The organism is Achromobacter sp. 18P8.1.1, assembly GCF_057799415.1.
Genome location: NZ_JBYOKH010000006.1, coordinates 1 through 112,306, shown reverse-complemented (window position 1 = coordinate 112,306; position 112,306 = coordinate 1). Strand labels below are relative to the sequence as shown.

The 112,306-nt window shown below is 66.0% G+C and carries 109 protein-coding genes, 6 tRNA genes and 1 pseudogene; 59 read left to right on the top strand and 57 right to left on the bottom strand.

Annotated features, from left to right (window positions below; all coding sequences use genetic code 11):
• Positions 1–3 precede the first annotated feature (3 nt).
• The 3 genes from AC27VE_RS06740 to AC27VE_RS06730 form a co-directional block, all read right to left on the bottom strand.
• Positions 4–576, bottom strand: coding sequence for a disulfide bond formation protein B (locus tag AC27VE_RS06740; protein ID WP_280028147.1), 573 nt, complete (start codon positions 574–576; stop codon positions 4–6).
• Positions 577–586: 10 nt separating this feature from the next.
• Entirely contained in the window at positions 587–745 is a 159-nt protein-coding gene (locus AC27VE_RS06735; protein WP_427961608.1) for a DUF5993 family protein, read from the bottom strand.
• A gap of 144 nt (positions 746–889) precedes the next feature.
• Complete coding sequence (locus tag AC27VE_RS06730; protein WP_006222795.1) at positions 890–1,771, bottom strand: phosphoribosylaminoimidazolesuccinocarboxamide synthase; 882 nt, start codon at positions 1,769–1,771, stop codon at positions 890–892.
• A gap of 265 nt (positions 1,772–2,036) precedes the next feature.
• On the opposite strand from AC27VE_RS06730, the gene AC27VE_RS06725 reads away from it, so the two are divergent.
• Complete coding sequence (locus AC27VE_RS06725) at positions 2,037–2,492, top strand: GFA family protein (protein ID WP_315137849.1); 456 nt, start codon at positions 2,037–2,039, stop codon at positions 2,490–2,492.
• Positions 2,493–2,589: 97 nt separating this feature from the next.
• On the opposite strand, the gene fba is transcribed toward AC27VE_RS06725, so the two are convergent.
• The 7 genes from fba to AC27VE_RS06690 form a co-directional block, all read right to left on the bottom strand.
• Positions 2,590–3,654: a class II fructose-bisphosphate aldolase gene (gene fba / locus AC27VE_RS06720; RefSeq protein WP_315137852.1), complete on the bottom strand. Its 1,065-nt coding sequence runs from the start codon at positions 3,652–3,654 to the stop codon at positions 2,590–2,592.
• Between the two features lie 202 nt (positions 3,655–3,856).
• Positions 3,857–5,296, bottom strand: a complete 1,440-nt coding sequence (locus AC27VE_RS06715; protein ID WP_488703375.1) for an amidase — start codon at positions 5,294–5,296, stop codon at positions 3,857–3,859.
• Positions 5,289–6,920 (bottom strand): ABC transporter ATP-binding protein, encoded by a 1,632-nt coding sequence (locus AC27VE_RS06710; protein WP_427961604.1) that lies wholly within the window; start codon positions 6,918–6,920, stop codon positions 5,289–5,291. Before AC27VE_RS06710 ends, AC27VE_RS06715 begins: the two co-directional genes overlap by 8 nt.
• Positions 6,920–7,759 (bottom strand): ABC transporter permease, encoded by an 840-nt coding sequence (locus tag AC27VE_RS06705; RefSeq protein WP_279972720.1) that lies wholly within the window; start codon positions 7,757–7,759, stop codon positions 6,920–6,922. The genes AC27VE_RS06710 and AC27VE_RS06705 overlap by 1 nt, the downstream gene beginning before the upstream one ends.
• Positions 7,756–8,733, bottom strand: coding sequence for an ABC transporter permease (locus AC27VE_RS06700; protein WP_280028154.1), 978 nt, complete (start codon positions 8,731–8,733; stop codon positions 7,756–7,758). Before AC27VE_RS06700 ends, AC27VE_RS06705 begins: the two co-directional genes overlap by 4 nt.
• Positions 8,730–10,334 (bottom strand): ABC transporter substrate-binding protein, encoded by a 1,605-nt coding sequence (locus AC27VE_RS06695; protein WP_488703374.1) that lies wholly within the window; start codon positions 10,332–10,334, stop codon positions 8,730–8,732. The genes AC27VE_RS06700 and AC27VE_RS06695 overlap by 4 nt, the downstream gene beginning before the upstream one ends.
• 69 nt (positions 10,335–10,403) lie before the next feature.
• A complete protein-coding gene (locus tag AC27VE_RS06690; protein WP_488703373.1) occupies positions 10,404–11,723 on the bottom strand; it encodes an ArgE/DapE family deacylase in 1,320 nt (439 codons plus the stop codon).
• 229 nt (positions 11,724–11,952) lie between these two features.
• Between AC27VE_RS06690 and AC27VE_RS06685 the strand changes: the two genes are divergently transcribed.
• Both AC27VE_RS06685 and AC27VE_RS06680 read left to right on the top strand, forming a co-directional pair.
• Complete coding sequence (locus tag AC27VE_RS06685; protein WP_280030149.1) at positions 11,953–12,726, top strand: IclR family transcriptional regulator; 774 nt, start codon at positions 11,953–11,955, stop codon at positions 12,724–12,726.
• Positions 12,727–12,901: 175 nt separating this feature from the next.
• Positions 12,902–14,515 carry an ABC transporter substrate-binding protein gene (locus tag AC27VE_RS06680; protein WP_488703372.1) on the top strand — a complete coding sequence of 538 codons (1,614 nt, stop codon included), beginning with the start codon at positions 12,902–12,904 and terminating at the stop codon, positions 14,513–14,515.
• 43 nt (positions 14,516–14,558) lie between these two features.
• On the opposite strand, the gene AC27VE_RS06675 is transcribed toward AC27VE_RS06680, so the two are convergent.
• Positions 14,559–15,458: an SMP-30/gluconolactonase/LRE family protein gene (locus AC27VE_RS06675; RefSeq protein ID WP_488703371.1), complete on the bottom strand. Its 900-nt coding sequence runs from the start codon at positions 15,456–15,458 to the stop codon at positions 14,559–14,561.
• A gap of 284 nt (positions 15,459–15,742) precedes the next feature.
• On the opposite strand from AC27VE_RS06675, the gene AC27VE_RS06670 reads away from it, so the two are divergent.
• The gene (locus AC27VE_RS06670) at positions 15,743–17,038 is read left to right on the top strand and encodes a dicarboxylate/amino acid:cation symporter (protein WP_488703370.1); all 1,296 of its coding nucleotides are present in this window, start codon (positions 15,743–15,745) and stop codon (positions 17,036–17,038) included.
• Positions 17,039–17,221: 183 nt separating this feature from the next.
• Positions 17,222–17,599, top strand: coding sequence for a hypothetical protein (locus AC27VE_RS06665; protein ID WP_427958552.1), 378 nt, complete (start codon positions 17,222–17,224; stop codon positions 17,597–17,599).
• Positions 17,600–17,633: 34 nt separating this feature from the next.
• Here AC27VE_RS06665 and AC27VE_RS06660 read toward each other — a convergent pair whose 3' ends face one another.
• The 9 genes from AC27VE_RS06660 to phnG all read right to left on the bottom strand — a co-directional run bounded on the left by AC27VE_RS06660 (position 17,634) and on the right by phnG (position 24,571).
• Positions 17,634–18,068 (bottom strand): hypothetical protein, encoded by a 435-nt coding sequence (locus tag AC27VE_RS06660; protein ID WP_280029608.1) that lies wholly within the window; start codon positions 18,066–18,068, stop codon positions 17,634–17,636.
• A gap of 155 nt (positions 18,069–18,223) precedes the next feature.
• The gene (locus AC27VE_RS06655; protein ID WP_427958551.1) at positions 18,224–18,766 is read right to left on the bottom strand and encodes an MOSC domain-containing protein; all 543 of its coding nucleotides are present in this window, start codon (positions 18,764–18,766) and stop codon (positions 18,224–18,226) included.
• A gap of 23 nt (positions 18,767–18,789) precedes the next feature.
• Positions 18,790–19,989, bottom strand: a complete 1,200-nt coding sequence (locus tag AC27VE_RS06650; protein WP_427958550.1) for an alpha-D-ribose 1-methylphosphonate 5-triphosphate diphosphatase — start codon at positions 19,987–19,989, stop codon at positions 18,790–18,792.
• Between the two features lie 2 nt (positions 19,990–19,991).
• Positions 19,992–20,711, bottom strand: a complete 720-nt coding sequence (phnL, locus tag AC27VE_RS06645) for a phosphonate C-P lyase system protein PhnL (RefSeq protein WP_488703369.1) — start codon at positions 20,709–20,711, stop codon at positions 19,992–19,994.
• 2 nt (positions 20,712–20,713) lie between these two features.
• On the bottom strand, positions 20,714–21,490 hold the full coding sequence (phnK, locus tag AC27VE_RS06640) for a phosphonate C-P lyase system protein PhnK (RefSeq protein WP_280029612.1): 777 nt from the start codon (positions 21,488–21,490) through the stop codon (positions 20,714–20,716).
• Entirely contained in the window at positions 21,487–22,368 is an 882-nt protein-coding gene (locus AC27VE_RS06635) for an alpha-D-ribose 1-methylphosphonate 5-phosphate C-P-lyase PhnJ (RefSeq protein WP_488703368.1), read from the bottom strand. The genes phnK and AC27VE_RS06635 overlap by 4 nt, the downstream gene beginning before the upstream one ends.
• Positions 22,365–23,480, bottom strand: a complete 1,116-nt coding sequence (locus AC27VE_RS06630) for a carbon-phosphorus lyase complex subunit (RefSeq protein ID WP_006222783.1) — start codon at positions 23,478–23,480, stop codon at positions 22,365–22,367. Before AC27VE_RS06630 ends, AC27VE_RS06635 begins: the two co-directional genes overlap by 4 nt.
• A gap of 1 nt (position 23,481) precedes the next feature.
• Positions 23,482–24,099, bottom strand: a complete 618-nt coding sequence (gene phnH, locus AC27VE_RS06625) for a phosphonate C-P lyase system protein PhnH (protein ID WP_006222782.1) — start codon at positions 24,097–24,099, stop codon at positions 23,482–23,484.
• 1 nt (position 24,100) lies between these two features.
• Entirely contained in the window at positions 24,101–24,571 is a 471-nt protein-coding gene (gene phnG, locus AC27VE_RS06620) for a phosphonate C-P lyase system protein PhnG (RefSeq protein WP_488703367.1), read from the bottom strand.
• A gap of 184 nt (positions 24,572–24,755) precedes the next feature.
• On the opposite strand from phnG, the gene phnF reads away from it, so the two are divergent.
• The 4 genes from phnF (at position 24,756) to phnN (ending at position 28,117) form a co-directional block, all read left to right on the top strand.
• Positions 24,756–25,478: a phosphonate metabolism transcriptional regulator PhnF gene (gene phnF / locus AC27VE_RS06615; protein WP_006222780.1), complete on the top strand. Its 723-nt coding sequence runs from the start codon at positions 24,756–24,758 to the stop codon at positions 25,476–25,478.
• A 115-nt stretch (positions 25,479–25,593) separates the two neighbouring features.
• Entirely contained in the window at positions 25,594–26,787 is a 1,194-nt protein-coding gene (locus AC27VE_RS06610) for an alpha-D-ribose 1-methylphosphonate 5-triphosphate diphosphatase (protein ID WP_427957518.1), read from the top strand.
• A 2-nt stretch (positions 26,788–26,789) separates the two neighbouring features.
• Complete coding sequence (locus AC27VE_RS06605) at positions 26,790–27,533, top strand: DUF1045 domain-containing protein (protein ID WP_088591116.1); 744 nt, start codon at positions 26,790–26,792, stop codon at positions 27,531–27,533.
• Entirely contained in the window at positions 27,530–28,117 is a 588-nt protein-coding gene (gene phnN, locus AC27VE_RS06600; RefSeq protein WP_488703366.1) for a phosphonate metabolism protein/1,5-bisphosphokinase (PRPP-forming) PhnN, read from the top strand. The genes AC27VE_RS06605 and phnN overlap by 4 nt, the downstream gene beginning before the upstream one ends.
• 6 nt (positions 28,118–28,123) lie before the next feature.
• Here phnN and AC27VE_RS06595 read toward each other — a convergent pair whose 3' ends face one another.
• A complete protein-coding gene (locus AC27VE_RS06595; RefSeq protein ID WP_488703365.1) occupies positions 28,124–29,068 on the bottom strand; it encodes a LysR family transcriptional regulator in 945 nt (314 codons plus the stop codon).
• A 109-nt stretch (positions 29,069–29,177) separates the two neighbouring features.
• Between AC27VE_RS06595 and AC27VE_RS06590 the strand changes: the two genes are divergently transcribed.
• The 3 genes from AC27VE_RS06590 to AC27VE_RS06580 all read left to right on the top strand — a co-directional run bounded on the left by AC27VE_RS06590 (position 29,178) and on the right by AC27VE_RS06580 (position 32,561).
• The gene (locus AC27VE_RS06590; RefSeq protein WP_488703364.1) at positions 29,178–31,013 is read left to right on the top strand and encodes a gamma-glutamyltransferase family protein; all 1,836 of its coding nucleotides are present in this window, start codon (positions 29,178–29,180) and stop codon (positions 31,011–31,013) included.
• Positions 31,014–31,077: 64 nt separating this feature from the next.
• Positions 31,078–32,052, top strand: a complete 975-nt coding sequence (locus AC27VE_RS06585; RefSeq protein WP_280029629.1) for a Bug family tripartite tricarboxylate transporter substrate binding protein — start codon at positions 31,078–31,080, stop codon at positions 32,050–32,052.
• Positions 32,049–32,561 carry a GAF domain-containing protein gene (locus tag AC27VE_RS06580; protein WP_488703363.1) on the top strand — a complete coding sequence of 171 codons (513 nt, stop codon included), beginning with the start codon at positions 32,049–32,051 and terminating at the stop codon, positions 32,559–32,561. The genes AC27VE_RS06585 and AC27VE_RS06580 overlap by 4 nt, the downstream gene beginning before the upstream one ends.
• A 44-nt stretch (positions 32,562–32,605) precedes the next feature.
• On the opposite strand, the gene phnE is transcribed toward AC27VE_RS06580, so the two are convergent.
• The 3 genes from phnE to phnC form a co-directional block, all read right to left on the bottom strand.
• Positions 32,606–33,400, bottom strand: a complete 795-nt coding sequence (gene phnE, locus AC27VE_RS06575) for a phosphonate ABC transporter, permease protein PhnE (RefSeq protein ID WP_006222771.1) — start codon at positions 33,398–33,400, stop codon at positions 32,606–32,608.
• Positions 33,401–33,481: 81 nt separating this feature from the next.
• Entirely contained in the window at positions 33,482–34,465 is a 984-nt protein-coding gene (phnD, locus tag AC27VE_RS06570; RefSeq protein WP_006222770.1) for a phosphonate ABC transporter substrate-binding protein, read from the bottom strand.
• 59 nt (positions 34,466–34,524) lie between these two features.
• Positions 34,525–35,367 (bottom strand): phosphonate ABC transporter ATP-binding protein, encoded by an 843-nt coding sequence (phnC, locus tag AC27VE_RS06565; protein ID WP_488703362.1) that lies wholly within the window; start codon positions 35,365–35,367, stop codon positions 34,525–34,527.
• A 207-nt stretch (positions 35,368–35,574) separates the two neighbouring features.
• Between phnC and AC27VE_RS06560 the strand changes: the two genes are divergently transcribed.
• The 5 genes from AC27VE_RS06560 (at position 35,575) to AC27VE_RS06540 (ending at position 38,157) form a co-directional block, all read left to right on the top strand.
• Positions 35,575–36,006, top strand: a complete 432-nt coding sequence (locus tag AC27VE_RS06560) for a GFA family protein (protein ID WP_006222768.1) — start codon at positions 35,575–35,577, stop codon at positions 36,004–36,006.
• Positions 36,007–36,058: 52 nt separating this feature from the next.
• Positions 36,059–36,424, top strand: a complete 366-nt coding sequence (locus tag AC27VE_RS06555) for an ArsR/SmtB family transcription factor (protein WP_006222767.1) — start codon at positions 36,059–36,061, stop codon at positions 36,422–36,424.
• A complete protein-coding gene (locus AC27VE_RS06550) occupies positions 36,417–36,956 on the top strand; it encodes an SRPBCC family protein (protein WP_006222766.1) in 540 nt (179 codons plus the stop codon). The genes AC27VE_RS06555 and AC27VE_RS06550 overlap by 8 nt, the downstream gene beginning before the upstream one ends.
• A gap of 492 nt (positions 36,957–37,448) precedes the next feature.
• Positions 37,449–37,712 (top strand): translation initiation factor IF-1, encoded by a 264-nt coding sequence (infA, locus tag AC27VE_RS06545; RefSeq protein WP_006221179.1) that lies wholly within the window; start codon positions 37,449–37,451, stop codon positions 37,710–37,712.
• Positions 37,713–37,869: 157 nt separating this feature from the next.
• Positions 37,870–38,157 carry a hypothetical protein gene (locus AC27VE_RS06540; RefSeq protein WP_006222765.1) on the top strand — a complete coding sequence of 96 codons (288 nt, stop codon included), beginning with the start codon at positions 37,870–37,872 and terminating at the stop codon, positions 38,155–38,157.
• A 3-nt stretch (positions 38,158–38,160) separates the two neighbouring features.
• Here AC27VE_RS06540 and AC27VE_RS06535 read toward each other — a convergent pair whose 3' ends face one another.
• From AC27VE_RS06535 to mog, 3 genes are all read right to left on the bottom strand, one after another.
• Positions 38,161–39,030, bottom strand: coding sequence for a peptidoglycan DD-metalloendopeptidase family protein (locus tag AC27VE_RS06535; protein ID WP_427957527.1), 870 nt, complete (start codon positions 39,028–39,030; stop codon positions 38,161–38,163).
• 5 nt (positions 39,031–39,035) lie between these two features.
• Positions 39,036–39,374 carry a hypothetical protein gene (locus AC27VE_RS06530; protein ID WP_006222763.1) on the bottom strand — a complete coding sequence of 113 codons (339 nt, stop codon included), beginning with the start codon at positions 39,372–39,374 and terminating at the stop codon, positions 39,036–39,038.
• A gap of 64 nt (positions 39,375–39,438) precedes the next feature.
• Positions 39,439–40,071 carry a molybdopterin adenylyltransferase gene (mog, locus tag AC27VE_RS06525; protein ID WP_006222762.1) on the bottom strand — a complete coding sequence of 211 codons (633 nt, stop codon included), beginning with the start codon at positions 40,069–40,071 and terminating at the stop codon, positions 39,439–39,441.
• Between the two features lie 284 nt (positions 40,072–40,355).
• Between mog and AC27VE_RS06520 the strand changes: the two genes are divergently transcribed.
• From AC27VE_RS06520 to AC27VE_RS06505, 4 genes are all read left to right on the top strand, one after another.
• On the top strand, positions 40,356–41,480 hold the full coding sequence (locus AC27VE_RS06520) for a D-alanyl-lipoteichoic acid biosynthesis protein DltD (protein WP_488703361.1): 1,125 nt from the start codon (positions 40,356–40,358) through the stop codon (positions 41,478–41,480).
• Positions 41,481–41,508: 28 nt separating this feature from the next.
• A complete protein-coding gene (locus tag AC27VE_RS06515) occupies positions 41,509–41,634 on the top strand; it encodes a hypothetical protein (protein ID WP_006222760.1) in 126 nt (41 codons plus the stop codon).
• Positions 41,635–41,739: 105 nt separating this feature from the next.
• Positions 41,740–43,215: an inorganic phosphate transporter gene (locus AC27VE_RS06510; RefSeq protein ID WP_006222759.1), complete on the top strand. Its 1,476-nt coding sequence runs from the start codon at positions 41,740–41,742 to the stop codon at positions 43,213–43,215.
• Between the two features lie 102 nt (positions 43,216–43,317).
• The gene (locus AC27VE_RS06505; RefSeq protein ID WP_488703360.1) at positions 43,318–43,974 is read left to right on the top strand and encodes a DsbA family protein; all 657 of its coding nucleotides are present in this window, start codon (positions 43,318–43,320) and stop codon (positions 43,972–43,974) included.
• A gap of 25 nt (positions 43,975–43,999) precedes the next feature.
• Here the strand turns inward: AC27VE_RS06505 and AC27VE_RS06500 are convergent, their stop codons facing one another.
• The 5 genes from AC27VE_RS06500 to AC27VE_RS06480 all read right to left on the bottom strand — a co-directional run bounded on the left by AC27VE_RS06500 (position 44,000) and on the right by AC27VE_RS06480 (position 47,052).
• The gene (locus AC27VE_RS06500; protein WP_006222757.1) at positions 44,000–44,614 is read right to left on the bottom strand and encodes a glutathione S-transferase family protein; all 615 of its coding nucleotides are present in this window, start codon (positions 44,612–44,614) and stop codon (positions 44,000–44,002) included.
• Between the two features lie 42 nt (positions 44,615–44,656).
• Positions 44,657–45,004, bottom strand: coding sequence for an AzlD domain-containing protein (locus AC27VE_RS06495; protein WP_006222756.1), 348 nt, complete (start codon positions 45,002–45,004; stop codon positions 44,657–44,659).
• Positions 45,001–45,714: an AzlC family ABC transporter permease gene (locus AC27VE_RS06490; protein WP_006222755.1), complete on the bottom strand. Its 714-nt coding sequence runs from the start codon at positions 45,712–45,714 to the stop codon at positions 45,001–45,003. The genes AC27VE_RS06495 and AC27VE_RS06490 overlap by 4 nt, the downstream gene beginning before the upstream one ends.
• A gap of 76 nt (positions 45,715–45,790) precedes the next feature.
• Entirely contained in the window at positions 45,791–46,108 is a 318-nt protein-coding gene (locus AC27VE_RS06485; RefSeq protein WP_088591133.1) for a chaperone modulator CbpM, read from the bottom strand.
• A 2-nt stretch (positions 46,109–46,110) separates the two neighbouring features.
• Positions 46,111–47,052 (bottom strand): DnaJ C-terminal domain-containing protein, encoded by a 942-nt coding sequence (locus tag AC27VE_RS06480; protein ID WP_488703405.1) that lies wholly within the window; start codon positions 47,050–47,052, stop codon positions 46,111–46,113.
• 200 nt (positions 47,053–47,252) lie between these two features.
• Between AC27VE_RS06480 and AC27VE_RS06475 the strand changes: the two genes are divergently transcribed.
• The 8 genes from AC27VE_RS06475 (at position 47,253) to fabI (ending at position 55,014) form a co-directional block, all read left to right on the top strand.
• Positions 47,253–47,738 carry a GNAT family N-acetyltransferase gene (locus tag AC27VE_RS06475; protein WP_006222751.1) on the top strand — a complete coding sequence of 162 codons (486 nt, stop codon included), beginning with the start codon at positions 47,253–47,255 and terminating at the stop codon, positions 47,736–47,738.
• Between the two features lie 72 nt (positions 47,739–47,810).
• Positions 47,811–48,140 (top strand): DHCW motif cupin fold protein, encoded by a 330-nt coding sequence (locus tag AC27VE_RS06470; RefSeq protein ID WP_488703359.1) that lies wholly within the window; start codon positions 47,811–47,813, stop codon positions 48,138–48,140.
• Positions 48,141–48,256: 116 nt separating this feature from the next.
• On the top strand, positions 48,257–48,892 hold the full coding sequence (gene yfcF / locus AC27VE_RS06465) for a glutathione transferase (RefSeq protein ID WP_088591135.1): 636 nt from the start codon (positions 48,257–48,259) through the stop codon (positions 48,890–48,892).
• A 16-nt stretch (positions 48,893–48,908) separates the two neighbouring features.
• Positions 48,909–49,310, top strand: coding sequence for a VOC family protein (locus AC27VE_RS06460; RefSeq protein ID WP_488703358.1), 402 nt, complete (start codon positions 48,909–48,911; stop codon positions 49,308–49,310).
• Positions 49,311–49,515: 205 nt separating this feature from the next.
• Positions 49,516–52,086, top strand: coding sequence for a DUF3141 domain-containing protein (locus AC27VE_RS06455; RefSeq protein WP_488703357.1), 2,571 nt, complete (start codon positions 49,516–49,518; stop codon positions 52,084–52,086).
• Positions 52,083–53,027 (top strand): phosphate acetyltransferase, encoded by a 945-nt coding sequence (locus tag AC27VE_RS06450; RefSeq protein WP_488703356.1) that lies wholly within the window; start codon positions 52,083–52,085, stop codon positions 53,025–53,027. Before AC27VE_RS06455 ends, AC27VE_RS06450 begins: the two co-directional genes overlap by 4 nt.
• A 32-nt stretch (positions 53,028–53,059) precedes the next feature.
• Positions 53,060–54,244 carry an acetate/propionate family kinase gene (locus tag AC27VE_RS06445; RefSeq protein ID WP_006222745.1) on the top strand — a complete coding sequence of 395 codons (1,185 nt, stop codon included), beginning with the start codon at positions 53,060–53,062 and terminating at the stop codon, positions 54,242–54,244.
• Positions 54,241–55,014 (top strand): enoyl-ACP reductase FabI, encoded by a 774-nt coding sequence (fabI, locus tag AC27VE_RS06440; protein ID WP_427957103.1) that lies wholly within the window; start codon positions 54,241–54,243, stop codon positions 55,012–55,014. The genes AC27VE_RS06445 and fabI overlap by 4 nt, the downstream gene beginning before the upstream one ends.
• Before the next feature lie 17 nt (positions 55,015–55,031).
• Here fabI and AC27VE_RS06435 read toward each other — a convergent pair whose 3' ends face one another.
• Positions 55,032–56,720 carry a SulP family inorganic anion transporter gene (locus AC27VE_RS06435; protein WP_488703355.1) on the bottom strand — a complete coding sequence of 563 codons (1,689 nt, stop codon included), beginning with the start codon at positions 56,718–56,720 and terminating at the stop codon, positions 55,032–55,034.
• 285 nt (positions 56,721–57,005) lie between these two features.
• Between AC27VE_RS06435 and AC27VE_RS06430 the strand changes: the two genes are divergently transcribed.
• Entirely contained in the window at positions 57,006–57,989 is a 984-nt protein-coding gene (locus AC27VE_RS06430) for a Bug family tripartite tricarboxylate transporter substrate binding protein (RefSeq protein WP_280029653.1), read from the top strand.
• Between the two features lie 225 nt (positions 57,990–58,214).
• Here the strand turns inward: AC27VE_RS06430 and AC27VE_RS06425 are convergent, their stop codons facing one another.
• The 3 genes from AC27VE_RS06425 to tkt form a co-directional block, all read right to left on the bottom strand.
• Positions 58,215–59,408, bottom strand: coding sequence for a phosphoglycerate kinase (locus AC27VE_RS06425; protein WP_488703354.1), 1,194 nt, complete (start codon positions 59,406–59,408; stop codon positions 58,215–58,217).
• Between the two features lie 93 nt (positions 59,409–59,501).
• A complete protein-coding gene (gap, locus tag AC27VE_RS06420) occupies positions 59,502–60,512 on the bottom strand; it encodes a type I glyceraldehyde-3-phosphate dehydrogenase (RefSeq protein ID WP_006222740.1) in 1,011 nt (336 codons plus the stop codon).
• Positions 60,513–60,527: 15 nt separating this feature from the next.
• Entirely contained in the window at positions 60,528–62,564 is a 2,037-nt protein-coding gene (gene tkt, locus AC27VE_RS06415) for a transketolase (protein WP_488703353.1), read from the bottom strand.
• 227 nt (positions 62,565–62,791) lie between these two features.
• Here tkt and AC27VE_RS06410 point away from each other — a divergent pair, with 227 nt between their 5' ends.
• Entirely contained in the window at positions 62,792–63,214 is a 423-nt protein-coding gene (locus AC27VE_RS06410; protein ID WP_488703352.1) for a hypothetical protein, read from the top strand.
• Between the two features lie 17 nt (positions 63,215–63,231).
• On the top strand, positions 63,232–63,963 hold the full coding sequence (locus tag AC27VE_RS06405; RefSeq protein ID WP_488703351.1) for a 16S rRNA (uracil(1498)-N(3))-methyltransferase: 732 nt from the start codon (positions 63,232–63,234) through the stop codon (positions 63,961–63,963).
• Between the two features lie 77 nt (positions 63,964–64,040).
• Here the strand turns inward: AC27VE_RS06405 and AC27VE_RS06400 are convergent, their stop codons facing one another.
• The 4 genes from AC27VE_RS06400 to AC27VE_RS06385 all read right to left on the bottom strand — a co-directional run bounded on the left by AC27VE_RS06400 (position 64,041) and on the right by AC27VE_RS06385 (position 69,030).
• Positions 64,041–64,508, bottom strand: a complete 468-nt coding sequence (locus AC27VE_RS06400; RefSeq protein WP_006222736.1) for a barstar family protein — start codon at positions 64,506–64,508, stop codon at positions 64,041–64,043.
• A complete protein-coding gene (locus AC27VE_RS06395; protein WP_411431416.1) occupies positions 64,505–65,734 on the bottom strand; it encodes a patatin-like phospholipase family protein in 1,230 nt (409 codons plus the stop codon). Before AC27VE_RS06395 ends, AC27VE_RS06400 begins: the two co-directional genes overlap by 4 nt.
• The gene (locus tag AC27VE_RS06390; RefSeq protein ID WP_006222734.1) at positions 65,715–68,003 is read right to left on the bottom strand and encodes an NADP-dependent malic enzyme; all 2,289 of its coding nucleotides are present in this window, start codon (positions 68,001–68,003) and stop codon (positions 65,715–65,717) included. Before AC27VE_RS06390 ends, AC27VE_RS06395 begins: the two co-directional genes overlap by 20 nt.
• Before the next feature lie 139 nt (positions 68,004–68,142).
• A complete protein-coding gene (locus tag AC27VE_RS06385; RefSeq protein WP_427960164.1) occupies positions 68,143–69,030 on the bottom strand; it encodes an FAD-binding protein in 888 nt (295 codons plus the stop codon).
• Between the two features lie 44 nt (positions 69,031–69,074).
• On the opposite strand from AC27VE_RS06385, the gene AC27VE_RS06380 reads away from it, so the two are divergent.
• The gene (locus tag AC27VE_RS06380) at positions 69,075–70,235 is read left to right on the top strand and encodes a pyridoxal phosphate-dependent aminotransferase (RefSeq protein ID WP_006222731.1); all 1,161 of its coding nucleotides are present in this window, start codon (positions 69,075–69,077) and stop codon (positions 70,233–70,235) included.
• Positions 70,236–70,306: 71 nt separating this feature from the next.
• On the opposite strand, the gene AC27VE_RS06375 is transcribed toward AC27VE_RS06380, so the two are convergent.
• Positions 70,307–71,125, bottom strand: a complete 819-nt coding sequence (locus AC27VE_RS06375; protein ID WP_427960167.1) for a lytic transglycosylase domain-containing protein — start codon at positions 71,123–71,125, stop codon at positions 70,307–70,309.
• Positions 71,126–71,207: 82 nt separating this feature from the next.
• On the opposite strand from AC27VE_RS06375, the gene ubiD reads away from it, so the two are divergent.
• Positions 71,208–72,752, top strand: coding sequence for a 4-hydroxy-3-polyprenylbenzoate decarboxylase (ubiD, locus tag AC27VE_RS06370; RefSeq protein WP_427960169.1), 1,545 nt, complete (start codon positions 71,208–71,210; stop codon positions 72,750–72,752).
• A gap of 99 nt (positions 72,753–72,851) precedes the next feature.
• Here the strand turns inward: ubiD and AC27VE_RS06365 are convergent, their stop codons facing one another.
• The 9 genes and pseudogenes from AC27VE_RS06365 to AC27VE_RS06325 all read right to left on the bottom strand — a co-directional run bounded on the left by AC27VE_RS06365 (position 72,852) and on the right by AC27VE_RS06325 (position 81,954).
• Positions 72,852–73,202, bottom strand: a complete 351-nt coding sequence (locus AC27VE_RS06365; RefSeq protein WP_315137964.1) for a hypothetical protein — start codon at positions 73,200–73,202, stop codon at positions 72,852–72,854.
• A gap of 3 nt (positions 73,203–73,205) precedes the next feature.
• The gene (locus AC27VE_RS06360; protein WP_035212457.1) at positions 73,206–73,622 is read right to left on the bottom strand and encodes a phage holin family protein; all 417 of its coding nucleotides are present in this window, start codon (positions 73,620–73,622) and stop codon (positions 73,206–73,208) included.
• Between the two features lie 69 nt (positions 73,623–73,691).
• The gene (locus AC27VE_RS06355) at positions 73,692–74,009 is read right to left on the bottom strand and encodes an ElaB/YgaM/YqjD family protein (RefSeq protein WP_006222726.1); all 318 of its coding nucleotides are present in this window, start codon (positions 74,007–74,009) and stop codon (positions 73,692–73,694) included.
• Positions 74,010–74,092: 83 nt separating this feature from the next.
• Entirely contained in the window at positions 74,093–74,818 is a 726-nt protein-coding gene (locus AC27VE_RS06350; protein WP_175216779.1) for a hypothetical protein, read from the bottom strand.
• 124 nt (positions 74,819–74,942) lie between these two features.
• Positions 74,943–77,660: a nitrate reductase gene (locus AC27VE_RS06345; protein ID WP_488703350.1), complete on the bottom strand. Its 2,718-nt coding sequence runs from the start codon at positions 77,658–77,660 to the stop codon at positions 74,943–74,945.
• Positions 77,575–78,891: pseudogene (locus tag AC27VE_RS06340) on the bottom strand (NAD(P)/FAD-dependent oxidoreductase); the annotation flags it as partial. The pseudogene AC27VE_RS06340 and the gene AC27VE_RS06345, both read right to left, overlap by 86 nt.
• A gap of 21 nt (positions 78,892–78,912) precedes the next feature.
• Complete coding sequence (locus AC27VE_RS06335) at positions 78,913–79,791, bottom strand: ABC transporter ATP-binding protein (RefSeq protein WP_488703349.1); 879 nt, start codon at positions 79,789–79,791, stop codon at positions 78,913–78,915.
• Between the two features lie 3 nt (positions 79,792–79,794).
• Entirely contained in the window at positions 79,795–80,625 is an 831-nt protein-coding gene (gene ntrB / locus AC27VE_RS06330; RefSeq protein ID WP_280029667.1) for a nitrate ABC transporter permease, read from the bottom strand.
• Between the two features lie 27 nt (positions 80,626–80,652).
• On the bottom strand, positions 80,653–81,954 hold the full coding sequence (locus AC27VE_RS06325; RefSeq protein ID WP_006222720.1) for a CmpA/NrtA family ABC transporter substrate-binding protein: 1,302 nt from the start codon (positions 81,952–81,954) through the stop codon (positions 80,653–80,655).
• Positions 81,955–82,347: 393 nt separating this feature from the next.
• Between AC27VE_RS06325 and AC27VE_RS06320 the strand changes: the two genes are divergently transcribed.
• The gene (locus AC27VE_RS06320) at positions 82,348–82,929 is read left to right on the top strand and encodes an ANTAR domain-containing response regulator (protein ID WP_006222719.1); all 582 of its coding nucleotides are present in this window, start codon (positions 82,348–82,350) and stop codon (positions 82,927–82,929) included.
• 109 nt (positions 82,930–83,038) lie between these two features.
• A complete protein-coding gene (cysG, locus tag AC27VE_RS06315) occupies positions 83,039–84,454 on the top strand; it encodes a siroheme synthase CysG (protein ID WP_488703348.1) in 1,416 nt (471 codons plus the stop codon).
• A 71-nt stretch (positions 84,455–84,525) separates the two neighbouring features.
• Here cysG and upp read toward each other — a convergent pair whose 3' ends face one another.
• The 3 genes from upp to AC27VE_RS06300 form a co-directional block, all read right to left on the bottom strand.
• On the bottom strand, positions 84,526–85,164 hold the full coding sequence (upp, locus tag AC27VE_RS06310; RefSeq protein ID WP_006222717.1) for a uracil phosphoribosyltransferase: 639 nt from the start codon (positions 85,162–85,164) through the stop codon (positions 84,526–84,528).
• A gap of 223 nt (positions 85,165–85,387) precedes the next feature.
• Positions 85,388–86,836 carry a D-alanyl-D-alanine carboxypeptidase/D-alanyl-D-alanine endopeptidase gene (gene dacB, locus AC27VE_RS06305; protein ID WP_488703347.1) on the bottom strand — a complete coding sequence of 483 codons (1,449 nt, stop codon included), beginning with the start codon at positions 86,834–86,836 and terminating at the stop codon, positions 85,388–85,390.
• Positions 86,837–86,927: 91 nt separating this feature from the next.
• Positions 86,928–88,082: an ABC transporter substrate-binding protein gene (locus AC27VE_RS06300; RefSeq protein WP_280029674.1), complete on the bottom strand. Its 1,155-nt coding sequence runs from the start codon at positions 88,080–88,082 to the stop codon at positions 86,928–86,930.
• 212 nt (positions 88,083–88,294) lie between these two features.
• Here AC27VE_RS06300 and queA point away from each other — a divergent pair, with 212 nt between their 5' ends.
• The 8 genes from queA to AC27VE_RS06260 all read left to right on the top strand — a co-directional run bounded on the left by queA (position 88,295) and on the right by AC27VE_RS06260 (position 96,307).
• Positions 88,295–89,353, top strand: coding sequence for a tRNA preQ1(34) S-adenosylmethionine ribosyltransferase-isomerase QueA (gene queA, locus AC27VE_RS06295; protein WP_088591157.1), 1,059 nt, complete (start codon positions 88,295–88,297; stop codon positions 89,351–89,353).
• Positions 89,350–90,486, top strand: a complete 1,137-nt coding sequence (gene tgt, locus AC27VE_RS06290; RefSeq protein ID WP_006222713.1) for a tRNA guanosine(34) transglycosylase Tgt — start codon at positions 89,350–89,352, stop codon at positions 90,484–90,486. The genes queA and tgt overlap by 4 nt, the downstream gene beginning before the upstream one ends.
• Positions 90,487–90,825: 339 nt before the next feature.
• Positions 90,826–91,167: a preprotein translocase subunit YajC gene (yajC, locus tag AC27VE_RS06285; protein ID WP_175177388.1), complete on the top strand. Its 342-nt coding sequence runs from the start codon at positions 90,826–90,828 to the stop codon at positions 91,165–91,167.
• A 110-nt stretch (positions 91,168–91,277) separates the two neighbouring features.
• Positions 91,278–93,158: a protein translocase subunit SecD gene (gene secD / locus AC27VE_RS06280; RefSeq protein WP_006222712.1), complete on the top strand. Its 1,881-nt coding sequence runs from the start codon at positions 91,278–91,280 to the stop codon at positions 93,156–93,158.
• A 54-nt stretch (positions 93,159–93,212) separates the two neighbouring features.
• Positions 93,213–94,148: a protein translocase subunit SecF gene (gene secF / locus AC27VE_RS06275; RefSeq protein WP_006222711.1), complete on the top strand. Its 936-nt coding sequence runs from the start codon at positions 93,213–93,215 to the stop codon at positions 94,146–94,148.
• Between the two features lie 332 nt (positions 94,149–94,480).
• The gene (locus AC27VE_RS06270) at positions 94,481–94,795 is read left to right on the top strand and encodes a helix-turn-helix domain-containing protein (protein ID WP_006222710.1); all 315 of its coding nucleotides are present in this window, start codon (positions 94,481–94,483) and stop codon (positions 94,793–94,795) included.
• Between the two features lie 76 nt (positions 94,796–94,871).
• Positions 94,872–95,549 carry a VOC family protein gene (locus tag AC27VE_RS06265; protein ID WP_488703346.1) on the top strand — a complete coding sequence of 226 codons (678 nt, stop codon included), beginning with the start codon at positions 94,872–94,874 and terminating at the stop codon, positions 95,547–95,549.
• Between the two features lie 47 nt (positions 95,550–95,596).
• The gene (locus AC27VE_RS06260; protein ID WP_488703345.1) at positions 95,597–96,307 is read left to right on the top strand and encodes an alanyl-tRNA editing protein; all 711 of its coding nucleotides are present in this window, start codon (positions 95,597–95,599) and stop codon (positions 96,305–96,307) included.
• A 70-nt stretch (positions 96,308–96,377) separates the two neighbouring features.
• On the opposite strand, the gene AC27VE_RS06255 is transcribed toward AC27VE_RS06260, so the two are convergent.
• Positions 96,378–97,145 (bottom strand): phosphatase PAP2 family protein, encoded by a 768-nt coding sequence (locus tag AC27VE_RS06255; protein ID WP_088589601.1) that lies wholly within the window; start codon positions 97,143–97,145, stop codon positions 96,378–96,380.
• A 170-nt stretch (positions 97,146–97,315) separates the two neighbouring features.
• Here AC27VE_RS06255 and miaB point away from each other — a divergent pair, with 170 nt between their 5' ends.
• The 5 genes from miaB to lnt all read left to right on the top strand — a co-directional run bounded on the left by miaB (position 97,316) and on the right by lnt (position 102,929).
• The gene (miaB, locus tag AC27VE_RS06250) at positions 97,316–98,764 is read left to right on the top strand and encodes a tRNA (N6-isopentenyl adenosine(37)-C2)-methylthiotransferase MiaB (protein WP_006222706.1); all 1,449 of its coding nucleotides are present in this window, start codon (positions 97,316–97,318) and stop codon (positions 98,762–98,764) included.
• Positions 98,761–99,786, top strand: a complete 1,026-nt coding sequence (locus AC27VE_RS06245; RefSeq protein WP_280029683.1) for a PhoH family protein — start codon at positions 98,761–98,763, stop codon at positions 99,784–99,786. The genes miaB and AC27VE_RS06245 overlap by 4 nt, the downstream gene beginning before the upstream one ends.
• Positions 99,776–100,252, top strand: a complete 477-nt coding sequence (ybeY, locus tag AC27VE_RS06240; protein ID WP_088589599.1) for an rRNA maturation RNase YbeY — start codon at positions 99,776–99,778, stop codon at positions 100,250–100,252. Before AC27VE_RS06245 ends, ybeY begins: the two co-directional genes overlap by 11 nt.
• 161 nt (positions 100,253–100,413) lie before the next feature.
• Positions 100,414–101,304: a CorC family transporter gene (locus tag AC27VE_RS06235; protein ID WP_488703344.1), complete on the top strand. Its 891-nt coding sequence runs from the start codon at positions 100,414–100,416 to the stop codon at positions 101,302–101,304.
• Entirely contained in the window at positions 101,301–102,929 is a 1,629-nt protein-coding gene (gene lnt, locus AC27VE_RS06230) for an apolipoprotein N-acyltransferase (RefSeq protein ID WP_315141156.1), read from the top strand. The genes AC27VE_RS06235 and lnt overlap by 4 nt, the downstream gene beginning before the upstream one ends.
• A 7-nt stretch (positions 102,930–102,936) precedes the next feature.
• On the opposite strand, the gene AC27VE_RS06225 is transcribed toward lnt, so the two are convergent.
• Entirely contained in the window at positions 102,937–103,992 is a 1,056-nt protein-coding gene (locus tag AC27VE_RS06225; protein WP_315141154.1) for an aldo/keto reductase, read from the bottom strand.
• A 363-nt stretch (positions 103,993–104,355) separates the two neighbouring features.
• Between AC27VE_RS06225 and AC27VE_RS06220 the strand changes: the two genes are divergently transcribed.
• The 9 genes from AC27VE_RS06220 (at position 104,356) to AC27VE_RS06180 (ending at position 108,970) form a co-directional block, all read left to right on the top strand.
• A tRNA-Ala gene (locus AC27VE_RS06220) sits at positions 104,356–104,431 on the top strand.
• Between the two features lie 33 nt (positions 104,432–104,464).
• A tRNA-Glu gene (locus AC27VE_RS06215) sits at positions 104,465–104,540 on the top strand.
• 78 nt (positions 104,541–104,618) lie between these two features.
• Positions 104,619–104,695 (top strand) — tRNA-Asp (locus AC27VE_RS06210).
• 106 nt (positions 104,696–104,801) lie between these two features.
• Positions 104,802–104,877: transfer RNA gene (locus tag AC27VE_RS06205), tRNA-Ala, on the top strand.
• 47 nt (positions 104,878–104,924) lie between these two features.
• A tRNA-Glu gene (locus tag AC27VE_RS06200) sits at positions 104,925–105,000 on the top strand.
• A 72-nt stretch (positions 105,001–105,072) separates the two neighbouring features.
• Positions 105,073–105,149, top strand: a tRNA-Asp gene (locus AC27VE_RS06195).
• Between the two features lie 168 nt (positions 105,150–105,317).
• Positions 105,318–106,832 (top strand): PAS domain S-box protein, encoded by a 1,515-nt coding sequence (locus AC27VE_RS06190; RefSeq protein WP_427960402.1) that lies wholly within the window; start codon positions 105,318–105,320, stop codon positions 106,830–106,832.
• Positions 106,833–107,084: 252 nt separating this feature from the next.
• Entirely contained in the window at positions 107,085–108,110 is a 1,026-nt protein-coding gene (gene bioB / locus AC27VE_RS06185) for a biotin synthase BioB (protein ID WP_488703343.1), read from the top strand.
• A complete protein-coding gene (locus tag AC27VE_RS06180; RefSeq protein ID WP_488703404.1) occupies positions 108,107–108,970 on the top strand; it encodes an EamA family transporter in 864 nt (287 codons plus the stop codon). The genes bioB and AC27VE_RS06180 overlap by 4 nt, the downstream gene beginning before the upstream one ends.
• 11 nt (positions 108,971–108,981) lie before the next feature.
• Here AC27VE_RS06180 and AC27VE_RS06175 read toward each other — a convergent pair whose 3' ends face one another.
• A complete protein-coding gene (locus tag AC27VE_RS06175; protein WP_488703342.1) occupies positions 108,982–110,418 on the bottom strand; it encodes an MFS transporter in 1,437 nt (478 codons plus the stop codon).
• An 86-nt stretch (positions 110,419–110,504) separates the two neighbouring features.
• The gene (locus AC27VE_RS06170; RefSeq protein ID WP_006222696.1) at positions 110,505–111,008 is read right to left on the bottom strand and encodes a peroxiredoxin; all 504 of its coding nucleotides are present in this window, start codon (positions 111,006–111,008) and stop codon (positions 110,505–110,507) included.
• 240 nt (positions 111,009–111,248) lie between these two features.
• On the opposite strand from AC27VE_RS06170, the gene AC27VE_RS06165 reads away from it, so the two are divergent.
• On the top strand, positions 111,249–111,674 hold the full coding sequence (locus tag AC27VE_RS06165) for a hypothetical protein (RefSeq protein ID WP_088589590.1): 426 nt from the start codon (positions 111,249–111,251) through the stop codon (positions 111,672–111,674).
• Positions 111,675–112,306: the final 632 nt, after the last annotated feature.

Here is a 112,306-nt window from a genome sequence, read left to right as displayed (position 1 = left end):
CGTCTATGGCGCGGCCGAAGACGGCAGCCACAGATAGCTGTCGGGATTGTCCGGGCAAGGCCCGAAACCGCACTCCAGGGTGGTGCTGCCGACGTTGGCCAGCGTCATGATGAAAAACAGGGCCATGACGACGAGACCCAGCGCCGAGACCGGCTTTTTCAGCATGCTGTCGCCCCATTTTCGGTCGGCGGACTGCATCAGGACGCAGAAGACGATGATGGCGGCAAAGGCGATGAACGCCCAGGTATAGAAGTGCAGACCCATGAAAGGCGTGCCGTAGCCGGGATCGCCGGGCGCGATGTGCAGCAACACTTGGCGGCCCGAGGCGACCATGCCGCCCAGCGAGGCCGCAATGCTCATGCCGTAGTGCATGGGCGACGGCCCCACCCGCATGTTCAGCAGGAATCCCACGCCGGCCAGGATGAACGCCACGCGCTGCAACAGGCACAGGGGGCACGGCAGCTCGTCGTAGATGAACTGCCAGGCAAAGGCCATGCCCAGGATGCCGGTGACGCCCAACAGCGCCACGCCGTTCAGCACGCGCGAGCCGCGCGCGGGATTGCGGGAGAAGATCATTGCCCCGCCCTTACCACGACAGCGCCAGCGGGCTGGTCATGTGGTATTGGCACCAGACGCCGAAGATCACGAGCGTAAGCAGCCAGAACGTCACGCAGGGACGGCGCTTTCCCAGCACGCCGAACCACACAGCAACCAATCCGGTCAGAAAGGGCAACATCATGATCATGCGTAAGACTCCTGTCGGCTGGCGTCCTGCTTAGGCAGCCGACGAGTATAGCGTAACAATACGCAATAATTGTTATCGATTCCCCTAAGCCCGGACCATAAAAAAACCCGCTCGAGAGCGGGTTTTCGTCAGCGGTGGGAGAGATCAGGCGATCAGGCGATCCAGCGCTTCGCGGTACTTGGCGGCCGTCTTTTCCAGCACGTCCTGCGGCAAGCGCGGGGCGGGCGGGGTCTTGTCCCAGGTCTGGGTTTCCAGCCAGTCGCGCACGAACTGCTTGTCGAACGACGGAGGGCTGATGCCGACGCGGTAGCCGTCAGCCGGCCAGAAGCGCGACGAATCGGGCGTCAGCACTTCGTCCATCAAATGCAGCGTGCCGTTGTCGTCCAAGCCGAATTCGAACTTGGTGTCGGCGATGATGATGCCCTTGGTGGCGGCGAACTTGGCGGCTTCGGCGTACAGCTTGAGCGTGACGTCGCGGATGCGCTCGGCCAGTTCCTGGCCGACTTCCTTGACCACGTGCGCAAAGTCGACGTTTTCGTCGTGCATGCCGAATTCGGCCTTGGCGGCGGGCGTGAAGATGGGCTCGGGCAACTGGCTGGCCTGCTGCAGGCCGGCGGGCAGCTTGATGCCGCAGATGGCGCCGGTGGACTGGTAGTCTTTCCAGCCGGAACCGATCAGGTAGCCGCGGGCAACCGCTTCCACCAGGATCGGCTTCAAGCGCTTGACCACGACGGCGCGGCCGCGCACCTGGTCCACTTCGTCCGGGGCCACCACGTCTTCGGGCTTCACGCCCGTGGAGTGGTTCGGCAGGATGTGGGCCAGCTTCTGCAACCAGAATTCGGTCAGCTCGGTCAGCACCTGTCCCTTGCCGGGAATGGGATCGTCAAGAATCACGTCGAAGGCGGAGATACGATCCGACGCGACGATCAGCAACTTGTCGTCGCCCACCGCGTACATATCGCGCACCTTACCGCGGCCCAGCAGCGGCAAGGACTTGATGCTGGATTGATGCAAAGCAGAAGTCACGGGAATGGCCTATGGCAAAAATGAAGATTCCCGCCTCGGGCAAGCGCCAGGGCGGGAAGTAGAACGAAATCGGAACCTGCACGGGGGACGGCGCATGACGCACGAAGCGCCGAAGCCCGAACCCTGCAAAGCGCATAGATTACTGCAAATATGTCTGCCTTGCCGGGCGGCGGGGGCCGGGTTAGGCTTGGATTCCCAACACACTATTCGCGCCGGCCGCCCCTGGGCGTCACGGCGCAGACCTTACGCCCGGAGACAAAGCCGTATGCAGGATGCTTCCCTCAAACGCCCGTCCGCCGCCGACGCGCAGGTACACCTGACTGGCGGGTGCCAGTGCGGCGCCGTCCGTTACGCCGTCACTGACGAGCCCATCACGGCCGCCACCTGTCATTGCCGGGACTGCCAGTATTCCAGCGGCGGCGCCCCGGCCCATGCCCTGATCTTCCCCGCCGGCTCGGTAACGATGCTGCGCGGCCAGGCCAAGGAACACCGCTACAAGGGCGATTCCGGTCACACCGTCATGCGCAGCTTCTGCGCCGCCTGTGGCACGCCGCTGTTCGGCGGCTCCGAGGGCATGGGGTACGAAGTGGTGCGGGCCGGATCGCTGGACGATCCGGAGGCCTTCCACGCCAAGGCCAGCATGTGGACGAGTTCGGCGCCGTCCTGGCACCACGTGGACCGCAGCGTGCCGCATTTCCCCAGGAACGCGCCGGCGGGCTGACGCTAGCGCCGAGCTCGACGCAAAAAAAAGGGGCGGGTCCAAGTGGACCCGCCCCTTTTCACTGCCAGACCGCCGCCCGAAGGCGGCGTACGGCAACTTATTGCACCACTTGCGACAGCTTGCCCGACGCGTATTGCGCGGCGATTTCAGTCAGCGGCAGCGCGCGGATCTTGCTGGCGTTGCCGGCCGTGCCGAATTCCGTGTAGCGAGCCACACAGATCGCCTTGGCGGCGGCGCGGGCGGGCTTCAGGTATTCGCGCGGGTCGAATTTTTCGGGGTTCTCGGCAAAGAAGCGGCGGATCGCGCCGGTCATGGCCAGACGGATATCGGTATCGATATTGATCTTGCGCACGCCGTACTTGATGGCTTCCTGGATTTCCTCGACGGGCACGCCGTAGGTTTCCTTCATGTTGCCGCCGAATTCGCGGATCTCGGCCAGCAGTTCCTGCGGCACGCTGGAGCTGCCGTGCATCACCAGGTGGGTGTTGGGCAGGCGGGCGTGGATTTCCTTGATGCGGGCGATCGACAGGATGTCGCCGGTGGGCTTGCGCGTGAACTTGTAGGCGCCGTGGCTGGTGCCGATGGCGATCGCCAGGGCGTCCAGCTGCGTGCGGCGCACGAAGTCGGCGGCTTGCTCCGGATCGGTCAGCAGCTGGTCCATGGTCAGCTTGCCGTCGGCGCCGTGGCCGTCTTCCTTGTCGCCTTCCATGGTTTCCAGGGAACCCAGGCAGCCGAGTTCGCCTTCAACGGTCACGCCCAGCTTGTGGGCGATGTCCACGACCTTCTTGGTGACGTCGACGTTGTAGTCGTAGTCGGCGATGGTCTTGCCGTCTTCCTTCAGCGAACCGTCCATCATCACGCTGGAGAAACCCAGGTCGATGGCGCCTTGGCAGACCTTGGGCGACTGGCCGTGATCCTGGTGCATCACGACGGGGATGTGCGGATAGGATTCCACCGCGGCCTGGATCAAGTGCTTCAGGAAGCCTTCGCCCGCGTATTTGCGCGCGCCGGCCGAGGCCTGCATGATCACCGGGCTGTCGGTCTCCGCAGCGGCTTCCATGATGGCCTGAACCTGTTCCAGGTTGTTGACGTTGAAAGCCGGAATGCCGTAGCCGTGCTCGGCGGCATGGTCGAGCAACTGGCGCATGGAGACTAGGGCCATGAGTGGTCCTCCTAAGTACTGTCTATTGAAAGATGGTTGAAGTCCTGCTGAATAGGGTGATTTTACGGGGGAATCGCTGAAAGGTCTTGCAACCGGCCGTATCCGGTCCATTCAGGCGATGGCAGGACGGCGCGCGGCCTCGGAAAATCATCCGGATGAAGGAGGAAAACGGGGCGGCCAGGCCGCCCCGACACCCCTGCCCTTAGACGGGTCTGGGGACGGCGATGCGCCCGGCCCAGGGCTGGGCCATTTCCAATTGGGCCGACAAGGCAAGCACCACGTCTTCGCGGCCATAGCGGGCCGCCACCTGCACGCCGACGGGCAGCCCCCCGTCGGTCCAAACCAGCGGCAGGCTCGCCGCCGGCTGTCCGGACGCGTTGAAGGCGGCCGAGAACGTGCCGTAGGTGGCAACCTTGCGGCGGAAGTCCAGGAATGATCCGCCGGCCGTGGACAGTTCGCCCAACTTCAACGGCAGTTGCGTGAGCGACGGCGACAAGATCGCGTCGTACCCTTCCATATATTGGTCGAGTATCCGGCCGATGGCGTGGAAGCGGTTCACGCTGCCGATGTATTGCGCCGCCGGCAGCGTCTTGCCGTAGTCATAGCCCTGGCGCAGCACCGGCTCCAGATCGCCGTCGCGCAACGGCTGGCCGGTCAGGCCCAGCCGCGTATCCACGGACAGCACGATATTGCCGGCCAGCACGTTGGCGTGGGCCTGCACGAACGCGTCGTACTCGATGTCCGGCGGGGTGCCGTCCACGACCTCGTGCCCCAGCTCCCGGCACAGCGCCGCAGCGTGCTCGACGGCGGCGACGCATTCAGGTGCAACGGGCACACCATTGAACGCGCTGCGCCACAGGACGATGCGCAGCTTGCGCGGCGGCTCGGCCAGCAACGCCAGGTAGGAGGCCGGCGCCTTGGGCGCGGCGTAGGGTGCGCCGGGTTCCGGGGCGCCGATGGCGTCCAGCGCGGCCGCGGTGTCGCGCACCGATCGTGACAGCACGCCGTCGGTCGCCAGGCCGCCCCAGCCTTCACCGCGGAACGGGCCCATGGGCACGCGGCCGCGCGAGACCTTCAGGCCGTACACGCCGCAGGCTGCGGCCGGGATGCGGATGGAACCGCCCCCGTCGCTGCCGTGCGCCAGCGGTACGATGCCCGCGGCCACCGCCGCCGCCGCGCCGCCGCTGGAGCCGCCCGACGAGCGGGTGGGATCCCAGGGATTGCGGGTGGGGCCGTCGTTGCGGGCGGCCTCGGTCGTGGGCGCCATGCAGAATTCAGGCACGGTGGTGCGGGCGAACGGGATCAGGCCTGCGGCCTCGAAACGGTCAGCCAGGGTGGCATTGCGGGTATAGGGCGTGTCGTTCAGCAGGCGCGAGCCCAGGCTGGACGGAAAGCGCGTGTGCGCCAGCCCCGAATCCTTCAGCAAAAAGGGGATCGCGCCGAACGCGCCCCGGGGTTTCCACCCGCGCGCCACGTCCAGCGATTCCTCATAGCGCTCATAACACAGCGCATTCATGGCCGGCGCGCGTTCCTGCGCCAGCTTGATGGCGCAGGCCATCAGGTCCTGGGGGCTGACTTCGCGCCGCGCCAGCAGGTCGGCCAGCGCCAGCCCGTCCAGCGCCTGATACTCGGTGTCACGCATACTGCTTGCTCCTAGTTGAGGGGTCCGACAGCGCCTCCGGATCGGGTTTGTTCCAGGCCTTGCCCGGCACTGAATCGATCAGGCGGCGCGTGTATTCATGTTGGGGGTGGTAGAAAATCGTGGCTGCCCGGTCCAGTTCCACCAGTTGCCCTTGCCGCATCACGGCGATGCGATCGCAGATCTGGGCGGCGACGCGCAAGTCGTGGGTGATGAACAGCACCGACAGGTCGAACTGCCCGCTCACCGTCTTGAGCAGGTCCAGCACCTGGGCCTGGATCGATACGTCCAGCGCCGAGACGGCTTCATCCGCCACCAGTAGCCGGGGCTTCAACGCCAGGGCGCGGGCGATGCCGACACGCTGGCGCTGTCCGCCCGAAAACTGGTGCGGATAGCGGTCGCCGGCGTCGCCGCCCAGGCCCACCAGTTCGAGCAACTCGCGGGCGTCGCGCAGCGCAGTCTTGCGGCTTTCGCCGAAGGCGATGGGCCCTTGCGCCACGGCCTCAACCACGCGATGGCGAGGGTTCAGCGACGCATACGGGTCCTGGAACACCATCTGGATCTGGCGGCGGTAGGGCCGGAAGTCCCGCGGCTTCATGCCCACGAGTTCACGGCCTTCCATGCGAACGCTGCCGCTGTCGGGCGAGATCAACCCGATCAGCGTGCGGCCCAGCGTGGACTTGCCCGAACCGGACTCACCGACCAGGCCAAGCGTTTCGCCTTGCCGGATTTCCAGCGAGATGTCGCGCAAGGCGTCGACCCGGCGGCCGCCGGTGGCGAAGGTCTTGCATAGCTTGTCGACCACCATCAGCGCCGGCGCCTGGGCGGCCTCGTCCTTGCCCTCGGGCTTGTGCGGCACCGCGGCGATCAGCTGGCGCGTGTAGGGGTGCTGCGGCCGGTTCAGGATGTCTTGGGCGGCGCCCGCCTCCACTACGACGCCCTTGCGCATCACGACGATGCGGTCGGCAATGTCGGCCACCACGCCGAAATCGTGCGTGATGAAGATGACGCCGATGCCCATGCGTTGCTGGATGTCCTTGATCAGGCTCAGGATCTGCGCCTGGGTAGTGACGTCCAGCGCCGTCGTGGGTTCGTCGGCGATCAGCACATCCGGCTCCAGCGCCAGCGCCATCGCGATCACGACACGTTGCCGTTGCCCGCCAGACAACTGGAACGGGAACGCGTCGTACATGGCCTGCGGATCGGGCAGCAGCACCTGGGCGAAAAGCTCCAGCACGCGTTGCTTGCGCGCCGCGGCATTCAGGCTGGTGTGGCGCTCCAGCACCTCGTCCACTTGTCGGCCCACCCGCATGATGGGGTTCAGCGCAGTCATCGGCTCTTGGAACACCATGCCGAAGGACTTGCCGCGCAAGCCGTACCAGTCGGCGGCGGACAGCCCGACCAGGTCGCGCCCGCCGTACAGGATTTGCCCCTGCGTGACGCGGAGCTGATCGGCCGGCAGCAGGCCCATGATGGCGTGCGCAGTCACGGATTTACCCGAGCCGGACTCGCCCACCACGCACAGGATCTCGTTGCGGTTGACGGTGTATGACACGTCTTTCACCACGGTCGGTCCGCCGTGGGCGGCCGTCACGCTCAGGTCTCGGATTTCCAGCAACGCGCTCATCACGTCGTCCTCCTGCGGGCCAGTTTGGGGTTCAGGGCGTCGTTGAGCGCCTCGCCGATCAGGTTCAGCGACAGCACCGTCAGCAGGATCGCCACGCCGGGGAATACGCTCATCCACCAGGCATCGCGCAACACGCTGCGCGAGGCGCCGATGATGTAGCCCCAGGTCATGGCATTAGGATCGCCCAGGCCCAGGAAGCTCAGCGCCGACTCCAGCAGGATCGAGCTTGCGATCATCAGGGAACCCGACACGATCACGGGCGACAGGCTGTTGGGCAGGATCTGCGTCAAGATGATGCGCAGGTTGGACTGGCCGGCAAGCATGGCCGCCTGCACGAACTCGCGGTTCTTCAGGCTCATGAACTCGGCCCGCACCAGCCGCGCCAACGGCGGCCAGGACACCACTGCAATCGCGAAGATCACGGTCGCCATGTTGGGCGTCAGGATGGCCACCAGCACCACCGCCAGGAAGAAGCTGGGGATAGTCTGAAACAGTTCGATGAAGCCCACGATGGCCTGGTCGACTCTCCCACCGTAGAAGCCCGCCAGCGCACCGACCGTGATGCCCACCAGGATGGACACCGCGGTGGAAACGGCGGCCAGCACCAGCGTGATGCGCGACCCGTAGGCGATGCCGGTGGCAATGTCGCGACCCAGCGTGTCGGTGCCGAGCAAGGCGCCTTCGGACAACGGCGGCATGAAGGGGCCGTTGATGATGTCCCACGGGCTGTCCGGGAAGACCCAGCTGGCGGTGACGGCCATCAACGTCACCAGCCCCAGGACCAGAAGCCCCATGATGCCGCCCTTGTTGCGGCAGAACGATTGCATGAACGCTTTCATTTCAGTTCGATCCTGGGATCCGCCACCGTGTACAGGATGTCGGTGACGAGGTTGACCACGACCACGATCAGCGAGGCCACGAAGAACACGCCCAGCAGCACGCTGTAGTCGCGCTGGATCAACGCGTCGAACGCCAGCCGCCCGATGCCGGGCCAGGCGAAGACCGTTTCCACCAGCAGCGAGCCGCCGATCAGGCCGCCCGCCTGGATGCCGGCGTAGGTGATCACCGGCAGCAGTGCGTTGCGCAGCACGTGGCGCACGATCACGGTTCGCTCGGACAGCCCCTTGGCGCGCGCGGTCTTCACGAAATCCAGCTGGCTGATCTCGAGGATGGACGCCCGCGTCAACCGTGCGTACACGGCCATATAGAACATGCCCAGCGTCAGCGCCGGCAGCAGCAGGTGCTTGGCCACGTCGGCCAGGCGCGCCAGCCCCGTCAGATTGGCACCCACGCTTTCGTAGCCGAAGGCCGGCAGCCATTCCAGATTCACCGAGAACAGCAGCACCAGCATCAGGCCCACCCAGAACAGCGGGGTGGCGTAGGCCAGCATCGACAAGGTGGTGATGACGGTATCCCCCCATTTCCCGACCCGCAGCGCCGCCTGCGTGCCCAGGCTCACGCCCGCCAGCAGTGCGAAGGCGAAAGCTGACAGGGTCAGCAGCAGCGTGGCGGGAAGGTGCTGCAGGATCAGGCCGGCAACCGGCGCCTGCTGGCGGTAGGAATAGCCCAGGTCGAACGTCGCCACGTTCTTCAGGTACTGCCCCAGTTGCACGGCGATGGGCTTGTCCAGCCCGAACTCCTGGCGCAGCTTCGCGATGAATTCGGCGTCCACCGCGCCGGACTGGCCGGCCAGGATCTCGGCCGGGTCGCCCGGCGCCGCGCGCACCAGAAAGAAGTTGAAGAGCGCGATCATCAACAGAACCAGGACGCTCTTGACCACCCGGTTCGCCAGGAATTTGGCGATCTTCTTCATTCTTTGGACAACCAGGTGTCGCTTTGCGTATCCACCACGCCCAGCGCAGTCGTCACCGCGTCGTGCACGCGCTTGTTCAGCAGGGTCGAGTAGTTGGTGTCGGCCAGCCACAGCACCGGCACGTCCTCCACCAGGATGCGCTGCGCTTCGCTGTAGAGCTTCTGACGCTCTTCGTCGGTCGCGGCGGTGGCGGCGGCATTGAACAGTTCATCGACCTTGGGGTTGTTGTACTGCGAGGTGTTGCTGAACATCAGCCCCTTCTTGATGTTGCTGCCCAGATACGTGCGCGACACACCGATCGCCGGGTCGCCGTACTGGAAAACGCCATTGGCGCCCATATCGAAATCCCAGTTGCCCACCCGGCTGGTCCAGCCGCCCACGTCCGTGCTTTCGATCGTGACGGCCACGCCGATCTTGGCCAGGTTCTGCTTGATGTATTCGGCCGTGCGGCGCGGCATTTCGCCGTAGGGCAGCGGGATCAGGCCGATCGTGGCGCGCACACCCTTGGCGTCAGGCTTCAGGCCCATCTCATCCAGCAGCGCGATCGCCTGCTTGGGGTCGTAGGGATACTTCTTGACGTTGGCGTCATAGAAGCGCGTGTTGTGGTGGATGGGGCCGGTGGCGACGGTGCCCGATCCGAACATGATCTTGTCCGCGATGAACTGGCGGTTGATGCCGTACATCAGCGCCTGGCGGAAGCGCTTGTCCGAAAACGGCTTGCGGCCGCCATTCAATTCGATCCATTGCATGGTCGACCAGTACTCGTACCCCTTATGGGTCTGGTTGATCGTGGGCAGCTTGGCCACGCGCGCGACGTCCACCGGCTCGATGTCCTGCAGCCAGGCTTGCAGCACCGTCCCCTGCTCCAGCGCCACGCGGCGCGAAGCGGAGTCGGGAATCACGCGGTAGGTGATGCCGTCCAGATAGGGGCGGCCCTCCTTCCAGTAGTGTTCGTTCTTGACCAGCTCGATGTACGACCCGCGTTCCCAGCGCTTGAACTTGAACGGGCCGGTGCCGATGGGCGCGTTGTTGTTCGGGTTCTGGCCGATGGGCGTGTCGACGTCGTACAAATGCTTGGGCAGGATCGCGCCGCCGCCGATGTCGAAGGCGTACAGGAAGGCCGAATACGGCTGCTTCAGCTTGAACACGACCGTCTGCGCGTCGGGCGCCGACACGTCCTGCACGTTGGCCATCAACGTACGCGTGCGTGGCGTGTTGGCCAGCACTTTGGTGTAGGTGAACACCACGTCGTCCGACGAGAAAGGCTTGCCGTCATGCCACTGCACCTTGGGCTGCAGATGGAAGGTGTAGGTCAGGCGGTCGGCCGACACGTCCCAGGACTTGGCCAGCCCCGGTTGCGGCTTCAGGTCGAAGGAATACGTGAGCAGGCTTTCGAAGATCTTGCCGGCCACCATCTGTGTGCCGGCCACTTGCTGGACCGCCACGTTCAGCGTGGGCGGTTCCGGGTTCAGGATGGCGGTGAGGACGCCGCCGTACTGGGGCGTTTCGGCAGCATGCGTTGCGGGGGCGGACAAGGCCAGCAGGCTGGCGGCGGCCAGGGTGCAGCGCGCCAGGGCGCGCCGGGCGATCAGGGTTTTCATGGCAGGGATTCCGTAGGAAAAAGGGGCAACTCACGGCGGAGGAGACCGCGGCGTTGGCCGCGGGCAGGCTCAGGCTTGCAGCGGTTCAACCCCGCACCAGTCGTGGATGAAGAGCGCCAGCGAGGTCGCCACGCGCACCATGCTGTCTACCGACACGCACTCGTTGAAGCCGTGCACGTTCTGCACTTTGGGGCCGTAACACGTCACCGGCACATCCATCATCAGGCGGAAATGGCGGCCGTCGGTCGTGGCCGTCAGCGCGGTGGGCTGCGGCAGTTCGCCCGCGACGCGGCGGTGCGCATCGGCCAGCAACTGCATGGCCGGCACGTCCAGGTCGTACTCGCATCCCGGCGCGTGGAAACCTTCGTAGCGGATGTCGATGCGCACGTCGCTGTCGGTCAGCCCGGCCTGGACGGTGCGGATACGCGCCTCGACCAACTGCTTGGCCGCTTCGATCGTCATGTCTGGATAGCAGGCGATGCGCATGCCAAGCGTGCAGACGCTGGGCACGGACGAATTCCAGTCGCCCGCGTGGATCTGGCCCAGGTTGAAATTGATGGGATGCGCGTGTTCGCGATAGGCAGGATGCCGGTTTTCCGGCAAGTTCCATTCGTGTTCCAGCTGCTTCATGGCATCGACGATGCGCAGGCCGGTCTCGACGGGGTTCACGCCCGTCGTCATGTAGGCGGCGTGCGCGGGGCGTCCCACGATATCCACATACATCCAGTACACGCCCAGTTGCGCGCTCATCATGCGCTCGTGCGTGGGTTCGGGGATCACCACGGCGTCGAACGCGCTGAGCTTGGCGGCGGCGATAGCGCTTTGCAACGCCGACACCGTGGCCAGGGTGCCGTTGCCCGTGTTTTCCTCTTCCAGCACGCCGTTGAAGCCGACGGCGCCCGCGGGCTGCACGCCCAGCTCCTGCAGCGCCTTGAATGCCGCCAGCGCGCAGACGATGCCCGCTTTCATGTCGCCGGCGCCGCGTCCGTACAGCCAGCCGTCGCGAAGCTCGCCGTCGAACGGCGCGGGGTCCCAGAGCTCATGCGGGCCGGTAGGCACCACGTCCAGGTGGCCATTGAACAACACCGCCCGGCCGCCCGCGCTGCGCGGCTCGTGGCGCGCCAGCACGTTGTAGCGGCCGCCGTCCGGGCAGCACGCCGGGGAATAGAGCGGCAGGTTCTTCAGTTCTTCCGTCCGCAGCGCAATGCGCTCGGATGCAAGCCCCAGGTCCGCCAGCGCGTCTTCCATGAACGCGGCGGCGGACATTTCCTGCCCGGGCAGGCTGCGGCACTGGACGAATCCGGTCAGCGTGTCGGTCATGTACTGGCGAAGCTTGCCTACGGCTTCGGCGATACGGGCCTGGTCCAGGCTGGCTGCTGCGGCGCTCATTGCATTCCCCTTGTCGAGTGTGAAATCGGTGAATTCATAAGTATCAATAATTGATACTTAGATATCTATATTTGGCATGATAGAGTTCACACAAACGCGGGGCAAGATAGAAACCATGGGTGATTTCCCTAGCCCTGGCAGAAATCGATTGCCACTACAGTGCGTATCCGCGTGCTCTCGCCACGCGCCGATGCGACGCCGCAAAGACAAAAAACTGGAGTAGAACAACATGGCCACAACCGAGACCCGGTTCAACCAATCCCTGGCGAAAGGCTTCGGCATCCTGGAGGCTTTCTCCAACAACCCCGGCCCCCTCAGCCTGAACGAACTGACCGAGCTGTCGGGGCTAGACCGCAGCTCGACCCAGCGCATGCTGCACACCCTGGTGGCGCTGGGCTACCTCGAGCGCGGTATCAACCAGCGCGGGTATGTCCTGGGCAAGAAGATCCTGGACCGGACCTTCGATTTCCTGCGCGGCCATCCGCTGCTGGAACGCGCCACGCCCATCCTCGAACAGCTGCAGCAGGAATGCGGCGAACGCGTCGACCTGAGCCTGTTCGACGACCTGACCATCGTCTATGCGCTACGGCGCCAGACCAAGCGCCAGACGTTCTATGCCACGCTGGTCGGGCGCCGCATGCCCACGTTCTCGTCCTCGGGCGGCCGCGCCATCATGTCGCACCTGGCCGACGACGAAGTCGACGACATCCTGGCGCGCAGCGACATGCGCCCGCTGACGCCCAAGACCATCACCGACCCCGACCTCATCCGCCAGCGCGTGCGCGACGCGCGCGTGCAGGGCTACGCCATCTGCCTGGAAGAAAGCATGGTGGGCGAAATCGTGCTGGCCAGCGCCGTCGTCGACCATAGCGGGCGCCCCTTGGCGGCCATCCACATCTCCGGCCTGTTGGCCGAATGGACGCTGGAATCGTTTTCCCAGCGCTTCAGCTCGCTGGCCATCTCGGCCGCGCGCGCGCTCAGCGGCCGCCCCAACCGCAACTGATTCCGCGCCCTGGCGGCCCTGCTCTCGGGAAATCCCTAGCACCCGCTGCCTTGCGCGGCCGGGCGGGCTGCTGCACCATTCCCCTCTTGGATTCTTGAGTATCACTATTTGATACTCAAGATTTAATGTTGCTGCGTCCGAGCCCGCCTTGGCCGCCAACCCAAGGAGGTTTGCCTTGAAGTGCAATATCGTCCGCCGTGCCCTGGCGCAAGGCCTGTTGGCCGTTGCCGCCGTCGCCGCCGCTCCTGCCGTCTTTGCCGCCCCGCCCTCGCCCGACGCCCAGCCGCAATACGGCGGCGTGCTGACCGCCATCCTGAACCCGGAGCCGCCCAACCTGAATGTGGCCATGCAGCAGGTCGGCACCACGCAGATGGTGGCCGGCAAGGTCTATGAAAGCCTGCTGACCTACTCCTTCGACCTGAAGCCGCAGCCCAGCCTGGCCAAGTCCTGGGACGTGTCAGACGACCAGCTGACCTACACCTTCCATTTGCAGCCCAATGCGCAATGGCACGACGGCAAGCCCTTCACCTCGGCGGACGTGCTGTTTTCATACAAGCAGGTGCTGGCCAATACGCCGCGCACCCGTTCGCTGATGCGCTACATCGAGGACATCACCGCGCCCGACGCACACACCGTGGTGTTCAAGTTGAAGGAGCGCTACTCGGCATTCCTGTATGCCTTCGACATCGGCGGTGGCGTGATCCTGCCCAAGCACCTGTTCGACGTGGATACGCCCATGGCACAGAACCCGCACAACAATGCGCCCATCGGCACCGGCCCGTTCAAGTTCAAGCGCTGGGAACGCGGGTCGTACATCGAACTGGTCAAGAACGAGCACTATTGGAAGGAGGGCCGCCCCTATCTGGACGGCATCACCTACCGCGTGATCCCGGATGCCGCCTCGCGCCGCCTGGCGCTGGAGCAACGCACGGTGCAGCAGGCCTGGCTGCAGGACATCGAACCCTTCGACATGCCGCGCGTGTCCAAACTGCCGCACATCAACGTCACGCAAAAGGGCTATGAATACTGGTCCACGCTGCACTGGATCGAAATGAACGAGGCGCGCAAGCCGATGGACGACAAGCGTTTCCGGCAAGCCGTCATGTACGCGATCGACCGCGAGTTCATCGTCAAGCGCATCATGTTCGGCCTGGGCACGGTCTCGACCGGCCCGTTCCACCGCAATACGCGCTTCTTCGATCCCAACATCAAGCAGTATCCGTACGACCCGAAGAAAGCGATCGCCCTGCTCGACGAAATGGGGCTGAAGCCGGATGCCAAAGGCGTGCGGGTGAAGCTGGGGCTGATTCCCAACCCGTACGGCGAGATGCAGCGCCGCATCGCCGAATACACCAAGCAGAGCCTGGGCAAGGTCGGCATCGCCATCGACATCGAAAGCACCGACGTCGGCGGCTGGACCTCGCGCATGGGCAACTGGGATTTCGACATGGCCTACAACGGCGTCTTCCAGTATGGCGACCCGGCGATCGGCGTGTCGCGCACTTACGTCAGCAGCAACATCAAGAAAGGGCTGGCGTTCACCAACACTTCGCAATACCGCAACCCCAAAGTGGACGAATTGTTCGATCAGGCGGCCACCGCGCCGACGGACGAGGAACGCCAGCGCCTGTACACGGAAGTGCAGAAGATCTTGGCCGAGGACGTGCCGCTGGCCTGGATCGACGACACCAACTACTCCACCTTCCTGGACTCGCGGGTGCATGGCGCCATCACCACCGGCCTGGGGGCCGTGGACACCTACGCCGACGCCTGGCTGGCGCCGAAATAGGCCGAAGGCCGGCGGCGCCCCGGGGCCGCCGGCCGTATTCGCCTCAGGGCCTACCGGCGTGCGGCACGTCGACCCGCGTCGTCAGGATCCGGCCTTCGGGTTTGGCGCGGCGGTTGGCTTCGAGGAAGTCGGGCGCCGCCGCCATGAACAGCGTGCGGCCGTCCGGCCCGCCCAGCGCCGCGGCGAAGATGCCGAATTCGCCCGTGTCGATCTGCTCCAGGATCTTGCCGCCGCGCGCGACCCGCACGATCCGCTTGCCGATGGCATCCGCCACCCAGACCGCCCCTTCCGCGTCCAGCGCCCCGCCGTCCGGACCGATGGCCGACGCCGCGATCAGCACCGACAGGTCGTCGCTGGCAGGCAGCGCGCCGAAGTCCGCCCAGTCCCGCCGGGGCCCCAGCGCCCCATTGGCCTGGATGTCGAATTCAGAGATGCGGTTGCCGAAGGTCTCGTTGACGATCAGCGTCTTGCCGTCCGGGGTGATGAAAGAGCCGTTGGGAAAGCACAGCCCGTCGGCCACCACCTGCGCGACGCCGTCCGTGTCCACGCGCACCAGGGTCGTGGTGGCGACGGGCGCGCCTGCCATCAGGTCGAAGCCGAAATTGCCCACGTAAGCGCGGCCCTGGGCATCCACCACCATGTCGTTGATATGCCCGCCCGTCAGCGCAGACAGGTCGGCATGCACCGCCAGCGTGCCATCCGGCTCGCGGCGAAGCACTTTGCGGTCTTTCATGGACGAGATCAAAAGGCGCCCGTCGGGCAACCAGCCCAGGCCGGACGGCTGCTGGGGCACGCGGCAGATCTGCTCGACCCGCCCCTGGAGGTCCACGGCAATCACCTGTTCCGTATAGAAGTCCGACGCCCACAGGCGGTCTTCGTGCCACCGCAAGCCTTCCAGGTAGGTGTACCCGGAAGCCAGCACGGACAATTCGCGTTTCGGCATTACCTTGTCTCCTGTCTATCGCCCCGGTCGGGGCCGGTTCTTTTTTTGATGCGCCGCAATGGCCGACCGGGCCTTGGCGCCGGCCCATTCTGGCATGAGTGATCCGTCCCCGACCTGACAACTAACTGTCAGCTTCGCGGCATTAACATCACGCCCCAAGGGAAAACCCGCACATCCGGGACGTCCCTGGCATATCCGTCACCGGACCGTCGTGCCCCGCCCTATGCCGGCGGGCCCCGCCCCTTACCCGGGCTCCGCGACAGGTCCCTGTTTCCGTTTTGATCATGAATACAAAGAAGCTGACGCGCTACATCGGCATCGCGATGGTGTTGGGCATCGTGGTGGGCTACCTCTGCAACCAGACAGCGCATGACGCGAAAGACGCGGCGCAGATCGCGTCGTACTTCAGCCTGATCACGGATATCTTCCTGCGCATGATCAAGATGATCATCGCCCCGCTGGTGTTCGCCACGCTGGTGTCCGGCCTGGCCAGCATGAGCGACGCCAACGCCGTGGGCCGCATCGGCCTGCGCGCCATGGTCTGGTTCATCGCTGCCTCCGCGATCTCGCTGCTGCTGGGCCTGCTGCTGGTCAATATCTTCCAGCCCGGCGCGCACATGAACCTGGCAATTCCCGATGCGGGCATCACGTCGGGGCTGAAGACGGGCGATTTCACGCTCAAGGCCTTCATTGCGCACGTGTTCCCCAAGAGCATTGCGGAAGCCATGGCCAACAACGAGATCCTGCAAATCCTGGTGTTCTCGCTGTTCTTCGGCGCCGCGCTGTCCTTCATCCGCAGCAAGGGCCACAACACGATCTACAACATGATCGACGAGCTGGCCAAGATCATGTTCCGCGTGACGGATTACGTGATGCGTTTCGCGCCGCTGGGTGTGTTCGCCGCCATGGCCGCCGCGATCACCACCGAAGGCCTCGGCGTGCTGGTCAGCTACGGCAAGCTGATCGGCGAGTTCTACCTGGGCCTGGCGCTGCTGTGGGCCATCCTGTTCGGCGTGGGTTACCTGTTCCTGGGCAAGTCCACGCGCCGCCTGGGCGGCCTGATCAAGGAACCCACCCTGCTGGCCTTTTCCACTGCCAGCAGCGAATCGGCCTATCCGAAGACCATCGAAGCGCTCGAGCGTTTTGGCGTGTCCAAGCGCATTTCGGGCTTCGTGCTGCCGCTGGGCTACTCGTTCAACCTGGACGGTTCGATGATGTACCAGTCCTTTGCGGTGCTGTTCATCGCGCAGGCCTACAACATCGAAATGAGCTTTGCGCAGCAATTGACGCTGCTGCTGGTGCTGATGGTGACCAGCAAGGGCATGGCCGGCGTGGCACGCGCCTCGCTTGTAGTCGTTGCCGCCACCCTGCCGATGTTCCATCTGCCGGAAGCCGGCCTGCTGCTGATCATGGGCATCGACCAGTTCTTCGACATGGGCCGCACGGCAACCAACGTGGTCGGCAACAGCCTGGCCACCGCGGTGATCGCCAAGCTGGAAGACGACCGCGGCGACCAGCCTGAAGGCGCGCCGGCAAACGACACCAGCGCGGCCACGGGCAAGCCCGCCAACCAGTCATGATGGTCGCCCCCACGCTGCGCACACTCCGTGTGCTGGCGGCACGGCGATAAAAAAAACGGGCCGCGGCCCGCTTTTTTTTTTAACACCTGATCGCTTGACCTGCCGGCATCGGCGGGAGCAACATAAGACTCCCTTGCCTGACTCCCGGCGCGGCGCCACGGCGCCGCGCGCGATACGCATGCCATGACACCCCTTCCCCTGCGCGGCATTCTGGCAGCGATTGCCATGACGGCCATCGTGCCTGCCGCCCATGCCTGGACACGCATCTCGTGTGACCTGTCCGGCACGGCTTCCACTCCCGCCGTGCAGATGCGTCAGTACCGTACCGATGGCACAGAACTCGCACAGACGACGTTCCGGCTGAAGGTCAAAGCGGCCGACATCCCCGATGGCGCGCGCGCCGATACGGATTGCACGGAATTCGTGGACCGCGACATCGACGTCACGCTTGAGAACACGGCGCCCGCCCAGATCCGCAAGGGCAAGCCGCTTAAATTGCGCTACCGCTACGACGAATCGCTGGGGCAGAGCCTGGCGACGAAGTTCGAGCTGGTCCGCTGACGACCCGGCCCACCCGTCTGCCAGGCGTTCAGGCTTAGTCGTTGACCGAGCAGGACACCGGCGCGCCGTCTTCGAATTCGACGTCGTAGGTGTGGACCGGATCCCACGGCAGCGTGAACCACAGTTCGTAGCCGTCGCCGTCTTCGTCGAAGAGCCACAGCGCGCGCAGCACGGCCTTTTCGGCCATGGCTTCCGCGGTTTCTTCCTTCAGCAACTGGTCGTCTTCGATGCCGAGCTTCTTGCAGTGCTCGTAGGAATAGTTGTCCAGCAGGAACTCGGACGCTGCCAGGATGTGGTCGTCCAGATTGTCGATGATGGCCTTGACCACCTTGGACGCACCGCTGTCAGGCTCTTCGCCGTCCGTCTGGATCATGACGTGGATGGGCGGACGGCCGTTGCCGGCGGGCACGTTCTCGGCCGCCCACAGATCGGGTTCTTCGGGGTCTTGGGTGAAATTGAATCGTGCCATCGCGCGCTCCGGAAAATTGGATGGCGAACCGTGAAAAGTACGGCTTCGCCTGAGCAAGCCGCAAGAACGCGGCTCCGCCTTAGGCCGTTACGCCCTTTCGCCATTTAACCAGATGCGGGGCAACCCGTCTGTGACCGGGAGCGATGTTTTTGCGCCTATACGCGTTCCAGCGGCGAATGCGGCAAAGGCGGCAGCTCCGTCCGGATGGCATCTCCCGGGCTGACCGCCCCGCCCTCGAGCACGATCGCCATCACCCCGGCCCGGCGCAACAGGCTGCCATCCGGATTGCGCCCCAGCACGGCCGCCGTCAGGCCTTTCTGGTATTTGTCCAGTTGCGAGCACGGATTGCGCAGGCCGGTGATCTCGATGACCGCGTCGGCGCCGATGCGCAGGCGCGCCCCGCGCGGCAGCGCCAGAAGGTCGATTCCACGGGTGGTGATGTTTTCGCCCATCGTCCCTTCGGCCACGTTGAATCCAGCCAATTGCAGTTCATCGTGCAATTCGCCCTGGATCAGGTGGACCTGCCGCAGATTGGGCTGCGTCGGGTCGGCCCTGACCCGGGACCGGTGCTGGACGGTGACCCCCAGATGGGCGTCGCCTTCGACCCCCAGGCCCTTGCGCAGCACGATCATGGGCACGACCGGCTTGCTGAACGTGTGCGTGGCGCTCAGCGCCACGGCAATCACTATCGGATGCATCGAAGGGCTCCGGAAAAGGGCCGTCAGGCCGCCACGCGCTGGGCGTCGCGCAGGGCCGCCACCGGCTCGAGAGCCGGCAGATAGTGGGTCGAGAATACCAGCCGGCCCGCTGACCAGGTGTGACTGATCAAGGGCATGCCGCCGACCTGCGCCACCGCCACCAGATCCGCCCGCTGGCCCACGGCGATACGGCCGCGGTCGGCCAGCCCGCAAGCGTCCGCAGGATTCGCCGTGACCAGCGCGATGGCCTGCGGCCACGTCAGGTCGGTCTGCGCGGCCACCGCAAACGCCGCGGCGATCAGCGTGGACGGCTGATAGTCGGAACACAGGCAGCTGGCCACGCCGGCCCGGATGGCGTCGATGGCGCGCATCGATCCGCTCTGGCTCTGGCCCCGCAGCACGTTGGGTGCGCCCAGGATCGTTGGCAGGCCGCAAGACACCGCGGCGCGCGCCGTGTCCAGCGTAATCGGGAATTCGCTCATCGCCACGCCCAGATTGCGCATGGTGGCGATGCGGTGGATGGAGTCGTCGTCGTGGCTGGCCGTGGGAATGCCCAGCGACTGCGCGTGCGACAGCAAGGCCTCCACCCGGCCCACCGCGCCGTCCTTGCCGCGCGTCTTGGCATGGGCGGCCTCTTCCGCCTGCTCGCGGCTCATCGCATGGTTGCCCATCATGTACTGAAGATAGGATTCCAGCGTCTTGAACTGCCCCTGGCCGGGCGAATGATCCATCACCGACAGCAGGTCCACCGCGCCCTCGTCCATCAAGGCGCGCAGCACGTCCACCGAGGTCTCATCGGTGACTTCGTAGCGGCAGTGCACGCGGTTATCGACGAGGCTGTGCTGACGAAAGGCACGCACCGTGCGCACCACTTCCGCCGCCGTCTTGTTGTTGCGCACGCCCCATTCCTTGTTGGCGAACGACAGCGCGTGATAGGGCGTAGTGATGCCCGCCGCGGCGTTGCGGCGGTCCACCTGGGCCACCGCGAAGTCCAGCGGGAACAGCACGCGGGAACGCGGCTCGGCTTCCTTTTCAATGGCGTCGCAGTGCAGGTCGATCAGCCCGGGCATCAGCGTCTGGCCTTGCAGGTCGATCTCACGGTCTGCCTTCGCGCCATCGGGATCGATGGCGACGATGCGGCCGTCGTCGATCAGCACGGCGCTGTTTTCCAGGACGCGGTCGGGCATGACCACGCGGGCATGGGTCAGGTAGGTGCTCAGCATGTCTACTCCAGGTCCGCCGTGGCGGGTTGCGCCGGACGCAAGGCCAGGGTCTGCGTCGCGACGGCATCGCGCACTTCGGCGTCGTGGAAAATACCCAGCAGGCAACGGCCCGCGGCCAGGGCTTCGTGGATAAGCTCGATCACGACGCGGCGATTGTCGGCGTCCAGTGACGCAGTGGGTTCGTCCAGCAACAGGACGGGATGGCGGGCGATGAAGCCGCGCGCGATGTTCACGCGCTGCTGTTCACCCCCCGAAAACGTGGCGGGCGCCAGGCCCCACAGGCGTGGCGGCACATTCAAGCGCTGCAACAGCGCGCCGGCCTGGCTGCGGGCGTCTTCCGTGTCCACGCCCGCCATGCGCAGCGGCTCGGCCACCACGTCCAGCGCCGAAACGCGCGGGATGACCCGCAGGAACTGGCTGACGTAGCCGATGACGTCGCGGCGCAGCGCCAGGATGCGCTGCTCGGGCGCGCCCACCAGCTCCACCCATTCGCCGTGGGCCCGCACGCGGATGCTGCCCTCGGTGGCCAGATAGTTGCCGTACAGGCAGCGCAACAGGGTGCTTTTCCCGGTGCCCGACGGGCCGGCCAGCACCAGGCAATCGCCGGCGGCCGCGTCGAAATCCACGGCATCCAGCACGGGCAGGCGGATGCCGCCCTGGTTGTGCAGGGTGAACATCTTTCCGAGGCCCCGCACCTCGATCATGGGAGTGGTTTCGCGCATGTTCAGCTCTGCAGAATGGAAGACACCAGCAACTGGGTGTAGGGGTGTTGGGGATCGTCGAGAATCTGGTCGGTCAGCCCGCTTTCCACCACGACGCCGCCGCGCATCACCAGCGTGCGGTGCGCCAGCAACCGCGCCACGGCCAGGTCGTGCGTGACCACGATGGCGGCCAGCCCCAGGTCCGCCACCAGTTGGCGCAACAGGTCCAACAGGCGCGCCTGCACCGACACGTCCAGCGACGCGGTGGGCTCGTCCATGAACACCAGGCGCGGATGCGTCACCAGGTTGCGAGCGATCTGCAAGCGCTGCTGCATGCCGCCGGAAAACGACACCGGCGTGTCGTCCAGCCGGCCCGCGTCAATCTCCATTTTCTGCAGCCAGTTCCCCGCCACTTCACGCAGGTCGCCGTAGTGCCGGTCGCCGACCGCCATCAGACGTTCCGCGATGTTCGCGCCAGCACTGACCTGCATGCGCAGGCCGTCGCGGGCGTTCTGACGAACGAAGCCCCAATCGGTGCGCGACAGCAAGCGCAACCGCGCGCCTTGCAGCGCGGCCAGATCGATGAAGCCCTGGTCGCGCGTGTCGTACCAGACGCTGCCGGCATCCGGCTGGGTCTGGTACGACACGGCCGACAACAAGGTGCTTTTGCCCGAGCCGGACTCGCCGACCACGCACAGCACTTCGCCGGGATACAGGTCGAAGCTGACGTCGCGGCAGCCGTGCACGCCGTCCCACGTGCGCGTCATGTTGCGCACGGAAAGCAAGGGTTGGGGAGTCATGCGGCGGCCTCGTTGTCGCGTTGCTGCGTCTGGCGGTGGTTGCAGTATTCGGTGTCCGAACAGACGAAGCGGCGCGTACCGGCGTCGTCCAGGATGATTTCGTCCAGGAAGCTGTCGCGCGACCCGCACACGTCGCAGCATTCGCTCCACTTTTCTACCGTGAAAGGATGGTCTTCGAAGTCCAGGCTCTTGACCCGGGTGTAGGGCGGCACGGCGTACACGCGCTTTTCCCGGCCCGCGCCGAACAGCATCAGCGCCGGGTTGCCGTCCAGCTTGGGATTGTCGAACTTGGGAATCGGCGACGGCCGCATCATGTAGCGGTCGTTCACGATGACGGGATAGTCGTAGGTGGTGGCGATGTGGCCATGCTGTGCAATGTCTTCGTACAGCTTGACGTGCATGCCGCCGTATTCGGCCAGCGCATGCATCGTGCGGGTCTCGGTTTCGCTCGGTTCCAGCCAGCGCAGCGGCTCCGGGATCGGCACCTGGAACACCATCACCTGCCCTTCGGCAAGCGGCGTTTCGGGGATGCGGTGGCGTGTCTGCACGATGGTGGCGCCCGGCGTGGATTCCGTCGTCGCCACGCCCGTGACCCGCCCGAAGAAGCGGCGGATGTTGATGGCGTTCGTGGTGTCGTCCGAGCCCTGATCGATCACCTTCAACACGTCGTCTTTGCCGATGATGGACGCAGTGACCTGGATGCCGCCCGTGCCCCAGCCATAGGGCAGCGGCATTTCGCGGCTGCCGAAGGGAACCTGGTAGCCCGGGATCGCCACGGCCTTGAGCAGCGCGCGGCGCAGCATGCGCTTGGTGGACTCGTCCAGATACGCGAAGTTGTAGTGGTCGTCGCGTTCGACCGTTGCGTGTTGTGCGCTCATGAGGAAACCGCCTCGTCCATCAGATCGTTGGTGGCCGGCTGGGGCGCGCCGCGTTCGGCGCGCATGCGGCGCAACAGTTCCAGGTTGGCCTGGAAGTCCACGTAGTGCGGCAGCTTCAAGTGCTGCACGAAGCCCGAGGCCTCGACGTTGTCACTGTGATAAAGCACGAACTCGTGGTCGTTGGCAGGGGAATCGGCGCGTTCGCCCAAGTCTTTCGCCTTCAACGCGCGGTCCACCAGCGCCATCGACATGGCCTTGCGTTCGCCATAGCCGAACGTCAGCCCGTAGCCCCGGGTGAACTTCGGCCCCTCTTCCGCATTGCCCGCGAACTGGCTGACCATCTGGCATTCGGTGATCTCGATTTCGCCGACGGTCACGGCAAACCCGAGTTCTTCAATGTGCATCTCGACTTCCAGCGTGCCGTAGCGGATCTCGGCGGCAAACGGGTGGGTGTTGCCATAACCGCGCTGCGTCGAATACCCCATCGACAGCAAGAAGCCTTCGTCGGCGCGCGCCAGATTCTGCAGGCGGGCGGCGCGCGACGCCGGAAAATCCAGCGGCTGGCGGGTAAGGTCGAAGGGCTCGGGGTCGCCTTCCGGCACGGCTTCGGCGTCGATCAGGTCGTCATGCGCCAACAGGTCGGTGACCCGCGGCATGTCGCTGTCCAGCGCCTGGTCTCCCGGCGGCAGCGCATCGGCTTCGCGCTGCGCCTCCAGCGAGAAATCCAGCAGGCGCTGGGTGTAGTCGTAGGTCGGGCCCAGGATCTGGCCGCCGGGCACGTCCTTGAACGTGGACGAAATCCGGCGCTGCAGGCGCATCGCGCCCGTGTCGATTGGCTGCGTATAGCCGTAGCGCGATAGCGTCGTGCGATAGGCGCGCAGCAGGAACACTGCTTCGATCACATCGCCGGCGGCCTGCTTGAGCGCCAGCGAGGCCAGTTGCGGATCGTAGAGCGACCCTTCGGCCATGACGCGCGACACCGCCAGCGGCATCTGTTCGCGGATCTGGTCCAGGCTCAGCTCGGGGATCTCGCGATCGCCCCGCCGGTAGTCGTCCAGCATGCGGTAGGAATTCAGGATGGCGCGTTCGCCCCCTTTCACGGCGACATACATGTCAGTTCTCCACGCGCGTCGTGCGCGGCAATCCACACATCCGCCGTCCCTGCGTCAGGAACACATCGACGCCCAGCGGAAACCGTTGATGATTCAGGCGCCATTCGCGCCAGAAGCCGTCGGGAAGGCCATCGACCGACAGAGCCTGCCGCGTCTGGATGCCCGGACCGGACAGGGTGACGGCCTCGCCCTCGGACAGGGACGCGACGTCCATCAGCAGCGTGGTGGACAAATCGGGATAGGCGGGGTCGCCCTGGTGGCAAGCGGACAAGGCCGGGGCGTCGCAGCCGGCCGGCACTGCCGCAAAACGCGCCAGCGCGGGCGAAGGCACGATGGGGCAGGCGCAATGAAAGCGCAGGAACGCCAGTACGTCCGCTCCCACGGTGCGCGGCAACCAGAGCGGGGTATCCACGTCCACGAGCGTCAGCAGCAGCGCCGTCATCGCGGGCGACAGGCCCGCCGGCACGCCAGTTTCGGCGACGATCTGGTGGACACGCCCGGGATGCGCCAGGGCCTGCAAGGCCGTGCGGAAGGTGGTTTGCGCGTCGTTGACCGGATCGGCAAACCCGGGCAGCAGGCCGCGGCTGGCGGCCGGGGCATTCAGTATCTGTTGTTGCATGTCAGTCCTCGCCTCGCACCATCGTGAAGAACTCCACCTTGGTCTGCCCCGCCACCTGCGCCTGGCGCTCGACCCGATCGGCATGCTGGCGCGCCAGCGGCTGGATCAAGTGCACCTGCACGGTGTCGTGCCAGTCCGGCAATTGCAGCAGCGCATCGGCCACGGCGGCCTGCTCGGCATGCCGCAACGATCGGCCCTGCACATAGGCCACGCCGACCACGCCATCGCCCAGCGTGACGGCGCAACGTGTCACCGTCATTTCCCCCAGGTTGAAGCGCGCCCCGGTGCCGCCGCTGCGCGCCCGCACCATGGCCATGCCGGTCTGCGCCGGGCGCAGCATCTGGTGCGCCGGCAAGTGGCCCAGGGCGCTGAAGGCCCCTTCCAGCGCGGCCGGACTGGCCAGCGACAGCACGCGCATCCAGGCGGCGCGCTGGGCGTTGGCCGCTTCCTGTCCTGCTAGTGAGTGATCCATTATTTCCTCTACACGTCTAGACGACTGGATGAAGTATGATCGCTCCGAATTCCAAGTTCAACAGCCTGGCGTGAATTTTTGATGACAGTTGCGGCGTCTGTGCACCGCCTATCCGGCGGCCGCCGCATCAGGCACAATCACAGCCATTCTTCATGAAGCTGATGTGACAGCACGAGCGCACCCTATGGTTGAAAGAGGTTCCGGCATCGCCGTCTGGCGGCAAATCGGCGAGTCCCTGGCGGACGACATCCGCAACAAGCTCTACATGGCAGGCGAACAACTGCCGTCCGAGCCGGAGCTGGCCGCCAAGTTCTCCGTCAACCGCCACACCATCCGGCGCGCCATGGGCGAGCTCGAGCAAAGCGGCCTGGTCCGGATCGAACAGGGACGCGGCACCTTCGTGCAGGAACACGCCATCGATTACGCCATCGGCAAGCGCACGCGGTTTTCCGAGAACCTGCGCAGCCAGGGCGTGCTGGGCCACCTGGAAGCCTTGGGCAGCCAAACGCTGCGCGCGGCCGACATCGCCAAGCATCTGGGACTGGCCCGCTCGGCGCCGCTGTTGCGCGTGCAGATGGTCGGCAAGGCTGAAAACCGCCCGATCAGCGCATCCGAACACTTCTTCGACGAAAAGCGTTTTCCGGACTTCGCAGATCGCCTGACCGCGCTGCGTTCGGTGTCCAAGGTCTATGCCCACTACGGCATCGGCGACTACACGCGCAAATGGTCGCGCATCACCGCGGCGCTGCCCACGCCCGAAGTCGCCCGCCTGTTGGGTCAGCCCAAGACGCGGCCGATCCTTCAGGTGGAAGCGCTGAACGTGGACCAGGAAGGCGCCCCGCTGCAATACAGCATCACGCGCTTCGTAGGCGACCTCGTGCAGTTGATGGTGGCGGACGAAAGCTAGACGGCAAGGCCATCGCCGCCGGGAAATGCCGGCGGCGATGGGTACGACAAGGGTTTGAAAGCAACAACACACATCTAGACATCTGGTTGTCATGCAGAATCGATAACGTCACACCATGAACTCACACGCCCCCTCGCCCCTGGCCGGTGTCACAGGCCAACGCATCCTGACGCCGCGCGGCGTCGAACAAGCCAGTCTGCGCTTTCATGGCGGGCTGATCGACGACAGCGGCGCCACGCCCGCCCGTGGCGCCCCCTGGTTCGACGCCGGCGACCTGTTGGTACTGCCCGGCATCGTCGATCTGCACGGCGACGCCTTCGAACGGGCCATCATGCCCCGGCCCAGTGTCACCTTCCCGTATGACAGCGCGCTGTTCGACGTCGACCGCCAACTGCTGGCCAACGGCATCACCACCGAATTCCATGGCGTGACCCTGTCCTGGGAAGGCGGCTTGCGCGGCGAGGCCTATGCCGAGCGCATGTTCGACGCGCTGGAACGCATGCAACACATGATGGGCGCGCGGCACTACGTACACCTGCGCTTCGAGACCCACCACGTGGGCGGTGTCGATCTGGCCCAGCAATGGATCCGCGACGGCCGCGTGCGCTTCCTGGCGCTGAACGACCACCTGCCCAGCATGGCGCGCCGCCTGGGCGATGACCGCAAGCTGATGCAATACGCCAGCCGCGCCGAATGCGACCTGGACACCTTCCAGGAACGCATCCGCGCCGCGATGTCCGCAGCCGACTCCGTGGCCGATGCCATGCGCGAACTCACCGCCTGCGCGCAGGCGGCCGGCTTGAAAGTGGCCTCGCACGACGACCCTGACGCCGCCACGCGCCGCTACTACCATCAGTTGGGCTGCGGCGTCGCGGAGTTCCCGCTGACCCGCGAAGCCGCCGGCGTCGCCCGCGACCTGGGCAACTCCGTCGTCTTCGGCGCGCCCAACGTGGTGCGCGGCGGCAGCCACACCGGCGCGCCAAGCGCCACCGAGATGGTCCGCGACGGCCTGTGCGATATCCTGACGTCCGACTACTACTACCCCGCCCCGCTGGCCGCCGTCATGCGGCTGGTGCATGACGGCGTGCTGCCGCTGGCGCAGGCCTGGAATCTGGTGTCGATGAACCCTGCGCGCGCCGCCGGCCTGAAAGACCGCGGCGCATTGACGCCGGGCCTGATCGCCGACGCCATCGTGGTGGACGATCAGGTGGCCGGACTGCCGCGCGTGGTCGCCGCCATCGTGGGCGGCGAACTGCGCTACGCGACCCGCGTATTCGGCCACGACAACAGCCTGCGCATGGCGGCCTGACCATGCCGCTCGCCCATCGCTACGCCTTGTACCTGGCGCCCACCGGCCCGTGGCGCGAACATGGCAGCCGCTGGCTGGGCCGCTGCGCCGACACCGGCGCGCCGCTGCCACCCCCGCCCGGCCAGCCCGAGTCCGCCCGCGCCTGGACGGAGGCGCCGCGCCATTACGGCCTGCACGCCACCTTGAAGCCGCCCTTCCGCCTGCGGGCAGGCGCTACGCCGCAAGCGGTGGACGCCGCCGCGCGGGAACTGGCCGGCGGCATCGCCCCCTTCGAAGTCGAACTCGAATGCGAAACGCTGCGCGGCTTTCTCGCCTGGCGCATCGCGGAATCCGACACGCAGGGCCAGGCCCGCATACAGGCCCTGGCCGACGCCGCCGTGCGCGGCCTGGACGACCTGCGCGCGCCGCCCACGCCAGAGGAAATCGCGCGCCGCCAGCCGCAATCGCTACCGCCCGAACAGCAGGCCATGCTGGCGCGCTGGGGCTACCCCTACGTGTTCGACACCTACACGTTCCACATCACCCTGACCGGCAAGCTGGCGGGCGATGCGCTGGAGCAGGCGCAACGCGGCATCGCCGCCTTTGCGGATCCGTTGCGCGGACAGGCCATGGCGGTGCCTGGCATCAGCGTCTACGTCCAGCCCGAACCCGGCGCCGATTTCGTCGCGGCGCGCCACTACCACTTCGACGGCACGCACACCGACGCCGTCGGCGCGGACTACCTGCAAGGGCCGCCCGCGCCATGAACCGACCGGCTCCGGCCTCGCCCGCCGACGGCGCGCGGCTGATCTACCTGATGGGCGCCTCGGGTAGCGGCAAGGACACCTTGCTGCGGCTGCTGCGCGCCCATCTGAAAGACGGCGAACCCGTCCTGGTCGCGCACCGCTACATCACCCGCGACAGCGGCGACACCGAAGACGCGCTACGCCTGACCCCCGAAGAATTCGCCCGCCGCGCGGCGCTGGGCTGCTTCGCGCTGCGCTGGGCCAGCCATGGGCTGCACTACGGCATCGGCATCGAAATCGATACCTGGCTGGCTTGCGGCGCGGCCGTCATCATCAACGGGTCGCGCGCGCACCTCGAAGCGGCGCATGCCCGCTATCCCGCATTGACGGCCGTGGAAGTCACCGTGGATCCCGCCCTGCTTGCGCGCCGCCTGGCGGGCCGCGGGCGCGAAAGCGCCGAGCAGATCGCGCAACGGCTCTCTCGCGCCACGCAGGCCTTTGCCGTGCCGCAAGCGTGCCGGCTGGCGCAAGTCAGCAATAACGGCGCGCCCGAATCGGCTGCCGCCGCCTTGCTGACGATCGCGCGGGACCAACTGGCCCGCTAGTACGGCTCAGGCCTTCGGCGGGCTGCCGCAACGTTCCAGCAAGATTTCCGAAAAGCGCTCTTCGGCCGCCAGCGGCTGCTCGCGCTTGCGCCGGATCAGGTTGATGGGCGGCAGCTCCCAACCGAAGTCCCAGGGCACCATGCCCAGCTTGCCGCGTTGGCAGAGTTCCCGCGCGATGTCTTCGGGCACGACCGAGATCAGCGCCTCGTTCATCGTCAGCATGCCTTCGATCACGTCGGTGGAGTACGCCTCCAGCACCGGCGACGGCGGGCGCAGCCCGGCGCGGATGAAGTGCTCCATGATCAGTTGCCGCGTGGGCGTGTTGGCCGCCGGCAACACCCAGTCCATGGACGCCACGGCGGACCAGTCCGGCGCGCGCCGGGCCAGGCGCTGCGCCAGGCGGCTGTGCGCGATCAGGCGCGGGCGCTGGTGGTACAGCACCCGGTGCATCAGATCGTCCAGCGCCACCGTGGACGTCGCGCGGCTGATGATGCAGTCCAGCTCATGCCGGCGCAGCATCGGCACCAGATGATCCGTGGTGGCGCGGTGCAGGGTCAGCGTCACCCCGTGGCCTTGATGCAGTTGACTGATGGCAGCCGTCAGCAAGGCGCTGGACACGTACGGCACCACGCCCACGTTCAGGTGCGCGGAACGGCCCGCATGCAGGGCCTCGACCTCGCGCGCCCACAGGTCCAGATCGCTCTGCATGTGGCGCGCCCGCAGCAGGGCCAGCTCCCCCAGCGGCGTGGCCTGCAGGCCGCGACCGCTGCGCAGGAAGAGCGGCGCGCCGAAGATGTCCTCCAGCTCGGCCAGAGCCTTGGTGACGGCGGGCTGGCTGATGCCGGTGGCGGCCGCCACCCGGGTCAGCGAGCCATGCTTGGCGATGTTGGTCAGCAACGCCAGGTGGCGGTGCTTCAGGCGGTTGGCCAGTCGGGCGGCATCCCAGCTCATGGATTTCTCTATAACCAAATGGTTATTCAATTATGCCAACAAAGCTTAATCAAGTTATTTCTCGATCCTATACTTCCATCCACTTTCCCTCGCCGCCAGTTACCGTCCAATGAGCGACTCTTTCACCACCCGTCCAGAAATCCGCGGCACCTTCGGGGTCGTGTCGTCCACGCACTGGCTGGCCTCGCAAGTCGCGATGGGCGTGCTGGAGCGCGGCGGTAACGCCTATGACGCCGCCGTGGCGGGCGGCTTCACCTTGCAGATCGTGGAACCACACCTGAATGGGCCGGGCGGCGAAGTGCCCATCCTGTTCTGGAGCGAACGCGAACAGCGCATGCGCGCGCTCTGTGGCCAAGGGCCCGCCCCCGCCCTGGCCACGCCCGCCTACTTCCGCGACCTGGGCGTGGAACAGGTACCCGGCATCGGACTGCTGCCGGCCACCGTGCCCGGCGCGTTCGGCGCCTGGCTCACCCTGCTGCGCGATTACGGCACCTGGGAACTGGCCGACGTGCTGCAACCGGCCATCGACTACGCGCGCAACGGCTTTCCGCTGGTGCCCCGCGTGTCGCAGGCCATCCTGGCCGTGCAAGCCTTGTTCCGTGACGAATGGACGACTTCCCGCGACGTCTGGCTGCCCGAAGGCCGCGTGCCCGCGCCCGACACCCTGTTCCGCACGCCCGCCGTCGCCGCCACCTACACCCGCATCCTGGACGAGGCGCATGCCGCCAGCAGCGACCGCCGCGGCCGCATCGATGCGGCGCTCAATGGCTGGTACCGTGGCTTCGTCGCCGACGCCATCGACGCCTACTACACCCAGGAATCCGTGCGCGACACCACCGGCCAACGCAACCGCGGGCTGCTGCGCAAAGCCGATCTGGCCGACTGGCGCGCCACTTACGACGAACCCGCCACCACGCAGTACGGCCGCTACACCGTCGCCAAATGCGGCGTCTGGTCGCAAGGGCCCGTACATCTGCAACAGTTGGCGATGCTGCGGCATTTGGGCGTTGACGGCCTGGACCCCACATCGCCGCAATTCGTGCACCGCATCGCTGAAGTCGCCAAACTCGCCTTCGCCGACCGCGCCGCCTGGTATGGCGACCCTGATTTCGTGCAGGTGCCGCTTGCCGCGTTGCTCAGCGACGCGTATGCGCAGCAACGCGCCGCCAGCATTGGCGCAAGGGCGTCCACGACACTGCAACCGGGCAGCCCCGCCGGCATCGCGCCCCGCCTGCCCGACCTGGCTGCCGCCGATCGCACGCTGGCTGCCTCCGACATCCGCTTCGGCGTAGGAGAGCCCACGTTTGCAGCCCTGCCGCCAGTGGCGGAATGGGCCGCCCGCGAAATCTTCGTGGGCGACACCTGCCAGATCGACGTCATCGACCGCGACGGCAACATGGTGGCCGCCACGCCTTCGGGTGGCTGGCTGTCGTCCAGCCCGGTCGTGCCGGGGCTGGGCTTCCCCTTGACGACCCGCCTGCAGATGACCTGGCTGGACGAAGGCGTGGCAGGCCAGCTGCAGCCGGGCAAGCGCCCTTGCACCACCTTGTCGCCCGGCCTGGTGCTGCGCGACGGGCAACCCTATATGGCGTTCGGCACACCGGGCGGCGACCAGCAGGACCAATGGACCGTGGCGTTCTTCCTGCGCCATGCGATGGGCATGAACCTGCAGGAAGCCATCGACGCGCCTTCCTGGCACATCGACCACTTCCCGGGTTCGTTCTGGCCGCGCACGCTGACGCTGAACCGCCTGACGGTCGAGTCCCGCTTGCCTGAAACCACAATCCAGGCGCTGCGCGATGCCGGCCACGAGGTCAAGGTCGGACCCGCCTGGTCCGAAGGCCGCATCAGCGCCTGCACACGCGAACCCGCAGCGGGCGGTGCATTGCTGCTGCGCGCCGGCGCCAATCCGCGCGGCATGCAGGGCTATGCGGTCGGCCGATGATCTTCATCAACCAGTTCCATTCCAGCCGGCGTCCAGACCGGCACTTGCACAAGGGGTAATCACCATGACACTGCGATTCAAACGACTGTTGCGCGCATGCGCGTTCGGCCTGGCGCTGGCCGCGCCCGCGCTGTCCCAGGCAGCCTGGCCGGAAAAGCCCATCACGCTGATCGTGCCGTGGGCCGCGGGCGGCTCCACCGACATCCTGGCGCGCGTGCTGTCCGAAGGGCTGACCCAGTCGCTGGGCCAGTCCGTCATCGTCGAGAACCGCTCGGGCGCTTCAGGTAACATCGGCACGACCTTCGTGGCCCGCGCCAAGCCCGACGGCTACACGCTGCTGGTGGGCTCGATGAGCACCCACACCATGAACCAGGCGCTGTACTCCAACATGCCGTTCGACGGCGTGAAGGACTTCACGCCCATCGCTGAACTGGCGCTGGTGACCAACACGATGGTGGTCCACCCGTCGGTGCCCGCCACCAACCTGAAGGAATTCATCGCCTACGTGAAAGAGCGCCCGGATACGGTCGCCTACGCGTCCGCGGGCCAAGGCTCCACCAACCACCTGAGCGCCGCGCTGTTCGAGAAAGCCGCCGGTGTGAAGATGATGCACATCCCCTATCGCGGCGGCGCACCGGCCGTGCTGGACACGGTGGCCGGCCGCACGCAGGTGCTGTTCAGCGCCGGCACGCAGACGCTGCCGCACGTGCAAACGGGCAAGCTGAAACTGCTGGCCGTCACCGAGGAAAAGCGCTCGCCGCTCCTGCCCGACGTGCCTACGGTCGCCGAAACACTGCCGGGTTATGAGCTGTCGGTCTGGTACGGCGCGTTCGGCCCCGCCGGCATGCCGCCCGAACTGACCGCGCGCCTGAACCGCGAGATCAACCTGATCCTCAAGCGCCCCGACGTCATCAAGAAGATGGGCGACATGGGCGTGCTGCTGACCGAGACCACGCCGGAGCAATTCGGCCAGATCCTGACGCGCGACGCCGACAAGTACGGCAAGCTGATCAAGGAATTGGGGATCACCGCGGAATGATGGGCAACGCGACTTTGCAGCAACCCGCGCCGGCAGGCGTGCAGGCGGTCGCACGGGCTTATGCCACCGCCGACGCGGTCGCAGCCTTGCAGGCCATCGACGCCCACGCCCGTACCGCGCTCGGCCACGCCCTGTGCACCGTCAACCGCTACGACGCCGACGCCATGCGCGTCGTGCGCCTGTACAGCTCGAATCCGCAGGCCTATCCGCCGGGCGGCAGCAAGGACAAGAGCGGCACGCCCTGGGGCCGCCACGTCCTGCTTGAACACCGCGTGTTCGTGGGCGAAGGCGAAGCGGCGATACGCGAATTCTTCAACGACCACGACGCGATCCGAGAGCTGGGGTTGCAATCGGTGATCAACATCCCGGTTATCTACGGCGGCGAATGCCTGGGTACCGTCAACTTCCTGATGCCACGCGCCAAGGTCTCGGAAGCGGACATCGAGCACGCCCAACTGGCCGGCCTGCTGGCGCTGCCGGCGTTCCTGGCGCTGCGCGCCGCAAGCTAGCGCGCAGTGCGATACTGGCCCGCACCAGCGGCGGGCCAGTATCCCTAGATCAACGCCCGGCGTATGCGGGACGACAGCATGTCGATCACGACCACGAACGCCACGATGATGATCATCACCGCGCAGGTTTCGGCGTAACGGAAGCTGCGGATGATTTCCCACAGCACCGTGCCGATGCCGCCCGCGCCCACGATGCCCACCACCGAGGCCGAACGCACGTTCGATTCGAAGCGGTATAGCGAATACGAGATCCACAGCGGCAGCACTTGCGGGATGACGCCGTAGACGATTTCTTCCAGCGCGTTCGCGCCCGTGGCCCGCACGCCCTCGACCGGACGCGGGTCGATGGCTTCAACCGCTTCCGAAAACAGCTTGGCCAGCACGCCCGTCGTGTGGACCCACAAGGCCAGCACGCCTGCAAAGGGGCCCAGGCCCACGGCGACGATGAACAGCATCGCGAACACCATCTCGTTGATGGCGCGGCAGGCGTCCATCAGGCGGCGCATCGGCTGGTAGACCCAGGCCGGCACCATGTTCGACGAGCACAGCAGGCCCAGCGGCACGGCCACCACGATGGCGAGGAACGTGCCCCACACGGCGATCTGTACCGTCACGATCATTTCGTCCAGGTACATGCGCCAGTCGCGGAAATTGGGCGGGAAGAAGTCGGCGGCGAACTGGGCCATGTTGCCCGAGTCGCGCAGCAGATCCAGGGGCCGCATGTCCGCGCCTCGCCACGACATGACAAGCAGCGCAAGCACGACGGCCCAGACAAGAAGGACCGGCAGCGACGAACGCGGCGCGGCAGGCAGGCGGGAGGGATGGGTGGCTAGGTTCATGGAGAAAGGCGATCCGCTGGAGGGCATTCGGAGGTCAGGCGCCGGCGCGTCAGGCGACGCGCCGGCGTGTTGCGGCAAGGCTTACTGCTTGGCGGAGGCGGGCTGGCCCAGGCTGGCCAGCTTGCCGTCCAGTTCCGACAGTTGCTTCTGCTTTTCAGCCTGGCCCAGCGTGCTGTCGGCTTCGACCTTGGCCTTTTCACGGGCCAGTTCGATCTGGCGGATCGGCACGAGCTGCTGGTTGTCGGACGCGCGGAAGCCTTGATACGTCAGCGCCTTCAGGTTGGCCATTTCGCGCTCGGCGTCCTTGCCCTTGCCGTAGTTAACGAAGAAGTCGCGAATGCGGCCCTTCAGGTCGGCAGGCAGGTCCGTGCGCATGACAAGCGGATCCGCCGGGATCAGCGGCGACTTCCACAGCACGCGCACGCTGTCGTTGGCATCCTTGCCGGTGTTCAGGCGATAGCGTTCCAGCGCCTCGGTGTTGTTGACGGCGACATCCACCTGCTTGTTGATGACCGACAGCAGATTGGCTTCGTGGTTGCTGGCGCGTACCGTCTTGAAGAAGGTCTTGGGTTCGATCTTGTTGGCGGCCCACAGGTAGTAGCCGGGCACCGCGGTGCCGGACGTGGAGTTGGGGTCGCCCGCGCCGTAGCTCAGTTTGCCGCCGTTCTTCAACACGTCGTCCAGCGTCTTCAGGTTGCTGTCCTTGTTGACGATCAGGAGCGACCAGTAGCCGGGGTTGCCATCCTTGTCGATCACCGAGGCGAACACCTCGCCCTTGGCGCGGTCCACGGCTTCAATGGCCGACTTGTTGCCGAACCAGCCCAACTGCACCTTGTTGAAGCGCATGCCTTCGATGATGCCGGCGTAGTCCGACGCGAAGAAGGGCTTGACCGGCACGCCGATGGCGCGGCTCAGGTCGTCGATGACGGGCTGCCAGACGGACTTCAGGTTGGTCGACGACTCGGTCGAGATGATGCCGAAGTTCAACGTCTTGGCGTCTTGCGCGTAGGCCTGCGTGGACAACGCGGCGGCGGCGATCAGGGTGACGAAGGTTCTGCGTAGCATGGATGACTCCGGGGATATGTAGGGGCAGAGAGGTCGGGACAATGAAGGCGCAGGCGGGCTCAGGCCGCCTGCGCCAGCTGGGACAGCGGCGCCAGGCCCGGCATGGACGGCGCATGGGACGAATATTCGGGAAGCAGCTCGCTCAGTTCGGAGCCGTACAGGTCGCGCAGCATTTCCGGGGTGAGGTCGGCGGCGCGGCCGTCATAGACCACCTTGCCGTGGCGCAGCGCCACCACGCGGGGGCAATAGCGCAGCGCCACGTCGACCTGGTGCAGCGACACCACCACGGCCACTTTGCGGCTGCGGTTGATCTGGGCCAGCGTGCCCATGACGCGGCGCGACGACTCCGGGTCCAGCGACGCGATGGGTTCGTCGGCCAGGATCACGCGGGCGTTCTGCACCAGCGTGCGGGCAATCGCCGCGCGCTGCTGCTGGCCACCCGAAAGCGTGGACGCGCGCTGAAATGCATAGTCGTCTATACCAACCTGGGCAAGCGCTTCCAGGCCCTGGCGTACTTCGGCGCGCAGGAACCAGCGGGTCAGGCTGCGCCACAGCGGCACGCGCGGCAGCATGCCGGTCAGGACATTAGTGATGACCGGCAGGCGGCCCACCAGATTGAATTGCTGGAACACGAAACCGATGCCGGCGCGCGCGGCGCGCACATTGCGGCTCAAGCGGCCGTTCTGCTGGATCTGCTGGCCATTGACCTTGACGCTGCCCTGTCCCGCGTCGCCGGTGACAAAGCCCGCCAGGTGGCGCAGCAGCGTGGATTTGCCCGAGCCGGATGCGCCCAGCAAAGCCACCATTTCCCCGTCGGCCACTTGCAGGCTGACGTTGTCCAGCGCCTTGGCGCCGGCCTGGAACGTCTTGCTCAAGTTGTGCACTTCGATGGCGTACGTCATCGTCTGATCCCCTTGTCTGTGGTCATTGCGGCATTCTGTTTTCGCCGCATGACAGCGCGATGACCTGGGGATCGAATCATTTGCCGGAAAATAAGGGGTCAGCAACAGACTGAAAGACCTCCGTCATAAATGGCCCGGCGCGCGCATTGCGTGGCCTTGCAGCGCGGGTATATTCGAATTGTTCTCCCCACTTGCCTGGCGCTCATCATGATCAAAGGTTCCTGCCTGTGCGGCCGCGTTGCTTACGAGATCAACGGCCCTCTCACCGACGCCCTGAATTGCCATTGCGTCATGTGCCGCAAGTCCCACGGCGCCGCCTTCCGCAGCCGAGCGTCGGTTCAAGCCTCCGATTTCCAATGGACGAAGGGCGAGAACCACGTCACCTGGTATGCCTCGTCGCCTGGCAACTACCGCGGCTTCTGCGAGGCCTGCGGCACGCCGCTGCTCAGCCGCTTCGACCAGACGCCGGATACCTACGGCCTGCCCCTGGGCGCGCTGGACGACGATCCGGGCGTCAAGCCCACCGCGCATTGCCACGTGGCCGACAAGGCGCCCTGGTTCGACATCACGGACGGCTTGCCGCAGTACCCCCATGAATTCCAGGGGGTAGGCGAAGCCAGCAAAGAGGCCGTTACATAAAAACTCAACCGAGTGGTTGAATATCTCCAGACGCCGGTCTATATTCAACCTTATGGTTGAACTTATCCCCGCTCCCGCTCTGGATGCCGTCTTTCGCGCGCTGGCCGATCCCACGCGCCGCGACATGCTGCGCAGCCTGGCGCAAGGGGATCAGACCATTGGAGAGCTGGCGGCCCCCCTGCGCATGAGTTTTGCCGGCGCCTCCAAGCATGTGCAGGCCCTGGAACGCGCCGGCCTGATCCGGCGCACCATCCATGGCCGCACCCATGTGTGCAGCCTGAATCCCGAACCCATGGCCGAGGCCATGGAGTGGCTGCGTTTCTATGAACAGTTCTGGGCGGGCAGACTGGATGCGCTGGCCTCTGCACTGGCGTCCCATCCCGCCCCGCCCCCGTCCCTAGGAGAGCAACATGAGTGATCACGGCGTCGTCCTGGATCCCACGACCCTGCGTTTTACCCGCCAGCTTCCCGCCAGCGTGGAAACCGTATGGGCGTTCCTGACCGAATCCGAAAAGCGGGGCCGCTGGCTGGCCACCGGTGACATGGAACTGCGCGAAGGCGGCGGCGTGACCCTGCGTTTCGTGCACGCCAACCTGTCGTCGGTCGCCGAACCCACGCCGGAACCCTATAAAGCTTACGAGAACGGCGTCACGACCCATGGCATCGTCACCCGCTGCGAGCCGCCCCGGCTGCTGGCATTCACCTGGGGCGGATCCAAGGGGGAACCGTCGGAGGTCACGTTCGAACTGTCGCCCCAAGGCGAGGGCACGCTGCTGGTGCTGACGCACCGCAAGCTGAACTCGCGCGACGACATGGTCGATGTGGCGGGCGGCTGGCACACCCATCTGGGCGTGCTCTCGGCCAAGCTCGAGGGGCGCGAACCCGGCCCGTTCTGGTCGGCGCACCACCGTTGGGAAGCCGACTACCAGGCGCGCGTCCCCGGGGCCTAGAGTCGTTCAGTAGCAACTATCACGGCGCAGCGGCAGATAAATACTGGCTAATCGCTGCGCTTTGCAGTAACATAAGTCCGTGATTTTTCCGCAAAAAACCGGGCTTCGGTCACTCTGCGTGCCAACCTGTATCCCTTCGGGTCACCCCCAAGATACTCAGGCTGCCCCCGGTTTGGTTGAGATTATTACGAACGGCGCTGCTACATTCTTGTGCCGTCCGGCGTTGCAACAATCGCCCCCACCCGCTTTCTCCGGCGCTGTGCGCTTGCACGGTGCCGCGACCAAGCCGCGCACCGCGCGCATATTGCCCACGCTGCGCGAGTATCCGTCATTTCAGACATCCACTAGGGATGCCGTGGCCCTTACCCGCGCTTGCCCGAACGTTTTACGTTCAAACCGCTGGACCTGGTTATTTGAGTCCAACGCGCTTGCCGCCTCGCGCGGCGCGTCATGCCGCCGGCCTGGCTGCGCGTATTGATCAAGGAGTAGAGAATGGCTAAAGAAGAACTCATCGAATTGGATGGCATCGTTGACGAAGTGCTGCCCGATAGCCGCTACCGCGTCAAACTGGACAACGGCATCGAAGTCGGCGCCTACGCCTCCGGCCGCATCCGCAAGCACCGTATCCGCATCCTGGCAGGCGATCGCGTCACCCTGGAAATGTCGCCCTACGACCTGACCAAGGGCCGCATCAACTTCCGTCACAAGGACGAACGCGCTCCCGCGCCCCATCGTCCCCAGCAGTACCGCCGTTAAGCCAGGGCTCCAGGGCCGGCCTGAGGCCGGCTCCCTGCCCCTGTTTCGCGTGGGCTTAAGCCCGAACCGCGATATGCCGTAATGCGTTGAACGTCTGTTCGTGAAAGAATGGCGCGCTTGCCAGGCGCAATGTCTGGCGGGATACGCATGAAGCAAGATGGATCTAAAAGAAGAGTTGCAAGCCGCCGCCGACCAGCTTTCCCTGGCGCGAAGAAAATTCGTGAAAGGGGAGGAAGGCCTGCGTCTGCTCAACCAGTCGCGCGAAGGGTTCATCAACAGCCTTCGCAATACCGGCCTGACCTACGCCGAAGCCAAGATCAAGTACGACAACTGCCTGGATGAGCAGCAAGCCCAGCAACACCATGTGCGCCAGCAGATGGAGTATGCCGAGCGCATGCACCAGTTCGTGTTGAACAAGATCGCCCAGCAGACCGCCACGGCCTGACGATCAGGGCTTGAACGCCCCGATGAAGATGGCGGGGTCGACCCGCGCATCGTTCAGGCTGACGTTCCAGTGCAAGTGCGGCCCGGTTGCCCGGCCTGTCGCCCCCACCTTCCCCACCACTCCGCCTCGCGGCACCTCGTCGCCGACTTTCACGTCAATGGCCGACATGTGGCAGAACATGCTGACAAAGCCCTGCCCGTGGTCGACGAAGACCGTCTTGCCATTGAAGAAGTAATCCCCCACCAGCACGACCACGCCTGCGGCCGGCGCCTTGATCGGCGTGCCCGCCGGTACCGCGAAGTCCAGGCCCGAATGCGGATTGCGTTCCTGCCCGTTGAAGAAGCGCCGCAAGCCGAATGGACTGGACAGCCGGCCACCGTTGACCGGACGGTCCAGCAGCAGGTTGCTGGGCGTGACGCCGGCCCGGTAGGTCCGGTTGGCCGCGCTTTGCTCGGCCATCTCGCGTTCGATGCGCTTCATGTCGTCCGGGTTGGGATCGACCTGGCGCGGGTTCTTCAAGGTGATGTGCTGCGCCACGTATTCCTTGGCGCCCACCTTGAAGGGCAGCTTGCGCTGGCCCTTTGCGTCGCTGATTACCACCTGCTGTTCGCCGGGCTTCACGCTGAGCGGAATCCCGACCACGGCGATCCACTGCTTGCCCTCTTCCCGCACGACCAGCACGCGCCGGTCCAGGAAGCTCACCTCGGGCGCGCGCTCGGCGTCCCCCAGGCCCAGGACGGCTACGCCGCCGGGCACCGGCGCATTCAGCTTGCGGGAAATAAAGCCTTGCTGGGCTTGCGCGCGCACGGGCAACCCGATGCTAACGGCGGCGGCGGCCAGACCGGCCCGCAAGACGTCGCGGCGATTGAACATGGCGCTTACAGGCACAGGTTCGCCGGTTCGATAATCGTTTGGTCGCGGCGGGCGATGCGCGTCGACAGGCGGGTTTCGGTCTTGCCCTTCCAGGTCGTGGTCGTCAGCACGGCCTCAACGCCCAGGCTGTCTTCCTGGACCAGTTCGAATCCGTTGCGCACGGCGTTCTGCTTGAAGTTGACGCCCTGGCTCTTCCAGGCGCTGGCCACACACGCGGTGTAGTCCTCTGCCGTGCGCTGGGTCGAACCGTAGAAGACGGGGTCGCGCTGGCGCACGTCTTTGACATTGGCGCAGGCCGTCAACGCGGCCAGGACGGTAAGGGACAGGGCGAAACGAACCTTCATGACGGTAAGACTCTCAAGCAGGAGGGGTGGACAGGGGCGGCCAAAACTATAACGCAGCAGCCGTTCAGGACTGGGCCGCGCGGCGGGCCGATTTGGGGCGGAACGCGTCGATGACGCCGGGCTGGGTCTCGGCGTAAGGACCGCCGATCAGGTCGATGCAATAGGGAATGGCGGCGAAGATACCCGGTACCAGCACGCCGCCGTCTTCACCCTTGAGCCCTTCCAGCGTCTCGCGTATGGACTTGGGCTGGCCAGGAAGGTTCACGATCAGGGCGGCGTGCGACGGGGTTTCGCGGATGACGGCGACTTGCCGCGACAGGATGGCGGTGGGCACGAAACGCAGGCTGATCTGGCGCATCTGTTCGCCGAAACCGGGCATTTCCTTGGTAGCAACGGCGAGCGTAGCCTCGGGGGTAACGTCGCGCCTGGCGGGGCCGGTGCCGCCGGTCGTCAGCACCAGGTCGCAACCGCAGACGTCCACCAGTTCGATCAGCGTCTCGGAAATACGCGCGGACTCGTCCGGAATCAGGCGGTCCACCGCCTGCCAGGGCGAGGCCAGCGCGGACCCCAGCCATTCACGCAGCGCGGGCAGGCCCTGGTCTTGGTAAGTGCCGGAGGAGGCGCGGTCAGACACGGACACCAGGCCGATGATCAGTTCGTCGGGATGGCGGCGGGCGATTCGGGTCGTGGCGGTCATGGGCGGCAGCGTCTTGGAAGGTGAGGAAAAGGCGGGCTCGGCGCCAAAGGACGGCGCATGGCGCGGTCAATCATGGAAATCCAGAAGAACCGCGCGATGTCGATGCTATCGCATTCTTTCCCAGGAGGAAGCGCGCTCTCCTTCCGGGCCAGCCCGCTTCCGGCTGTCGCAAAAATGCGAATTGGCCCTGCCCCCGGTTTCCCGCGCTTGTTTCGGTCATACGCGCTGGATAACATCCGCTAACAATCTAATCCGATATCGCGTCCGGCCTCCCCGCCCCATCCATGTTCACACGCACTCTACGGCAGCACGCGCTGGCTGCGGCGCTGGCCCTGTCCGCTGCCGCCGCTTGCGGCTGGTGGGCCTGGCACTCCCTGGCGCTGAAAACCGAACCCGTGCCCGCGGCGGCCCCGGGGATCTACATCCCGAACCTGGGCAACACCCTGCAGGAACAGACGCGCAACCTGTCGCGGATGAGCCAGGCGCTGCGCACGGGCGACCGGCTGGTGATCCTGGGGTCGTCTGAACTCACCAGCAACGATCTGCGCTTCGTGCCGTACCGCTATCTGGCCGACGAGCTGCAAATGCCCGTGCTGGCTTATGGCCATTCGGGCTTCCAGTCCCTGGGCATGCAACTGGTGCTGGCCGCGCTGGCCGATGATCTGTCATCCGCCTCCCGCGTGGTCGTGATGCTGTCGCCCGGGTGGTTCGACGGCGACGGCGGCTTGGGCGCGGACGAATTCAAGGAACACGCCAACCCGCTGCTGCCTCGCCTGCTCAAGCAGCCCGAAGGCCGGGCGGAGCTCGCGCGCTGGCTGCGCGACAAGGGGGACGCCCGTGTGGCCTGGTCCATGGTGGCCGAGCAGGCCTACGTGTTCCGCCAGCGCCTGGTGGACCTGTGGGCGCCCGCCTATGCGGCTCCTGTGCCCGAACGCGAACGCGAAGGGCCGGCCGCGGCCGCCCGCGTGGTGGACTGGGATGCGCTGGCCAGCCAGGCCCAGGAAGCCGAACAGAGCCAGATGGGCGGCAACCGCTACGCGGTCCGCGACGAATTCTTCAATAAATACCTGCGCTCGATTCCCGAGGGCGGCAAGACCGCCTATCAGCCCCAGCCGCTGACCGGCCGCGACGAACTGCGGGAATTGACGGCCCTGATGGCGCTGCTGCGCCAGCACGACGTGAATGCGCTGTTCGTGATGCAGCCGCTGCACCCGATGGTCTTCAAGGACCTGGCCCGCTTCGAACCGATCCAGCGCGACGTGGCGGCGCTGTGCCAACGCTACGCGATGACCTGCATGGACATGTACAGCGCCCCCTTTGAAGTCGGCATGCTGCGCGACGTGCAGCACCTGGGCGAACTGGGGTGGCTGCGGGTCAACCAGAAGATCGCGCAGGTATTCCGTCCATGAGAGGCGCCGGCAAATGGAACGAACCCAAATGAAACGAACCCTTTGGCTGTGCCTGCTGTACCTGGGCGTCCTGGCGGTGATGTTGATCCAGGCCGATACGTCGGCCAATCTGGGCAAGCCCATGGAAATCGAGTTCCAGTACTCGAAGTTCTGAAACCGGCGGTTCCGGCGGGACGGCGGTGGTTTTCCGACGCAACCAGGGTCAGGTCACAAATCTGCAATAATCGGCACCTCTCGCCGGAACCTCGCCCCCGCCTCCATGTTCGACCTCTTCCATGGCCTAGATCTCTGGGTCGGCCTCAGTCTTGTGCTGGCCCTGACATTCGTCCTGGCCTTCGAATTCATCAACGGCTTTCACGACACGGCAAACGCCGTGGCCACGGTCATCTACACCAAGGCCATGCCGCCGCATCTGGCGGTGGTGCTGTCGGGCATCTTCAACTTCCTGGGCGTGTTGCTGGGCGGTGTGGGCGTGGCCTACGCCATCGTCCACCTGCTGCCGGTGGAACTGCTGATCAACGTGGATACGGGCCGCGGGCTGGCCATGGTGTTCGCCATGCTGGCCGCCGCCATCGCCTGGAACCTGGGCACCTGGTATTTCGGCATCCCCGCCTCCAGCTCGCACACCCTGATCGGCTCGATCCTGGGTGTGGGCCTGGCCAATGCGCTGATCACCGACCTGCCGCTGGCCGATGGCGTCAACTGGGGCAAGGCCGTCGATATCGGCCTGTCGCTGGTGGCCTCGCCGGTCGCCGGATTCCTGGTCGCGGGCGGATTGCTGCTGCTGCTCAAGCGCTGGCTGCCGCTATCCAAGATGCACAAGACGCCGGATCAGCGCCGCGCGATCGACAACAAGAAGCACCCGCCGTTCTGGAACCGCCTGGTGCTGGTGCTGTCGGCCATGGGCGTGAGCTTCGTGCACGGGTCCAATGACGGCCAGAAGGGCATCGGCCTGATCATGCTGGTGCTGATCGGCATCGTGCCGGCCAACTTCGTGCTGGACACGACCAGCACCACCTACCAGATCGAACGCACCCGCGACGCGGCCAACCACCTGAGCGTGTTCTACCAGCGCAACGAAGCCATGCTGGGCGACTTCCTGGCGCTCAAGCGTTCGGACGCCAACACCGAGCTGCCGCGCAATTTCCGCTGCGACCCGGAATTGACCATGCCGACCATCGCCGCGCTGCAAACCGACCTGGCCGGCGTCAGCAACTACGCCGACCTGTCCGCCGAAAAACGCATCGACGTGCGCCGCTACCTGCTGTGCCTGGACGACACGGCCAAGAAGGTCTCGCGCATCGAAGGTCTGCCCGCCCGCGAACGCGCCGACCTGCAACGCCTGCGCGCCGACCTGACCGCCACCACCGAATACGCGCCCTTCTGGGTGATCGTGGCCGTGGCCCTGGCGCTGGGCGCGGGCACCATGGTCGGCTGGCGCCGCGTGGTGCTGACGGTGGGCGAAAAAATCGGCAAGCAGGGCATGACGTACGCCCAGGGCATGTCGGCACAGGTGACGGCGGTGGCCGCCATCGGTCTGGCCAACGTGTTCAGCCTGCCCGTGTCCACCACCCACGTGCTGTCCTCCGGCGTGGCCGGCACGATGATCGCCAACAAGACCGGGTTGCAAGGCAACACGGTGCGCAACATCCTGCTGGCCTGGGTGCTGACCTTGCCCGCGTCGATGGCGCTGGCGGCCGGCCTGTTCTGGATCGGCGTGCAGATCACCGGCTGACCGCAAGCCACCGGGCCGTGCAGGCAATCTGCACGGCCCGCGCAACACTCTGGCTACCGCGCCAGGCTGTTTCCCGCCCCGGCCCGCGTCTACCATGGCGCCATGGCTACTCAGACCCCCACCCTGCATTACATTTTCGATCCGCTTTGCGGCTGGTGCTATGGCGCCGCGCCGCTGGTGGACGCCGCCCGCGGCATCGCGGGCCTGACCGTGGCCGCCCACGGCGGCGGCATGATGACCGGCAGCAACCGCCAGCCCGTCACCGACGCACTGCGCCGCTACGTGATGCCGCATGACGAGCGCATTGCCGGCCTGACCGGCCAGGACTTCGGCAAGGATTACTTCGACGGCCTGCTGCGTGACACGGACGCCGTGTTCGATTCCGAACCGCCCACCACCGCCGTCCTGGCCGCCGACACGCTGGCCGGCCGCGGGCTGGACCTGCTCAAGCGCCTGCAGTACGCGCATTACGTCCAGGGCCTGCGCATCGCCGACCCCGACGTGATCAAGGCCCTGGCCCGCGAGATCGGCCTGGACGGGGACGCCTTCGACGCCGCCTACACGGCCGCGCAGGGTGCCCCGACCGCCGCCTACATCGCCGATAGCCGCACGCTGCTGGCCCGGGTCGGAGGTACGGGCTTTCCGACGCTGGCGCTGGAACTCAAGGGCGCCTATACGCTGCTGGAACCCAGCCGCTACCTGGGCCGGCCGGCCCAGTGGCAGGCGGACCTGCGCGAGCGCATCCAGGGCCAGGCCTGAACCCTGCCCTGCGGGGCGGACACCGTCAGCCCTCGTCGATGTCGCCGTCCCGCTGCAAGGCCCGGTGCATCGCGGGGCGATTGCCCAGCCGCTCCACATAGGCGCCGAACACGGGCGATTCCGGAATCACCTTTACCTGCATCATGTATTGCAGGGAACCGCCCAGCACAATGTCCACCGCTGAAAAGTGGCTGCCCAGGAAATAAGGGCGCGCTTGCAGGACCCGGGTCAGCACCTGTTCGACCTCGTCGGCCGAGCCCCAGCCGGGCGCGCCCCCTTCATGGGGCCGTTTGAATGCGCGTTCGACCATGGCGGGTTCGAATACGCCCGTGGAGTAGGACAGCCAGGTCAGGTAGGGACCGCGGTCCGCGTCGCCCACGAGCGGGCCCAGCCCCTTTTCCGGGAACAGGTCCGTCAGGTACAGCGCGATGGCCGGCGTCTCGAACACCGGCACGCCGTCGTGCACCAGCGCCGGCACCTTGCGATGCGGATGAATGTCGATGTAGTCCGCGGGCATGTGGCCCGCGCTGTCGGTGCCGCGGATGGACACCATTTCGGTGTCGTACGGCACCCCAAGTTCCTCAAGCAACCACAGGACCCTGAACGACCGCGAACGCGGCGCATGGTAGAGCGTAAGCATGATCGGCCTCCTTGGGAGTCCGATCATTTTGCCTGGGCAGCCTTAACCCGCCAAGGCCAGCAACACCCCGTATCCGCCCATGCCCAGCAACACGGCCACGCCGGTATTGCTGACCAGCCGCGCGGCCACGCCCGTGACGACCAGGCCACCCACGTAGGGAGCAATGCGGGCGGCTTGCGTACCCGCGTCCAGCAAGTCCGGCACGATGACGGCCGCCGCGATGCCCGCCAGCAGGCTGGGGCCCAGGGCGGCCAGCGCCGAGCCTTCGCGCGACAGGTGCCGCAGCAAGCGGCTGCGTTCGGACAGCATGAAGGGCAGCGCACGCGTCAGGTAGGTGATCACAGCCATCGCGATCACCGCGCCCCAGAAACCCAGGCCATCGGCGTTCATGCGGACCTCTTCAGACGATAGGCGGCGCAGCCGATGACCGCGCCGATCAGGATGGCCAGGCTGGTATGCCCCATGGCGGCCACCACGCCGGCGCCCGCCACCGCGGCGATGACGGGCAGGCCCATGCCGCGCTTGGCGCTTTGGCACACCAGCGCCATGAACAGCGCCGGCAACGCGAACCGCATCACCTGAGACAGCATCGGGTAATGGCGTTCCAGCCCGTCGCCCGCATAGACGCCGACGGCCGTCCCGGCGATCCAGGTCAGCCAGGCGCCCAGCCCCAGCGCGATCATCCAGCCCTGGCGATTCCCGGCAGGCACGCTTTGCAGGCGGTTGAACGCGGTGGCGAAGACTTCATCGGTCAAGAGGAAGGCGACCTTCAGGCGGTCGCGCAGCGCCGCCGGCAGGAAGCGGGACAGCAAGGGGCCGTACAGCAGATGGCGCGCGTTCAAGAGGGAACACAGCGCCACCACCCACAACCAGGGCGTGCCGGCCTTGATCGACGCCAGCAGCAGGAACTGGCTGGCGCCGGCGTAGACAAACACGGAGATCAGGATCACTTGCAGCGGGGTCAAGCCTGCCGCGACGCCGGCGATGCCGAACGTCACCGCCACCGGAAAGTAGCCGATCATGACCGGCAGGCAGGATTTGAGCCCATCGATGCGCGCGCTGCCCGCCAGGGCATGCGCGGGGGAGGAAGACGTCTCCAAGGTGCTTTTCGCTTGTTTGTTGTGGCAAGGCAAGCGTGTAGTTTACCCACCCTGTTTCCCCCGGGACGGGGCCCTGTCAGGGTTCTGGCGCGCCCAGCGCCCGCAAGTGCGCTTTCAGGCGCCGCACCTCCTGGCTCAGGTCCAGGATCAGCGCCACGGCATCCAGGCTGGCGCCGAAATCGTGCTCCAGCCGGCGCGCATGCAGCGCACGCTGCAGGTCCACGCTGTAGAAGCACCAGTGCTCGGGCTGCGGGCCGCTGGCGTTGACGATGCCCACTTCGACCAACTGGGCGACCCATTCCACTTCCGCGCCGCAGGCGCGGGCCAGGTCGTCCGCGCTGAGCGGCTGCGATTTGCCCACGACGGTGGCGCTGGTGATGACAAGCTTCTTCATGGTCAGACCCCCAAGTGACGCCGCGGGTTGAAAGGCACGTCCTGCTGCAGCTTGCGGTAGGCCGCGCGCGCAGCCTCACTATCGGCCGGCGGCAGCACAAGGTCCAGCACCAGGTACAGGTCCCCCGGCGGATCACCGGGTATGCCGCGACCGCGCAACCGCAGCTTGCGTCCGTTGCCGGAACCGGCCGGGATCGACACCTCGACCGTGCCGCCCGGCGTGGGCGTATCCACCTGCGCGCCCAGCGCGGCTTCCCACGGGGCGACGGGCAGCGTCATATAAAGGTCGCGGCCTTCGGCCCGGTAGCGCGGGTGCGGCTTGAAGCGCACCTCCAGGTACAGGTCGCCGTTTTCGCCGCCGCCGTAGCCGGGCATGCCCTGCCCGGCCAGACGGATGTACTGGCCTTCGCGCACGCCCGGAGGAATGCGCACGCTGAGCGTGCGGGTTTTCATGTGGGGATGGCCCTGGTCGTCCATCTCCATCGATCTCAGGCTGATGTCGCGCGTGGCGCCCTTGAGCGCATCTTCCAGGTCCACTTCGATGGCGGCGTGGTGATCGTCGCCACGCGCGCGGAAGTCCTGCTGACGCGCCCCGCCCCGCTGGCCGCGGCCGCCGAACAGCGACGAAAAGAACTCGCTGAACTGGGCCTCGTCGCCCGGCGCCGCGCCCCGGTGGAATTCGAAGCCTTCGTCCCAGCCGGGCGGCGGCTGGAAGCCGCCATCGGACGACACGCCGGCCGCCAGATTGTCATAGGCCTGACGCTTTTCCTTGTCGCGCAAGACGTCATAGGCTTCATTGACGTCGCGCATGCGGGCCTCGGCGTCGCTTTCCTTGCTGACGTCGGGATGATATTTGCGAGCGAGCTTTCGGTAAGCGCGCCGGATCTCGTCTTCGGTGGCGCCGCGTTCCACCCCGAGAGTGCTGTAGTAGTCCTTGAACTCCATATTCCAGCTCACCTTAAAGGTTTCGGCCGCGTCGGGCGGTGCCGCATCCGGCCTTGAATATCAACAAGATAGGGGTTACGGACCGATTTTTCAATGCGCAAAATCAGGCGGCGGCAAGCGTGCATAATGGTCGGTTGCCCCGTCATCCGAGGGCATGGCCGGCGACCCGCGCTGGCCAGGATCAGCCACAGGAACCGATCGTGCTGGAAATCATCGACGTCGACTTCTCCAATCCGGAACATGGCCGCCAGGTGCTGGCCATGCTGAACGAATACGCCAGCGGCCCCATGGGCGGCAATTCGCCCCTGCCCGACTACGCGCAGCAGAACCTGATCGCGGAATTGGCGCGCCGCCCGACGGCCCACGCCCTCTTGGCCCGCGTCGACGGGCAGCCCGCGGGCGTGGCGATCTATCTGGAAGGCTTCTCCACCTTTGCCTGCCGGCCGCTGATCAACCTGCACGATTTGGGCGTGTCGCCCCGCTTCCAGGGGCTGGGGGTGGGCAAGCAGCTGCTGGGCGCGCTGGAAGACCGGGCGCGCCAGATGGGCTGCTGCAAGATCACGCTGGAAGTGCTTGAAGGCAACGCCGTGGCCCAGGGGCTGTACCGCAAACTGGGCTTTGAGGGCTACGCGCTGGACGACACCACCGGCCGCGCGATGTTCTGGCAAAAGAAACTGGTAGCCTGAGTGGCGTAGTATCTGATTTTTACCGGACGGTATCCCCTCACCCGCCGTCCGGACCACACCGCAGGATTCACGATGAAGATGAGCAACATCCCCTTCGGCACCACGGACTGGTCCGAGGTGGAACGCACCGAACACGCTGGCGACACCGGCATGGCCTACTGGCGCACCCGCCAATTCGGCGACCTGCGGGTCCGCATGGTGGAATACACCGCCGGCTACCTGGCCGACCACTGGTGCAGCAAGGGCCACATCCTGTTCTGTCTCGAGGGCGAACTGCATACCGAGCTGGAAGACGGCCGGCAGTTCGTCCTGACCGCCGGCATGAGCTATCAGGTGGCTGACCAGGCCGAGCCCCACCGCTCGTCCACCACCAAGGGCGCCAAGCTCTTCATCGTCGACTGACGCGTCGGCGCGACACGCGAAATTGCAATTGCGTTACGCTTTGCAATTCATGCGGCGCGCCGCCACCCGTCGGATCCGCACCACTCACCACGACCCCGCCTGACCGGAGACAAGATTTGGGCGCCCCGATTACGCTTTACGTCGATTCCCTGTTTCTCAGCCCTTACGCCATGTCGGCCTATGTGGCGCTGACTGAAAAGAAATTGCCCTTCGAGGTGCGCCCGATCGATCTGGAAGCGGGCGAACAGCGGATGCAGCCGTACCAGTGCCGTGCGCTGACGGCGCGCGTGCCCGCGCTGACGCACGAGGGGTTCAACCTGACCGAATCCAGCGTCATCGCCGAATACCTGGAAGACGTGTTTCCTGCGCCCGAGCATGCCGCGCTGTATCCCCAGGCCATCCGCGAGCGCGCCCGCGCCCGCCAATTGCAGGCCTGGCTGCGCAGCGACCTGGGTGCGCTGCGTCAGGAGCGCCCCACCGAGACGGTGTTCTACGGCGCCGCCGGCCAACCGCTGTCCGACGCGGCGCACGCCGCCTCGGCCAAGCTGATCCAGGTGGCCAGCTACCTGATCGGGGTGGACCAGGCGTCCTTGTTCGACGAATGGTGCATCGCCGACATCGACCTGGCGGTCATGCTCAAGCGCCTGGCGCTGGATGACCTGCCCGACCCGCTGCGCGCCTACGCCGATGTCCAATGGCAGCGGCCATCCGTCCAGAAATGGCTGGAGCACAACGCCGCAGCACGCGCCTGACGCGTCCGGAGCCGCGATGCAATTGCTGGATCACGTCTCCATCGCGGTTTCCCATCTGGGCCACGCCCGGCCGTTCTATGACGCCGTCATGCAGGCGCTGGGCGCGGCCAAGGTCTATGACGAGGCCGACGCCATCGGCTATGGCGAACGCTGCGGCCCCGGCGACAGCCGACACACGTATGTCTCCATCCTGGCAACGCCCGGCTTGGCGCCGGACGCCGGCGCCAGGCGCCATTGGTGTTTCAAGGCTCCGGACCGCGCCGCGGTCGACGCCTTTCACGCAGCGGGCCTGGCCCACGGCGGCCGCGACGGGGGCGCCCCCGGGCTGCGCGCGCACTACCACCCACAGTATTACGCCGCCTTCCTGCTGGATCCCGACGGCAACCGCGTGGAAGCTGTCTGCCACGGCACGAATTGACGCATGCCGCGACGCAACGATCTTGCAAGATTGGCAACAAAGCTGAAAGAAGGGACAGTTAGCGCCCTAATTTGACCGGCATCAAACCCTTCCATGTTGCGACGCAGCATTCGATGCGGTGTAATGGGGAGGTCAACTCGGCCGGTTCCACTCGGGATCGGCCCGGCGGCCTTCCGCCGTCGGGAGCAACTTACAGGAGATCGCCATGGCCGGATCCGGCAACGATCGCGTCCCCACCCCGTCCTTCTTCAACCCCTGGACGGCCGCCTACGAATATGCCGTGGATGCCTGGCAGCGAGGCGTGCTCTACGCAGACGTGCTGCGCCAGCGCGGCAACCAGTACCACGAACACATGGCCAAGCGCGCCCCCAACGTGCTCAGCATGGAGTTCGAGCTGGTCCTGGATGGCCGCGAATTGCCGCGCCCCGTGAACTACGGGCTGTTGCGCATCAAGCCGCCGGCAGACGTGGAAACCGATCCGATCAAGCGCCCTTTCCTGGTGGTCGACCCGCGCGCGGGCCATGGCCCGGGTATCGGCGGCTTCAAGCCCGAAAGCGAAATCGGCGTGGCGGTGCGCGCCGGCCATCCCTGCTACTTCGCGACCTTCCTGCCCCAGCCCATGCCCGAGCAGACCGTCGAAGACGTGATGATGGCCGAAGCGCGCTTCCTGGAAGAAATCATCGCGCGGCACCCCGACGCGGAGGGCAAGCCGGTCGTGGTGGCCAACTGCCAGGCAGGCTGGCAGATCATGATGACCGCCGCCATTCGCCCTGAACTGTTCGGTCCCATCATCGTGGCAGGCGCCCCGCTGTCCTATTGGGCAGGCTGGCGCGGCATGAATCCGATGCGCTATGCCGGTGGCCTGCTGGGCGGCAGCTGGCTCACGGCGATGACCAGCGACCTGGGCAACGGCAAATTCGACGGCGCCTGGCTGGTGCAGAACTTCGAAAACCTGAATCCGGCCAACACCTTGTGGTCCAAGCAGTACAACCTGTACTCCAAGGTGGACACTGAAGCCGACCGCTACCTGAGCTTCGAGAAATGGTGGGGCGGCCACGTCTTCCTGAATGGCCCGGAAATCCAGTACATCGTGGACAACCTGTTCGTGGGCAACCGGCTAGCTACGGCCGGCCTCGTGACCTCCGACGGCATCCGCATCGACCTGCGCAACATCCGGTCGCCGATCGTGGTGTTCTGCTCGAAGGGCGACAACATCACGCCGCCGCCGCAGGCACTCGGCTGGATCCCCGACCTTTATCAGAACGAAGCCGAAGTGCTGGCGCACGGCCAGACCATCGTCTACGCCGTGCACGAAAGCATCGGCCACCTGGGCATCTTCGTGTCGGGCAGCGTGGCCCGCAAAGAGCACCAGGAATTCACGTCGAACATCGACATGATCGACGTGCTGCCCCCCGGCATCTACCAGGCCGAGATCGCCGACAAGACGCCCGATACCCCCAACGCGGATCTGGCTTTCGGCAACTACGTGCTGTCGTTCGAACAACGCAAGCTGGACGACGTGCGCGCCATCGTCGACCGCAAGGAAGAGGACGACCGCCGCTTCGCCGCCGTGGCCCGCATCTCGGACATCAACCTGGGCATGTACCGCAGCTTCATGCAGCCGTGGCTGCGCGCGCTGGTCACGCCGCAGTCCGCGGAATGGAGCCAGCGCCTGCATCCGCTGCGCTTGCCCTATGAACTGATTTCGGACCGCAACCCGATCATCGCCCCCATCGCCAAGATCGCCGAACAGGTACGCGAACAGCGCCAGCCGATCTCGCCTTCCAATCCTTTCCTGATGGCGCAGGAGATGTTCTCGAACTGGGTCGAGACCAGCCTGAACATCTGGCAGGAACTGCGCGACTCGGCCGACGAACGCACGTTCATGGGCGTCTACGGTTCGCCGCTGGTGCAGGACCTGGCCGGCCTGGGCGCGCAGTCCGGCCCCCCGCGCAAGCATCCGGGCGTATCGCCCGAACACCGCCGCTTCATGGAAGACCGTGCCGCCGAACTGCGTTCGATGGTGCAGGAAGGCGGCTTGCGCGTGGCAGCCATCCGCATGCTGCTGTACGTGTCCGGCGCCGAAGGCGGCCTGGATGAACGCAGCTTTGCGCTCATTCGCAAGATGCGCGCCGAATCCGACAACGCGCTGACCTTGCAGGAGTTCAAGGATCTGACCCGCGACCAGGCCCTGATCCTGACGCTGGATTCGGACGCCGCCCTGCTGGCCATGCCGCATCTGCTGGAAGGCTCACCGGCCCCGGCGATCCGCGACGCGCTGGAAACGATGAAGCGCGTGCTGGAAGCGGCCGAACCGCTCAGCCCGGCCGCCCGCGAAAGCCTGGACGAGATGGAACGCATCTTCGTGGCGGCAGAGCGCCGCGCGCAGAAGCGCAATCCGGCGTCGGCACCGGCCAAACTGCCGGCGCCGTCCATCGCCCCCGCGCCCTCCGTGCCCGCCTTGACACTGGTCAAGGCCGCCGCTGACGTGCCCGCCAAGAAGGCCCAACCGCACCCCGCCGCGGCGCAATCGGCGGCAGCGGAGGTTGCCGAAGACGCCGCGCCAAAGGCTGCCACCAAGGCCCCGGCAAAACGGACGGCCAAATCGGCAAGCAAGCCGGCGACGACGGCCGCGGCTAAAACCGCAACTAAGACTGCCACTAAGACCGCCACCAAGGCTGCCACTAAGACCGCGGCCAAGACCGCCACGGCATCCCCTGCGAAACGCGCCACCAAGACCGCAGCCCGTCAATCCGCCAAGGCCAAGACCGCATGACCCTGCCTACCTCGACGCATTACGACAAGCTCATCGCTCGCGCGCAGACGCTGGAACCGGCCTTCTGCGCCATCGCCCACCCGTGCGACGAGCCCTCGCTGTCGGCCGCGCTGGAAGCACGCGACCTGGGGCTGCTGCATCCCATCCTGGTGGGCCCGGAAAAGAAGATCCGCGACACGGCCGCCCAGTTCAAGCTGAACCTGGGCGATGCCCGCATCGTGGACGTGCCGCATAGCCATGCGGCCGCCGAGACCGCCGTGGCGCTGGTGCGCAACGGCGAGGCCACCCTGCTGATGAAGGGCAGCCTGCACACTGATGAACTGATGCACGAAGTTGTCGCGCGCACGACTGGCCTGCGCAGCGGCCGCCGCATCAGCCACGTGTTCATCATGGAAGTGCCCACCTATGCGGAGCCGCTCTTCATCACGGACGCCGCCATCAACATTTTCCCCGACCTGGAAACCAAGGCAGACATCATCCGCAACGTGATCGACCTGCATCACGGCTTGGGCCTGGGCGAACCGCGCGTGGCGATCCTGTCGGCCGTCGAGCAGGTCACGCCCAACATCCCCAGCACCATCGAAGCCGCCGCGCTGTGCAAGATGGCCGACCGCGGCCAGATCGCCGGCGGCCTGCTGGATGGCCCGCTGGCGTTGGACAACGCGATCAGTCCGGACGCCGCCCGCATCAAGGGCATCCGGTCCCCGGTGGCAGGCGTGGCCCAAGTGCTGGTGGTACCCGACCTGGAGGCTGGCAACATGCTGGCCAAGAACCTGACGTTCCTGGCCAACGCCGAAGCGGCCGGCATCGTGCTGGGCGCGCGCGTGCCCATCATCCTGACCAGCCGTGCCGACAGCCCGCGCTCGCGCCTGGCTTCCTGCGCGGTGGCGGCGATCTACGCCCACCACCTGAGCCAGCAAGCCGCCCGCCCGCTGGTGTAACGCACGCCACAACGCTACCGGATTCCAGAGCCATGAGCGACACCATCCTCGTCATCAACGCCGGCAGTTCCAGCATCAAGTTCTACCTGTACGACATCGACGACAAGCACGAGCTGGCGCCGCGCCTGGGCGGCCAGTTGGAAGGCATCGGCACCTCGCATCCGAAACTGCGGGTGCGCGACGCCGCCGGCAAAACCCTCGTGGAACGCGACATCGCACCGAGCCACGCGCCTGACGTCCCCAATGGGCAGGAAGTCGTCGGCACCTGGCTGAGCGGCCACCTGGGCGGCGCGCCGCTGGCGGTGGGGCACCGCGTCGTGCATGGCGGCCCCGACCTGTCCGAGCCCGTCCTGATCGACGACGCCATCCTCGCCAAGCTGGACACCTTCACGCCGCTTGCACCGCTGCACCAGCCCAACAACCTGGCGCCCATCCGCGTGATCCGCGAGCGACGCCCGTGGATTCCGCAGGTGGCCTGCTTCGACACGGCGTTCCACCGCAGCCACTCCGACGTGGCCGACCGCTACGCGCTGCCCGAATCGCTGTACCAGGAAGGCGTGCGCCGCTACGGCTTTCACGGCCTGTCCTACGAGTACATTGCGCAGCGCCTGCGCCAGGCCCTGCCCGAACTCGCAATGGGCAAGATCATCGCCGCGCACCTGGGCTCGGGGGTGTCCGCCTGCGCCATGCATGAAGGCAAGAGCGTCGACAGCACGATGGGATTCACCGCGCTGGAAGGCCTGCCCATGGGCACGCGGCCCGGCCGGCTGGATCCGGGCGTGGTGCTGTGGATGATGGAACGCGGCATGGACCACGACCAGATCGAGCACCTGCTGTATCACGACTGCGGCATGAAAGGCCTGTCCGGCATCAGCAACGACATGCGCGAGCTGCTGGCCAGCGATGCGCCATCGGCCCAGCTGGCGCTGAAGTATTTCGCCTGGCGCGTGGCCGAAGGCATGATCGGCCTGGGCTGCGCCATGAACGGCATCGACGGCATCGTTTTCACCGCCGGCGTCGGCGAGAATTCCGCCGACATCCGCCAGGCGGTGGCCGACCACTGGGGCTGGCTGGGCATCAAGCTGGACCCCGAACGCAACGCCCATCACGGGCCGCGCATCTCCAGCGACGACAGTCGCATCGGCGTATATGTGATCCGCACGAACGAAGAACTGATCATCGCCCAGCACACACTGGCGCTGGTGCGTCAACGATGAGCGCGCACCTTCCGCTGGCCGGCAAGCGCGGGCTCGTCACCGGCATCGCCAACGCGGATTCCATCGCCTGGGGATGCGCCAAGGCCTTTCGCGCCATGGGCGCCGAACTGGCCGTGACCTACCTGAACGACAAGGCCCTGCCGCACGTGGAGCCTTTGGCGCGGCAGGTGGACGCCTCGCTGCTGATGCCCTTGAACCTGCTGAACGAAGGCGAACTGGAAGCCGTGTTCGATCGCGTCACGCAAGCATGGGGCGGGCTGGACTTCGTGCTGCATTCGATTGCGTTCGCGCCGCGCGACGACCTGCATGGCCGCGTGACGGACTGCTCGCGCGCGGGCTTTCTGCAAGCGATGGACGTGTCCTGCTGGTCGTTCATCCGCATGGCGAAACTGGCCGAGCCGCTGATGCCCCAGGGCGGCGCCCTCTTCTGCATGAGCTACTACGGTTCGCAGATGGTGGTGGAGCACTACAACATGATGGGGCCGGTCAAGGCCGCCCTGGAATCCGCCACCCGCTATCTGGCCGCCGAACTGGGCCCGCAAGGCATCCGCGTGCATGCCATCTCGCCCGGGCCGCTGAAAACGCGCGCCGCCTCCGGCATCGCCGAATTCGACGCGCTGCTGGACCGCGCCCAATCCAAAGCGCCGGCGCGCAGCCTGGTGTCGATCGACGATGTAGGTGAAGCCACCGCCTGGCTGGCCACCGACGCCGCCCGGCTCATGACCGGGCAGACGCTATACATCGACGGCGGCTATCACATCATCGACTAAGGGCGGAACAATACGCCCTAGGCCAGCGTGGCCGGCGCTCCCTGGCGCCAGCGCTCGACGGCTTCCACCGCCTGTTCGGGGCTGCCGAAAATCTTGTCGCGGCCGATCTTCTTGACGAGCCCCGAACGTTCCAGCGCCATGCGGAACTGGCCGTGGCCGCCCGCGACCAGCAACGTGATGCCGCGATCGTCCAATTCACGCTTGAGCTCGTACAGCGCTTCGACCGCATCGGCGTCGGCCTGCGTCATTGCTTCGGCGTCCAGCACGAACCATTGCACGTCCTTCGCCTGGTTCATGACCTCGCGGGCGCGGCGGCGAAAGGCGTCGGCATTGAAGAACCAGACCGACGATTCGAACAGCCAGACGACGATGCCCGGCACGGGCTGCGCATCGGGATTCAGGTGCAGCTTGCCCAGCACTGATTCCCCCGGCAGCCGGCCCAGCAGCGCATCGCGCGGGTTGCCCGACACGTACATGGCGTACAGCAGCGTCGCGCCCACCGACACGGCCACACCCTGCAGCACGCCGAACCCCACCACGCCCACCGCGGCCAGAATCCCGAACGCCAGTTCGATCCGTGAAATGCGCGCCAGCCGCATGAAGGCCTTGGCGTCGAACAGGCTGGCGGCCGCCAGCAGCAGAATGGCCGACAGCACTGCCTGCGGCAGCCAGTACAAGGGCGCGCTCAGCAGCCCCACCACGATCGCCAGCGCGACCGCCGCGCTGACGCTGACCAGCGGCGATGAACCGCCGGCGACCAGCCCCACCGCGGTCCGCGAATCCGCGCCCGTCACGACAAAACCCTGGAACAGGCCCGCCGCCACGTTGGCCGCGCCAAAGCCGACCAGCTCGCGGTTGGGATCGACGTGTTCGCCCGTGCGCGCGGCGAAGCTGCGCGCGGTCACGATGCCGCTGGAAAAGCTCACCACCAGCACACCCGCCGCGCCGAGCAGGATGCTGTCCACCCCTTCCAGCCGCACGGGCAGACTGAGCCCCGGCAGGCCGGCCGGCACCTCGCCCACGACAGCGATGCCCAGATTGGGAAAATCGAAGATCCACGACAGCAGGCAACCGCCCACCACCAGCAGGATGGGGCCGGGCCAGGTGGGCCGCCAGCGCTTCACCGCCACCAGCAGCAAACATGAGGCCAACCCCAGGCACAGGGTCGGGATCTGGATTTCGGGAAGGCGGCGGCCGAGCTCCAGGAAAGGATGGATCAGCCCACTGTTGCGCAGCCCTACCCCGGTCAGCCCGCTCAATTGCGACAGCGCCAGCGTGATCGCCACGCCCGCCATGTAGCCGATCAGCACCGGCCGCGACAACAGATTGGCCAACACGCCCAGCCGCAGCACCCGGGCAATCAGGCACCCCACGCCCACCGTCAGCGCGATGCCCGTCGCGGCGACCAGCCGGTCTTCGGGCGAGGTCAGCGCCATGCCGGTCAGGGTGGCGGCGATCAGCGTGCACGTGGCCGTATCGGGCCCCACGATCAGCGTCCGCGACGAACCGAACAGTGCGTAGCCCAGCATGCCGGCAATGGCGGCCCACAGCCCCGCGACGGGCGGCACGCCCATCATTGCCGCATAGGCCAGGCCCACGGGCAAGGCCACCGCCGCCACGCTCAACCCGGCCAAGACGTCGCGCCGCGCCGACTCGCGGGTGATGCCGCGGAAATTACTCAGGCCAGGGAAAAGACGTAGATTCATGGTGCTGCAAATCGACCTGATAGAAGGATTTCCGCACTGTGCGGGAAGTCAGGCAAGCCTACACCAAGGCCGGGCGCCCGAAACCGTCCTGGATCAAACGCAGGTCGCTTTTCATTCCTTTTAAGAATGAAGATTGTTGATTATTTATCCCTTTTGTGGGGGCAGCAGATTGCGTAGAGTCCCCGGGATAAGAAAAGCGGCCCCGCGCCGCGCCTGTACACCGACACGGCCCGCCGCCGCGCCCCCTGCGACGCGGATTCAAGGGCCGGCACTCCTGGAGACTCCATGTCCTTCGCCTTCCTGCGGCGCGCCAGCCGCGCGCTCGTCCTGGCCGCGCTTGCCGCCGGCATCGCCCCCGCCGTCCACGCGCAATCCTATCCGGAACGCCCCATCAAGCTGGTCGTGCCGTGGCCCCCCGGGGGCGCGACGGACGCGCTGGGCCGGCTGCTGGCGCAGCGCCTGACCGAACGCCTGGGCCAGACCGTGATCGTGGACAACAAGGCCGGTGCGGGCGGCAATATCGGCACGGCGGCCTTCGTTCGGGAAAAGGCCGACGGCTACACACTGCTGATGGCCACCAGTTCCACCAATGCCGCCAACCCGCACCTGTATTCGCGTCTGGGCTTCGACGCTGCGAAAGACTTTGCGCCGGTCGCTTTCGTGGCTGAAATCCCGAACATCCTGGAAGTGCCCAAGCAATCACCCTTCAAGTCAGTGGCGGACCTGGTGGCCGCCGCAAAGGCTGAACCCGGCAAACTGAACTACGGCTCGGGCGGCGTGGGCTCGTCGCAGCATCTGGCAGGCGCGATGTTCAAGTACCTGACGGGCGCGGATGTGCTGCATATCCCTTACAAGGGCAGCGGCCCCGCCGTGTCCGATCTGTTGGCGGGCCAGGTGGACATGATGCTGGACACCGGGTCGCTGGCCCAGGTTCAGGCCGGCGCCCTGCGCGCGTTGGCAGTGGCCTCGCGCCAGCGCCTGCCGGCCCTGCCGGACGTCCCCACGTTCGACGAAGCCGGCGTGCCTAAGATGTACGCGTCTGCCTGGTACGGCATCGTCGCGCCCGCCGGCACGCCAGCCGATGTGGTGCAGCGGCTGAACAAGGAAGTCAACGCGGTCACGTCCACCCCGGAAGTGAAGCAGCGCATGGAAAGCATGGGCGCACTGGTGCCGGCCGGCCAAACGCCGGAGGAATTCAGCACGTTCATTCAGTCTGAAATTGCGCGGTATGCAGAGATCGTGAAGATCTCGGGCGCCAAAATGGAATAAGGGAACCGCAAACAGCGGCCATCGTAGGATGGGTGCAGCGCGAGACGCTGCCAAAAAAAACACGACGGCAAAACGCGCGAAACCCATCAAGCGGCATTGAATTTCTGGCTGAATCAGCCATACATGCAACCGTTGCTTGATGGGTTTCGCGCGCTTTACCTCAGCGCCTTTGTCGCGGATGTCTCGCGCTACACCCATCCTACCGGGTGTCGCGCGAGCTGCGCATCAGGAGACTCGGGCTTCCAGCACGGCCACGGCCGGCAGGGTCTTGCCTTCCAGGAACTCCAGGAACGCGCCGCCGCCGGTCGAGATGTAGCCGACCTGTTCACCGATGCCGTACTTGGCAATGGCGGCCAACGTATCGCCGCCGCCGGCGATCGAAAAGCCTTCCGATTCCGCGATGGCGCGCGCCACCACTTCGGTGCCGTTGGCGAACTGGTCGAACTCGAACACGCCCACGGGGCCGTTCCAGACGATGGTGCCCGCCTTCTTCAGGATCTCGGCCAGCTGCGCCGCGGTCTGCGGGCCGATGTCCAGGATCATGTCGTCGTCGGCCACGTCGGTGGCCGCCTTGACGGTAGCTTCGGCATCCGCGCCGAACGACTTGGCGCACACCACGTCAACCGGAATCGGCACGGCTGCGCCGCGCTGCTTCATGATGTCGATCACGGCGCGCGCCTGATCGACCTGGTCGGGTTCGGCCAGCGACTTGCCGATGGACAAGCCCGCGGCCAGCATGAACGTGTTGGCGATGCCACCGCCCACCACCAACTGGTCGACCTTGTCGGCCAGCGATTGCAGGATGGACAGCTTGGTCGACACCTTGGAGCCGCCCACGATGGCGACCAGCGGGCGCTTGGGTTCGTGCAGCGCACGGCCCAGGGCGTCCAGTTCGGCTTCCAGCAAGGGGCCGGCGCACGCCACGGGCGCAAAGCGCGCGATGCCGTGGGTGGTGGCTTCGGCGCGGTGAGCGGTGCCGAACGCGTCGTTGACGTACACGTCGCACAGCGCAGCCATTTTCTTGGCCAGCGCTTCATCGTCTTTCTTTTCGCCGACGTTCACGCGGCAGTTTTCCAGCAGCACGACCTGGCCGTGATCGACCTGGACGCCGTCGACCCAGTCGCGCACCAGGTGGACGGGCATGCCCAGCAGTTCGGACAGGCGCTGGCCGACCTTGGCCAGCGAATCGGCCTCGGTCAGCACGCCCTCTTTCGGGCGGCCCAGGTGGGACGTGACCATCACGGCGGCGCCGGCGTCCAGCGCCAGGCGGATGCCGGGCACCGAGGCGCGGATCCGCGTGTCTTCGGAGATGCGGCCGGCGTCATCGAACGGCACGTTCAAGTCGGCGCGGATGAACACGCGCTTACCGGACAGGGCGCCGGATTTCGCCAGCGCGGACAGGGTATTGACCTTGGACATTTTTGAATTCCTACGATGGGCGAACAAAGGGGACGAACCCATTTTCCGCCTTCGCGGAAAACAAATCCGTCCCCTGTGGACTGACCGTGTTGCTTACTTGGCCGACATCAGCGCGACGGTGGTGTCGAGCATGCGGTTCGAGAAGCCCCACTCGTTGTCGTACCAGGACGAGACCTTGACCAGACGGCCCGAGACCTTGGTCAGCGACGCGTCAACGGTGCTGGAGGCCGGGTTGTGGTTGTAGTCCACCGAGACGAGCGGTTCGGTGTTGTAGTCCAGGATGCCCTTGAGCTCGCCTTCCGAAGCGGCCTTCAGGATGCTGTTCACTTCTTCGGCGGTCGTGTCGCGGCTGGCCACGAACGACAGGTCGACCAGCGACACGTTGATGGTCGGGACGCGGATGGCGTAGCCGTCCAGCTTGCCGTTGAGTTCCGGCAGCACCAGGCCCACGGCAGCGGCAGCGCCGGTCTTCGTGGGGATCATGCTCATCGTGGCCGAACGCGCGCGGCGCAGGTCTTCGTGGTAGACGTCGGTCAGGACCTGGTCGTTGGTGTAGGCATGAACGGTCGTCATCAGGCCGTTTTCCAGGCCCAGCTTGTCGTTCAGCGGCTTGACCAGCGGGGCCAGGCAGTTGGTGGTGCACGATGCGTTCGAGATGACCGTGTCGGTCGCCTTCAGCACGCCATGGTTCACGCCGAACACGATGGTGGCATCCACATCCTTGCCGCCGGGGGCCGAGATGATGACTTTCTTGGCGCCGCCCTTGATGTGCGCGCCGGCCTTTTCCTTGGTCGTAAAGAAGCCCGTGCATTCCAGCACGACGTCGACCTTCAGTTCGCCCCAGGGCAGTTCAGCCGGGTTGCGGTTGGCCAGCACGCGGATCTTGTCGCCGTTGACGACCATGAAGTCGCCGTCGACTTCGACGGTGCCCGGGAACTTGCCATGGGCCGTGTCGTAGCGCGTCAGGTGCGCGTTCGTCTTGGGATCGCCCAAGTCGTTGATGGCGACGATTTCGATATCGTGCTTCTTGCCACCTTCATAGTGGGCACGCAGGATGTTGCGGCCGATGCGACCGTAACCGTTGATGGCGACGCGAATGGTCATGACTAAGCTCCTTTTTTACAAAACCTGTTTGACGGTCTCGGCCACCTTGTCGGCGGTCAGCCCGAAGAACTTGAACAGCGCGCCGGCCGGAGCGGACTCGCCGTAGCGGTCGATACCGACCACGGCGCCTTCCAGGCCCACGTACTTGTGCCAGAAGGCGGTAACACCCGCTTCCACCGCCACGCGCGGCAGGCCCTTGGGCAGCACGGATTGCTTCCAGGCGGCGTCCTGGCGGTCGAACACGTCGGTGCTGGGCATGGAGACCACGCGCACGGCGACGCCTTCCTTGGCCAGTTGCGCCTGCGCGTCCAGCGCAATGGCGACTTCCGAGCCGGTGGCGATGATGACGGCGCGGGCGCCTTCAGCATCGCGCAGCACGTAGCCGCCACGGGCGATGGCGTCCACCGTCGCCGCGTCGCGCGGCACGAACGGGAGGTTCTGGCGCGACAGCAACAGGGCCGTCGGGCCGCCGTCATGCACGTCCATGCCGATGCTGGTGGGGCGCGTCACGGCAGCGTTCCAGGCCACGGCGGTTTCAGCCGTATCGCAAGGACGCCACAAGGACAGGTTGGGGATCAGGCGCAGGCTGGCGGCGTGCTCGATGGATTGGTGGGTCGGGCCGTCTTCGCCCAGGCCGATCGAATCGTGGGTGAACACGTGCACGACGCGCTGCTTCATCAGCGCGGCCATGCGGATGGCGTTGCGCGAGTAGTCCGAGAACGTCAGGAACGTGCCGCCGAACGGCAGGTAGCCGCCGTGCAGGGCCACGCCGTTCATGATTGCGGCCATGCCGAATTCGCGCACGCCGTAGTTGATGTGGCGGCCGAACTGGATGCCCTTGTCACCGGCGCGGACGGCGGCGACGCCCTTCCAGTCAGTGAAGTTCGAACCAGTCAGGTCGGCCGAGCCACCCAGCATTTCCGGCAGCACCGGCGCCAGCGCGGCGATGGCGAACTGCGAGGCCTTGCGGGTAGCGACGGTTTCGGCCTTTTCCAGGGTCGAAGCCAGGAACCCCTTGAACTGGTCGGCGTAGCCCTCGGGCATGTCGCCCTTCATGCGGCGCGTGAACTCAGCGGCTTCAGCCGGGAATTCGGCGGCATAGGCGTTGAACGCGGATTGCCATTCGGCCTGGGCCGAGGCGCCCGACTTGCGGCCGTCCCAGCCGTCGTAGACGTCTTGCGGGATCTGGAAGGGTTCCGCCGACCAGCCCAGCGCGGCGCGCGTGGCGGCGATTTCGTCCTTGCCCAGCGGCGCGCCGTGCACGTTGTGCGTGCCGGCCATGTTGGGCGAACCCTTGCCGATCACGGTGCGGCAGATAACCAGCGTCGGCTTTTCCGATTGCGAGCGCGCGGCCTTGATGGCGGCATCCACGGCGGCAACATCGTGGCCGTCGACGCCACGGATCACGTTCCAGCCGTAGCCTTCGAAGCGCTTGGCGGTATCGTCGGCGAACCAGTGTTCGACGTGGCCGTCGATGGAGATGCCGTTGTCGTCATACAGCACGACCAGCTTGGAGAGCTTGAGCGTGCCGGCCAGCGAGCACACTTCGTGCGAGATGCCTTCCATCAGGCAGCCGTCGCCGGTGAAGGCGTAGGTGTGGTGGTCGACGATGGTGTGGCCGGGCTTGTTGAATTCAGCAGCCAGCAGCGCTTCGGCCAACGCCATGCCCACGGCATTGCCCAGGCCCTGGCCCAGCGGGCCGGTGGTCGTTTCCACGCCCGGGGTGATGCCCACTTCGGGGTGGCCCGGCGTCTTGGAATGCAGTTGGCGGAAGTTCTTCAGTTCTTCGATCGGCAGATCGTAGCCCGTCAGGTGCAGCAAGGCGTAGATCAGCATCGAGCCGTGGCCGTTGGACAGCACGAAGCGGTCGCGGTTGGCCCAGGCGGGATCCTTCGGGTTGTGGCGCAGGTTGCCCGTCCACAAGGCCTGGGCGATTTCCGCCATGCCCATGGGAGCACCCGGATGCCCGGAGTTCGCTTGTTGCACGGCGTCCATCGCGAGGGCGCGGATGGCATCCGCCAAGGCAAGTTTAGGGGCGGTCGGATTGCTCATTCGGAAGGCTCTTTGAAGCTGGCACGCCCACAGGGAATATAGGGGCCAGTTGAGTAGGTTGCGAAGCAGACGATTTTAGCATCAGGGGATTTCCCTCACGCCATCGCCCTTAAGCTTGATGTAAACAGGCGTTTCCCGCGCAGGATGTCAGCGTAACTCCCACAATTGCGGGAAAGAGGTCCGACATTCAGGATAAAGCCCTGACTTTAGCTCTGGAGCCTCCTAGTATGAGCCTCATGCTCAATCTGACCATCCCTGTCGAAGGCATCATGGCTTTGCGTACCGCCCTTGGCGAAGAGCGGGCGATTGCCGTTGCGCGGGCGTTGGAACACGCGCAAATCAAGAGCGAAACCGAACTCGCCGCCAAGCTCCGCCAGGAATGGCGGAATGACCTGGCGGCAGCCGTGGCTCCGCTTGCGCGACGCGATGAGGTCGCCGAAATCCGCAAACAGATCGCCCAATTGCCCAACCGCGAAGAACTCAAGCGCCTTGCCACCCACGAAGACCTGTCTGACCTGCGCGCTCACGTCCTGCGCCTGGATAAAAAAATGACGGTGGGCTTCCTGACCCTGCTGGGGCTCAACCTGGCATCCAGCGCGCCCACGTTCTTTGAATGGGGGATCAAGGTGGTAGGCTACGCGCTCCGCTAACGCTTTTTGCGCCACCCATGTCCGCCCCCCGCTTTTTCTGCGACGCCCCGCTTGCCGCAGGCACCCGCATTGCCCTGCCGGAAGCCCTGGCGCACCACGCCTTGCGTGTGTTGCGCCTGAAGGCCGGTGAATCCGTCATCCTGTTCAACGGCCAGGGCGGCGAATACCCCGCCGTGCTGGAGATCGACGGCAAGGCCGGCTTTGCCCAGCTGGGCGAATTCAATCCCCGCGAAGCCGAATTGGCCGGCCGCATCACGCTGGTGCAAGGGCTGCCTACCGGCGACAAAATGGACTGGGTGGTGGAAAAAGCCGTGGAGCTCGGCGCCGCCCGCGTCAGCCCCATCGCGGCGCAGCGCAGCGTGCTGCAGTTGTCGGGCGCGCGACTGGACAAGCGCGTGGCGCATTGGCAGCGCATCGCCCAATCCGCCGCTGAACAATGCGGCCGCAACCGCTTGATGACGGTCGATGCGCCGCAATCGCTGGCCGATTGGCTGGCAGAGCCCGTGGATGGTCTGCGCCTGTTGTGCCACCCCGACGCAGCCGACGACCTGGCCGGCAAGCTTGGGGCCGAACCCGACGTGCAGGCGCTCAGCTTGCTGGTGGGGCCCGAAGGGGGATGGTCGGACAAAGAACTGGAGCAAGCCCGTCAGGCGGGCGTGCAAGCGGTGCGCTTCGGCCCCCGGGTGCTGCGCACCGAAACCGCAGGATTGGCCCTGTTGTCCGCCGTCAGCGCGCTGCGCGGCTGGTAGTCCCCACCCGCCGGGCAAAGCGCCCGGTGCAAGCCGCCGCCGGGCGTGCCCCAGTGGGTGCCCGGGCAGCGCTCAATTCAATCGTTTTCGCCGTAAGGGGCCGCCGCGACGCCGGGCTCGGGATCCGGATGCTTGCCGGCGTGCTCAATGACGAACGCAAAGATGCGACCGTTCTCGCGGGCGAAGTCCGCCGCGTCCGAGCAGACGGTTTCGATACGGGCGGCATCTTCTTCCAGCACCGGATCACCGGAATGCAGCCGGTACAGCCAGAGCACGACGCCGGTCTTGTGGTCCAGCACCGTGTCGCACAGGCAGTCGTAGAGGGCATCCAGGTTGCCGCCGAAGTATTCGGGGAAGTCCACCGCCTTGACGATGGCGCGCAACACGGCGGAACGGCTGCGGGCCGGGTCGCAGTTGGCGACGAACAGCGCCAGACCCAGCTCATGGGAAGCATCCACCACGGCCTTCTTGTCCAGCCCTTCATGAGGCAGCGCCCCGCCCCGCAGCAGCTGCTTCTGCAAGGTAGATTGGCCATTGCGCGTCATGCCTGAGCCTCCTTGAAAAAGGCGATCACTTCGTCGTTACGCTGCATCGTATCGGCATAACCCAGTTCGATCAATCGTCGGGTGTAGCTGGATTCGAATAGAAGATAGGACATCAGCGCCCCGCCTCCCGGACGGTGTGGATCGGACGATACACCGAGTACGCGAAAAAGGGCACGTGCTTGCGCAGGCATGTCCTGCAGGTGTTCCAGCGCCATGGTGTCCAGCGACTGGCTGGGGGTGATCGTCAAGACCTGGATGCGTCTGACATTGACCTGGGTGCCGTCCGGCGTCGCATGGTCCATCAGGTAGTTGATGCGCTCCAAGCGCTCGACGTCCACGGACAGCCCGTCCAGGAAGATGCTGGACAGCGCATGGCCGCCCACCTGCGCCAGCGAAGGATACGGCGGCGAATCCGCGCGGTGCTCGGGGTGGGTGTCGTCGCGGAACCCCGTGCCGATCACCAGCACGCGATGGGCGCCCAGGTGGATGGCGGGGCTGATCGGGGCCAACTGGCGCATCGATCCGTCGCCGCACCATTCACCCTTGCCATGCACCTGCACCTGGCGGGCCGGGAAGACAAAGGGGATGGACGACGAGGCCATCAGGTGGTCGATGCCGATCGGCGTGGGGATGGCCAGGCGCAGATAGCGGTGCCAAGGTTCGATGGGGGTGTGCGCCTGGTAGAAGGTCAGGTGCTCGCCGCTGGTGTAGCCCGAGGCCGTGATCGCCAGCGCCGATAGCGAACCCCTTTCCAGATTGGATTGCAGGTTGCGGAAGTCCAGCACCCGGCCCAGCAAGGCCTCCATGGGGCTGTTGTCCAGCAGGGACTGGGGCCGCTTGCGCGTCAACCCCGAATACATCCAGCCCAGGGCCAGCAGGCCCAGCCAGCGTACGCCCGTGCGGATCAGGCCGGGCGCGTCGGCCCGGTAGATCATGTCGGTGTTCAGCGACGACCACAGGCGCCGGATGCGCCGCACCCCCAGGTGGGGCCGGTCGGCGCGGCAGGCCAACGCGGCGGCGTTGATCGCGCCGGCGGACGTGCCGCAAATGATGTCGAAGGGATTCTGGAACCGCGAATGCCAGTCAGGGTCCAGCAGCTCCATGATGGCGCTGAGCACCCCCACCTGATAGGCGGCGCGGGCGCCGCCTCCCGTCAGGACCAGACCGGTCGGCGTGCGTGGGCACGCCGGGCCGGCCGGACTCACTTCAACGTGGCGTGTTGACATCGACCACAGTCATCGCGGTCATATTGACGATGCGGCGCACGGTCGAGCTGGAGGTCAGGATGTGCACCGGCGCATTGCAGCCCAGCAAGAACGGGCCGACTGCCACGTTACCGCCTGCGGCCGTCTTGAGCAGGTTGTAGGCGATGTTGCCGGAATCCACGTTCGGGCACACCAGCAGGTTCGCTTCGCCCTTCAAGGTGGACGACGGCAGGATGCGCATGCGCAGCGCTTCGTCCAGCGCGCAGTCGCCGTGCATCTCGCCGTCGATTTCCAGATCGGGCGCTTTTTCACGCACGATTTCCAGGGCGCGGCGCATCTTGGCGCCCGAGGCCGAGCTGCCCGATCCGAAGTTCGACCGCGACAGCAGCGCCACCTTCGGCGCCAGGTACATGCGGCGCATTTCGTTGGCGGCGGCGATCGTGAATTCCGCGATCTGCTCGGCCGTCGGCTCGTCGTTCACATGCGTGTCCACCAGCACCACCGTGCGCTCGTTGAGCAGCAGGATGTTCATGGCGGCGTACACGTTGTGGCCCGGACGGCGGCCGATCACTTCGTCCACGAAACGCAGGTGGTCGTGATAGGCGCCCACCGAACCGCAGACCATGCCGTCGGCGTCGCCCAGGTGCACCATCATTGCGCCGATCAAGGTCATGCGGCGGCGCATTTCCACGCGCGCCATTTCCTTGGTGATGCCGCGACGGCACATGCGTTCCCAGTATGTCGTCCAGTATTGGTGGAAGCGTTCGTCGTATTCGGGGTTGGTCACTTCGACGTCTTCGCCCAGGCGCAGGCGCAAGCCCAGCTTTTCGATGCGGGTCAACAGCACCGAAGGACGCCCCACCAGGATGGGACGGGCCAGGCCTTCGTCCACCACCACTTGCACCGCGCGCAGCACGCGTTCATCTTCGCCTTCCGCGAACACGATGCGGGCCGGGCCGCCTTCGCGCACGATGCGCTTGGCTGCCGAGAACAGCGGCTTCATGAACGCGCCCGAGTGGTACACGAACTGCTGCAGCTGCTCTTCGTAGGCCTCCAGGTCGGCCAGCGGGCGCGTGGCCACGCCGCCTTCCATCGCCGCCTTGGCCACGGCCGGCGCGATGCGGACGATCAGGCGCGGATCGAACGGCTTGGGGATCAGGTATTCGGGGCCGAACGAAATATCGAACGTGCCGTAGGCCGCGGCCACGACTTCGTTCTGCTCTTCCTGCGCCAGCTGGGCAATGGCGTACACCGCCGCCTTTTCCATTTCACGCGTGATCGTGGTCGCGCCCACATCCAGCGCGCCGCGGAAGATGTACGGGAAGCACAGCACGTTGTTGACCTGGTTCGGGTAGTCCGAACGGCCCGTGGCCATGACCACGTCGTCGCGCACCGAATGCGCCAGCTCGGGCAGGATTTCCGGCGTGGGGTTGGCCAGCGCCAGGATCAACGGGCGCGGGCCCATCGTCGCAACCATCTCAGGCTTGAGCACGCCGCCCGCCGACAGGCCCAGGAACACGTCGGCGTCCTGGATCACTTCGGCCAGCTTGCGGGCATCGGTCTTTTGCGCAAAGCGCGCCTTGTCCGGGTCCATCAGTACGGTACGGCCTTCGAAGACTACGCCTTCCAGGTCCGTCACCCAGATGTTTTCCAGCGGCAGGCCCAGGTCCACCATCAGGTCCAGGCAGGCCAGCGCGGCAGCCCCGGCGCCGGAGGTCACGACCTTGACCTTGTCGATGTCCTTGCCTACGACCTTCAGGCCGTTGATGAACGCCGCCGACACGCAGATCGCGGTGCCGTGCTGGTCGTCGTGGAAAACCGGGATCTTCATGCGTTCACGGAGCTTGCGCTCGACGGTGAAGCATTCCGGGGCCTTGATGTCTTCCAGGTTGATGCCGCCGAAAGTGGCTTCCAGGCCGGCGATGATCTCGACCAGCTTGTCCGGGTCGGTTTCGTTGATTTCGATGTCGAAGACATCCAGGCCGGCGAATTTCTTGAACAGCACCGCCTTGCCTTCCATGACCGGCTTGGAGGCCAGCGCGCCGATGTTGCCCAGGCCCAGCACCGCGGTCCCGTTGGTGATCACGCCCACCAGATTGCCGCGCGCGGTGTAACGGAACACATTGGCCGGATCGGCCACGATCTCCTCACAGGCCGCCGCCACGCCCGGCGAGTACGCCAGCGCCAGATCGCGCTGGTTGGTCAGCTGCTTGGTCGGCGTGACCGATATTTTGCCGGGGCGCCCATGCTCGTGATATTCAAGGGCGGCTTTGCGAAGGTTGGCATCCATAGGGCGGCTACTGGCTAATTAGGTGAGACACGGAAAGAGGGAGGAATTCTATTCCCATGACGGGCGGCGCGATACGTCCGCGACGCCTTTCCTCTTATTGGGGACGAGCGCCGAAATCTTACAGCAAGCTGAAATGATGTCAGGTTTCACGAGGCAGGAATAAGGGAAAACGACCATCGGGGTCGAACAGCGCCTTGACGCGCCCGTCCAGCCGGACCGTCGCCAGCCCTGGCGATTCCGCCTGCGGGCCCCGCGCCAAGAACGCCGGCGCGTCGGTCAGCGTCACGCTTTGCACCCAGGCCAGCGTGCCGCCGTGCCCCAGCAGCAGGTGCGCCAGGTTCACGGTGGCCGGCGCTTCGGGCTTCAAGGCGTCCAGCCGGTAGCGGCCCAGCCAGTGATGGCCGTCGTGGGTCGCGAAGGCGTCCCCGCCAGAGGCCAGCTTGAACAGCTCGGGCACCAGGCTTTGCACCGTGGCCGAACGCAGCGGCTGCACGTCGGCTTCGCCGAACGGCCCCAGGGATTCTTCGATGCCGTCGGCCAGCATCACCTCCACCGACAGCACGCCCGACGCCGCGCAATGCCCGGCGGGCCAGGGCGCGGGCGCGGCCAGCCATTCGGCCAGCGTCATGGCGCCGGGAAAACCGTCGAACTGCCGCAGTCCGGCCTGGGTCAGCGCCGCCAGCGGGACACCCGGCTGGGCCCGCCAGCGAGGCGTCTCGCCGGCCAATCGGGCCAAGCCCGCCATGTGCGACGGGTCGATCCGCAGGCGCGGGCCCGCAATGGGCGCGTAGGGCCCGGTTGCGCCTTCCAGCGCCATGACGATGCGGTACTCCGCGCACAGCGTGCGGGCATGCGCGACATCGGCGTCGCGCGACGGGGTCAAAATGGCCTGCGCCCCGCCGGGCCCGTCTTCGCCCAGATCCTGGACCTGCCCCTGGCACAGCAGCTTCAGACGCTGCATGAAGGCCGCCCACGGGGTCTGGACCGGCCTGCGGCCAAGCAGGAAAGCGCGCCGGGATGGCTGCATGACTACAATTCCTTTTTCCGCTACAAAACGCTTTCGAGAATCCAATGCCTCGCCTCGCCACGCGCACCCATGATTTTCTGACTTTCCACGCAGTGGAACTCTTCAAGCAGGGGCAAGCGCTGCAGGCGGCTGGCAAGGACATTATCAGCCTGGGCATCGGCGAACCGGACTTTACCGCGCCCCCTCAGGTCGTGGAAGCACTGGAGCGCGCGGCCCGCGCCGGCCTGAGCGGCTATAGCCCCCCCGCGGGCCTGACGCCGCTTCGCGAAGCCATTGCGCAGTTCTACCATGACAAATTCGGCGCCACGATCAATCCGGCCCGCGTCATCGTCACCGCGGGCGCCTCGGGCGCCCTGACGCTGGCCTGCGCGGCACTGGTCAACAGCGGCGGCGAAGTGCTGATGCCGGACCCGTCCTACCCCGCCAACAGCAATTTCGTGCTGGCCGCGGGCGGCGTGCCGCGCCTGATCCCCAGTTCGGCGGAAAAGCGCTTCCAGCTGTCGGCCCAGGACGTGGCCCAGCACTGGAGCCCCGCCACGCAAGGCGTCATGGTGGCTTCGCCCAGCAACCCCACGGGCACGTCGATCGCCCCGGACGAACTGGCCGATCTGCTGGCTGAGGTCCGCGCGCGCGACGGCTTCGCCATCGTCGACGAAATCTACCTTGGTCTCTCTTACGAGGGCGAGCCGCGTTCCGCGCTGACCCTGGACGATGACATCATCGTCATCAACAGCTTCTCGAAGTATTTCCACATGACGGGATGGCGCCTGGGCTGGATGATCGTGCCCGAAGACATGGTGGCGCCGGTGGAGAAGATCGCCGCCAGCCTGCAGATCTGCGCGCCCACCCTGGCCCAGCATGGCGCCCTGGCCTGCTTCACGGACCAGGCGATGAAGACCTTCGAGCATCGCCGCGAAGCCTTCAAGCAACGCCGCGACTACCTGCTACCCGAATTCGAACGGCTGGGCATCCAGGTGCCGGTCAAGCCGGACGGCGCGTTCTACATCTACGCCGACATCAGCAACCTGGGCATGGACAGCGGCACCTTCTCGCAGCGCCTGCTGCTGGAAGCCGGGATTGCCGCCGTGCCGGGGCTGGACTTCGGGCCCGCCCACGGCGGCCACACCATGCGCTTTTCCTACGCCACGGGCCTGGACCGGCTGGAAGAGGCCGTGGCCCGCATGGGCAAATGGCTGCAGCGCTAAGCCAAAAACAATGCGCGCCCCGATGGAGCGCGCATTGTGGTCCTGCCTGGCTGTCAAGACTCGCCGCAGGATCAGTCCCGGGCCAGCGCGATGCCTGAAGCCAGCGCCAGGCGCCGGCGTTCAGCCTGCACCTTGGCACCGTAGCCGTTGTCGTCCGGCCCCGTGGAACCCACGTAGCAGGCCAGGCCGCCGTCGATGGAACCGCGGCGGTTGATACAGTCGCGCAAGATCGTGGCCCCGACGCCGATATTGGCGACCGGGTCCAGCGCGGTCTTGCCGACGGCGTCGAACTTGTCCTGGTGCACGCTGGTCATGACCTGCATCAGGCCCTGCGCACCCACGTGGCTTTCGGCCAAGGGGTTGTAGCGGGACTCGATGGCGATCACAGCCAGGACCAGCAAGGGGTCAAGCTGCTTGTCGCGGCTGACCTTGTACACGGTATTCAACAGCGGACCGGTGGCGTCATACGCCACCTTGTACTTGCGCGAGATATAGTTGCGCAACGCTTCGGCCTGCGGTCCGGTCGCCACGGTGGCGGGTTTCTTCGGTACCGGCGGCGCGACGCGGGCTGGCCCCAGCATGCCGGTGGCATTGCTGGCGGGAGCGGTTGGAACGGCCATGGCAATTGCCGACGCAGTGTCGGAACCCAATTCGGAACCGACATCGGATTCGGTGCCGGATTGCATGGATGAAGGCGCTAGGGCGGTCAACAAGGCTTTGTGCACTTGCAATGCCTGATCGCGCAAACCAGGCAGGGCAAATCCCATGCTTACCGTCACAATCACCGCGATGCCCAGATAGACTGAGCAGATACGCAAGGACTCGGCAAGATATTCGTGCACTCCTTGGGCCATGTTCCTGAACAGGCTGGCCACTGACGCATCGGGCATAAAAACCTCCTGCGTGAAAAAGAGGGAGTCAATGTTAACCTCTCTTTCACCCCAAAATGTAACCAAATCGCTGGGATCTGTAGTGAAATACCGCGACCTTAGAGACTTCCTCGCTCAACTTGAACGGATGGGCGACCTCAAACGCATTGCCGCGCCGGTGTCCACCCGGCTGGAAATGACCGAAATTTCCGACCGCGTCCTGCGTGCCGAGGGCCCGGCCCTGCTGTTCGAAAAAGCCCTGCATGACGGCAAGCCGGCACAGATGCCGGTGCTTACCAACTTGTTCGGCACGCCCTCGCGCGTGGCCCGCGGCATGGGCGCCGACAACGTCAGCGCGCTGCGCGACATCGGCGAACTGCTGGCGTCCTTACGCGAACCCGAAGCGCCCAAGGGCTTGCGCGACGCGCTGGCCAAGGTGTCGATGCTGAAGGCGGCCTTGTGGGACATGAGCCCCAAGAACGTCAAAAGTCCGGCCTGCCAGGAAGTCGTCTGGGAAGGCAAGGACGTGGACCTGACCCGCCTGCCGATCCAGACCTGCTGGCCCGGCGACGTGGCCCCGCTCTTGACCTGGGGCCTGGTGATCACGCGCGGCCCCAATGCCAAGCGGCAGAACCTGGGTATCTACCGCCAGCAACTGCTGGGACCGAACAAGCTGATCATGCGCTGGCTGTCGCACCGCGGCGGCGCGCTGGACTTCCGCGACCACGCGCTGGCCAATCCGGGCACGCCCTTCCCCATCGCCGTCGCGCTGGGAGCCGACCCCGCCACCACGCTGGGCGCCGTCACCCCGGTGCCCGACAGCCTGTCCGAATACCAGTTCGCCGGCCTGCTGCGCGGTTCGCGCACCGAAGTGGCGCAAGCGCTGGGCAGCAACCTGTCGGTGCCCGCCTGGGCCGAGATCGTGCTGGAGGGGCATCTGCTGCCGTCGTCGGACCCGCGCGCCGTGAAGCCCGTGGTGCCCGAGGGCGTCAACCCGCCGCCCAACAGCGATTATGAAATGGCGCTGGAAGGCCCGTACGGCGACCACACCGGCTACTACAACGAGCAGGACTGGTTCCCGGTGTTCACGGTCGAGCGCATCACGATGCGCCGCAACCCCATCTATCATTCGACCTATACCGGCAAACCGCCCGACGAACCCGCCGTGCTGGGCGTGGCGCTCAACGAAGTGTTCGTGCCCTTGCTGCGCCGCCAACTGCCGGAAATCGTGGACTTCTACCTGCCGCCCGAAGGCTGCAGCTACCGGCTGGCGGTGGTGTCGATCCGCAAGCAGTATGCGGGGCACGCCAAGCGCGTCATGTTCGGCCTGTGGAGCATCCTGCGCCAGTTCATGTACACCAAGTTCATCGTGGTGGTCGACGAAGACATCAACCCGCGCGACTGGAAGGAAGTGGTGTGGGCGATGACCACCCGCATGGACCCCGTGCGCGATACCCTGCTGGTCGAAAACACCCCCATCGACTATCTGGACTTCGCCTCTCCCGTTTCCGGGCTGGGCGGCAAGATGGGCCTGGACGCCACCAACAAGTGGCCCGGCGAGACCAACCGCGAATGGGGCACGCCCATCACCATGGACGCCGACGTCAAGAAGCGCGTGGATGACCTGTGGGGCCAGTTGGGCCTTTAAAGCCGACGGCCCCAAACGGCCCGTGCAAATAAAAAACCCCGCCGGCAAGGCGGGGTTTTTATTGGGTGGGTACAGGACGCGCTGCTGCCAACGCGAGCCTTATTCCCCGCCCTCTCTTGAGCTTTGCCACAGCTTGTACACCTGCCAGCCGACCAACGCGCCGCCCGCGATCTTGAGCAGCTTGAACCGTTTGCCGCCGCGCATGAGCAGGGTGGACAAGGACGAGCTGACCAGCGGATAACGGCGGGCAAGCGTGATGGCCTGCAAGGCCCAGCGCGAAGCCCCGCCCGAGGCCAGTCGGGGCAGCAAGCCCCGGATTATCGAGGCCGGCTCCAGCTTGTGGCTGGTGCTGACGATGCTTTGCGCCAACGATTCGCGTTCGATCGCTGCGCGGGCGCGCAGCAATTCGATGCGGACAGCGCGATCAACGGTAGGAGACCTTTTCGACATGACTCAGCCCTCCTCGCGCCGACGCGCGGCCGGTACGTCATCGTCTTGCGCATCGCGGATCCGGTCCAGCAGTTCCGCATCGCGGCCCAGCTCTTCCAAGGTAGCCGCGAACGGCGGCGCGCCATAGACCAGCGCATGGCGTACCGCCAGCAGCAGGCCGATGCCGACGATGCCGTAGAAGGCCGCCAACAGACCCAGGGCCAGGTAGCGATCTTCGGTAGGCCAGAACAGCACCGCCACCGTCACGGTGAACACCAGCACCGCCAACGTCAGGAAGAGCAGCGCAGCAAAGGCCATGCCCAGCACTTTGAGCAGGCGCGCCTTTTCATCGGCGGCCTCCAGCGTCAGCAACTCCAGGCGCGTGCGCAACAGCCCGACCAGGCTGGACGCGACGCCGAAAACAGATTTTCGTAGACCCATGGCATCAAGAACGCCGGGCGGACAACGCGGCACGAAGCCGACGCCGCCCGCCCGGACGTTCAAGCCTTATCAGCGGCGGCTGATCAGCAAGCCGAGCAGCAGGCCGGTCACGCCTGCGATGCCGATGGCTTGCCAGGGATTGTCATGCACGTAGTCGTCCGTGGCGCGGGCGGCTTTGCGGCCGCGTTCGAGCACGGCGTCTTGCGCCTCGTAAAGGGCTTCGCGCGTACGCTTGAGCGAAGTCATGGCGCGGTCGCGCAATTCGTTTGCCTTGTCGCCGGTGGTGCCGGCTGCTTCGCGCAGCAGGTTTTCCGCGTCATTCAAACTGGTCTTGACACTGTCGATGAGTTTTTCTTTTGCGACTTCTTCGGATTTTCTCGTGGCCATTTTTTGAGCTCCTGTTGTGTGTCTATGACAAAACCATCATACCAGCCACCATGCCCGCTGCATGGCGTGCTTGCTACCGTGTGCTACTTGATCTGCGTAATTTCAACTGCGGACTTCACGCCGCCCTGATCGATGTCCTGCTTCATCACCAGATTCACCGCGGGGCAGTACCAGTCGGTGACGGTGGTGTTCATGCCGGGGATCGGAATGGTCAGGCCCTGGAAGGTGGCCATCGTGGGATCCGAGTTGCGCGTATACGAGATCGGATGACAGGACTGCTGGCCCAGCGCGGTGTTCACCGCGGTCTTCTGGCCGACGGTCTTCTCGCCGATGCGCACCGTGGTGCTGGGCTGGCCGCCCACCGGCGCTTCCTTGCCGATCTTCAGGCGGAACGACGAACCGGGCAATTTCTGGCCGGCGTTGAGCTTGCCGTCGTAAGCGAACAGGCCCAGCATGCGCAGGTCGAACTGGCCTTCGGAAGGCTTGGGGGCCTCGCCGGCGCTGGCGTATTTCAGGAAGGTGGCCTGGCCGCCCTTGACCGTCATCAGGTAGTCCAGCTTGGACTTGCCCGGCGGCAAGCCGGCGTAGCTGAAAGTCGCCACGCCCTGCACGCGCGCGCGGCAGTTGTCGCCATTGCTTTTTGTAACTTCGGCGAAGGTCAGGTCTGCGCCCAGCGACAGATTGCCCGAGCCGGTCAGTTGCACCGCGCCGCCATCATGCATGAACTGCGCATCGCAAACGCCGGCCTGCGCCGAAGCGGCCGCGCCCAGTGCGCCGGCCGCCAAAATCAGGGATGCCATTTTTCGCATCGTTCAAGCCACTCCAGAAATCAGATAGCGCCGTCCGCTATGCGCGACGGCTGGCTTGATACTACACCGGTTGCCGTGCCCGGCGTATGTCCACTCGTGACCGCGCCAGAGGCGGGCCGCCCGCCTACGCCGCCACCGCGGCGGCCGGTATCCGGGCAATGAGCGACTGGATTTCCGGCACGCACGAACCGCAGCCCGTGCCGCAACCCAGCGTGGATTTCAGCGCCTGAAGGTCGCAGCCGCGCTCGATGCCCGCCAGGATTGCCGCTTCGCTCACGCCCACGCAGACGCAGACCGTGCGCAACCGCGCCGCGCCCGCGATCCGGCCCGTCAGCAGGCCGGAAACGCTGGCCGGCGCGTCGCCCCCCGCCGCCCAGGACAGCAGCGCGTCCTGCGCCCGCAGATCGCCCGTCAGCAGAAAGGCGCGCAAGGTGCCCTGCCCCGCTGCCACGCGGCGCATCCTGCCCCGTGCCGGATCATCGAACACGACCTCGGCGCGCGTCAGGCCCAGCGCATCCGCCAGCTCCGCCAAAAGCGCAGGCGCCGGCACCATCTCAGCCGCCAGCCGGATCCGCACGCCGCCTGCGCCAATGGGCAGCACCACGGCGTACTCAAAGCGCCGCAGCCAGGGCGCCAGGCACACGCGCAGCGCCGCCGCATCACCTTGACTCCAGCCCGCCGCCTGCCACGCCAGGCGGGCAGGTTCGGCGCAGATCGCGCTGAACTTCAATTCAGGCTGATGCGACACCGGGTCTGTCACCGGGCTGGTCAACGCATTGACGCCCAAGCCCGCCATGAACGCGCTGCCCCAATGCATCGGCAGGAAGGCATGGCCGCGCTGCACGCTGTCGTCCTCCTTTACCGGCAGCACCACGCTGCCGCGCCGGGAACGCAGCCGCGCCAGCGCGCCGGACTCCAGCAACAACTGCCGCATGTCGTCCGGATGCAGCGACACCCAAGGTTCTTCGACATGCTGCGTCAGCACGCGGGCAAGCGACGTGCGCGCCATGGTGTGCCAGTGGTCACGCAAGCGGCCGGTCGTCAGCTGCAGCGGGAATGCCGGCGTGACCGCGTCGGCGGGCGGCAGATAGTCCACATCGCAAAAGCGCGCCCGCTCGCTGGGCGTTGGGAAGACGCCATCGGCGTAGAGGCGCGCCGTGCCCTGCCCCGGGCGATAGGGCCACTGCTGCGGCCCGTCGCGGCGCAAGACGTCGTAGTCCAGCGCGCTGTAGTCCAAGTCGCGGCCCGCCGTCATGCGGACGTGCTCAGCGAACACCTCGCTTTCATCGCGATAGGCGAACCGCGCCGCCTTATCCGGCGCGATACGGGCGGCCAGCCGCAGTGCCACGGCCTGCGCCAGGCGCCAGTCCGGCTGCGCGTCGCCAGGCGGATCGATCGCCGCGTGCACCCGGCTGATGCGCCGTTCCGAATTCGTCACCGTGCCGGATTTCTCCGGCCACGTCGCCGCCGGCAGCACCAGGTCGGCCCAGGCCAGGGTCTCGGTGCCCGCGAACGCCTCTTGCACGATGACGCATTCGGCGCGCGCGAGCGCCGCGCGCACCCGGGCCTGGTCGGGCAACGACTGCGCGGGATTGGTCGCCGCGATCCACAGCACCTTGATGCGCCCGTCCAGCACCGCGTCGAACATGTCCAACGCGGGGGTGCCCGGCGCCTCGGGCAGGCGGTCCACGCCCCACAGGGCGGCCACGTCGGCGCGATCCGCCGCGGAACCGGGGTCGCGATGGCCCGGTAGCAAGGTGGCCATGCCGCCGGCCTCGCGGCCGCCCATCGCGTTGGGTTGCCCAGTCAAGGAAAACGGTCCGGCACCCGGCTTGCCGATCTGGCCCGTCGCCAGATGCAGATGAATCAGCGCGGCGTTCTTGTCGGTGCCGCGAGTCGACTGGTTCAGCCCCATCGTGTACAGCGACAGCGCCGCACCCGCGCTGCCGAACCAACGCGCCGCCTGGATGATGTCGCCGGCGGGCACGCCGCAAATGCGTTGCGCCGCTTCTGGCGGGAAAGCCTCCACGCGCGCAAGCAAAGCCTCGAAACCTTCGGTGTGGCGTTCGATATAGCCGCGGTCCACCAGGCCCTCGCGCACCATCACATGCAGCATGGCGTGAAACAGGGCGACGTCGGTGCCCGGCGCGATCGGCAGGTGCAGGTCCGCGAACGCGGTGGTGTCCGTGCGCCGTGGATCCACCGCGACCACCTTCATGCCCGGCCGCCGCGCGCGCGCCGCCTCCAGCCGGCGAAACAGCACTGGGTGCGCGTAGGCCATGTTGGAGCCGGCGATCAGCACGGTGTCCGCCAGCTCCAGGTCTTCATAGCAGGCGGGCGGCGCATCCGCACCCAGCGTGCGCTTGTAGCCCGACACCGCGCTTGACATGCACAGGCGGGAATTGGTGTCGATGTTGTTGGTACCGGCCAGCGCGCGCGCCAGCTTGTTGAAGACGGCATAGTCCTCGGTCAGCAACTGGCCCGACAGATAGAAGCCCACTGCGTCGGGGCCGTGGGACTGGATCGCCTGGGCCAGCTTTTCCGCCGCGATATCCAGGGCCTGCCCCAGCGCAATATCCCGCATCGGCTGGTCGCGCGCCTCGCGCCATTGTGCCGACAGCACGCGCGCGCCATCGCGGCGCACGGTGTCGCCCAGCGCCAGCCCTTTGCTGCACAGCTTTCCATGGTTGGCGGGATGCGATTCGTCGCCGCGCACCCGCAACACGGCGCCGTCCCGCACCTGGACGCGCACGCCGCAACCCGTGCCGCAATAACAGCACACCGACGACACCTCGGCAGTGGGCTCGGCATTCACAACGGGAATCCGAACGATTGACGGCATAACCATCCCCCTACCCGCCCGCCGCGCTTTCGCCGGCCATCAACTGGTCGCGCCAGCCGCCGATATCCTGGCCGTCGCGGATCAGCCGCATATACCAGGCGCCGTCCGCCGTATCGCCGTACAAGCAGGCGCCCACCAGCTTGTCGCCGCGGATCACCAGCTTCTTGTAGACGCCGTCCAGCGCGTCGGCCACCGTAATGCTTTCCGTCTGTGCGCCCCCCGCGAAATCCCCAGCGGAGAACAGATCGATGCCGGTGACCTTCAGCTTGGCCGAAACCACGCTGCCTTCGTAGCGCCCGATGCCGTGCAGGGCCAGATGATTGGCCGCGACCTTGGCCTGTTCGAACAGGGGCGCGACCAGCCCGTACGCGGTGCCGCGATGGCTGACGCATTCGCCGACCGCGTAGATGCGCGGGTCGTAGGTCTGCAGGGTATCGGTGACCACCACGCCCCGGTCCACGTGCAAGCCGCAACTTGCGGCCAGCTCGGTATTGGGACGCACGCCCACGGCCATCACCACCAGGTCCGCCGCAATCTCCTGCCCGTCGGCAAAACGCAGCGCCCGAACCCGGCCCTCATCGCCCGCAAGGATCGCCTGGGTCTGGCGGCCCAACAGGAACGTCAGGCCGCGCGCCTCCAGGCTGTGCCGCAGCATCGCCGACGCCTGGGTGTCCAACTGGCGGTCCAGCAACGCTTCTCCCAGATGCACGACCGATACCTCCATGCCCCGCGCAGCCAATCCGCTGGCCGCTTCCAGGCCGAGCAGCCCGCCCCCGATCACGACGGCGTGCCGGTAACGCGACGACGCTTCGATCATCCGGTTCACATCGCCGATATCGCGAAAGGCGACTACGCCGTCCAGGTCGTTGCCCGGCACAGGCAGGATGAACGGGTTCGAGCCGGTGGCCAGCAGCAGCCGGTCATACGGCGCTTCGCTTCCGTCATCGGTGCGCACGATGCGGCGCAGGCGGTCCACCCGCGTCACCTTGCGGTTGCGCAGCAAGCGGATGCCGTGGCGGGCGTACCAGGCCTCGTCGTTCAGCACGATGTCCTGCAAGGTGCGTTCGCCAGTCAGCACGGGCGACAGCAAGATCCGGTTGTAGTTGGTGTGGGGCTCGGCGCCGAACACCGTGATGTCGTACAGGTCGGGTGCCAGCGCCAGCAGTTCTTCCACCGTGCGGATGCCCGCCATGCCGTTGCCCACCACCACCAGCTTCTGCTTTGCGCCCATGAAGGTCCCCGTGGCTGGCCTTCAGGCGGCCGCGCGGGTCGCGGCCTGGGCTCCGCTGCCCGCTGCCGCCGTGGCGTCCAGGACGGCGTTGGCCTGCGCCGCCGCCTGCGACCGTTCGGGATTGCCGTGGCGGCGGTGCAGGAAATCCACGACCGCTGCGCGGCACTCGAGATAGGTCGCGTCGTTGGCCAGCCGCACGCGGTCGCGCGGACGCGGCAGGGGCACGGGCAGGATCTCGCCGATGGTCGCGGCCGGCCCGTTGGTCAACATGACGATGCGGTCGGACAACAGCACGGCTTCGTCCACATCGTGCGTGACCATGATGGTGGTCGTGCGCGTCTTGGCCACGATCTTCAGCAATTCGTCCTGCAGGTGCGCGCGCGTCAGCGCATCCAGGGCGCCGAACGGTTCGTCCATCAGCAACACGCCCGGTTCGATCGCCAGCGCCCGCGCAATGCCCACGCGCTGCTTCATGCCGCCCGAGATTTCCCGCGGCAGCTTGTTCTGCGCCGGCAGCAAGCCCACCAGTTCCAGCGCGGCGCGCGTGCGCTCAGATAATTGCGGGCGCTTTTCCTTGCCACCAAAGACGCGTTCCACCGCCAGGTACACGTTCTGGAAGCAGGTCAGCCACGGCAGCAGCGAGTGGTTCTGGAACACGACGGCCCGATCCGGCCCCGGTCCGGTGATCTCGCGTTCGGCGCACAGCAGCACGCCGCTGGTGGGGCGCGTCAGCCCGGCGATCAGGTTCAGCAACGTGGACTTGCCGCAACCCGAATGGCCGATCAGCGTGATGAACTCGCCCTGTTCAACGGTCAGGTCGATGTCGCGCAGCGCCACGAAGGCGCCCTTGCGGGTGGTGAACGTCTGGCCGACGCGTTCGATGCGTACGAATTTCTTCATGGCCTATTCCTCGGTATAGGTGAATCGGCGCGCCAGCGCGACCAGCAGGGTTTCCAGCAGCAAGCCCACGATGCCGATCACGAAGATGGCGATAACGATGTGCTCCACCTTCAGGTTGTTCCACTCGTCCCACAGCCAGAAGCCGATGCCCGTACCGCCGGTCAGCATTTCCGCCGCCACGATCACCAGCCATGCAGTGCCGATGGACAGGCGCACCCCGGTCAGCATGTAGGGCAGCACCGCCGGCAGCAGCACCTTGGTCGTAACCTTCCATTCCGACAGGTTCAGCACCCGCGCCACGTTCAGGTAGTCCTGCGGCACGCGCGACACGCCAACCGCGGTGTTGATGATCATCGGCCAGATCGAACAGATGAAAATGGCCCAGATCGCAGCCGGATTGGCCGCCTTGAACAGCAGCAGCCCCAGCGGCAGCCAGGCCAGCGGCGACACCGGACGCAGCAGGCTCACGATGGGCGAGAACATGGCGCTGATCGCAGCATATCGGCCGATGGCAAACCCGACCGGGATGCCGATCACCGCCGCCAGCCCGAAGCCGATCGCCACGCGCTCCAGCGACGCCAGCAGGTTCCAGCCGATGCCCTTGTCGTTGGGGCCGTTGTCATAGAACGGATCCGAGAACAGTTCCACGGCCGCGTGCCAGGTCACGCCCGGTGTCGGGATCTCCGGAATCCGCATGGCCACCACCTGCCACACCAGCACGAACAGCGCGAAGCCGGCCACGGGGCCCGCCACGGCCTTCAGCACGGACTCCAGCCGCTCGCGCCCGGCGGCGAACATCGCCTCGCCGCGGCCCACATTCGTTACGGTAGACATTGCATGCCCCTTCTCTGTACCGGCCGCTCAGGCCTTGACCTTGAACCCGTCGGCATACGCCGCGGGGTTGCTGCCGTCCCACACCACGCCGTCGATGAACTTGGCGCTGCGCATCTCGCTGGCGGGCAGCGCCACCCCGGCGGCGGATGCGGCCTGCTTGTAGATGTCGATGCGGTTGACCTGCCTGGCCATCGCCAGATAGTCGGGATGCTCTTTCAGCAGGCCCCAACGCTTGTGCTGCGTCAGGAACCACATGCCGTCGCTCAGGTACGGGAAGTTGGCCGAACCCTCCGCGTAGAAGCGCATGGCGTGCTCGTCGGTCCATGACTTGCCCAGGCCGTCTTCATAGCGGCCCTGCATGCGGTCCACGATGCCGCTGGCATCCGTATTCACATAGGACTTGGCGGCAATGGTCTCGGCCGTCTTCTGGCGGTTGGCGGGCGACGCGTCGATCCACTTGCCGGCCTCGAGAATCGCCGCGGTGACGGCCCGCGCCGTGTTCGGGTTGCGCGACACGAATTCGGCGCTGGTGCCCAGCACCTTTTCCGGATGGTCCTGCCAGATGCCCTGCGTGGTCACGGCGGTAAAGCCGATCTTGTCCATGATGGCGCGCGCCCCCCAGGGTTCGCCCACGCAGAAACCGTCCATATTGCCCACGCGCATGTTCGCCACCATCTGCGGCGGCGGCACCGTGATGACCTTCGCGTCCTTCATCGGATGGATGCCGTAGGTCGCCAGCCAGTAGTACAGCCACATGGCGTGCGTGCCGGTCGGGAAGGTCTGCGCGAAGGTGTATTCGCGCTTGTCCGAGGCCATCAGCTTGGCCAGCGATTCGCCGTCCCGCGCGCCGGCTTGCAGCAGCTTGTTCGACAGCGTGATCGCCTGGCCATTCTGGTTCAGGTTCATCAGCACCGCCATATCCTTCTTCGGCCCGCCCACGCCCATATGCACGCCATAGACCAGGCCGTACAGCACGTGCGCCATGTCCAGCTCGCCGTTCATGAGCTTGTCGCGCACCGCGGCCCATGAGGCTTCCTTGGACGGGGTGATCGTCACGCCGTACTTTTTGTCGATGCCCAGTACCGACGCCATCACCACCGAGGCGCAATCGGTCAGCGGGATGAAACCGATCTTCACTTCGGTCTTTTCCGGCGCGTCGGTGCCCGCCGCCCAGGCGCCGGCGCGCACCAGCGGATCGACCAGCGACAGCAGGCTGGCGCCCGCGACCGCGCGCGCCGTTCCGCTCAACCACTTGCGGCGGCCGGCGTCAGCGGTCAGGTCCGCGCTGGCGGCGGGTCGGGTGGAGGGGCTACGTGTCACTGGCGTCATGCATGGCTCCTGGCAAAAAAAAACGTCCCGCGCGCCATGGAACCGTGTCCATTGGCGCTGCGGAACGTCGTTGTTCCTTGCCGCGTAGTGCGGCGCGTTGCGTCGGGCGACCGCCGTTGGCCCCCTGGTTCCACTAAAGCAAGCACTGTGCCAACCCGCTGGTTTTTCACCGACATTCGCCTGGACCCCGCGCCAGCGCTGGCTTTACGCCCACCTCGCGCACCCTCCACTTGGGTTCAGGAAACCGCACGCGAACCAAGTTGGTGCATGCCCGGATGCGGCAGTGCACTACGCCTGTGCGGCTAACGCCCTGCGGCTGTGCCCGGGCGCTGAGCCCCGCACGCCATGGAGATGGCACGGAACTTGCATGATCGAAAGCATCTGGGGGATCTCATGCTGAAAGTCATGCTGCTTAACGATGGCGAAGGACGCGCGGTATCGCTGCGGCAAACGCTTGCCGCGGCGGGCGTGCGCATCGTCTCTGAAATGGCGCCCGGCATGGATCTGGCCGCCGCCATCGCCGAGGCCGCCCCCGACGTGGTGCTGATCGACAGCGACGCCCCTGGGCGCGACACGCTGGAAAACGTCTGTGTGGCCAGCGAGCACAGCGACCGCCCGGTCGTGATGTTCACCGACAACGGCAACCGCGACACCATCCGCAGTGCATTGCGGGCGGGTGTCGCCGCCTATGTCGTGGGCGACGTGCCGGCGGCCCGCATCGAACCGCTGCTGACGGTGGCGATCGAGCGCTTCGCCATGGAGAAGTCTCGCCGCGAAGAGTTGCGCGACGCGCAACTGCGCCTGGCCGACAGGCAATGGGTGGAAAGGGCGAAAGGAATATTGATGAAGGCGCGCGCCATTCCCGAAGACGAGGCGCATCGCCTGTTGCGTGAGCGCGCCATGCAGAGCCAGAAGCGCCTGGGGGAAGTCGCCCGCGAGGTCGTCGAAATGAGCCAATGGCTGGGCAAAGGCTAGCTACATGATTTTTAGCTATATGGATTCAAGAAATCAAAAGTTGTGGGGATGTACCCCCCTCCCTATGATCAGCTGATATTTCGCCGGGTACGCCCGGGGCGGGCATTTGATGAAGCTTTTCCCGATTTTTGCCGACTTGAAAGGGCGGCTGGTGCTGGTGGTGGGCGGTGGGGCCGTGGCCGAGCGCAAGACGCTGGCCCTGCTGGAAGCCTCGGCCGAGGTCATCGTCGGTGCGCCGGAACTGACGCCGGCGCTGGTTGCACTGGCCGCCGAAGGCCGGATCCGCCACTTGGCTGGCCGGTTTGATCCTGCCTGGCTGGACGATGTCTGGCTGGTGGTCGCCGCCACCGACGACCGCGCTGCGAACGCCGCGGTATCCGAAGCCGCCGGCGCCCGCCGCATCTTCACCAACGTGGTCGACGACCCGGAACTGTCCTCCTTCCAGGTGCCGTCCATCGTGGACCGGTCGCCCGTCATCGTGGCCATTTCGTCCTCGGGCGTGGCGCCCGTGTTGGCGCGCCGCATCCGCGAACGCATCGAATCGCTGTTCGACCACACGCTGGGCCAACTGGCCGGCCTGGCCGCTACCTATCGCAAGCGCATCCGGGCCAGCCACCCCGACCTGGGCGCGCGCCGCCGCTTCTATGACTGGCTGCTGGACGGCCCCGTGGCCGGATTTCTGCGCCAGCAACAGCCCACCCGGGCTGAAGCCGCCTTGGCCGATGCACTGGCTGCGCCGCTGGCGCCCGCCGACGGCAGCGTGGTGCTGGTGGGGGCAGGGCCGGGGGACCCCGGCCTGTTGACGCTGAAGGCGCTGCGCGCCCTGAACGAAGCCGACGTCATCCTGTATGACCGCCTGGTCAGCGACGACATCATGTCGCTGGCGCGCCGCGATGCCGACCGCGTGCCGGTCGGCAAGCTGCCCGGCGAAAACCATCACGCCACCCAGGCACGCATCCACGCGCTGCTGGTGGAACATGCACAGGCGGGCCGGCGCGTGGTGCGCCTGAAAGGCGGCGACGCGTTCATCTTTGGACGGGGCGGCGAAGAATTGGAATATCTGCGCGCGCATGGCGTGCGCTATGAAGTGGTGCCCGGCATCACCGCCGCGCTGGCCTGTGCGGCCTATGCCGGCATCCCGCTGACGCATCGCGAGCATGCGCAGTCGGTCCGGCTGATCACGGCGCATTGCCGCGAGGACGAAGACAATCTGGACTGGCCTGCGCTGGCGCGCGAGCGGCAGACGCTGGCGTTCTATATGGGAGTGGGCCAGCTGGATCTGCTGACCGGGCGCCTGTTACGCCATGGCCGTTCGGCGCAGACGCCGTTCGCGCTGATCGAAAACGGCAGCAGGCCCGAACAGCGCGTACTGTCGGGCACGCTTGAAGCCCTGCCCCGCCTGGCCGCCGAGCACGGAATCCGGTCGCCTGCCCTCTTGATCGTGGGCGAAGTCGCCGGCCTGGCGCCGCAATTGCAATGGTTCGGCCAGCATATCGACGGCCGCCCGCAACGGCTGGCGGCTTGATGGGTGGAGTGCGCGGGCGGCAAATGCAACAGCACCGCCCCAAGCGCGCGCAACCCATCACCCGATAACCGTCACTCCGTCTTCTGGGTCGTACCGAAGATCCGGTCGCCCGCATCGCCCAGCCCGGGCATGATGTATCCGTGCTCGTTCAGGCCGTCATCGATGGATGCCGTGTAGATATGCACATCCGGGTGCTTGGCCAGCACGGCGTCGATGCCGACGGGCGCCGCCACCAGGACGAGCGCACGAATTTCCTTGCAGCCGGCGCGCTTGAGCAGGTCGATGGCAGCAACCATCGAACCGCCAGTTGCCAGCATGGGATCGACGATCAGGGCCAGGCGCTGGTCGAGTTCACCGACCAGGCGTTCCAGATAGGTGTGCGCTTCCAGCGTCTCTTCGTTGCGGGCCACGCCCACCACGCTGACCTTGGCGCCCGGAATCAGGCTGAGCACGCCATCCAGCATGCCGATGCCGGCGCGCAGGATGGGCACCACGGTGACTTTCTTGCCGGCAATCTTCTCGACCTGGACCTGGCCACACCAGCCTTCCACGGTGGCCGGCGCCAGCGGCAGGTCCTTGGACGCTTCGTAAGTCAGCAGCGCGCCGACTTCCTGCGACAACTCTCGAAAGCTCTTGGTGCTGAGGTCGGCGCGACGCATGATCCCGAGCTTATGGCGGATCAACGGATGGCGGATTTCGTGCACAGGCATGTGCGTAACACTCCAGAATATTGAAAAGACGGGGTTTTTCGCCTCAGGCGCCACCCGAACAGCGCAACACACTTGCGTCGGCTATCGGGTCGCACCCAAGGATCGTAATCGGTTTAATGGCCCGGGAGCATAGAAGACTTTTCCCCGCCGGGCCGCCCCAAGGGGAAAAAGCCCCCTCGGGGGGCAGCAAGCGCACAACGTGCGCGCGGCGTGGGGGCATCATTCATTGATCGGCGAGCCACGCGATGAGGGCGTCGTCAAAAGCGCGGACGGCACCCGCCTGTTCGTGGTTGACGATGCTGACCACCACGTAGCGCTTGCCGCTGGCGCCCAGCACGTAACCGGCGATCGAGCGCACGTCGCGCAACGACCCGGTCTTCAGGTGGGCCATGCCCACCGTGCCGTCGCCCTTCAGACGGCGCCGCACGGTGCCGTCCACCCCGGCGATGGCGAAGGACGAAATGTACTCCGGCATGACGGGCGAATTCCAGGCCACCGTCAGCATGGAGGCCAGACTGTCGGCCGACACCCGGGCCTCGCGCGACAGGCCGGCGCCGTTGTCGATGACGAGTTCGGGCATGTCCAGCCCCTGCTTGGCCAGCAGCCCCTTGGCCACTGCCTCGCTGCTGGTCACGGTGGCCGGCCGGCGGCCCTTTTCCGCGCCCAGCGTCAAGAGCAGCGTGCGCGCCATGACGTTGTTGCTGCGCTTATTGATCTGGCGGATCACCTCCGCCAGGGTGGGGGAATCGTGCGAGGCCAGCACCACGGCATCCGCCGGCACCATGCCGGCCCGGACCTGCCCCTTGAAGGTGCCGCCCAGCTCTTTCCAGAGCATGCGGAAAATCTCGGTGGCGTAGTCGGGCTGCGATAGCGCCAGGCGATACAGGCTGAATTCGCCGCAAGAGCCGGCCACCTTGCCGCCGACGCGGATCGTCACGCCCTGCTGGGTGATCAGCGGATCCGTCGTCACCACCGGCGGGCCCGGGCAGCGGACGTCGCTCCATTCCACGTTGCCCTCGATCTTCAGGCCGGGCAGCGGCGGATCGATCAGCGGCACCCATTTGTGGGCGGCGGGGTCCGGCGTGAACAGCAGGCGCAGCGCGCCGAAACCCACCATCAGGGCGTCAGGGCTGGCGTTGTAGGCGCGGTCCGGGGCACCGTCAAAGGCGCCGGGGTCAGTGGCGACCTGGCCGAAAATGCTGCGGTCGATGACGAGATCATTGATCTGCTTGACCCCGCGCAGGCGCAATTCACGCAGCAGGGCCCACAAATCCTGCATCAGAAATTGGGGATCGCCCCCGGCGCGCAGGTACAGCGGGCCGGCCAGCACGCCCTTGGCGTCGGGCCGGGCGCCGGGCGCCGTCATGAATTCGGTGCGCCAGACGTAGTTGGGCCCCAGTTCGGACAGCGCGGCCCACGTCGTGACCAGTTTCATGACCGACGCGGGGTTGCGGGATTCCTTGGCGTTCAAGGCCACCATGCGCGGCCCGCCCAGCTCCTGCACCACCAGCGACAGCGAACTGTCGGGCAGCTTGCTGGCCTTCCAGGCGTTCACCACATTGGGCGGCAGGCCCTGGACCTGCGCGCAAGCCGCGCCCGCCGACAGGGTCAGCAGCCCGCTGGCCAGCCATTGCCTCAGCCCGCCTACCCGCTTTTTCGCTTGTCCCGTCATGCTGCGTCCACCCAGTTGCTAGTCCTGCAAAACCGAGAGCATACAAAACCTGGGACGGTTGCGGGCGGGAGGCCCCCGCCCGCCGCGCGCTTTATTGAAGCCGCCACTTGCCGGACGCGACGGTCGCCATCACCAGCGCCCGTTCGTCCAGCCCGTTATGGTCGGTGGGGCTCATGCTGACCACGCCCGTCGCGGTGGGCAGGTTCTTGACGTTTTCCAGCGCGTCGCGCAGCGCCGCCCGGAACTCGGGCGTGCCGGGCTTGGCCGTCTTCAAGGCCACGGGGATGGCCTGTTGCAGCAACAGGCCCACGTCCCAGGTATAGGCGGCAAAAAGCGACACACTGCCCGCGCCGTTGGCGGCCTCGTACTTCTTGGCGAAGGCCTGCGCCGTGGCCTTGACGGGGTTGTTGTCGGGCAGCAGGTCGGCCACCATCACCGGCCCCACCGGCACCCACGCGCCCTCGCACGCCGTGCCGCACACGCGCAGGAAGTCGTTATTGGCCACGCCGTGGTTGAAATAGATCTTGCCCTTGAACCCGCGTTCGCGCAGGTCGCGGGCCGGCATGGCAGCCGGCGTGCCGGAGGCGCCGACCACCACGGCATCCGGCGCTGCGCCGATCAGCTTCAGGGTCTGGGCCACGGCCGACGTGTCGGTCGGCGCAAAGCTCTCCTTGCCGACGACCTCGATGCCGTGCTTCTTGGCGGCTTTTTCGATTTCCACCCAGAATGTCTCGCCCAAGGCGTTGTTGAAGCCGACGAAGGCCAGCTTCTTCACGCCATTGGCCGCGGCATGGCGCGCAATGCCCTCGGCCATCAGCGAATCGGAGTGCGGCGTCTTGAACACCCAGCGCCGCTTGTCGTCCACCGGTTCGATCAGCCGGGCCGACGAGGCCAGCGTGATCACCGGCGTCGTGCCGGTCGCCACGGTATCCAGCATGGCCATCGTGTTGGGCGTCGTGGTGGAGCCGACGATCAGGTCCACCTTGTTCTCGGAGATCAGTTTGTGCGAATTGCTGACGGCCCGCGTGGTGTCGGACGCGTCATCCAGCACAACGTATTCGACCTTCACGCCACCGATTTCGGTGGGCAGCAGGCTGATGGTATTGCGCTCGGGGATGCCCAGCGACGCTTGCGGGCCGGTGGTGGACAGGGTGGCGCCGATCTTCACTTGCGCCAGCGCGGGCGCGGCGCCCATAGCCAGCAAGGCCGCCAGAGCGGCGGCCATCAGGGTGCGACGAGGGGTCATGCGGTGTCTCCTTGGGTACGCGGATGTCGTTTTTTGCATCGCGCCGATCCGCTACGGCGTAGAACGCAGTTATACGGCGGGACGCGGCGTTTCGCCATGGTTCCGCCCCTATTAACTGTCCCCTTTACAATATCGGGTTGCCCCGAGCCGGCCCGGCCGGCGCGGCCCGCGGTTTTTGCCGGGCCGCCCCCCTCTGACAGACAGATACCCGCGTGACCCAGTCCCTGACCGTTTCCGATTTCAATTACGAGCTGCCGCCCGAACTCATCGCGCAGACGCCTGCCGCCGAACGCACGGGCAGCCGCCTGCTGCACCTGGACGGCGCCAGCCAGCTGCACGACCGGCAATTCGCCGATCTGGCCGGCCTGCTGCGCGCGGGCGACCTGCTTATCTTCAATGACACCCGCGTCATCAAGGCCCGCCTGCCGGGCCACAAGATCACCGGCGGCAAGATCGAGGTCCTGGTCGAACGCATCACCGAGACCGACCGGGTCCTGGCCCATGTGCGCGCCAGTAAATCGCCCGGCCCCGGCATGGTGCTGCGCCTGGCCGACGCCTTCGACGCCACGGTGCTGGGCCGCGAGGGCGAACTGTTCGACATCCGCTTCCCCGGCCCCGTGCTGGACTTGCTGGACGCCCACGGCGCCACGCCGCTTCCGCCCTACATCACGCACGCGGCCGACGCCGGCGACGACGACCGCTATCAGACCGTCTACGCCCGCGAACCCGGCGCCGTGGCGGCGCCCACCGCCGGCCTGCACTTCGACCAGCCTACCCTGGACCGCCTGGCCGACCTGGGCGTGGAGCGCGCGTTCGTCACGCTGCACGTGGGCGCGGGCACGTTCCAGCCGGTGCGCGTGGACAACCTGGCCGACCACATCATGCACGCCGAATGGTTCACGGTGCCGCAAGCCACGGTGGATGCCATCGCCGCCGCCCGCGCCCGCGGCGGCCGCGTGATCGCCGTCGGCACGACCAGCGTGCGCGCCCTGGAATCCGCCGCCGCCCAGACCGAAGGCCGCACGGCCCCCGGGCTGCCGCTGGCCGCCGCCCAGGGCGACACGCGCCTGTTCATCACCCCGGGCTACCAGTACCGCGTCGTGGACGCGCTGGTCACCAACTTCCACCTTCCCCAGTCGACCCTGCTGATGCTGGTGTCGGCGCTGGCCGGCGTCGAGCCGATCCGCCGCGCCTACGCCCATGCGGTAGCCCAGCGCTACCGCTTCTTCAGCTATGGCGACGCCATGTTCATTGAATCCCCTGCCTCATGACCGGACTGAACTTCGAACTGCTCGCCACTGACGGCGGCGCCCGCCGCGGCCGCATCACGCTGAACCACGGCGTGGTCGAAACCCCCATCTTCATGCCTGTCGGCACCTATGGCAGCGTCAAAGCCATGATGCCGCACGAGCTCAAAGAGATCGGCTCGCAGATCGTGCTGGGCAACACGTTCCACCTGTGGCTGCGCCCGGGCACGGAAATCATGGAAAAGCATGGCGGCCTGCACGGCTTCATGCAGTGGGACAAGCCGATCCTGACCGATTCCGGCGGTTTCCAGGTGTTCAGCCTGCAAGGCATGCGCAAGATCACCGAGGAAGGCGTGAAGTTCGCCTCGCCCATCGACGGCGCGCGCCTGTTCCTGACGCCGGAAGAATCCATGCGCATCCAGCGCTCGCTGAATTCCGACATCGTCATGGTGTTCGACGAATGCACGCCCTATGAGATCGACGGCCGCCCCGCCACGGTGGAAGAAGCCGCCCGCTCGATGCGCATGTCATTGCGCTGGGCGCGCCGCTCGCGCGAGGAATTCGACCGCTTGGGCAACCCCAACGCGCTCTTCGGCATCGTCCAGGGCGGCATGTACGAAGCGCTGCGCGACGAATCCCTGGCCGGCCTGCAGGACATCGGCTTCCATGGGTACGCCATCGGCGGCCTGTCGGTGGGCGAGCCCAAGGAAGACATGATGCGCATCCTGGCGCACGTGACGCCCAAGCTGCCGGCCCAGGCGCCCCGCTACCTGATGGGCGTGGGCACGCCGGAAGACCTGGTCGAAGGCGTCTCGCGCGGCGTGGACATGTTCGACTGCGTCATGCCCACCCGCAACGCCCGCAACGGCTGGCTGTTCACCCGCTTCGGCGACGTCAAGATCCGCAACGCCAAGTACCGCGACGACACCCGTCCGCTGGACCCCAGCTGCGCATGCCACACCTGCGCCAATTTCTCGCGCGCCTACCTGCACCACCTGCAGCGCGCCAACGAAATCACCGGCGCACGGCTCAATACGCTGCACAACCTGCATTTCTACCTGACCATCATGAAGGAAATGCGCGAAGCCATCGCCGAAGGCCGCTTCGACGCCTGGCGCGCCCAATTCGCCGCCGACCGCGCCCGCGGCATCGAGTGATCCGGGGCCCATTTACCGCCGGGTTGACCGGCGGTAAATGCATCCCCCCGGGGCAGCAAGCCTGAGCGCCGAGAACCCTTTTTTCAGTTAGGGGCTTTTCTATCCTGGATTCGCCCCCATTGATTGGGATCCCTCCCTAGTGAAAGGCCAGCAATAAGATAGATACAATAGTCGGCTTGCCCTATCCATGGCTCGCGCGGGGATGGGTGCATAAAAACACAGCTAAAGTATGGCCGTGACTCGCCGTGACCCGCCATGATCCTTCATGGCATAGAAAATCCGGGCATGGCCAGCCCAGGCAATAAACAACCCAAACAGACTTAAACGCAGGAGAATTCAATGTCCGTTATCGATACCGCCAGCCTCGTCGTGGCTCAAGCCGCCCCTGAAGGCAATGCGCTGATGGGCATGCTGCCCATCGTCTTGATGTTCGTGATCCTCTATTTCCTGATGATCCGTCCCCAGATGAAGCGCCAAAAAGAGCACCGTAACCTGATCGCCGCACTGGCCAAGGGCGACGAAGTGGTCACCGCCGGCGGCATGCTCGGCAAGGTCACCAAGGTCAACGACAGCTACGTGACTGTTGAAGTCTCCGAACTGGCCGACAAGCCGGTGGAAGTGATCATGCAGAAGTCGTCGGTTTCGACCGTGCTGCCCAAGGGAACCATCAAGGCCCTGTAAGCGTCCCATAGGAGCCCCGTCGGGCTCTTTTGTCCGATGGCGCCTACCGCCGCCCGCTGCGCTTGCCGCTCGGGCGGCCCTTTCATCACTCTTACATGAAGTAGCCGGCAATGAACCGCTATCCCCTCTGGAAGTACATTACGGTCCTGATCGCGGTCATCATTGGCCTGCTGTACACGCTTCCCAATTTCTACGGCGAATCCCCTGCCGTCCAGGTTTCCAGCGCCAAGGCCACCATCAAGGTGGATCCGGCCATGCTGAGCCGGGTCGAGCAGATCCTGACGGACGCCAAGATCCCAAATGAAGGGGTCTTCTTCGAAACCAACGGCACGCTCGGCACCGTGCGCGCCCGCTTCACGTCGACCGACCTGCAATTGCAGGCCCGCGACCTGATCGACAAATCCCTGAACACCGTCGCCGGCGACCCGCACTACACCGTGGCGCTGAACCTGCTGCCCGCGTCGCCCGCCTGGATGCGCGCGATGGGCTGGTTCGCCCCCAAGCCTATGTACCTGGGCCTGGACTTGCGCGGCGGCGTGCACTTCCTGCTGCAGGTCGACATGCAAGGCGCCCTGACCGCCCGCTACGACTCGCTGGCCGCCGACGTGCGCTCGGTGCTGCGCGACCAGAAGGTCAACGTGGCCGGCGTCGAACGCTCGGGCATGGGCGTTGCCGCCACCTTCGCCAACACGGACGATCGCGACCGCGCCATCTCGACCCTGCGCACCCGCCTGCCCGACCTGGAATTCACCGAACGCGAAGAAAACGGCAAGCAGCTGCTGATGGGCGCCCTGAACCCGGCCGCCGTCCAGCGCGTGCAAGATTCCGCGCTGAAGCAGAACATCAACACCCTGCACAACCGGATCAACGAACTGGGCGTGGCCGAACCGGTCATCCAGCAACAAGGGTCCGACCGCATCGTGGTGCAGTTGCCCGGCGTGCAAGACGTGGCCAAGGCCAAGGAACTGCTGGGCCGCACCGCCACGCTTGAAATCCGTATGGTCGACGACACCCCCACCGCGCAAGCCGCGCTGCTGGGCGGCACCGTGCCCTTCGGCCTGGAGCGCTACAACGACCGCGACGGCCGTCCGATCCTGGTCCGCCGCCAGGTCGTCCTGACGGGTGAAAACCTGCAAGACGCCCAGCCGGGCCGCGATTCCCAAACGCAGCAGGCCGCCGTCCACCTGACGCTGGATTCCAAGGGCGCCCGCATCTTCCGCGACGTCACCCGCGACAACATCGGCAAGCGCATGGCCATCCTGCTGTTCGAAAACGGCAAGGGCGAAGTGGTCACGGCGCCGGTCATCCGCAGCGAAATCGCGGGCGGGCAGGTGCAGATCTCGGGCAGCATGAGCTCCGAAGAAGCCGCCGACACCGCCCTGCTGCTGCGCGCAGGCGCCTTGGCCGCACCGATGTCCATCATCGAAGAACGCACCATCGGCCCGAGCCTGGGCGCCGACAACATCTCGAAGGGCTTCCATTCGACGCTGTACGGTTTCCTGGCCATCGCCGTCTTCATCATCCTGTACTACCACCTGTTCGGCGTGTTCTCCACGGTCGGCCTGACCCTGAACGTGCTGCTGCTGCTGGCGCTGCTGTCCATGCTGCAGGCCACGCTCACCCTGCCAGGCATCGCCGCTATCGCGCTGACGCTCGGCATGGCCATTGACTCGAACGTGCTGATCAACGAGCGGATACGGGAAGAGTTGCGGGCGGGCGCCACGCCGCAGCAAGCCATCCATCAGGGGTTCGAACGCGCCTGGGGCACCATTCTTGACTCGAACCTCACGACGCTCATCGTGGGCCTGGCGCTGCTGGCCTTCGGTTCGGGCCCGATCCGGGGCTTCGCCGTGGTGCACTGCCTGGGCATCCTGACTTCGATGTTCTCGTCGGTGGTGGGCGTGCGCGCCCTGGCCAACCTGTACTACGGCCGCAAGAAGAAGCTCACCACGATCTCCATCGGTGAAATCTGGAAACCGAAGGCAAACTGAACATAAAGCGGGCGGCGCAAGCCGTCCGCCACAGCAAAGAACCGAAGGCGAAAAATGGAATTTTTCCGGATTCACCGCACTATCCCGTTCATGCGCCATGCGTTGGTGCTGAACATCATCAGTCTCGTCACGTTCATCCTGGCGGTCTTCTTCATCGTGACCCGCGGGTTCCACCTGTCGATCGAATTCACCGGCGGCACGGTCATGGAAGTCAACTACGCCCAGACGGCGCAGCTTGAAAACGTGCGCGGCGTGGTGTCCAAGCTGGGCTACACCGACTTCCAGGTGCAGAACTTCGGCACCTCGCACGACGTGATGATCCGCCTGCCGCTGCAGGAAGGCCAAACGTCGGCGACCCAAAGCGAAACCGTCATGGCCGCGCTGAAGACGGCCGATTCCGGCGTCGAACTGCGCCGCGTGGAATTCGTCGGTCCTCAGGTCGGCCAGGAGCTGCTGCACAACGGCCTGATGGCCTTGCTGGTGGTGGTCATCGGCATCATGGTCTACCTGGGCTTCCGCTTCGAATGGAAGTTCGCCGTCGCCGGCGTGATCGCCAACCTGCACGACGTGGTGATCATCCTGGGCTTCTTCGCGTTCTTCCAGTGGGAATTCTCGCTGTCGGTGCTGGCGGGCGTGCTGGCGGTGCTGGGCTACTCCGTGAACGAATCCGTGGTCATCATGGACCGGATCCGCGAGAACTTCCGCAAGTACCGCAAGGCGGACGTGCACGAAGTGATCAACAGCGCCATCACGCAGACCATCTCGCGAACCATCATCACGCACGGTTCGACGCAGATGATGGTGCTGGCCATGCTGTTTTTCGGCGGCCCCACCCTGCACTACTTCGCCATGGCACTCACCATCGGCATCTGGTTCGGTATCTACTCGTCGGTGTTCGTCGCCGCCGCGCTGGCCATGTGGATGGGCGTCAAGCGCGAAGACCTGATCAAGCCGGTCAAGAAGGATGGCGAAGAAGGCGAAGTCGCCTGACCTGCTTCGCGCGTCAAACAAAAACCCGTCGCTTGCGACGGGTTTTTTGCTTTCTGAGCCCGTGGAAAGCCGAGGCCGGCCTCGGTTTCCACGACTAGCCGCATTGTCCTATGTCCGATTACCTTGGCCGCTCTCGCCAAGAAGGCAGATTGACTTATATATCCGAACAGGTATATTCATGAAAACCGACTGCCCTAGGGCGTTGCATTGGGAAGGCTCCTCCAAGAAAGACTTCAAGACATTCCCCGTGGCCGTTCAAAAAAGCATGGGCATGCAGTTGTATGTCATTCAATCAGGCCGTTGACCCGTCACGACCCAAACAGGAGCCCCCGATGACCCAATCAAGCACGAGCACCCGCAACGTCTTATACGACCTGGGTTTTGAGGACGCCGCCGACTTGACCGCGAAAGTCCAATTAGCCATCAAATTCAATGATTTGATCGACCAACGCGGCCTGAATCAAACCGAAGTTGCCACGCTGACCGGCATGACCCAGCCCAAGGTGTCGCAGATCCGGCGCTACAAGTTGCTGAACGTCTCGTTGGAGCGGCTGATGCAAGCGCTGGTCTCTCTGGACCAGCATGTAGAGATCCGCGTGCGCAAAGCCCGCCAGTCCGACACTGCCGCCATCACGGTCACCGCCTGACCCGGCCACTGTACCGACCGTCCGCTTACCGGTGTACGGGTACGAATGCGCCAGCATTGGCTACCATAGGAACACCATGAAACTATCCATCGATCATCTCGTCATCGCCGCGGCGGACCTTGCCAGCGGCACGCACTACGTTGCAGACCTTCTGGGCATCGCGCCGCAAGGCGGCGGCGTCCACCCGCGCATGGGCACCCATAACCGGGTGCTGGGCATGGCCGACGGCATCTACCTGGAAGTGATCGCCATCGATCCCGATGCGCCGCCGCCCGAGCGTGCGCGCTGGTTTGGACTTGACCAGGGCGACGTGCGCGCACGCCTGGAACAGGGGCCGTTCCTGGCGCACTGGGCGGCGCGGGTCGAAGCGCCCATGGACCTGACCCGCATGCAGGCCGAGCATCCCGAGCGCATCGCGCCCGTCATCCCCATGACCCGGGGCGACCTGCGCTGGCGCTTGACGGTGCCGGACGATGGCAGCCTGCCGGTCTGGCGCGAAGCCGGCCATGCCGCAGGCGATGGCCTTCTGCCCACGCTGATCCAATGGGACGTGGACGCCTACCCCGGCATCAGCCTGCCGCGCCAACCCTTGAAGCTGGTCCGCCTGACGGGCAGCCATCCGCAGGCCGGCCTGCTGCGCCAGGGCCTGACCTGGATGGGCGCAGACACCCTGATCGACCTTGAACAAGCCAGCGGCACCCCGCGCCTGTGGGCGCAGATCGATACCCCCCAGGGCGTCAAGACGCTGGCATGACCCCACCCGATAACAACAATTCAACTCGCCAAACCGGAGACCACCCTATGCCCGCCACCCGCAAACGATTCGACGACGAGCCCTACCTGGGCCAGTGCGACGCCACCGTCATCGCCGTGAATCCCGAGGGCATCGAACTGGACGAGACCGTCTGCTACGCGCGCAGCGGCGGCCAAGCGGGCGACAGCGGCACGCTGACCCTGGCGGACGGCCGCGTCCTGACGCTGACGGACACCGTCTACGCCGACGACCGCCAACGTATCCTCCACGTGCTGGAAGGCGACGCCGCCCCGCAAGTCGGCGACCGCGTCACCGTGTCCATCAATTGGGCCCGCCGCCACCGGCTGATGCGCCTGCATACCTGTCTGCATTTGCTGGGTTCGCTGGTGCCCGCGCCGGTGACCGGGTGCAGCATTTCCCCCGACTCCGCCCGCATCGATTTCGACCTGCCCGAGTCCACGCTGGAGAAGACGGATCTGACCGAACGGCTGAATGCGCTGATCAACCGCGGCCTCGACGTCGCGGTCAACGGCATCACGCCCGAAGAACTGGCCGCGCAACCCGACCTGGTCCGCACGGTGGGCGCCGCGCCTCCTGCCGGCACCGCCAAGATCCGCATCATCGACATCCCGGGCGTCGACCGCCAGCCCTGTGGCGGCACGCATGTGCGCAATACGACAGAGATCGGCGCCATCGCCGTCACCAAGATCGAAAAGAAGAGCCGCACCAACCGGCGCGTGGTGGTGGGCTTCGCTTAAAGCGGGCCCCCTCCGACGCCATGAAAAAAGGGCCGCGAATGGATCGCGGCCCTTTTTTTCGTGCGGACGTTCAGCCCTTTTTCCACCACCGCCACGGCGCGCGCAGCGGCCATTGGTACTTGCTGCACAGCACGCGAGGCGCCAACACGTGGCCGACCAGCACGGCGATGCCCGCTGCGGTCATTACGTCGGACAGGTAGTGGTCCAGATTGACCAGCCGGCTCATCGCCACCAGCGCCGCCAGCAGCAGGAAGGCCGCGCGCCAGCGCGGGGCCAGGATGCCCAGGACGACCGCCACGGCGAACGCGGCGTAGGTGTGGCTGGAGGGAAAGGAATTGAACTGCTGCACGCGCGAAAAGGATTCGCCCAGCCCGTAGATGCCTTTCTCGAAAAACAATTCGGGACGGGCCCGCGCCACCGACCGTTTCAGCACCAGCACCACCAGCCCGCCCACGGCCATCGTGGACAGCATCAGCAGGCTGCCGCGCGCCATGCTGGCGTAGCTCATGCGCAAGGGGTTGCGCCAGCCGCGCGCCAGGCCGATCAGGCCAACGACGTAAAAGGCCAGCGCCACGCCGATGTACGGGCCGCTCTCGCCCATTTGCCCCACCCATTCGAAGGACTCGTTCACGCCGTCGGACACCGACTGCTTGATCCAGATGGCCAGCGGCAGATCCACCCAGCGGGCGCAGGCAGCGGCCGCGGCAGCCAAGGCAACGCCCAGCAGCAACCAGGTGGCCAACGAGAACGGATTGCGGACTTCGTCCGGTACGGGCAGGCCAGGCGCGGCGGGGGCCGCAGGAGCGGCGACCGGAGGCGTCATGGGATTGGGTGTCATCGGTACCGCTCAAAGAAAATGAGAAATATTACCGCCCGCTGAAAGCCGGCCGGACCGCTATCGTAACGGCGACCGCCCGCGGCACCAAGAAACAATTTTCGCGCAAGGGTTAAAATTCCGCCTTTCCAGCCCATCAGCCCCCGGGATCTACACCCGTCACGGCGACCATCATGCAAGCTACCTCCCTGAAGCGCGGCAACGCGCCCGACGGCGGCAACGCCGCCTCCCCCCTCGCAGACGCCCTCGAAAACACCGGCGCCGGCTCCCCCCGCAAGCTGTATATCCGCACCTTCGGCTGCCAGATGAACGAGTACGACTCGGACAAGATGGCCGACGTGCTGCGTGGCGACCAGGGCCTTGAGCTGACCGATAACCCGGAAGAGGCCGACGTCATCCTGTTCAACACCTGTTCGGTGCGCGAGAAGGCGCAGGAAAAAGTCTTCTCGGACCTGGGCCGCGTGCAGCACTTGAAGAAAACGAACCCGAATCTGGTGATCGGGGTCGGCGGCTGCGTGGCCAGTCAGGAAGGCGCGGCCATCGTCAAGCGCGCGCCCTATGTGGACGTGGTGTTCGGCCCGCAGACCCTGCACCGCCTGCCCGACCTGATTGCGCGCCGCCGCGCCGAAGGCCGGTCCCAGGTGGACATCAGCTTCCCCGAGATCGAAAAGTTCGACAACATGCCGCCCCCGCGCGTCGACGGCGCGACCGCGTTCGTCTCGATCATGGAAGGCTGTAGCAAGTATTGCAGCTTCTGCGTCGTGCCTTACACGCGCGGCGAGGAAGTCTCGCGCCCCTTCGAAGACGTGCTGGTCGAAGTGGCCGACCTGGCCGACCAGGGCGTCAAGGAAGTGACGCTGCTGGGCCAGAACGTGAACGCCTACCGCGGCAAGATGGAAGGCACGGACGACATCGCCGACTTCGCCATGCTGCTGGAGTACGTGCACGAGATCCCCGGCATCGAACGCATCCGCTACACGACCTCGCACCCCAAGGAAATGACCCAGCGCATGGTGGACGCCTACGCCCGCCTGCCCAAACTGGTGTCGTTCCTGCACCTGCCCGTGCAAGCCGGCAGCGACCGGGTGCTGGCCGGCATGAAGCGCGGCTACACCACGCTGGAATTCAAGTCGGTGGTCCGCCGCCTGCGCGCCGCCCGCCCCGACCTGACCCTGTCGTCCGACTTCATCGTGGGTTTTCCCGGCGAAACGGAAGAAGACTTCGAAAAGACGATGAAGCTGATCGAGGACGTCGGTTTCGACACCTCGTTCTCGTTCGTCTACTCGCGCCGCCCGGGCACGCCCGCGGCCGACCTGACCGACGATACGCCGCAAGACGTCAAGCTGCGCCGGCTGCAGCGCCTGCAGGCGCTGATCAACGAGCAGGCGGCCACCATCGCCCGCAACATGGTCGGCACGCGCCAGCGCCTGCTGGTGGAAGGCCCCTCGCGCCGCGACCCCAACGAACTGATGGGCCGCACCGAGAACAACCGCATCGTGAACTTCGCCGCGCCCGCGCGGCTCATCGGACAAATGGTCGACGTCATCATCACCGAAGCGCACACCAATTCGTTGCGCGCCCGGGTGGCAGACGTGGACCGCGTTCCCCAAGAGGCCGAATGACCACTCCCCGTTCCCGCGCCCGTCGCAGCATGCCCGCCGTCGTCAACCTGGACGGCGACAACACCCACCTGGCCAATCTGTGCGGCCCGCTGGACGAAAACCTGCGGCAGCTTGCCGACGGCATGGGCGTCAAGCTCTCGCGCCGCGGCAGCCGCGTCACCATCGAAGGCGAACAGGCTGAACTGGCCGGCCGGGTGCTGCGACGCTTCCATGAACAGGCCGTGCACCGCGCCCTGTCCGTCGACGACATCCAGCTGGGCCTGGTCGAGATCGGCGTGGGACGGCTGGAAGAGAAGCAGAAGGACGAGCCGGCGCGCGAAGCCGACCCGCTGCCCGCCCTGGACGACGAAAGCGACGGCATCGCGCTGCGCACCAAGCGCAGCGACCTGCGCCCGCGCACGCCGCGCCAGCGCGACTACCTGAACAACATCCTCAAGCACGACATCACCTTTGGCGTGGGCCCCGCTGGCACCGGCAAGACCTGGCTGGCCGTGGCCTGCGCCATCGACGCGATGGAACGCGACACGGTGCAGCGCCTGGTGCTGACCCGGCCGGCCGTCGAAGCCGGCGAGCGGCTGGGATTCCTGCCCGGCGACCTGGCCCAGAAAGTCGACCCGTATCTGCGCCCGCTGTATGACGCGCTCTACGATCTGATGGGCTTCGAGAAGGTGCAACGCCTGTTCGAAAAGCAGACGATCGAGATCGCCCCGCTGGCCTACATGCGCGGCCGCACGCTGAACCATGCCTTCGTTATCCTGGATGAAGCCCAGAACACCACGCCGGAACAGATGAAGATGTTCCTGACGCGCATCGGCTTCGGCAGCAAGGCCGTGATCACCGGCGATCCGTCGCAGGTGGACCTGCCGCGCGGCCAGGACAGCGGCCTGGCCCATGCGGTCAAGGTGCTGCACGACGTCCAGGGCATCGCCACCACCCGTTTCACCAGCCGCGATGTCGTGCGCCACCCGCTGGTCGCCCGCATCGTCGACGCCTACGATCGCGCCTCCGAAAATGAAGCCTGAGCTGTCCCTGTCCGTCCAGTACGGGGTGGAAGAACCCCGCCTGCCCCGCTGGCGCCTGCGCCGGTGGGCTGAACGCGCCCTGGCCGCCGCGGCGCAAGACGGCCTGGTCGAATTTTCGGCCGCCGAACTCAGCCTGCGGCTGGTCGGCGCCGCCGAAGGCCGCCGCCTGAACCGGGATTTCCGCGAGCGCGACTACGCCACCAACGTCTTGACGTTTGAGTACGGCGTGGATCCCCTGGGCGTGGCCCGCGGCGACATCGTCATGTGCGTGCCCGTGCTGGTGCGCGAGGCCCGGGAACAGCGCAAGCCGCTGCTGGACCACGCCGCCCACCTGACGCTGCACGGCGTCCTGCATTCGCTGGGCTATGACCACATCAAGGCGCGTGACGCCAAGCGGATGGAAGCCCTGGAAACCGCCACGCTGGCGCAGATGGGCATTGCCGATCCCTACGTCGCGGCAGACTAGCGCCCGGCGCGGGCACTTCGGGTCTACCCCTAGAAATTGCAGGAAAATGGCGCCAAGCAAGACGCAGATGCCGTCGATTGGCCCCATTTTCATGGCCCCCGTTACAAACGGGAAGCCAGTTTCGGTTATGCTGGCCCCTCCATAACTTGTCCTCCCGGACGATGTCTGACCCTTACCCTGCTCCCGAAGCGACCTCTGCTCGCTCAGCCAAACCCGCCACCAAATCCCTTCTAGACCGCCTGCTTTCCCTTGTGCGCCGAGAGCCCGAGGACCGCGAAGGCATCAAGGCCATTCTGGAAGCCGCGCACGACCGCAACCTGCTGGACGCTGAGTCCTACAAGATGATCAAGGGCGCGCTGGCCGTGTCCGAGGGCACCGTCGGCGACATCATGGTTCCGCGTTCGCGCATGGACCTGCTGGACGTCACCCAGCCCATCCCCTATCTCGTGGCCACGGTGATCGAAACCGCGCATTCGCGTTTTCCGGTCTACGAAGGCGACCGCGACAACATCATCGGCATCCTGCTGGCCAAGGATCTGCTGCGCTGCATGCTGGAACCCGGCATCGAAGTGCGCACGCTGGTCCGCCCCGCCGTGTTCATCCCCGAATCCAAGCGCCTGAACGTGCTGTTGCACGAATTCCGCGCCAGCCGCAACCACCAGGCCATCGTCATCGATGAGCATGGCGGCATTTCCGGCCTGGTCACGATGGAAGACGTGCTGGAGCAGATCGTCGGCGACATCGAAGACGAATTCGACGAAACCGAAGAAGACTCGATCTTCCCGGAGGGCGAAAACCAGTGGCGCGTGCTGGCCGCCACGGATATCTCGCACTTCAACGAGGTGTTCGGCTGCCAGTTGCCCGACGACGAATACGACAGCGTCGGCGGCTGGATGGGCGGCCAATTAGGCCGCATCCCCCGCCGTGGCGACATCGCCGAATTCGACGGCCTGCGCATGGAAGTGGCGCGCGGCGACGCCCGCCGCGCCATCTGGCTGCGCGTCAAGCGCAACACCCCCACCCAAACTTCCCGCCCCGCCGACGACGCATGAGCCGTACCCCGCGCAGCCGACTCCTGCGCGGCGCCGCCGGCTTGATGCTGGCGGGCGCCGTGCACGCCCTGACCTTCGCGCCCGGCCCCTTGCCGGATTGGGCGCTGGCCATCACGCAGATCCTGGCGCTGGCGATCGCCGCGCGCGTCACCCTCACTGCCCCGTCGGCCAAACAGGCCTGGGCGCGCGGATGGCTGTTCGCGTTCGTCACCTACGCGGTGGGTCTGTACTGGCTCTTCATCAGCATGCATCGCTACGGCGATCTGGCCGCGCCGCTGGCGGTGGCCGGCGTGCTTGCGCTGTCTTCCTTCCTGGCGCTGTTTCCCGCCACGGCCAGCGCGCTCGCACGCCGCTACACGCCGCTGGAAAACGGCGCGCCGCCCTCCCGCATCCTGGCCGCCACACTGGCCTGGGCCGCGCTGTGGGCAGGCTTCGAATGGCTGCGGGCCGTGCTGCTGACCGGCTTTCCGTGGCTGAATATCGGTTACGCGCAGGTCGACAGCCCCATCGCCGGCTGGGCGCCCATCGTCGGGGTGCACGGCATGGCGTTCGTCGCCGCGTTCGTCGCGGCCGCGATCGCCAGCCTGTGGCAACCGTCCCGCAAAAAGGCCATGGACTCGCGCCAGGCACTGGCCGCCGGCATCGCCGTCGCGCTGGCCGCCGCCGGCTGGCCGCTGTCGCGCGTGGACTGGTCCTCGCCCACCGGCGATCCGCTCAACGTGCGGCTGGTCCAGGGCAACATCGAACAGTCGCAAAAGTTCGATCCCGCCCTGCTGGAACAAAGCCTGGTGCGCCACCTGGAAATGACGGCGCTGCCGCCGGCGGCGGGCGTTCCCGCCCCGCAACTGGTGATCCTGCCCGAAACCGTGCTGCCGATCTTCCAGGACCAGCTGGATCCCCGCGTCTGGGACGCCTGGCGCGGCGTGGCCGCGCAACGCAACATGACCATCGCCATGGGCGTGCCGCTGCACGACCGCGTCAATGGCCGCGACCGCTACACCAACAGCGTGATGGGCTTTGACGGCAATACGCCGGTCGAACAGCTTGTCGCCGGTAGCACCGCCATGCGCTACGACAAGCGCCACCTGGTGCCCTGGGGCGAATACGTGCCGCCGGGATTCCACTGGTTCGTGGACATGCTGAACATCCCGCTGGGCGATTTCGACCGCGGCGGGGAACGCCAGACGCCCTTCGCGGTGGGCGGCCAGCACATTGCCTTCAACATCTGCTACGAAGACCTGTTCGGCCCCGACCTGCTGCCGGCGCTGCTGCCCGGCCCGAACGGCGAGGCGGGCGCGACCATCCTGGTCAACGTCAGCAATCTGGGATGGTTCGGCGATTCATGGGCTTTGCGCCAGCACCTGCAGATCGGCCGACTGCGCACCATGGAAACCGCTCGCCCGATGCTCACGGCCACCAATACCGGCATCACCGCCGCCATTGATGCCAAGGGCCATGTCGCCGCCCAGCTTGCGCCTTTGCAGGCGGGCGTGCTGCCGGTGTCGGTGCAAGGCATGACGGGCCTGACGCCCTACGCGCGCTTCGGCGACAAGATCGCGTTGGCGCTGGTGGGCCTGGCGCTGATCGCCGCCTTCGGCAGTAGCCGCAAAACGCGCCGCGGCTGATCGGGACTCAGGCGAAGAGGTTGGCGGGCAGCTTGCCGCTGTCTTCCGGCGGGCGCAGCGGTCCGGCACCCGCGCCCGTCAATTCGATGGCCTCGGCGACGGCATCCAGGTCGTCGCCATCCAACTCCAATTCCGCAGCGCCCAGCAGCCCGTTGACCTGAGCGGCGCTGCGCGCACCGACGATGGCGCCCGTCACCCCGGGCCACGCCAGCGTCCACGCGGCAGCTACCGCCGCGACGGTCGTGCCATGCCGTTCAGCGATGGGTTTGAAAGCGTCGGCCAGGGCCAGATTGCGCGTCAGATTGGGCGGCATAAATTCCGCATGGCGCGCGCGCCAGTCGTCCGCGGGCAATGCGCGGGCGCGCTCGGCTGAAAAACCGCCGGTCAGCAGGCCGGATTGCATCGGGCTGTAGACGATCACACCGACGTCATGCGCCGCGCACCACGGAATCAGGTCGGCCGCGGCTGCGCGCTGGATCGCCGAGAATGGCGGCTGCAGCGAATCCACGTGGCCCAGCGCTTCGGCATCCTGCAATTGCGCCAGGTTATGGTTCGACAAACCGATGGCGCCGACCTTCCCCGCCTGCTTCAAGTCCAGCAGTTCCTGCCAGTAGCGCTCGATCGGCGTGCCGTCGCCCGCCGGCCAATGCATCTGGTAGAGGTCGATGCGTTCGACTCCCAGCCGCCGCAACGAGTCCTCGACTTCACGGCGAATGCTGGCGGGTGCGCCCGTACGGCGCGGCGTCGCCATCGGGTTCTCAGCAGACCACGTCAGCCCGCATTTGGTGAAGACATAAGGCCTGTCGCCGGGCGCCATCTGCGCCAGCGCCCGCCGCACGATTTCTTCGGAATGCCCCAACCCGTACACCGCCGCGGTGTCGATCCAGTTGATGCCACGGTCCACCGCCAGGCGGATGGCGGCGATGGAATCGGCGTCGTCCTGCGGCCCCCAACCCACCGCCCAGCCATTGCCGCCGATGGCCCAGGCGCCCAGGCCGATACGCGTGATGGCCATGCCGCTGCGTCCAAGCGGCCGGGTGGGAAACGAAGTCTGTGTGCTCATGCCAGGTACCCGAGTGAATACGACCGAATTTTTTTCACGCGAAAGGCGCATGATGAATAAAAAAATTCACTCCCACCATAGCATCTGCACAAGTCTTTGATTTTCTTGGAATCTGCATCAATGGACCACGGCCCGTAATTCGCCGGATCGCGCACAAAATGCGCAAAAAAGGCGATCCAACCCCAGTTTTTTTGCCCGTTTTACGCTTTTTGCCGCAAAGCGACTTGCACACCCGATTTTGTTCGTGCATAATCTCGTTTCTTCGCCAACGGCACTAAACAAAACCGGCAACGAACTACGAAAAAGCGCACTATAAAACGTGTGTTTCGATCGTAAAACGTAGCAGGAATTGATTAGAAGAACGGGGGTATAGCTCAGCTGGGAGAGCGCTTGCATGGCATGCAAGAGGTCAGCGGTTCGATCCCGCTTACCTCCACCAGCCCAAAGCGAAGAAAGTAGTTTGTAAGTCCAAGTCCCCTTCGTCTAGAGGCCTAGGACATCACCCTTTCACGGTGAGTACAGGGGTTCGAATCCCCTAGGGGACGCCAGTTTTTCTGGCATGCAGGTCGCAGTAAAGCAGTAGATAAGTGCAGTTGAAGTGACAAAGTAGTTGAGTAAGCCGCTGCGGAGCGGTAGTTCAGTTGGTTAGAATACCGGCCTGTCACGCCGGGGGTCGCGGGTTCGAGCCCCGTCCGCTCCGCCAAAAGCTCTCTCGCTCTGAGTCTTTCAAGAGCTCCGTCTTCGGGGCTTTTTGCTTTTATAGAGTGTGAGACCTTGTTGTCTGTAGTGTGAGACATCAGGGCGCCCTGGGGGGTATAGCTCAGCTGGGAGAGCGCTTGCATGGCATGCAAGAGGTCAGCGGTTCGATCCCGCTTACCTCCACCAGTACGCAGTACCGTAGTAAAGTTGTTTTGCAGTTCTGTTCAGTTCAGGTCCCCTTCGTCTAGAGGCCTAGGACATCACCCTTTCACGGTGAGTACAGGGGTTCGAATCCCCTAGGGGACGCCAGCTTTTTCTGGCATGTAGTACCAAGCTGCCTTGACACCGCAGTGTAGTGATGAAGTTCAAGTAAACCGCTGCGGAGCGGTAGTTCAGTTGGTTAGAATACCGGCCTGTCACGCCGGGGGTCGCGGGTTCGAGCCCCGTCCGCTCCGCCAAGCACTTTGTGCTTGATCGCATGGCAGCACATCGCTGAAGCTCCGGATTCCGGAGCTTTTTGCTTTTCTGCGCCCGCCGCACTCTCTACCCTCCCCCCCGCCGCGAAGACTCGTCCGTTTTGCTCTCTGGACAGCAGCGTCGTGCGCCTTCATCCTGTGTGCTCATGCATGCGAACCGAAGAGGCCTACGTGACCGAAAACGCCGCCACACCCCAAGCGCATCGCCAACACCTGCAAAGCATCATCGCGGGTTTGAATGAAGGCATCATCGTGCTCGAACCCGACGGCGCCATCGCCTGGGCCAACGACAGCGCGCTTGAACTGCACGGCGTCGAAACGCTGACGGAATTGGGCGGTACCCCCGCCGGCTACCGCAAACGCTACACGCTCACCTACCGCAACCATCATCGCGTTGCCGCCCGCCAATATCCCCTGGACCGGCTGGCAGCCGGCGAACCGTTCGACGACCTGCTGGTGGACCTGGGCCGCAAGGACGACGAGGACTTCCTGCGCAACCTGCGCGCCCGCGGCCTGAACCTGGACAGCGACAACGGCGTCGACTACCGCGTGCTGATCCTGCACGACCAGACTGCCCAACTGAACGCCGAGCAACGCTTCGAACGCACCTTCGGCGCCAACCCGGCGCCGGCGTTGATTTGCCGGCTGTCCGATCTGCGCTACGTGAAAGTGAACCAGGGGTTCCTGGAGATGACGGGCTACACGCGCGAAGCCGTGCTGGGCAAGTCGGCGTATGAAATGGACGTGCTGGACGGCGGCGAAGACAAGGAAGCTGCGGTCGCCAAATTGAATGAAGGCCAGACCATCGCGCAACGCGAAGGCGTGGTGAAGACAGCCGATGGTGGCGCGAAGTTTGTGATGGTGGCCGGACAACCCATCGATATGCAGGACGAGCCCTGCATGCTGTTCACCTTCATCGATCTGGAAGCGCGCAAGCGCACCGAAGTTGCGCTGCGTGAAAGCGAAGAGCGCTTCTCCAAGGCGTTCCTGCTGGCGCCGGTGCCGATGGCCGTGTGCGAAGGCGACACCCTGCATGTGCTGGACATCAATGAAGCGTTTGCAGCAGTCACCGGGGCCGAGCCTGAAGCCAGCGTGGGCCAGGCCCTGACCGACTTGGGGCTGCAGCCCTACGAGGGCATGGCGGCCAGCCTGAAGCGGGGAGAAAGCGCCCGCAACCGCGAAGCCACGTTAAGCACGCAGGACGGCGGCAAGCTGGACTGCCTGGTGTCGGCGGAACCGGTGATGATCGGCGGCCAGCGCCGCCTGCTGATCGTGATGCAGGACATCACCGAACGCAAACGCTCCGAGACCGAACTGCTTGCCGCGATCGAGGCGGTGATGCAGGACACGTCCTGGTTCAGCCGGGGCATCATCGAAAAGCTGGCGCAACTGCGCGAGCCCGCACCCGCGACCCGCGACGTCGCAGAGCTGGCGCAGTTGACGACCCGTGAACGCGAAGTGCTGGGCCTGTTATGCCAGGGCCATGACGACGACGGCATCGCCAAGAGCCTGAAGTTATCGCGCAACACCGTGCGCAACCATGTGGCCACGATCTACAGCAAGATCGGCGTGCACCGGCGCAGCGCGGCGATCGTTTGGGCGCGCGACCGGGGCATCACGGGCCACGAATCGACGCGCATCCGGGCCAAACCGGGCAAGGAATAGCGTGCCAGGCCCAACATTTACAATTGGAATCAAAATATCCGAGGGTGCGGCGTCAGCGAAGATGACGCCGCGTTAATCCTCGGCAGCGTCCAAAATCTTCGATTTCTGGAAAATCTGGCGCTAACTGCCCTGCATTTTCCGCATCCGCTCCTGCATTGCGCAAACCCTGCGCAGGTTCTTACGATCCGCCGATCCCGCCCTTGCTTTCCGGCAAGCGGCGCGATTTCCGGAAAGACCGACAGGAGCCCGTTCATGCAGACCGCCTACATCCCCGTCCCGACGACGTCCAAGCACTTGCCCGCGCCCGCCTGGAGCGCCGTCGACGTCATGGCGCTTTACGAGCTGCCCTTCATGGACCTGGTGCATCGCGCCCAACAGGTCCACCGCGCCCACTTCGATCCGAACACCATCCAACTGTCCAGCCTGCTGTCGATCAAGACCGGCGGCTGTCCGGAGGACTGCGCGTATTGCCCGCAGTCTTCGCACTACGACACCGGGCTGGACGCCGACAAGCTGATGCCGCTGGCAGACGTGGTTGCCGCCGCCCGCGCCGCGCAGGCAGGCGGCGCGCAGCGCTTTTGCATGGGCGCCGCCTGGCGCAGCCCGAAACCGCATCACCTGGAAGCCGTGGCCGAGATGGTCACCGCGGTCAAGGCGCTGGGCCTGGAGACCTGCGTCACGCTGGGCATGCTGCGCGACGGCCAGGCTGAACAGCTGAAAGAGGCCGGCCTGGACTACTACAACCACAACCTGGACACCTCGCCCGAGTTCTACGGCAAGATCATTTCCACCCGCACCTACCAAGACCGCCTGGATACGCTGGACCGCGTGCGCGACGCCGGCATCAACGTGTGCTGCGGCGGCATCGTGGGCATGGGCGAATCGCGGCGCGAACGCGCCGGCCTGATCGCGCAGCTGGCCAGCATGGAGCCCTACCCCGAGTCGGTGCCGATCAACAATCTGGTGCAGGTCGAAGGCACGCCGCTGGCCAACGTCGAAGCCCTGGATCCGTTCGAGTTCGTGCGCACCATCGCCGTTGCGCGCATCACCATGCCGCGTGCAGCGGTCCGCCTGTCGGCCGGGCGCGAAGCGATGGACGATGCGTTGCAGGCGCTGTGCTTCATGGCGGGCGCCAACTCCATGTTCTACGGCGACGCGCTGCTGACCACCGCCAACCCGCAGATGGAAGCCGACCAGCGCTTGCTGCAACGCTTGGGGCTGCGGGTGGACGCCTCGCAGCGTCATCACCAGCCCGTCGAAGGCGCCACGTGCCGCTGACGCCTGGCGTGCTGTATCTGCTGGCCAGCGTCACGTGCAGCGTCACCGTCGCGGTGCTGCTGAAGCTGGCCCGCCGCTACGAGGTGGACGTGCGACAGGCCGTCGCCGTGAACTACGCGGTGGCCGCCCTGCTTTGCTGGGGCGTGCTGCGCCCCGATCCGTCCACCTTGGTGACGCCGCACACGCCCTGGGCCGTGCTGGCCGCCCTGGGCGTGCTGCTGCCCAGCGTCTTCCTGGCAATGGCGGCTGCGGTGCGCCATGCCGGCATTGTGCGCAGCGACGCGGCGCAGCGCCTGTCGCTGTTCATTCCCCTGCTGGCCGCGTTCTTGCTGTTCGGCGAACCCGTCAGCGGCCGCAAACTGGCGGCGATCCTACTGGCGTTCAGCGCGCTGGCCTGCCTGCTGCGCCGCCCTGCCTCCACCGCACAACCGTCCGCGGACAGCCGGGCGGCCTGGTTATGGCCCCTGGTGGTCTGGGCGGGTTATGGGGTGATCGACATCCTGTTCAAGCAAGTCGCCCGCGCCGGCACCGCCTTTGCCGGCGGCCTGTTGCTGGCCTTCATACTGGCGGGCGTGCTGATGCTGGGGGTGCTGCTGTATCGCCGGATCCGCTGGGAACGCCGCCACGTGCTGGCGGGCGTGGCGCTGGGCCTGGCCAACTTCGGCAATATCCTGACCTATATCCGCGCCCACCAGTCATTGCCCGAGCACCCGGCCCTGGTGTTCGCGTCCATGAACATGGGCGTGATCACGCTGGGCACGCTGGTCGGCGCCCTGGCCTTCCGCGAGCCGCTGACCCGCGTCAACCTGCTGGGCATCGCCCTGGCGCTGGCCGCCATCGTGCTGATGGCGCCCTGGTAGGCGCGCACGCCTCAGGTGCCGGTACGGCGCTCGCGTTCGACGGCGTCCTCGGCCTCGGGCGCCCCCGAGTCGGTTGCCGCAGCACCGGCTGCCGCAGCCTCGGCTGTCGGCTCCTCCGCGGCTGTCGGCTCCTCCGCGGCTGCAGGCTCAACGACCGGCGGTGTGGGCGCCGCCGACGGATCGGGCTGCACCATTTCCATGGCGATATCGTTCTCGGGGTCCACGCGCGGATCCAGCACCGCCGCCGCGGGCGAGCTTTGCAGCGTGTCGGGCATGGGCACGAAATGGGTCGGCGCTTCGTCGACCTGATGCGCGCCCGTGACGCGCGTGGGACGCACCTGCCAGACCAGGATCAGCGCGCAGGCAGAAATGAAGACGTAGTACATGCTGGGCCCGGCCAAAGACATCAGCAGGCCCGCGACCATCGGGCCGATACAGGCGCCCACGCCATAGGTCATGAGCAGCACGGCGGACAGGCTGACACGGCGCTCGGATTCGACGTGGTCGTTCGCGAACGCGGCGCCCAGCGGATACAAAGTGAACTGCAACACGCCAAAGACGCACGACAAGGCCACCATGGCCCAGTACGGCAAGACCAGCCAGCCCCACATCACGGTGGGCAGCAGCACCAGCAGCAAGGCGTTGAAGCGGATCAGCCCGGCACGGTTGATGCGGTCGGACAGCCAGCCCATCGGCCATTGCGACAGCAGGCCGGCGGTGACGGCGGCGGCAACGAAGATCGCAGCCTGGGACGTGGACAAGCCATGCTTGGCGCCATAGACGGCCGCCAGGCCATAAAACGCCCCGGAAAGGTTGCCCGCCACGAACAGCACGGTCATCGACAACGGCACGCGGCGCATGAAAAAGCGGATGTCCAGCGGCGCCGGCAACGGCGTGGGCGGGTGCGAGCGCGCCGTGACGGCGATCGGTACCAGGCACAGCACCAGGCACATGGCCACCAGGGTCAACGGCCGCAGGTCCAGCGTGGCATAGGCGGTCAGCGCCAATTGCCCCAGCACCGTACCCAGGCCGGACACCACCATGTAGACGGAAAACACGCGGCCGCGCTGATGGTTTTCCGTCTGTTCGTTCAGCCAGCTTTCGATGACCATGAATTCGGTCACCATCACCACGCCGGAAATGATGCGGAACACCAGCCAGAGCGGCATGGAATCGACCAGCGTCTGCGCCAGGATCATGCTGGTGGCAATGGCCGCACAGGCGACGAACGCCCGGATATGGCCTACGCGGATGATGAGCTTGTGCCCCAACCGCGCCCCACACACCAGGCCCAGGTAGTAGCCGGCGATCAACACGCCGATCCACACCTCGCTGACCGACTGCGCAGTCAGGCGCAAGCCCATGTAGGTGTTGAACAGACCCGTGCCGATAAGCATCAGCAAGGTCGCGAAATACAGCGACGAGAAAGAAGAGAGGGTGGCGAGCATGGCGTTGGCAACCGCTGCTGGCATTAGCACGGCAGGCTGCAAAGGCAGCCTGCCGCGTTGAGCGGTAAAACAGGAACTACGTTAGATCAGGCTTGCGACAACATCGTGGCGGCGTCGCTGACTTCGAACTTGCCAGCCGCTTCCACGTTCAGTTGCTTGACCACGCCATCGACGATCAGGGCCGAGTAGCGTTGCGAACGCACGCCCATGCCGCGTGCGATCAGATCCAGTTCCAGGCCGAGTTCCTTGGTCCACAGGGCCGAGCCGTCAGCCAGCATGCGGACTTTGCCGTCGGTCTTCTGTTCGCGGCCCCAGGCGCCCATGACGAACGCGTCGTTGACGGACACGCACCAGATTTCATCCACGCCCTTGGCCTTCAGCGCAGCGGCTTGCTCGACGTAGCCAGGCAGATGCTTGGCCGAGCAGGTCGGGGTGAAGGCGCCCGGAACGGCGAACAGCGCGATGGTCTTGCCGCGGGTCAGGTCGGCGACCTGGAACGCGTTGGGGCCCAGCGAGCAGCCGGCGGTTTCGGTTTCGATGAATTCGGTCAGGGTGCCATCCGGCACGCGGTCGCCGACTTTGATCGTCATGTAAATCTCCAGGATGTAGGGGTGTTGCATTGAGGCAGGAGCGCCTCACAACCTCCATCATAGTTCCTGTGCGGTCTGCCTGCTGCCCGACAAGGCTCGGGAAAAAAAGATGCACAGTCTGAAACGACTCCACACCCCCGCATCACCGCATGGAAACGGCTGCTTGCCATAATGATGTAGTAACCCACGCCCGCCGCGTCCGGGTTGACCGGCGCGCGGGCATCAAGCGGAGATTCACCGATGCGCAAGATCTTGACTGGCCTGGCCTGGGTCCTGGCCACCGCCGCCGCCCCGGCCTGGGCGGCCCCGGACGCGAACGAACAGGCCCAATACGATTCCTTCGTCGTCGCCGCAGGCGCCTCCAACGGCGCCGCCCGCGCCTGCGGGGCGTCCGAACCCGACCTGGCCCAACACCAGGCGACCGCCAAGAAGAACCTGACGCAGTACGCGCAGGAATACGGGTTTTCTGCGAGCGGCTACGAGGCGCTTTATCAGAAGGGCTTGAGCGAAGGGAAGACCATGATGGACGAGATGAAGCGGTCCGGCGTGGACGGCTGCCGGGGAGTCCTCGGGAGTTTTCAGAACGAGCGCGTGATCAGTTACGAGGATATGAAGAATGCGCTGGCTGAGGTGAGCGATGGGTTACCGGGGGAGAGTGCGCAGTAGTTTTTTTTGGCTTTTTTAGCGTTGAAGGTTGGGTTCTTTAGACGCCCGGCGCGGCGGTGGCCCGGGGCGCGGGGGGCAACGATTGCGGTCCGGAGCCTTCGCTCCGGACTTCCCCCTTGTCATCCTCGTTGTTGCCTGCGGCAACTGCCTTCGGATTCCCTCGGGCTGATCGACGCCCCCCGCACCCCGGGCCACCGCCACGCCGGGCTCTGATAGTTGCAATCTGGCGTCAGCGGGGACGGACGGGGTTCTTGAGGTCCTTGCGCACGGTGGGGTGGGTGGGAAGATCTTGCGGTGCCCGCCCCCGGCCGGCCGCGCGGGCGGCCTTGGGGAGCTTACGCGGTGTCTTGCGTCGTGAGGATGCTGATCGCAGGGCACGTGTGGCCTGGCGCCGTCGTCGGCCCCATGATGGGTTGCGCGCGATGCACGTCACTATCCTGATGCCGAATGTGCCGCGCTCCACCCATCCTACGATATGAGAGGACGCGCACCACGTGTCACGAATAACGATTGGGTCGTCAGATGAGAGACCGTGCGGTAACGCACGACAGTCTCCCTCTTAGACGGGTGGGGGGGGGGCGGGGGGGGGGGGCCGGCCCCCGCCCCCCCCCCCGCCCCCCCACCCCCCCCCC

Coding starts and splice junctions, on each gene's coding strand:
- AC27VE_RS06705 (WP_279972720.1), bottom strand. CDS start 7,759: ATGAAAGCGTTCATGCAATCGTTCTGCCGCAACAAGGGCGGCATCATG.
- AC27VE_RS06585 (WP_280029629.1), top strand. CDS start 31,078: ATGACACTGCGATTCAAACGACTGTTGCGCGCATGCGCGTTCGGCCTG.
- AC27VE_RS06265 (WP_488703346.1), top strand. CDS start 94,872: ATGAAACTATCCATCGATCATCTCGTCATCGCCGCGGCGGACCTTGCC.
- AC27VE_RS06350 (WP_175216779.1), bottom strand. CDS start 74,818: ATGCGAAAAATGGCATCCCTGATTTTGGCGGCCGGCGCACTGGGCGCG.
- AC27VE_RS06445 (WP_006222745.1), top strand. CDS start 53,060: ATGAGCGACACCATCCTCGTCATCAACGCCGGCAGTTCCAGCATCAAG.
- AC27VE_RS06695 (WP_488703374.1), bottom strand. CDS start 10,334: ATGAAAACCCTGATCGCCCGGCGCGCCCTGGCGCGCTGCACCCTGGCC.
- AC27VE_RS06710 (WP_427961604.1), bottom strand. CDS start 6,920: ATGAGCGCGTTGCTGGAAATCCGAGACCTGAGCGTGACGGCCGCCCAC.
- AC27VE_RS06395 (WP_411431416.1), bottom strand. CDS start 65,734: ATGTCAACACGCCACGTTGAAGTGAGTCCGGCCGGCCCGGCGTGCCCA.
- AC27VE_RS06535 (WP_427957527.1), bottom strand. CDS start 39,030: ATGTTCAATCGCCGCGACGTCTTGCGGGCCGGTCTGGCCGCCGCCGCC.
- AC27VE_RS06540 (WP_006222765.1), top strand. CDS start 37,870: ATGGATCTAAAAGAAGAGTTGCAAGCCGCCGCCGACCAGCTTTCCCTG.
- phnF (WP_006222780.1), top strand. CDS start 24,756: ATGGTTGAAAGAGGTTCCGGCATCGCCGTCTGGCGGCAAATCGGCGAG.
- AC27VE_RS06500 (WP_006222757.1), bottom strand. CDS start 44,614: ATGCTTACGCTCTACCATGCGCCGCGTTCGCGGTCGTTCAGGGTCCTG.
- lnt (WP_315141156.1), top strand. CDS start 101,301: ATGAGCCGTACCCCGCGCAGCCGACTCCTGCGCGGCGCCGCCGGCTTG.
- dacB (WP_488703347.1), bottom strand. CDS start 86,836: ATGACGGGACAAGCGAAAAAGCGGGTAGGCGGGCTGAGGCAATGGCTG.
- AC27VE_RS06410 (WP_488703352.1), top strand. CDS start 62,792: ATGAGCCTCATGCTCAATCTGACCATCCCTGTCGAAGGCATCATGGCT.
- AC27VE_RS06485 (WP_088591133.1), bottom strand. CDS start 46,108: ATGAAGAAGCTTGTCATCACCAGCGCCACCGTCGTGGGCAAATCGCAG.
- AC27VE_RS06590 (WP_488703364.1), top strand. CDS start 29,178: ATGAGCGACTCTTTCACCACCCGTCCAGAAATCCGCGGCACCTTCGGG.
- AC27VE_RS06260 (WP_488703345.1), top strand. CDS start 95,597: ATGCCCGCCACCCGCAAACGATTCGACGACGAGCCCTACCTGGGCCAG.
- AC27VE_RS06635 (WP_488703368.1), bottom strand. CDS start 22,368: ATGAGCGCACAACACGCAACGGTCGAACGCGACGACCACTACAACTTC.
- AC27VE_RS06515 (WP_006222760.1), top strand. CDS start 41,509: ATGAAACGAACCCTTTGGCTGTGCCTGCTGTACCTGGGCGTCCTGGCG.
- AC27VE_RS06520 (WP_488703361.1), top strand. CDS start 40,356: ATGTTCACACGCACTCTACGGCAGCACGCGCTGGCTGCGGCGCTGGCC.
- AC27VE_RS06455 (WP_488703357.1), top strand. CDS start 49,516: ATGGCCGGATCCGGCAACGATCGCGTCCCCACCCCGTCCTTCTTCAAC.
- AC27VE_RS06580 (WP_488703363.1), top strand. CDS start 32,049: ATGATGGGCAACGCGACTTTGCAGCAACCCGCGCCGGCAGGCGTGCAG.
- phnC (WP_488703362.1), bottom strand. CDS start 35,367: ATGACGTACGCCATCGAAGTGCACAACTTGAGCAAGACGTTCCAGGCC.
- AC27VE_RS06460 (WP_488703358.1), top strand. CDS start 48,909: ATGCAATTGCTGGATCACGTCTCCATCGCGGTTTCCCATCTGGGCCAC.
- AC27VE_RS06385 (WP_427960164.1), bottom strand. CDS start 69,030: ATGCAGCCATCCCGGCGCGCTTTCCTGCTTGGCCGCAGGCCGGTCCAG.
- AC27VE_RS06390 (WP_006222734.1), bottom strand. CDS start 68,003: ATGGATGCCAACCTTCGCAAAGCCGCCCTTGAATATCACGAGCATGGG.
- AC27VE_RS06530 (WP_006222763.1), bottom strand. CDS start 39,374: ATGAAGGTTCGTTTCGCCCTGTCCCTTACCGTCCTGGCCGCGTTGACG.
- AC27VE_RS06650 (WP_427958550.1), bottom strand. CDS start 19,989: ATGCTGAGCACCTACCTGACCCATGCCCGCGTGGTCATGCCCGACCGC.
- fabI (WP_427957103.1), top strand. CDS start 54,241: ATGAGCGCGCACCTTCCGCTGGCCGGCAAGCGCGGGCTCGTCACCGGC.
- AC27VE_RS06450 (WP_488703356.1), top strand. CDS start 52,083: ATGACCCTGCCTACCTCGACGCATTACGACAAGCTCATCGCTCGCGCG.
- AC27VE_RS06375 (WP_427960167.1), bottom strand. CDS start 71,125: ATGCCCGATGCGTCAGTGGCCAGCCTGTTCAGGAACATGGCCCAAGGA.
- AC27VE_RS06245 (WP_280029683.1), top strand. CDS start 98,761: ATGACCACTCCCCGTTCCCGCGCCCGTCGCAGCATGCCCGCCGTCGTC.
- tgt (WP_006222713.1), top strand. CDS start 89,350: ATGACCGGACTGAACTTCGAACTGCTCGCCACTGACGGCGGCGCCCGC.
- AC27VE_RS06560 (WP_006222768.1), top strand. CDS start 35,575: ATGATCAAAGGTTCCTGCCTGTGCGGCCGCGTTGCTTACGAGATCAAC.
- AC27VE_RS06175 (WP_488703342.1), bottom strand. CDS start 110,418: ATGCTCGCCACCCTCTCTTCTTTCTCGTCGCTGTATTTCGCGACCTTG.
- AC27VE_RS06555 (WP_006222767.1), top strand. CDS start 36,059: ATGGTTGAACTTATCCCCGCTCCCGCTCTGGATGCCGTCTTTCGCGCG.
- AC27VE_RS06365 (WP_315137964.1), bottom strand. CDS start 73,202: ATGTCGAAAAGGTCTCCTACCGTTGATCGCGCTGTCCGCATCGAATTG.
- phnE (WP_006222771.1), bottom strand. CDS start 33,400: ATGAACCTAGCCACCCATCCCTCCCGCCTGCCTGCCGCGCCGCGTTCG.
- AC27VE_RS06505 (WP_488703360.1), top strand. CDS start 43,318: ATGGCTACTCAGACCCCCACCCTGCATTACATTTTCGATCCGCTTTGC.
- infA (WP_006221179.1), top strand. CDS start 37,449: ATGGCTAAAGAAGAACTCATCGAATTGGATGGCATCGTTGACGAAGTG.
- AC27VE_RS06715 (WP_488703375.1), bottom strand. CDS start 5,296: ATGCGTGACACCGAGTATCAGGCGCTGGACGGGCTGGCGCTGGCCGAC.
- AC27VE_RS06430 (WP_280029653.1), top strand. CDS start 57,006: ATGTCCTTCGCCTTCCTGCGGCGCGCCAGCCGCGCGCTCGTCCTGGCC.
- AC27VE_RS06735 (WP_427961608.1), bottom strand. CDS start 745: ATGATCATGATGTTGCCCTTTCTGACCGGATTGGTTGCTGTGTGGTTC.
- AC27VE_RS06495 (WP_006222756.1), bottom strand. CDS start 45,004: ATGAACGCCGATGGCCTGGGTTTCTGGGGCGCGGTGATCGCGATGGCT.
- AC27VE_RS06425 (WP_488703354.1), bottom strand. CDS start 59,408: ATGTCCAAGGTCAATACCCTGTCCGCGCTGGCGAAATCCGGCGCCCTG.
- AC27VE_RS06225 (WP_315141154.1), bottom strand. CDS start 103,992: ATGAGCACACAGACTTCGTTTCCCACCCGGCCGCTTGGACGCAGCGGC.
- AC27VE_RS06610 (WP_427957518.1), top strand. CDS start 25,594: ATGAACTCACACGCCCCCTCGCCCCTGGCCGGTGTCACAGGCCAACGC.
- tkt (WP_488703353.1), bottom strand. CDS start 62,564: ATGAGCAATCCGACCGCCCCTAAACTTGCCTTGGCGGATGCCATCCGC.
- AC27VE_RS06605 (WP_088591116.1), top strand. CDS start 26,790: ATGCCGCTCGCCCATCGCTACGCCTTGTACCTGGCGCCCACCGGCCCG.
- AC27VE_RS06675 (WP_488703371.1), bottom strand. CDS start 15,458: ATGCCGAAACGCGAATTGTCCGTGCTGGCTTCCGGGTACACCTACCTG.
- ntrB (WP_280029667.1), bottom strand. CDS start 80,625: ATGTCTACCGTAACGAATGTGGGCCGCGGCGAGGCGATGTTCGCCGCC.
- AC27VE_RS06595 (WP_488703365.1), bottom strand. CDS start 29,068: ATGAGCTGGGATGCCGCCCGACTGGCCAACCGCCTGAAGCACCGCCAC.
- ybeY (WP_088589599.1), top strand. CDS start 99,776: ATGAAGCCTGAGCTGTCCCTGTCCGTCCAGTACGGGGTGGAAGAACCC.
- AC27VE_RS06550 (WP_006222766.1), top strand. CDS start 36,417: ATGAGTGATCACGGCGTCGTCCTGGATCCCACGACCCTGCGTTTTACC.
- AC27VE_RS06700 (WP_280028154.1), bottom strand. CDS start 8,733: ATGAAGAAGATCGCCAAATTCCTGGCGAACCGGGTGGTCAAGAGCGTC.
- mog (WP_006222762.1), bottom strand. CDS start 40,071: ATGACCGCCACGACCCGAATCGCCCGCCGCCATCCCGACGAACTGATC.
- AC27VE_RS06170 (WP_006222696.1), bottom strand. CDS start 111,008: ATGACGATCAAAGTCGGCGACCGCGTGCCGGATGGCACCCTGACCGAA.
- AC27VE_RS06380 (WP_006222731.1), top strand. CDS start 69,075: ATGCCTCGCCTCGCCACGCGCACCCATGATTTTCTGACTTTCCACGCA.
- AC27VE_RS06670 (WP_488703370.1), top strand. CDS start 15,743: ATGAATACAAAGAAGCTGACGCGCTACATCGGCATCGCGATGGTGTTG.
- gap (WP_006222740.1), bottom strand. CDS start 60,512: ATGACCATTCGCGTCGCCATCAACGGTTACGGTCGCATCGGCCGCAAC.
- AC27VE_RS06235 (WP_488703344.1), top strand. CDS start 100,414: ATGTCTGACCCTTACCCTGCTCCCGAAGCGACCTCTGCTCGCTCAGCC.
- fba (WP_315137852.1), bottom strand. CDS start 3,654: ATGGCCCTAGTCTCCATGCGCCAGTTGCTCGACCATGCCGCCGAGCAC.
- AC27VE_RS06690 (WP_488703373.1), bottom strand. CDS start 11,723: ATGAGCGCCGCAGCAGCCAGCCTGGACCAGGCCCGTATCGCCGAAGCC.
- phnL (WP_488703369.1), bottom strand. CDS start 20,711: ATGCGCGAAACCACTCCCATGATCGAGGTGCGGGGCCTCGGAAAGATG.
- secD (WP_006222712.1), top strand. CDS start 91,278: ATGAACCGCTATCCCCTCTGGAAGTACATTACGGTCCTGATCGCGGTC.
- AC27VE_RS06360 (WP_035212457.1), bottom strand. CDS start 73,622: ATGGGTCTACGAAAATCTGTTTTCGGCGTCGCGTCCAGCCTGGTCGGG.
- phnD (WP_006222770.1), bottom strand. CDS start 34,465: ATGCTACGCAGAACCTTCGTCACCCTGATCGCCGCCGCCGCGTTGTCC.
- AC27VE_RS06665 (WP_427958552.1), top strand. CDS start 17,222: ATGACACCCCTTCCCCTGCGCGGCATTCTGGCAGCGATTGCCATGACG.
- AC27VE_RS06725 (WP_315137849.1), top strand. CDS start 2,037: ATGCAGGATGCTTCCCTCAAACGCCCGTCCGCCGCCGACGCGCAGGTA.
- AC27VE_RS06335 (WP_488703349.1), bottom strand. CDS start 79,791: ATGAAGAAATTCGTACGCATCGAACGCGTCGGCCAGACGTTCACCACC.
- upp (WP_006222717.1), bottom strand. CDS start 85,164: ATGCCTGTGCACGAAATCCGCCATCCGTTGATCCGCCATAAGCTCGGG.
- AC27VE_RS06400 (WP_006222736.1), bottom strand. CDS start 64,508: ATGACGCGCAATGGCCAATCTACCTTGCAGAAGCAGCTGCTGCGGGGC.
- phnK (WP_280029612.1), bottom strand. CDS start 21,490: ATGACTCCCCAACCCTTGCTTTCCGTGCGCAACATGACGCGCACGTGG.
- phnG (WP_488703367.1), bottom strand. CDS start 24,571: ATGGATCACTCACTAGCAGGACAGGAAGCGGCCAACGCCCAGCGCGCC.
- AC27VE_RS06630 (WP_006222783.1), bottom strand. CDS start 23,480: ATGTATGTCGCCGTGAAAGGGGGCGAACGCGCCATCCTGAATTCCTAC.
- AC27VE_RS06655 (WP_427958551.1), bottom strand. CDS start 18,766: ATGCATCCGATAGTGATTGCCGTGGCGCTGAGCGCCACGCACACGTTC.
- AC27VE_RS06325 (WP_006222720.1), bottom strand. CDS start 81,954: ATGACGCCAGTGACACGTAGCCCCTCCACCCGACCCGCCGCCAGCGCG.
- AC27VE_RS06190 (WP_427960402.1), top strand. CDS start 105,318: ATGCGAACCGAAGAGGCCTACGTGACCGAAAACGCCGCCACACCCCAA.
- bioB (WP_488703343.1), top strand. CDS start 107,085: ATGCAGACCGCCTACATCCCCGTCCCGACGACGTCCAAGCACTTGCCC.
- AC27VE_RS06320 (WP_006222719.1), top strand. CDS start 82,348: ATGCTGAAAGTCATGCTGCTTAACGATGGCGAAGGACGCGCGGTATCG.
- AC27VE_RS06685 (WP_280030149.1), top strand. CDS start 11,953: ATGGCCACAACCGAGACCCGGTTCAACCAATCCCTGGCGAAAGGCTTC.
- secF (WP_006222711.1), top strand. CDS start 93,213: ATGGAATTTTTCCGGATTCACCGCACTATCCCGTTCATGCGCCATGCG.
- AC27VE_RS06510 (WP_006222759.1), top strand. CDS start 41,740: ATGTTCGACCTCTTCCATGGCCTAGATCTCTGGGTCGGCCTCAGTCTT.
- AC27VE_RS06470 (WP_488703359.1), top strand. CDS start 47,811: ATGAAGATGAGCAACATCCCCTTCGGCACCACGGACTGGTCCGAGGTG.
- AC27VE_RS06405 (WP_488703351.1), top strand. CDS start 63,232: ATGTCCGCCCCCCGCTTTTTCTGCGACGCCCCGCTTGCCGCAGGCACC.
- miaB (WP_006222706.1), top strand. CDS start 97,316: ATGCAAGCTACCTCCCTGAAGCGCGGCAACGCGCCCGACGGCGGCAAC.
- yajC (WP_175177388.1), top strand. CDS start 90,826: ATGTCCGTTATCGATACCGCCAGCCTCGTCGTGGCTCAAGCCGCCCCT.
- AC27VE_RS06300 (WP_280029674.1), bottom strand. CDS start 88,082: ATGACCCCTCGTCGCACCCTGATGGCCGCCGCTCTGGCGGCCTTGCTG.
- AC27VE_RS06255 (WP_088589601.1), bottom strand. CDS start 97,145: ATGACACCCAATCCCATGACGCCTCCGGTCGCCGCTCCTGCGGCCCCC.
- phnN (WP_488703366.1), top strand. CDS start 27,530: ATGAACCGACCGGCTCCGGCCTCGCCCGCCGACGGCGCGCGGCTGATC.
- cysG (WP_488703348.1), top strand. CDS start 83,039: ATGAAGCTTTTCCCGATTTTTGCCGACTTGAAAGGGCGGCTGGTGCTG.
- AC27VE_RS06165 (WP_088589590.1), top strand. CDS start 111,249: ATGCGCAAGATCTTGACTGGCCTGGCCTGGGTCCTGGCCACCGCCGCC.
- AC27VE_RS06355 (WP_006222726.1), bottom strand. CDS start 74,009: ATGGCCACGAGAAAATCCGAAGAAGTCGCAAAAGAAAAACTCATCGAC.
- AC27VE_RS06480 (WP_488703405.1), bottom strand. CDS start 47,052: ATGGAGTTCAAGGACTACTACAGCACTCTCGGGGTGGAACGCGGCGCC.
- AC27VE_RS06660 (WP_280029608.1), bottom strand. CDS start 18,068: ATGGCACGATTCAATTTCACCCAAGACCCCGAAGAACCCGATCTGTGG.
- AC27VE_RS06435 (WP_488703355.1), bottom strand. CDS start 56,720: ATGAATCTACGTCTTTTCCCTGGCCTGAGTAATTTCCGCGGCATCACC.
- AC27VE_RS06270 (WP_006222710.1), top strand. CDS start 94,481: ATGACCCAATCAAGCACGAGCACCCGCAACGTCTTATACGACCTGGGT.
- AC27VE_RS06345 (WP_488703350.1), bottom strand. CDS start 77,660: ATGCCGTCAATCGTTCGGATTCCCGTTGTGAATGCCGAGCCCACTGCC.
- AC27VE_RS06740 (WP_280028147.1), bottom strand. CDS start 576: ATGATCTTCTCCCGCAATCCCGCGCGCGGCTCGCGCGTGCTGAACGGC.
- phnH (WP_006222782.1), bottom strand. CDS start 24,099: ATGCAACAACAGATACTGAATGCCCCGGCCGCCAGCCGCGGCCTGCTG.